The sequence below is a fragment of the Marcopretia estuarina LEGE 06307 genome (assembly GCF_056633115.1).
In genome coordinates this window covers 281,712-369,450 of the sequence record NZ_JBSJOY010000005.1, presented here as the reverse complement: position 1 = coordinate 369,450, position 87,739 = coordinate 281,712, and the positions used below count along the sequence as shown (strand labels likewise).

At 67.8% G+C, this 87,739-nt stretch carries 83 protein-coding genes and 1 pseudogene (1 of these 84 running past the window's edge); 43 read left to right on the top strand and 41 right to left on the bottom strand.

Annotated elements, in window-relative coordinates; all coding sequences use genetic code 11:
- Nucleotides 1-266 (bottom strand): annotated as a pseudogene (locus tag ACWJI3_RS13460) (photosystem II q(b) protein); the annotation flags it as partial.
- A 258-nt stretch (nt 267-524) separates the two neighbouring features.
- Entirely contained in the window at nt 525-1,880 is a 1,356-nt protein-coding gene (locus ACWJI3_RS13455) for a YcjF family protein (RefSeq protein WP_480203930.1), read from the bottom strand.
- A gap of 112 nt (nt 1,881-1,992) precedes the next feature.
- On the opposite strand from ACWJI3_RS13455, the gene ACWJI3_RS13450 reads away from it, so the two are divergent.
- The 4 genes from ACWJI3_RS13450 to trpS are packed head-to-tail and all read left to right on the top strand — an operon-like array spanning nt 1,993 to nt 5,238.
- Entirely contained in the window at nt 1,993-3,006 is a 1,014-nt protein-coding gene (locus ACWJI3_RS13450) for a cation diffusion facilitator family transporter (protein WP_255100841.1), read from the top strand.
- Nucleotides 2,999-3,529: a hypothetical protein gene (locus ACWJI3_RS13445; protein WP_255100840.1), complete on the top strand. Its 531-nt coding sequence runs from the start codon at nt 2,999-3,001 to the stop codon at nt 3,527-3,529. Before ACWJI3_RS13450 ends, ACWJI3_RS13445 begins: the two co-directional genes overlap by 8 nt.
- Before the next feature lie 12 nt (nt 3,530-3,541).
- Nucleotides 3,542-4,225, top strand: a complete 684-nt coding sequence (locus ACWJI3_RS13440) for a hypothetical protein (RefSeq protein WP_480203929.1) — start codon at nt 3,542-3,544, stop codon at nt 4,223-4,225.
- The gene (gene trpS / locus ACWJI3_RS13435; RefSeq protein ID WP_480203928.1) at nt 4,222-5,238 is read left to right on the top strand and encodes a tryptophan--tRNA ligase; all 1,017 of its coding nucleotides are present in this window, start codon (nt 4,222-4,224) and stop codon (nt 5,236-5,238) included. Before ACWJI3_RS13440 ends, trpS begins: the two co-directional genes overlap by 4 nt.
- Nucleotides 5,239-5,482: 244 nt before the next feature.
- Here the strand turns inward: trpS and ACWJI3_RS13430 are convergent, their stop codons facing one another.
- The 3 genes from ACWJI3_RS13430 to ACWJI3_RS13420 all read right to left on the bottom strand — a co-directional run bounded on the left by ACWJI3_RS13430 (nt 5,483) and on the right by ACWJI3_RS13420 (nt 7,285).
- Nucleotides 5,483-5,941: a TM2 domain-containing protein gene (locus ACWJI3_RS13430; protein ID WP_094512907.1), complete on the bottom strand. Its 459-nt coding sequence runs from the start codon at nt 5,939-5,941 to the stop codon at nt 5,483-5,485.
- Between the two features lie 75 nt (nt 5,942-6,016).
- Entirely contained in the window at nt 6,017-6,349 is a 333-nt protein-coding gene (locus tag ACWJI3_RS13425) for a DUF2605 family protein (protein WP_233132991.1), read from the bottom strand.
- Between the two features lie 495 nt (nt 6,350-6,844).
- On the bottom strand, nt 6,845-7,285 hold the full coding sequence (locus ACWJI3_RS13420) for a hypothetical protein (RefSeq protein WP_480203927.1): 441 nt from the start codon (nt 7,283-7,285) through the stop codon (nt 6,845-6,847).
- Between the two features lie 304 nt (nt 7,286-7,589).
- Here ACWJI3_RS13420 and thrS point away from each other — a divergent pair, with 304 nt between their 5' ends.
- From thrS to ACWJI3_RS13395, 5 genes are all read left to right on the top strand, one after another.
- Nucleotides 7,590-9,425, top strand: coding sequence for a threonine--tRNA ligase (thrS, locus tag ACWJI3_RS13415; RefSeq protein WP_480203926.1), 1,836 nt, complete (start codon nt 7,590-7,592; stop codon nt 9,423-9,425).
- 64 nt (nt 9,426-9,489) lie between these two features.
- Nucleotides 9,490-10,542: a glucokinase gene (locus tag ACWJI3_RS13410; RefSeq protein WP_480203925.1), complete on the top strand. Its 1,053-nt coding sequence runs from the start codon at nt 9,490-9,492 to the stop codon at nt 10,540-10,542.
- Between the two features lie 103 nt (nt 10,543-10,645).
- Nucleotides 10,646-11,596 carry a homoserine kinase gene (gene thrB / locus ACWJI3_RS13405; RefSeq protein WP_094512909.1) on the top strand — a complete coding sequence of 317 codons (951 nt, stop codon included), beginning with the start codon at nt 10,646-10,648 and terminating at the stop codon, nt 11,594-11,596.
- 165 nt (nt 11,597-11,761) lie between these two features.
- Entirely contained in the window at nt 11,762-13,336 is a 1,575-nt protein-coding gene (locus ACWJI3_RS13400) for an NAD(P)H-quinone oxidoreductase subunit 4 (RefSeq protein ID WP_255139795.1), read from the top strand.
- 61 nt (nt 13,337-13,397) lie between these two features.
- Nucleotides 13,398-15,509, top strand: a complete 2,112-nt coding sequence (locus ACWJI3_RS13395) for a M3 family metallopeptidase (protein WP_480203924.1) — start codon at nt 13,398-13,400, stop codon at nt 15,507-15,509.
- A gap of 10 nt (nt 15,510-15,519) precedes the next feature.
- Here the strand turns inward: ACWJI3_RS13395 and ACWJI3_RS13390 are convergent, their stop codons facing one another.
- From ACWJI3_RS13390 to ACWJI3_RS13370, 5 genes are read right to left on the bottom strand one after another with little or no spacing between them, the layout of a single operon-like run.
- Entirely contained in the window at nt 15,520-16,116 is a 597-nt protein-coding gene (locus tag ACWJI3_RS13390) for an esterase/lipase family protein (protein WP_255100832.1), read from the bottom strand.
- A gap of 24 nt (nt 16,117-16,140) precedes the next feature.
- Nucleotides 16,141-16,596 (bottom strand): dihydroneopterin aldolase, encoded by a 456-nt coding sequence (locus tag ACWJI3_RS13385; protein ID WP_480203945.1) that lies wholly within the window; start codon nt 16,594-16,596, stop codon nt 16,141-16,143.
- A 53-nt stretch (nt 16,597-16,649) separates the two neighbouring features.
- Nucleotides 16,650-17,960: a glutamate-5-semialdehyde dehydrogenase gene (locus ACWJI3_RS13380; protein ID WP_480203923.1), complete on the bottom strand. Its 1,311-nt coding sequence runs from the start codon at nt 17,958-17,960 to the stop codon at nt 16,650-16,652.
- 12 nt (nt 17,961-17,972) lie between these two features.
- Nucleotides 17,973-18,995, bottom strand: a complete 1,023-nt coding sequence (locus tag ACWJI3_RS13375) for an ROK family protein (protein ID WP_480203922.1) — start codon at nt 18,993-18,995, stop codon at nt 17,973-17,975.
- Between the two features lie 12 nt (nt 18,996-19,007).
- The gene (locus ACWJI3_RS13370) at nt 19,008-23,699 is read right to left on the bottom strand and encodes a translocation/assembly module TamB domain-containing protein (protein WP_480203921.1); all 4,692 of its coding nucleotides are present in this window, start codon (nt 23,697-23,699) and stop codon (nt 19,008-19,010) included.
- 68 nt (nt 23,700-23,767) lie between these two features.
- Between ACWJI3_RS13370 and ACWJI3_RS13365 the strand changes: the two genes are divergently transcribed.
- From ACWJI3_RS13365 to ACWJI3_RS13325, 9 genes are all read left to right on the top strand, one after another.
- Nucleotides 23,768-24,235, top strand: a complete 468-nt coding sequence (locus ACWJI3_RS13365) for a Ycf51 family protein (RefSeq protein ID WP_480203920.1) — start codon at nt 23,768-23,770, stop codon at nt 24,233-24,235.
- Between the two features lie 14 nt (nt 24,236-24,249).
- Complete coding sequence (locus ACWJI3_RS13360) at nt 24,250-24,639, top strand: DUF4332 domain-containing protein (protein ID WP_094512917.1); 390 nt, start codon at nt 24,250-24,252, stop codon at nt 24,637-24,639.
- A 65-nt stretch (nt 24,640-24,704) separates the two neighbouring features.
- Entirely contained in the window at nt 24,705-25,013 is a 309-nt protein-coding gene (locus tag ACWJI3_RS13355) for a hypothetical protein (RefSeq protein WP_255100827.1), read from the top strand.
- Between the two features lie 9 nt (nt 25,014-25,022).
- A complete protein-coding gene (locus ACWJI3_RS13350) occupies nt 25,023-26,615 on the top strand; it encodes a CocE/NonD family hydrolase (RefSeq protein ID WP_480203919.1) in 1,593 nt (530 codons plus the stop codon).
- A 19-nt stretch (nt 26,616-26,634) separates the two neighbouring features.
- The gene (locus ACWJI3_RS13345; protein ID WP_259730528.1) at nt 26,635-27,333 is read left to right on the top strand and encodes a DUF3887 domain-containing protein; all 699 of its coding nucleotides are present in this window, start codon (nt 26,635-26,637) and stop codon (nt 27,331-27,333) included.
- A gap of 53 nt (nt 27,334-27,386) precedes the next feature.
- Nucleotides 27,387-29,696 (top strand): 1,4-alpha-glucan branching protein GlgB, encoded by a 2,310-nt coding sequence (gene glgB, locus ACWJI3_RS13340; protein ID WP_480203918.1) that lies wholly within the window; start codon nt 27,387-27,389, stop codon nt 29,694-29,696.
- A 26-nt stretch (nt 29,697-29,722) separates the two neighbouring features.
- Entirely contained in the window at nt 29,723-30,781 is a 1,059-nt protein-coding gene (gene hemE, locus ACWJI3_RS13335) for a uroporphyrinogen decarboxylase (protein WP_094512920.1), read from the top strand.
- Nucleotides 30,778-31,800 carry an NAD-dependent epimerase/dehydratase family protein gene (locus ACWJI3_RS13330; RefSeq protein WP_480203917.1) on the top strand — a complete coding sequence of 341 codons (1,023 nt, stop codon included), beginning with the start codon at nt 30,778-30,780 and terminating at the stop codon, nt 31,798-31,800. Before hemE ends, ACWJI3_RS13330 begins: the two co-directional genes overlap by 4 nt.
- 145 nt (nt 31,801-31,945) lie before the next feature.
- Entirely contained in the window at nt 31,946-32,290 is a 345-nt protein-coding gene (locus ACWJI3_RS13325; protein WP_094512922.1) for a c-type cytochrome, read from the top strand.
- A gap of 318 nt (nt 32,291-32,608) precedes the next feature.
- On the opposite strand, the gene ACWJI3_RS13320 is transcribed toward ACWJI3_RS13325, so the two are convergent.
- Nucleotides 32,609-32,830, bottom strand: coding sequence for a hypothetical protein (locus ACWJI3_RS13320; RefSeq protein WP_094513036.1), 222 nt, complete (start codon nt 32,828-32,830; stop codon nt 32,609-32,611).
- A 65-nt stretch (nt 32,831-32,895) separates the two neighbouring features.
- Between ACWJI3_RS13320 and ACWJI3_RS13315 the strand changes: the two genes are divergently transcribed.
- The 3 genes from ACWJI3_RS13315 to ACWJI3_RS13305 all read left to right on the top strand — a co-directional run bounded on the left by ACWJI3_RS13315 (nt 32,896) and on the right by ACWJI3_RS13305 (nt 37,748).
- Nucleotides 32,896-33,321 (top strand): hypothetical protein, encoded by a 426-nt coding sequence (locus ACWJI3_RS13315; RefSeq protein WP_480203916.1) that lies wholly within the window; start codon nt 32,896-32,898, stop codon nt 33,319-33,321.
- 121 nt (nt 33,322-33,442) lie between these two features.
- Nucleotides 33,443-36,058 (top strand): ATP-dependent chaperone ClpB, encoded by a 2,616-nt coding sequence (gene clpB / locus ACWJI3_RS13310; RefSeq protein ID WP_094512924.1) that lies wholly within the window; start codon nt 33,443-33,445, stop codon nt 36,056-36,058.
- Between the two features lie 22 nt (nt 36,059-36,080).
- Nucleotides 36,081-37,748 carry a bifunctional aminoglycoside phosphotransferase/ATP-binding protein gene (locus ACWJI3_RS13305; RefSeq protein ID WP_480203915.1) on the top strand — a complete coding sequence of 556 codons (1,668 nt, stop codon included), beginning with the start codon at nt 36,081-36,083 and terminating at the stop codon, nt 37,746-37,748.
- A gap of 175 nt (nt 37,749-37,923) precedes the next feature.
- Here the strand turns inward: ACWJI3_RS13305 and ACWJI3_RS13300 are convergent, their stop codons facing one another.
- The 3 genes from ACWJI3_RS13300 to ACWJI3_RS13290 all read right to left on the bottom strand — a co-directional run bounded on the left by ACWJI3_RS13300 (nt 37,924) and on the right by ACWJI3_RS13290 (nt 39,443).
- Entirely contained in the window at nt 37,924-38,214 is a 291-nt protein-coding gene (locus tag ACWJI3_RS13300; RefSeq protein ID WP_480203914.1) for a 4a-hydroxytetrahydrobiopterin dehydratase, read from the bottom strand.
- A 97-nt stretch (nt 38,215-38,311) separates the two neighbouring features.
- Nucleotides 38,312-38,773: a hypothetical protein gene (locus ACWJI3_RS13295; protein ID WP_480203913.1), complete on the bottom strand. Its 462-nt coding sequence runs from the start codon at nt 38,771-38,773 to the stop codon at nt 38,312-38,314.
- A 217-nt stretch (nt 38,774-38,990) separates the two neighbouring features.
- On the bottom strand, nt 38,991-39,443 hold the full coding sequence (locus ACWJI3_RS13290) for a secondary thiamine-phosphate synthase enzyme YjbQ (protein WP_480203912.1): 453 nt from the start codon (nt 39,441-39,443) through the stop codon (nt 38,991-38,993).
- Between the two features lie 72 nt (nt 39,444-39,515).
- Between ACWJI3_RS13290 and ACWJI3_RS13285 the strand changes: the two genes are divergently transcribed.
- The gene (locus tag ACWJI3_RS13285; protein ID WP_369803032.1) at nt 39,516-39,797 is read left to right on the top strand and encodes a hypothetical protein; all 282 of its coding nucleotides are present in this window, start codon (nt 39,516-39,518) and stop codon (nt 39,795-39,797) included.
- On the opposite strand, the gene ACWJI3_RS13280 is transcribed toward ACWJI3_RS13285, so the two are convergent.
- Together ACWJI3_RS13280 and ACWJI3_RS13275 are read right to left on the bottom strand one after the other, a co-directional pair.
- Entirely contained in the window at nt 39,798-40,625 is an 828-nt protein-coding gene (locus ACWJI3_RS13280; RefSeq protein ID WP_255139815.1) for a response regulator transcription factor, read from the bottom strand.
- A gap of 383 nt (nt 40,626-41,008) precedes the next feature.
- Nucleotides 41,009-41,482: a DUF2721 domain-containing protein gene (locus ACWJI3_RS13275; protein ID WP_480203911.1), complete on the bottom strand. Its 474-nt coding sequence runs from the start codon at nt 41,480-41,482 to the stop codon at nt 41,009-41,011.
- Between the two features lie 64 nt (nt 41,483-41,546).
- Here ACWJI3_RS13275 and ACWJI3_RS13270 point away from each other — a divergent pair, with 64 nt between their 5' ends.
- The 4 genes from ACWJI3_RS13270 (at nt 41,547) to ACWJI3_RS13255 (ending at nt 45,144) form a co-directional block, all read left to right on the top strand.
- Nucleotides 41,547-41,987 carry an OsmC family protein gene (locus tag ACWJI3_RS13270; RefSeq protein WP_094512931.1) on the top strand — a complete coding sequence of 147 codons (441 nt, stop codon included), beginning with the start codon at nt 41,547-41,549 and terminating at the stop codon, nt 41,985-41,987.
- Nucleotides 41,988-42,028: 41 nt separating this feature from the next.
- The gene (locus tag ACWJI3_RS13265; RefSeq protein ID WP_480203944.1) at nt 42,029-43,570 is read left to right on the top strand and encodes a carboxypeptidase M32; all 1,542 of its coding nucleotides are present in this window, start codon (nt 42,029-42,031) and stop codon (nt 43,568-43,570) included.
- Between the two features lie 224 nt (nt 43,571-43,794).
- Nucleotides 43,795-44,382 carry an inorganic diphosphatase gene (locus ACWJI3_RS13260; protein WP_255100804.1) on the top strand — a complete coding sequence of 196 codons (588 nt, stop codon included), beginning with the start codon at nt 43,795-43,797 and terminating at the stop codon, nt 44,380-44,382.
- Nucleotides 44,383-44,403: 21 nt separating this feature from the next.
- Nucleotides 44,404-45,144, top strand: a complete 741-nt coding sequence (locus ACWJI3_RS13255; protein WP_480203910.1) for a L,D-transpeptidase — start codon at nt 44,404-44,406, stop codon at nt 45,142-45,144.
- On the opposite strand, the gene ACWJI3_RS13250 is transcribed toward ACWJI3_RS13255, so the two are convergent.
- From ACWJI3_RS13250 to rpoD, 8 genes are all read right to left on the bottom strand, one after another.
- Entirely contained in the window at nt 45,134-47,113 is a 1,980-nt protein-coding gene (locus ACWJI3_RS13250; protein WP_255100802.1) for a chloride channel protein, read from the bottom strand. The genes ACWJI3_RS13255 and ACWJI3_RS13250 overlap by 11 nt on opposite strands.
- Nucleotides 47,088-48,041: a hydroxymethylbilane synthase gene (hemC, locus tag ACWJI3_RS13245; RefSeq protein WP_094513039.1), complete on the bottom strand. Its 954-nt coding sequence runs from the start codon at nt 48,039-48,041 to the stop codon at nt 47,088-47,090. Before hemC ends, ACWJI3_RS13250 begins: the two co-directional genes overlap by 26 nt.
- A gap of 119 nt (nt 48,042-48,160) precedes the next feature.
- On the bottom strand, nt 48,161-48,568 hold the full coding sequence (locus ACWJI3_RS13240) for a DUF1824 family protein (RefSeq protein WP_480203909.1): 408 nt from the start codon (nt 48,566-48,568) through the stop codon (nt 48,161-48,163).
- Entirely contained in the window at nt 48,565-49,233 is a 669-nt protein-coding gene (locus ACWJI3_RS13235; RefSeq protein ID WP_255139821.1) for a phosphatase PAP2 family protein, read from the bottom strand. The genes ACWJI3_RS13240 and ACWJI3_RS13235 overlap by 4 nt, the downstream gene beginning before the upstream one ends.
- Nucleotides 49,230-50,999 carry an ArnT family glycosyltransferase gene (locus ACWJI3_RS13230; RefSeq protein WP_480203908.1) on the bottom strand — a complete coding sequence of 590 codons (1,770 nt, stop codon included), beginning with the start codon at nt 50,997-50,999 and terminating at the stop codon, nt 49,230-49,232. Before ACWJI3_RS13230 ends, ACWJI3_RS13235 begins: the two co-directional genes overlap by 4 nt.
- A complete protein-coding gene (locus ACWJI3_RS13225) occupies nt 50,990-51,199 on the bottom strand; it encodes a hypothetical protein (RefSeq protein WP_255100799.1) in 210 nt (69 codons plus the stop codon). The genes ACWJI3_RS13230 and ACWJI3_RS13225 overlap by 10 nt, the downstream gene beginning before the upstream one ends.
- Before the next feature lie 24 nt (nt 51,200-51,223).
- The gene (locus ACWJI3_RS13220; protein ID WP_094512938.1) at nt 51,224-52,351 is read right to left on the bottom strand and encodes a glycosyltransferase; all 1,128 of its coding nucleotides are present in this window, start codon (nt 52,349-52,351) and stop codon (nt 51,224-51,226) included.
- 27 nt (nt 52,352-52,378) lie between these two features.
- Nucleotides 52,379-53,758: an RNA polymerase sigma factor RpoD gene (gene rpoD, locus ACWJI3_RS13215; protein ID WP_480203907.1), complete on the bottom strand. Its 1,380-nt coding sequence runs from the start codon at nt 53,756-53,758 to the stop codon at nt 52,379-52,381.
- Between the two features lie 383 nt (nt 53,759-54,141).
- Between rpoD and priA the strand changes: the two genes are divergently transcribed.
- A complete protein-coding gene (gene priA, locus ACWJI3_RS13210) occupies nt 54,142-56,430 on the top strand; it encodes a replication restart helicase PriA (protein ID WP_480203906.1) in 2,289 nt (762 codons plus the stop codon).
- Nucleotides 56,431-56,518: 88 nt separating this feature from the next.
- Here priA and ACWJI3_RS13205 read toward each other — a convergent pair whose 3' ends face one another.
- The 3 genes from ACWJI3_RS13205 to ACWJI3_RS13195 all read right to left on the bottom strand — a co-directional run bounded on the left by ACWJI3_RS13205 (nt 56,519) and on the right by ACWJI3_RS13195 (nt 59,323).
- On the bottom strand, nt 56,519-57,643 hold the full coding sequence (locus tag ACWJI3_RS13205; protein WP_480203905.1) for a DUF3153 domain-containing protein: 1,125 nt from the start codon (nt 57,641-57,643) through the stop codon (nt 56,519-56,521).
- Complete coding sequence (gene argB, locus ACWJI3_RS13200; RefSeq protein WP_255100795.1) at nt 57,633-58,574, bottom strand: acetylglutamate kinase; 942 nt, start codon at nt 58,572-58,574, stop codon at nt 57,633-57,635. The genes ACWJI3_RS13205 and argB overlap by 11 nt, the downstream gene beginning before the upstream one ends.
- A 185-nt stretch (nt 58,575-58,759) precedes the next feature.
- Nucleotides 58,760-59,323 (bottom strand): DUF2854 domain-containing protein, encoded by a 564-nt coding sequence (locus ACWJI3_RS13195; RefSeq protein ID WP_480203904.1) that lies wholly within the window; start codon nt 59,321-59,323, stop codon nt 58,760-58,762.
- A 59-nt stretch (nt 59,324-59,382) separates the two neighbouring features.
- On the opposite strand from ACWJI3_RS13195, the gene ACWJI3_RS13190 reads away from it, so the two are divergent.
- A complete protein-coding gene (locus tag ACWJI3_RS13190; RefSeq protein WP_480203903.1) occupies nt 59,383-59,652 on the top strand; it encodes a hypothetical protein in 270 nt (89 codons plus the stop codon).
- A gap of 141 nt (nt 59,653-59,793) precedes the next feature.
- On the opposite strand, the gene ACWJI3_RS13185 is transcribed toward ACWJI3_RS13190, so the two are convergent.
- On the bottom strand, nt 59,794-60,303 hold the full coding sequence (locus tag ACWJI3_RS13185; protein WP_255100793.1) for a single-stranded DNA-binding protein: 510 nt from the start codon (nt 60,301-60,303) through the stop codon (nt 59,794-59,796).
- Between the two features lie 41 nt (nt 60,304-60,344).
- On the opposite strand from ACWJI3_RS13185, the gene ACWJI3_RS13180 reads away from it, so the two are divergent.
- Nucleotides 60,345-61,157, top strand: coding sequence for a precorrin-6A/cobalt-precorrin-6A reductase (locus tag ACWJI3_RS13180; RefSeq protein WP_480203902.1), 813 nt, complete (start codon nt 60,345-60,347; stop codon nt 61,155-61,157).
- A 2-nt stretch (nt 61,158-61,159) separates the two neighbouring features.
- On the top strand, nt 61,160-61,582 hold the full coding sequence (gene cutA, locus ACWJI3_RS13175; RefSeq protein WP_480203901.1) for a divalent-cation tolerance protein CutA: 423 nt from the start codon (nt 61,160-61,162) through the stop codon (nt 61,580-61,582).
- Here cutA and ACWJI3_RS13170 read toward each other — a convergent pair.
- The 4 genes from ACWJI3_RS13170 to ACWJI3_RS13155 form a co-directional block, all read right to left on the bottom strand.
- Complete coding sequence (locus ACWJI3_RS13170) at nt 61,496-62,485, bottom strand: adenosine kinase (RefSeq protein WP_480203900.1); 990 nt, start codon at nt 62,483-62,485, stop codon at nt 61,496-61,498. The genes cutA and ACWJI3_RS13170 overlap by 87 nt on opposite strands.
- Complete coding sequence (locus tag ACWJI3_RS13165) at nt 62,485-63,798, bottom strand: adenylosuccinate synthase (RefSeq protein WP_094512949.1); 1,314 nt, start codon at nt 63,796-63,798, stop codon at nt 62,485-62,487. The genes ACWJI3_RS13170 and ACWJI3_RS13165 overlap by 1 nt, the downstream gene beginning before the upstream one ends.
- A 116-nt stretch (nt 63,799-63,914) precedes the next feature.
- Complete coding sequence (psb27, locus tag ACWJI3_RS13160; RefSeq protein ID WP_255139831.1) at nt 63,915-64,388, bottom strand: photosystem II protein Psb27; 474 nt, start codon at nt 64,386-64,388, stop codon at nt 63,915-63,917.
- A 74-nt stretch (nt 64,389-64,462) separates the two neighbouring features.
- Entirely contained in the window at nt 64,463-66,283 is a 1,821-nt protein-coding gene (locus ACWJI3_RS13155; RefSeq protein WP_480203899.1) for a proline--tRNA ligase, read from the bottom strand.
- A gap of 153 nt (nt 66,284-66,436) precedes the next feature.
- On the opposite strand from ACWJI3_RS13155, the gene ACWJI3_RS13150 reads away from it, so the two are divergent.
- Nucleotides 66,437-66,949 carry a hypothetical protein gene (locus tag ACWJI3_RS13150; RefSeq protein WP_233132998.1) on the top strand — a complete coding sequence of 171 codons (513 nt, stop codon included), beginning with the start codon at nt 66,437-66,439 and terminating at the stop codon, nt 66,947-66,949.
- A gap of 236 nt (nt 66,950-67,185) precedes the next feature.
- Nucleotides 67,186-67,494, top strand: coding sequence for a hypothetical protein (locus ACWJI3_RS13145; protein WP_480203898.1), 309 nt, complete (start codon nt 67,186-67,188; stop codon nt 67,492-67,494).
- A gap of 157 nt (nt 67,495-67,651) precedes the next feature.
- Here ACWJI3_RS13145 and ACWJI3_RS13140 read toward each other — a convergent pair whose 3' ends face one another.
- A complete protein-coding gene (locus ACWJI3_RS13140) occupies nt 67,652-68,350 on the bottom strand; it encodes a class I SAM-dependent methyltransferase (protein WP_480203897.1) in 699 nt (232 codons plus the stop codon).
- A gap of 171 nt (nt 68,351-68,521) precedes the next feature.
- Between ACWJI3_RS13140 and ACWJI3_RS13135 the strand changes: the two genes are divergently transcribed.
- Both ACWJI3_RS13135 and ACWJI3_RS13130 read left to right on the top strand, forming a co-directional pair.
- Nucleotides 68,522-68,884, top strand: a complete 363-nt coding sequence (locus tag ACWJI3_RS13135) for a 2Fe-2S iron-sulfur cluster-binding protein (RefSeq protein ID WP_094512953.1) — start codon at nt 68,522-68,524, stop codon at nt 68,882-68,884.
- Nucleotides 68,881-69,258, top strand: coding sequence for a Spx/MgsR family RNA polymerase-binding regulatory protein (locus tag ACWJI3_RS13130; protein WP_480203896.1), 378 nt, complete (start codon nt 68,881-68,883; stop codon nt 69,256-69,258). Before ACWJI3_RS13135 ends, ACWJI3_RS13130 begins: the two co-directional genes overlap by 4 nt.
- Here the strand turns inward: ACWJI3_RS13130 and ACWJI3_RS13125 are convergent.
- The gene (locus ACWJI3_RS13125; protein ID WP_255139839.1) at nt 69,194-70,708 is read right to left on the bottom strand and encodes a hypothetical protein; all 1,515 of its coding nucleotides are present in this window, start codon (nt 70,706-70,708) and stop codon (nt 69,194-69,196) included. The two genes, ACWJI3_RS13130 and ACWJI3_RS13125, sit on opposite strands and share 65 nt — an antisense overlap.
- A gap of 114 nt (nt 70,709-70,822) precedes the next feature.
- Between ACWJI3_RS13125 and lepB the strand changes: the two genes are divergently transcribed.
- Nucleotides 70,823-71,653, top strand: coding sequence for a signal peptidase I (lepB, locus tag ACWJI3_RS13120; protein ID WP_255100788.1), 831 nt, complete (start codon nt 70,823-70,825; stop codon nt 71,651-71,653).
- On the opposite strand, the gene ACWJI3_RS13115 is transcribed toward lepB, so the two are convergent.
- Both ACWJI3_RS13115 and ACWJI3_RS13110 read right to left on the bottom strand, forming a co-directional pair.
- Nucleotides 71,592-72,863: an amidohydrolase family protein gene (locus ACWJI3_RS13115; protein ID WP_480203895.1), complete on the bottom strand. Its 1,272-nt coding sequence runs from the start codon at nt 72,861-72,863 to the stop codon at nt 71,592-71,594. The two genes, lepB and ACWJI3_RS13115, sit on opposite strands and share 62 nt — an antisense overlap.
- Nucleotides 72,863-74,239 (bottom strand): histidine phosphatase family protein, encoded by a 1,377-nt coding sequence (locus tag ACWJI3_RS13110; protein ID WP_480203894.1) that lies wholly within the window; start codon nt 74,237-74,239, stop codon nt 72,863-72,865. Before ACWJI3_RS13110 ends, ACWJI3_RS13115 begins: the two co-directional genes overlap by 1 nt.
- A 74-nt stretch (nt 74,240-74,313) precedes the next feature.
- Here ACWJI3_RS13110 and ACWJI3_RS13105 point away from each other — a divergent pair, with 74 nt between their 5' ends.
- The 5 genes from ACWJI3_RS13105 (at nt 74,314) to ACWJI3_RS13085 (ending at nt 79,904) form a co-directional block, all read left to right on the top strand.
- Nucleotides 74,314-75,738: a CPBP family intramembrane glutamic endopeptidase gene (locus ACWJI3_RS13105; RefSeq protein WP_255100785.1), complete on the top strand. Its 1,425-nt coding sequence runs from the start codon at nt 74,314-74,316 to the stop codon at nt 75,736-75,738.
- A 177-nt stretch (nt 75,739-75,915) separates the two neighbouring features.
- Nucleotides 75,916-76,263, top strand: coding sequence for a hypothetical protein (locus tag ACWJI3_RS13100; protein ID WP_094512957.1), 348 nt, complete (start codon nt 75,916-75,918; stop codon nt 76,261-76,263).
- Between the two features lie 91 nt (nt 76,264-76,354).
- A complete protein-coding gene (locus tag ACWJI3_RS13095; protein WP_480203893.1) occupies nt 76,355-78,169 on the top strand; it encodes a peptidoglycan D,D-transpeptidase FtsI family protein in 1,815 nt (604 codons plus the stop codon).
- Nucleotides 78,170-78,234: 65 nt separating this feature from the next.
- Nucleotides 78,235-79,422 carry a transaldolase gene (locus ACWJI3_RS13090; protein WP_094512959.1) on the top strand — a complete coding sequence of 396 codons (1,188 nt, stop codon included), beginning with the start codon at nt 78,235-78,237 and terminating at the stop codon, nt 79,420-79,422.
- 98 nt (nt 79,423-79,520) lie between these two features.
- Nucleotides 79,521-79,904 (top strand): Crp/Fnr family transcriptional regulator, encoded by a 384-nt coding sequence (locus ACWJI3_RS13085; protein ID WP_255100784.1) that lies wholly within the window; start codon nt 79,521-79,523, stop codon nt 79,902-79,904.
- Here ACWJI3_RS13085 and ACWJI3_RS13080 read toward each other — a convergent pair.
- The 5 genes from ACWJI3_RS13080 to ACWJI3_RS13060 form a co-directional block, all read right to left on the bottom strand.
- Complete coding sequence (locus ACWJI3_RS13080; RefSeq protein ID WP_480203943.1) at nt 79,882-81,015, bottom strand: NAD(P)/FAD-dependent oxidoreductase; 1,134 nt, start codon at nt 81,013-81,015, stop codon at nt 79,882-79,884. The two genes, ACWJI3_RS13085 and ACWJI3_RS13080, sit on opposite strands and share 23 nt — an antisense overlap.
- Nucleotides 81,016-81,020: 5 nt before the next feature.
- Nucleotides 81,021-81,560, bottom strand: coding sequence for a ribosome recycling factor (gene frr / locus ACWJI3_RS13075; protein ID WP_094512960.1), 540 nt, complete (start codon nt 81,558-81,560; stop codon nt 81,021-81,023).
- A 25-nt stretch (nt 81,561-81,585) separates the two neighbouring features.
- Entirely contained in the window at nt 81,586-82,299 is a 714-nt protein-coding gene (gene pyrH, locus ACWJI3_RS13070; RefSeq protein WP_094512961.1) for a UMP kinase, read from the bottom strand.
- Between the two features lie 55 nt (nt 82,300-82,354).
- On the bottom strand, nt 82,355-83,119 hold the full coding sequence (gene cobO, locus ACWJI3_RS13065; RefSeq protein ID WP_480203892.1) for a cob(I)yrinic acid a,c-diamide adenosyltransferase: 765 nt from the start codon (nt 83,117-83,119) through the stop codon (nt 82,355-82,357).
- 93 nt (nt 83,120-83,212) lie between these two features.
- Nucleotides 83,213-84,400 carry a site-specific integrase gene (locus ACWJI3_RS13060; protein WP_480203942.1) on the bottom strand — a complete coding sequence of 396 codons (1,188 nt, stop codon included), beginning with the start codon at nt 84,398-84,400 and terminating at the stop codon, nt 83,213-83,215.
- A gap of 167 nt (nt 84,401-84,567) precedes the next feature.
- On the opposite strand from ACWJI3_RS13060, the gene hemH reads away from it, so the two are divergent.
- The 3 genes from hemH to ilvB form a co-directional block, all read left to right on the top strand.
- Nucleotides 84,568-85,743: a ferrochelatase gene (hemH, locus tag ACWJI3_RS13055; RefSeq protein WP_094512963.1), complete on the top strand. Its 1,176-nt coding sequence runs from the start codon at nt 84,568-84,570 to the stop codon at nt 85,741-85,743.
- Complete coding sequence (locus ACWJI3_RS13050; protein ID WP_259730564.1) at nt 85,724-86,290, top strand: M23 family metallopeptidase; 567 nt, start codon at nt 85,724-85,726, stop codon at nt 86,288-86,290. The genes hemH and ACWJI3_RS13050 overlap by 20 nt, the downstream gene beginning before the upstream one ends.
- Nucleotides 86,291-86,422: 132 nt before the next feature.
- Nucleotides 86,423-87,739, top strand: partial view of a biosynthetic-type acetolactate synthase large subunit gene (ilvB, locus tag ACWJI3_RS13045; protein ID WP_255139893.1) — the 5' portion only. 498 nt of this gene lie beyond the right edge of the window; only the first 1,317 of its 1,815 coding nucleotides appear in the window; it begins with the start codon at nt 86,423-86,425; its stop codon lies off the right edge, out of view.

Here is an 87,739-nt window from a genome sequence, read left to right as displayed (position 1 = left end):
CCGATGGCGTTGCTGGAAGGAACAACGGCGCCGGAGATGATGTTGTTGCCGTACAGGAAGGAACCGGCAACGGGCTCCCGGATGCCGTCGATGTCGACGGGAGGAGCGGCGATGAAGGCGATGATGAAGCAGATCGTGGCTGCCAGGAGGCAGGGGATCATCAGCACACCGAACCAACCGATGTAAATCCGGTTGTCGGTGGAGGTGACCCACTGACAGAAGCTCTCCCAGGAGCTGAGACGTCCGCTGCGAACAGCCGTGGCCATTGGAGGTAAGAGGACGGAAGGAAACGGCTTCTTCACCCTCCACTCGCCTCAGGCAGCAACGGAAAATCCGCCAGCATCCGCAGCGAGAGAGCAGCAAAAGGCACCGTACAAAAACGCTAAGGAAGAGCTGCCGAAGCGAGGCACGCGTCCTCCATCTCTTCGCAGATGTTCAACAGAAGCGCTCCGAACTTCACGCAACTACATCATTCAGTAGATCAAACGCAACAATCCCCAGGCCTAAGCCCTTAGCCAAAATCCTTAGGCCGTGGCCTGGCGCAGCACCCACTGACGGCCCTGGTGGAGGAACGCCGGCCAGTCGAGCCGTTCGCTCTCGGCGGCCCGTGCCACCAGCAGGGGGGCCTGCAGACGGATCGCCTGCAGATCCGCTTCCGCCACGCCGCTGCTGAGGGCCAGCACATCGGCCATCGCCCGGGCCACCACCCGGGTGAGATACGCACCGCTGAGCGCCTGCAGGCTGCTGCCCACCAGCCAGGCGCTGCCCTCCAGCCGCATCACGCTGGCGAGGGCCTGGCCGGTCCACTCCACCACCCCCAGCGCCAGGGCAGCACGGGCCAGTTCGGTGGCCGCCGCCCGCAGCTGCTCCATCCCCCAGGGGCAATCCCACAGCCGGGCCATCTCCTGCAGCATCAGCCCGTTGGCCACGGCCAGCACCAGCAGATCCACGCTGGGCAGCGGTGCGGCGAACACGCCGGTGGCCACCAGCCACTGGGTGCGTTGCACGAGAGCCTTGCAGCGCTCACGCCGCAGGCGCTCCAGTAAACCCTGCCATTCGCCGTGCAACCGCTCGAGCTGGCGCTGCTCGGTGCGGTGCAGCAGCGCGTGGCCCTGCTGGCGGAGCTCCTGGGCCAAGGGCGTCAGGGCAGCAGGCAGGGCCTCGGGCTGGCCGCTCCAGGGCAGCAGCCGCTCCCGCAGAGGCGCCGGCAGCTGGGCCTGCAGATCGGCCACCAGCTGCGGCTCCTCACCCACCACCAGCAGCCAGGCGGGCTGGCCGGCAGGCAGCGTCTCCAGCCAGCGCAGATCGGCGGCCTGCAGCGGCGGGTGCACCGCATGAAGCAGCAGGTCGCAGCGGGGGAAGGGGGCCGGCCAGCTCCAATCGGGGCTGTGGGACGCCAGCGGATGGCCCCAGTGCAGGGTGATCGGCAGGGGCGCGCGCACGCCCTGCACCAGCGGGCCCTCCAGGGCACGCTCCAGCGGACGCAGGCCCACCAGCCCCAGATCGAGGGCCTGGCGGTGCTGGCGGCCACGCAGCTGCTGGAGCTGGTCGCGGCGCTGCTGCTGGGCCGCCTGGAAGGTGTCGGAGGCGGTCGTGGTGGCGCTCTCCAGCTGCTCGAACTGGGGCAGCAGCCCCTCACAGCGTTCGATCCAGCCGCTCCAGGAGCTGGGCAGCTGGGGCGTGATCGGGCCGCGTGGGCGCCGCCACCACCACCAGGCACCGGCTGCCGCAAGCAGGGGGAGGCCGCCCGAAAGGGGGGTGTGCAGGCTGTCGAGCAGCAGCCAACCGCCGAGCACGGCCGCGGCAGGGGCCGCCACCGGCAGGAAGGGAATCAGGCCGCGCCAGGAAGCGGCCTCCAGGGGGCGAGCGGAAGAAGGCAAGGAGAGCAACGCCCGCTGCGAACGAACGTCAGCATCTTTAGCTCAGCTCCTCTCCCCTGCCCAGGGGCTCAATAGGTTGGGGGCAACCGAGCCAGGCCCGGGGGCCTCTCCGATGACGGCTGAGCGGATCCGTCCCGACACGGGCGCCCAGGCCCCGAAGGACGTGGCCGACGGGGGGCTGGCCCGTGAAGGCGCCGCCCATGGAGACGCGCCCCGCTCGGCCGTGGCCGACAACCGCGAAGCGGTGAACACGGTGCTGCTGATCGCCTTGAGCGTGAACGTGGCGATGAGCTTCCTGAAACTGTTCGTGGGGCTGTGGAGCGGTTCGCTGGCGGTGCTGGCCGATGCGATGCACAGCGCCACCGATGGCCTCTCCAGCCTGCTGGGGGTGATCACCAACAGCCTTTCCGATCCACTCCCCGACCGCGACCACCCCTACGGGCACCACAAATACGAAGGCATCGGCGCCCTGGCGATCGCGGTGTTCATCCTGTTCGCCTGCATCGAGATCCTGCAGTCGGCGGCGCAACGGGTGCTGGGCGGGCTGGAACCGCTGCGGCTGGAGAACGGCGCCTTCGTGCTGCTGGTGGTGTCGCTGCTGGGCAATATCCTGCTGGCCCGCTACGAACGGCAGCAGGGGCTGCGGCTCAAGAGCGCCCTGCTGCTGGCGGATGCCCACCACACCACCAGTGACATCTGGACCACCTTGATGGTGCTGGCCGGCCTCGGCGGCGCCAGGATGTTCGGGCTCAACTGGCTGGATGTGGCGGTGGCGGCGCCCCTGGCCCTGCTGCTGGTGCGCTCCTGCTGGCAGGTGGTGCGCACCAACCTGCCCTGGTTGGTGGATCACATCGCCATCGCCCCCGAGGCGATCCACACGGTGGCCATGGCGGTGCCGGGAGTGTTGAACTGCCATGACATCGCCAGCCGCGGGGTGCTCGGCCAGCAGGTGTTCATCGACATGCACATGGTGGTGGACGCCGACGACCTGCCCACCGCCCACCGCATCACCGAACGGGTGGAGGAACGGCTGGAGGAACGCTTCGGGCCAGTGCGCTGCACGATTCACCTGGAACCGCGCGAATATGCGCGTTCGGAGATCACCTTTCGCGGAGCCCATGGCTGATCGCAACCGTGAGCTGATCGCACTGCTCACGCCCCGCCAGCAGGTGCGCGTGCGCCAGTTGCTGCTGGAGCAGCAGGGCCATGCCAGCTGGCACGGCGGCGTGCCGGTGCTGGTTCTCGATCGCTGCTGGCTGCGGCTGCGGGTCACACCGGTGGAACACCTGGCCCGGCTGTTGCCGCCCGACAGCACGGCGGAGGCGCCGGAACTCGTGCGTTTCCGCGAACTGCGCCAGCAGGGGTTCAGCGAAGGCGCCGCCCAGGCCCGCTGCTGGGAGGAGTTCGGACCCGCGGCCTGCCAGCTCGCCCTGCACCGCCACTGGCAGGCCCTGGAGGGCCCTCATCACGGCTGGACGCTGGCCGCCTACCTGGCCTTCCTGCGCACCTACCGCGAGCTGTTCGCGGCCGGCCAGGAGCGGCCGCTGCCGCTGGTGGTGCTGGGCCGGCGCGGCAGCCAGGAGCCGCACCGCATCCACTGGCTGGTGGAGACCGGAGCCCTTGATGCGGCACACTTGCCCCCTGATTGAAGGCTTGCGGCCATGGCCGACCTGGAGAACGCATCGGTGCCCACAGACGCGATGCCCACCGACTCTGTGACCACCGAAGCGGTGACCACAGACGTGGTGACCACCGACGTGGTGCCCGTTGAGGCTGGGCAACAGGTGCAACGCCGGGGCGGTGGTCGCCCGCCGGGCGGTGGCAGGGAAGCCGGCAGCCACCGCGAGAGTGGCGGCCTGCGCATCCGCCTGAGCGAGAACGAGCAACGGGCCGCCAAGGTGGTGCAGGAGGCCTTCCAGCTGCGTTCCACGATCGCGGCGCTGGGCTTTTCGATCCGCACCGTGGCCCAGCTGCTGGAGCAGGGTGCGCTCGATGCACTGGTGGCCGAGATGCGCGCCCAGGCGGGCAACCGGCCGGAACGCAGCCGCCCCGAAGGCGGGCGCTCAGAAATGGGCCGCTATGGCGAAGGCGGCGAAGGCCGGCGTGGCCGGCGCGAGGGCTCCGGTGAAGGACGTCCGGAGGGGCGCGGCGAGCGCCGCGTGATCAGCCGGCCCGATCCCTTCGCCCGCCCGAGCCGGCCGGAGCCGGTGCGTGAACCCGAGCCAGTGGCCGAAGCCAGCGCCCCCGTTGAGGAACCCACCCTGGCCGACGACGCTGCTGACACCAGCAGCCCACACACCAGCGACGCCGAGGCGCTGCCCACCGACGCCGAGACGCAGCTGTGACGCTTCGGCCACGTGTGCTCTCGGGCGTGCAACCCACCGGATCGCTGCACCTGGGCAACTGGCTGGGGGCGATCCGCAACTGGGTGCAACTGCAGGACAGCCACGACACATTTTTCTGTGTGGTGGATCTGCACGCGATCACGGTGCCGCACGATCCCGCCCTGCTGGCGGAGGCCACGCGCCGCACCGCCGCCCTCTACCTGGCCTGCGGCATTGATCCACAGCGCTCCACGGTGTTCGTGCAGAGCCAGGTTCCGGCGCACAGCGAGCTCACCTGGCTGCTGAACTGCGTCACGCCGCTGAACTGGCTGGAGCGCATGATCCAGTTCAAGGAAAAGGCACGCAAGCAGGGCGACAACGTGTCGGTGGGGCTGCTCGATTACCCCGTGCTGATGGCTGCCGACATCCTTCTTTATGACGCCGATCTGGTGCCGGTAGGCGAAGACCAGAAGCAGCATCTGGAGCTCGCCCGCGACATCGCCCAGCAGCGCATCAATGCCCGCTTCGCGCCGGAAGACCAGCCGCTGCTGAAGGTGCCCGAGCCGTTGATCCTGGCGGAGGGTGCGCGGGTGATGAGCCTGATCGACGGCCGCAGCAAGATGAGCAAGAGCGAACCGAATGAGGGCTCACGCCTGCACCTGCTCGATCCGCCCGAGCTGATCACCAGAAAGATCAAACGCGCCAAGACCGATCCGGTGATGGGGCTGGAATTCGGCAACCCCGAACGCCCCGAAGCCGACAACCTGCTCGGGCTCTTCGCCCTGCTCAGCGGCAAGACACGGGACACCGCTGCCGCCGAATGCGCCGCGATGGGCTGGGGACAGTTCAAGCCATTGCTGGCGGAAGCCGCTGTGGCCGCCCTGCAGCCGCTGCAGGAGCGTTATGCCGAGATCCGCCGCGACGAGGCCTACCTGAGCGATGTGCTGCGCGAGGGCAAGGAGCGGGCGGCAGCCGTGGCCACTGCCACGCTGGAGCGTGTGAAGGCAGCCCTGGGCTTCTTGCCGGCGGCCTGATCAGGAGGGCGATGCCGCGTTCCTTGATGACTGACGTTGCTTTTTACCCAAGCCAATGCAGACATAGCCCCTGGCGTACCTGCTTTGCTGAGCAGTGAGTGGCACGATGCGACTGATAAACCTTTCGCCATGATTAACACAACGAAACCAAACTGGAAATCGTGAGGATTGAGTGGGGCAAGCTATGGCTTCACGCTCCTCTTCGTCTTGGTCGCGCGTGAGCAGCCAGGCTGCGGTATGCCGCTCAAGGCTCCCGGTACACCACGCGACCACGTTCATCATTGCCCACATCGAGCAGATGCTCATGCAGCAACTCTTCGATTTCGGTGCGCACGGCGTCGTGGTCGGTGCCGGCGGGCAGTGTTACCGCGAGGATCGCGTCATTGAGGGTGAAGCCAACACTGCCGGAACTGCGGGCCAACACGAGCAACTGGCGCGCCAACGGCTCCGGACGGTTGGTGTCGGCTTTGGCGAGGGCTTCCTGCAACACCAGCGGTTGGTTGGCCTGCTCGATCATCGAGCTGATCAGCAGCGCATCAATCAGTTGGCCGATGCCGCAGAAGCCAAAGGTGAGCAGCCACAACACCCCGCTCAGCGGCTTGCGGGCGTAAAAGCGATGCAGACCGCACAGGCCGACGAAGCCGCATGCCCAGAACAGATAGCCGAGTGCCACGTGGCGTCGCTCGATCAGGGGGCTCGCCATGCTCAAAACCAGCGATGCTCACAGCGGATCCCCGATGCTATCGGGGCTCTGGCTGGGCTCCGGCCTGGCGTGGTGTCATCCGTCTCCAGGGGGCGGCGGGGGGAACAGGGCCGGTTTCTGGCGGTCCGGGGGCAGGGTCACCCCCGCCTCCCGCAAGGCTGCCGACAAACCCCACACCTTCATCACAAGGCGGTGCCACGGGGCCATTGCCTGCATGTCGAGGGCGAGGGTTTCACTCATGGCGCCGCGCAGTGCTCGTGCCGCCATCAACTCCTGCAACGAGCGCGTAAGCATGGCATCAAAATCCCGCTGCTCCGTGGGCCCCAGCACCGTTTCCGGGCAATAGGCCAGCAGATCTTGGCCCCGCTCGAACCAACGCTGAAAATCATCCAGCAACGAATCGAGCACTTGATTGAGCAGCGGACCAGCTCCCGCAGGCTGCGAAAACGGTGAGGGAGAGTCGGGAATCGGTGTGCTCCAGCTCGTGGACAGCCTAGGAACACAGCCCGCTTTCGGCAGAGCGGCGGCTGGCGTACTGGCGCAAACTGTGGTGCGCCGGACCCACGCTTGCAGGTGCAACGCAGGATCAGCCAAGGCGGCGGCCACATCCGTGCGGGATCGCGCGGCTCCGGGCGGAGTGGCTCGGATGGGAGACCGAGGCGGGGCCTTAGGCCGTGCATGCTCTCCCGCAGTCCGGCCCTTGATTCTGTGGCTCCAGCCAACGGCCGCTACAGCTTTCAGCAGCGGCTGAGGAACAGAACGGGCATGGGGCCGCTTCGGCTGATCTCACGTGTCAGCGTCACATCAAAACGATCGAAGAAAACCAGGTGTGTGCTCCATGAGGGCACATCTGTGGCAGCGCATGTGTTGTTGGCAAGCTGGATGCTGACCCAATACCACTGGTCAGAATTGCTGGATACGCCGTAGAGAACGTTCTTGTCTGAATACTGGGCAAGTTGATGATTGCCAGGTCTGTAACAGCTGCAGATCGGGATGGCGTGGATCGTTCCGTTCAAACGGAATGGTTCCCTCCGGCACCATGCTCCAATCCAGCGAAGAATAGGCTCCTACCCTGCGCAGCCGATTGTCGCTGTCAAGCATGGAGGTGGCAGCGATCGCCAGCGCGTCGGTGCCATCACGCAAAGTCCGGAGATTATTGACGCGATCCCTTACGAACAGATTGAACCTGTGGGGATGCACAGCAAGGCCATGGCCCAAGAGGGTGGTGGGATCCAGAGAATGAGAAAGCACCTGTTCCTTCTGCATAGAACGAGTGATCCAGTAGAGGCGATTACACGAGCTCACCCGAAAGAGCAATGCATTCGCCGGCGCGGCAGCGGCCACGCCACTGACCACGGTCCTGGACGCAGCTGTGTCCCTGGATCCAGCCACCTTGTCGCTGCATCGGGTTCTCCGCATCCAGCCCTGCCTGGCAGTGCCCGCAGATTCGGTCACTCGTCCAGCAGTACAGACACTTCTCAGGTTTTCAGCATTCTCTCAACGTCCCACCTGAGACAGGCCTCCTGGCGCCAGGGGCTCCGAAGCGGCCGGCCAGCGGCAACCGCCGCACCCAGGGGATGGCAGCGTTCCTATCACTAGGAGGATCAACAGCCGATGCTTAGAGTTGAGGGTCTTCTGGCCCGTTGCCGTGCCTACCGCTTCCCCTGCCGCCGAGCCCGCCAGCCGCTCTGGGGAAACGGCCACCACCCCGGTGCTGCTGCCCAAAACGAGCGAAAGCCCGCAGCTGCTCAAAATTCGCCACTCGATGAGCCACGTGCTGGCCATGGCGGTGCAGAAGCTGTTTCCCCGGGCGCAGGTCACGATCGGCCCCTGGACCGAATCCGGCTTCTATTACGACTTCGACCATCCCGAACCCTTCACCGAAGCCGATCTCAAGGCGATCAAGAAGGAGATGGGCAAGATCATCGGCCGCCGCTTGCCGCTGGAGCGCATCGAGGTGAGCCGCGCTGAAGCGGAGGCGCGCATCTCGGCCCAGAACGAGCCCTACAAGCTGGAAATTCTCGCGGGCCTCATCGAGCCGATCACCCTCTACACGCTCGGCGAGGAGTGGTGGGATCTCTGCGCCGGGCCCCACGTGGCCAACACCAGCGAGTTGAATCCCAAGGCCTTCGAGCTGGAAAGCGTGGCCGGCGCCTACTGGCGCGGCGATGAGAAACGTGCCCAGCTGCAGCGCATCTATGGCACCGCCTGGGAAACAGCCGAGCAGCTGGCGGAGCACCAGCGCCGCAAGCAGGAGGCTCTGCGCCGCGATCACCGCCGGCTCGGCATCGACCTCGACCTCTTCTCCATAGAAGACGAGGCCGGTGCCGGCCTGGTGTTCTGGCATCCGCGCGGCGCCCGCATGCGGCTGCTGATCGAGGATTTCTGGCGGCAGGCGCACTTCGCCTCCGGCTACGAGCTGCTTTACACGCCCCATGTGGCCGATCTGAGCCTCTGGAAAACCTCCGGGCACCTGGATTTCTACCGGGAGAGCATGTTCGGCCCGATGGATGTGGATGAGCGGCAGTTCCAGCTCAAGCCGATGAACTGCCCCTTCCACGTGCTCACCTACGCCAACACCCTGCGCTCCTACAAGGAACTGCCGATCCGCTGGGCGGAGCTGGGCACGGTGTACCGCTACGAGCGGCCAGGGGTGATGCACGGTCTGATGCGCGTGCGCGGCTTCACCCAGGACGACGCCCACATCTTCTGTCTGCCCGAGCAGATCGGCGATGAAATCCTCGGTGTGCTCAACCTCACCGAAACCATCCTCTCCACCTTCGATTTCCAGAACTACGAGGTTCATCTCTCCACCCGGCCAGAGAAATCGATCGGGGAGGATGCTGTGTGGGAGCTGGCCACCGCCGGCCTGGTGGAGGCGCTCGATCGCAAGGGCTGGGCCTACAAGATCGATGAAGGGGGCGGCGCGTTCTACGGCCCCAAGATCGATATCAAAATCGAGGATGCGATCGGCCGGTTATGGCAATGCTCCACGATTCAGCTGGATTTCAACCTGCCCGAACGCTTCGATCTGCACTACGTGGCCGCCGATGGCCAGCGGGCGCGGCCGATCATGATTCACCGCGCCATCTTCGGCTCGCTGGAGCGCTTCTTCGGCATCCTGGTGGAAAACTACGCCGGTGATTTCCCCTTCTGGCTGGCACCGGAGCAGATCCGTCTGCTGCCGGTCACCGATGAGGTGCTGCCCTATGCCCACACCGTGCTCGCCCAGCTCAACGCCGCTGGAGTGAGAGCCACGCTGGATCGCAGCGGAGAACGGCTCGGCAAGCTAATCCGTAAGGGCGAGCAGATGAAGATTCCGCTGCTGGGCGTGATCGGCACCCAGGAAGCCGAGCAGGGCAGCGTCAACCTGCGCAGCCGCCGCAACGGTGATCTTGGCGCGGTGGCCCTGGCCGAGCTGCTGGCCGCAGCCGCCCAGGCCAACAGCGTGCGTGCGGCGGGTCTGGAGTTGCCGGTCGGCTGAGCCCTGGGCCCTGCGGCGCGTCGTCACCGGGCCTGGCAGCATCCCACCACGGCGCACCTTCCCCATGCCCATCCTGCTGGCCGGCGATATCGGCGGCACCAAAACCCTGCTCGCCACCTATGCCGTGCGGGAGGGTCAGCTGGTGCAGCTGCGCTCGGCCCGCTATGCCTCGGCCGCCTGGAGCGACTTCAGCGCCATGGTGCGTCACTTCCTGGCCGAAGGTGACCAGGGCACAGAGACAGGTCCGCCCCGCCAGGCCTGCTTCGCGGTAGCGGGGCCGGTGCAGAACGGCCAGGTGAAGCTCACCAACCTCGCCTGGCATCTCGATGCCGGCGCCCTGGCCAAGGCCTGCGCGTTCGAGGCCGTGGAGCTGGTGAACGACTTCGCCGTGCTGATCCATGGCCTGCCCCATCTTTCGCCCGAGCAGCAGCAACCGCTGCGCGGCAACGCCCACCCGGCTGCCGCCGCTGCCACGGGGCCGGTGGCCGTGCTCGGCGCCGGCACCGGCCTGGGGGTGGCGATCGGCGTGCCCGGCCCGCACGGCCCGATCGCCCTGGCCAGCGAAGCGGCCCATGCCGCCTTTGCGCCGCGCCAGGAGCAGGAATGGCGCCTGCGCCAATGGCTGCTCAACGAGCTGGAACTGGAGCGTGTCTCGATCGAGCGGGTGGTGAGCGGCACCGGGCTCGGCCATGTGGCGCGCTGGATGCTGCGGGAGCGCGATCCGGGCGGCAGCCACCCGTTGCACGCCCCGGCCGAGGCCTGGTGGCAGGCGGAGAGGCAGGGGCTGGCGGAGCGGCCGGATCTGCCGGCCCTGGTGGCCCAGGCGGCCCTGGCCGGGGAGGCGCTCGCTGCAGCGGCGCTCGATCTCTGGCTTGGGGCCTACGGCAGCGCCGCCGGCGATCTGGCCCTGCAGACGCTCTGCAGCGGCGGCCTGTGGGTGGGCGGCGGCACGGCCGCCAAGCTGCTGCCCCAGCTGCGTTCTCCCGTCTTCCTGGAGGCCTTCGGGGCGAAGGGGCGGCTCTCGCCGGTGCTGAAGACGATTCCGCTGCGGGCGCTGGTGGATCCGGGGGCTGGCCTGTTCAGCGCCGCCTGCCGCGCCCGCACCTTGATGGGCTGAGCGCAGGGCCGGAATGGCGGGCGTGGAGCAGCGGGCCTGTATCGGCGCGCACCGGCGAATGGGACACTGAACCCATCACGGTCAGCAGGAAGGGAAGGAACGCATGGTCAGGCCCCGCATCGGGCAGGGAGTGGCGGTGGATGTCCCCGCCACCACCGCCAACCTGGGGCCGGGGTTCGATTGTCTCGGCGCCGCCCTCGATCTCAACAACCACTTCCAGCTCACCTGCATCGAGGGGGATGGTGAGCGCTTCGAGCTGATCATCGAAGGCAGCGAGGGCGCCCACCTGCGCGGCGGCCCCGACAACCTCATGTACCGCTCGGCACAGCGGGTGTGGAAAGAGGCGGGCGAACAGCCGGTGGCGCTCGAAGCGCGGGTGCGGTTGGCGGTGCCGCCGGCGCGAGGCCTGGGCAGCAGTGCCACCGCAATCGTGGCCGGCCTGATCGGCGCCAATGCGCTGGTGGGAGAACCGCTCAGCCGCGAGAAGCTGCTGGAGCTGGCGATCGACATCGAAGGCCACCCCGACAACGTGGTGCCCTCCCTGCTCGGCGGCCTCTGCATGACGGCCAAGGCGGCGTCGCACCGCTGGCGCGTTGTGCGCTGTGAATGGCATGAAGCGGTGAAGGCCGTGGTGGCGATCCCGGCGATACGGCTTTCCACCAGCGAGGCGCGCCGGGCCATGCCGCGGGTGGTGCCGATCCCCGATGCGGTGGTGAACCTCGGCTCGCTCACCCTGCTGCTGCAGGGCCTGCGCACCGGCAGCGGCGATCTGATCGCCGATGGCATGCACGACCGTCTGCATGAGCCCTACCGCTGGGGCCTGATCCAGGGCGGCCGGCAGGTGCGGGAGGCGGCGCTGAACGCAGGGGCGTGGGGGTGTGTGATCAGCGGTGCCGGTCCGACGCTGCTGGCGCTCAGCAACCGCGACCAGGCCGCAGCGGTGGGCCGGGCGATGACCCAGGCCTGGGAACGGGAAGGGGTGGCCTCGCGCTTTCAGGTGCTGGATCTGCATCTGGGTGGCAGCCGCTGGGAGCCCTTGCCCGACCGCAACTGAACCCGGAGTTCGCCACAATTCCCGCCGACGCCACGGCGGATCCCTGCTGCGATCCGTGTCCACAGCCCTGTTGAGTAGAACTACTCAGCACCGTGCGTGTAACTGATAAATTCTCCGGGTTGCACCGCCCCAGCGGCGGCCCGAACGTTCCCCTCGCAGGCTGAAATGGACGCCAATCTGCCCCTGACGGCCGCGTCCTCTCTCCCTGCTGACTTTCCCTGGCTCACTCTGATCGCCCTGATCCCGGCGGCGGGGGCCCTGTTGATGCCCCTGGTGCCCGGCGATGGCACCGATCCCCGCGCTCCCCGCACCATCGCCCTCGGGGTGCTGCTTGTCGACCTCCTGCTGATCCTTTGGGTGTTCAGCCAGCGCTTCGACAGCAGCCTCAGCGGCCTGCAACTGGTGGAGCGTGTGCCCTGGCTGCCCGCCCTCGGCCTGGAATGGTCGCTGGCCGCCGATGGCCTCTCGGCACCGCTCGTGGTGCTCAGCGGCCTGGTCACTCTGCTGGCGGTGGCCGCCAGTTGGAACCTCAACCGCAAATGCCAGCTCTATTTCGGCTTGCTGCTGCTGCAGGCCTCCGCCCAATCGCTGGTGTTCCTCTCGCAGGATTTCCTGCTCTTCTTCCTGGCCTGGGAACTGGAGCTGGTGCCGGTGTACCTGCTGATCGCCATCTGGGGCGGCGCCCAGCGCCAGTACGCGGCCACCAAGTTCATCCTCTACACCGCCACAGCCTCACTGCTAATCCTGATCAGCGGACTGGCCCTGGCCCTCGGCGGCGATGGCTTCACCCTCAACCTTCAGGAACTCAGTGAGCGCTCCTACGGCGGCAGCTTCGCCCTGCTCTGTTACCTCGGCTTCCTGATCGGCTTCGGCGTGAAGTTGCCGATGTTCCCCCTGCACACCTGGCTGCCGGATGCCCACGGCGAAGCCAATGCGCCGGTGTCGATGCTGCTGGCCGGCGTGTTGCTCAAGATGGGCGGCTACGCCCTGCTGCGCTTCAACGTGCAGATGCTTCCCGACGCCCATCTGCGCCTGGCGCCGGCGTTGATCGTGCTGGGCATTGTCAACATCGTGTATGGCGCGCTCAATGCCTTCGCCCAGGACAACGTCAAACGGCGGATCGCCTGCAGCTCGGTGAGCCACATGGGCTTCGTGTTGCTCGGCATCGGCGCCATCGACACCCTCGGGCTGAGCGGGGCCATGCTGCAGATGATCAGCCACGGCCTGATCGCCGCTTCGATGTTCTTCGTCACCGGTGTGTTCTACGAGCGCACCAAAACCCTGTCGATCCCCAACATGGGCGGCCTGGCCAAGGTGCTGCCGATCACCTTCGCCTTCTTCCTGGCCAGCTCCCTGGCCTCGCTGGCGTTGCCTGGAATGAGTGGCTTCATCAGTGAAATCACCGTGTTCCTGGGGGTCACCAGCAACGACAGCTTCACGATCGGCTTCCGTGTGATCACCATCATCCTGGCCGCCATCGGCCTGGTGCTCACCCCCGTCTATCTCCTGTCGATGAGTCGGCGGGTGTTCTTCGGCCCCAGGATTCCGGCCCTGGCCGTGGTGGGCGACATGAAGCCCCGCGAACTGGTGATCGGCCTGGTGCTGCTGGTCCCCACCCTGGCGATCGGCTTCTGGCCCCGCCTGGCCATTGATCTCTATGGCGCCAGCACCAACGCCCTGGCCGAGAAGCTCAGCGCCCACGCCCAGCTGGCCCTTGGCCGGCTTCCCGTCCTGGGCTGAGCCGCCGGCGGCTGCACCGCTGGGGTGAAATGGGTCCACACCACCCCAACGCTCCCCGGCGATGCCATCCACCCTCGAAGCTCCTGTGGCCCTGCTGGTCGGCGAGGGCCTGCCTGACTACGCAGCGATCACTCCCGAGCAGGTCAGCGCGCACATGCCCGGCCTGCTGGCCGAGCTCGATCAGCAGCTCGACCGGCTGGAAGCAGAGCTCTCGGCAGCTCTCGAGGCCGAAGCTCCGCTGAATTGGCAGCAGGTGATGGGGCCGCTGCAGCGGCTGGGCGAGCGGCTGCGCTGGAGCTGGGGGGTGGTGAGCCACCTCAACGGCGTCTGCAACGGGCCGGAGCTGCGCACCGCCCATGCCGGCCAGCAGGCCGCCGTGGTGGCCTTCGGCAATCGCGTCGGCCAGAGCAGGGTGCTCTACCGGGCGCTGGAAACCCTCCAGGCCAGCAACGACCTCGATGACACCCAGCAGCGCATCCTCGCGGCCGAACGGCGCGACATGGAGCTGCGCGGCGTGGGGCTGGAAGGCGACGCCCAGGCCGCCTTCAACGCCACCAGCCAGGAGCTGGCCGAGCTCTCCACCCGCTTCGGCAACCAACTGCTCGATGCCACCAACGGCTGGAGCCTGCTGCTCACAGAAGCGGCCGAGGTGGAAGGGTTGCCCGAAAGCCTGCGCGGGCAGCTGGCTCAGGCGGCACGCCAGGCCGATCACCCCGAGGCCAGCGCCGCCGAGGGCCCCTGGTTGCTGGGCCTCGACATGCCCCGCTATGCCCCTTTTCTCAAATACAGCCGCCGCCGTGATCTGCGCGAGCGCCTCTACAAGGCCCATGTGAGCCGGGCCTCCGGCGAAGACGGCGGCAACGGGCCGCTGATCGAGCGGATCCTCACCTTGCGGCGCGAGCAGGCCCAGCGCCTGGGCTACGCCCACTGGGCCGATGTGAGCCTGGCCGCCAAGATGGCCGGCTCGGTGGAGGAGGTGGAGCGGCTGCTGGAGGATCTGCGTGCCGCCGCCCATCCCGTTGCCCTGCAGGAACTGGCCGAACTGCGCGCCTGTGCTGTCCGCGCCGGCGCCACTGAAGCCGAGGACCTCCAGGCCTGGGATGTGAGCTTCTGGGCGGAAGTCCGCCGGCAGGAAGCCTTCGCGCTCGACAGCGAGGCGCTGCGCCCCTGGTTCCCGCTGCCGCGCGTGCTGGATGGTCTGTTCGGCCTCTGCAACCGGCTGTTCGGCATCCGCATCAACGCCGCCGATGGCGAGGCGCCGGTGTGGCACCCCGATGTGCGCTACTTCCGCGTCGACGACGCCGGCAGCGGCGAAGCGATTGCAGCGTTCTATCTCGACCCCTACAGCCGGCCCGACAGCAAAAGGGGCGGTGCCTGGATGGATGAATGCCTGGTGCGCAGCGTGACGGACGACGGCCGGCCGGTGCTGCCGGTGGCTTACCTCGTGTGCAACCAGAGCCCGCCGGTGGGCGACACCCCCAGCCTGATGACCTTCGAGGAGGTGGAGACCCTCTTCCACGAGTTCGGCCATGGGCTGCAGCACATGCTCACCACCGTGGAGCGCCCCCAGGCGGCGGGCATCAACAACGTCGAGTGGGATGCGGTGGAGCTGCCCAGCCAGTTCATGGAGAACTGGTGCTACGACCGCGCCACCCTGCTGGGCATGGCCCGCCACTGGCAGAGCGGCGAGCCCCTGCCCGAAGCGGAGTTCGCCAAGCTGCAGGCGGCCCGCACCTTCATGACCGGCGCCGCCACCCTGCGCCAGGTGCACCTGGCGCTCACCGATCTGCGCCTGCACAGCCAGTGGACCCCTGAGGACGGCCGCTCACCGGAAGCACTGCGCCGTGAGATCGCTGCCACCACCACCGTGATCGCCCCGATCCCTGAAGACGCGCTGCTCTGCTCCTTCGGCCACATCTTCGCCGGCGGCTACGCAGCCGGCTACTACTCCTACAAATGGGCTGAGGTGCTCAGCGCCGATGCTTTCAGCGCCTTCGAGGATGTGGGTCTCGAGAACGAGGAGGCCATCCAGGCCACCGGTCGCCGCTTCCGCGCCACGGTGCTGGGGCTGGGGGGCAGCCGCCATCCGGCCGAGGTGTTCGAATCCTTCCGCGGCCGGCAGCCCTCGCCGGAAGCGCTGATCCGGCACTCGGGCCTGGTGGCGGTGGCCTGAACCTGCCTGTTCAGGGGGCCAGCAGCACCAGCCGCAGCGCCTCCAGCGAGCGCGGGTCACTGAGGATGTGCTGGTGCAGGGTGGGCGGCAGCGGTGTGCACGGCCCTACCGGCAGCACGCCCCGCCAGGCCGGTATCACCACCTGGTCCAGAGGCGAGTAGTAGCTCTGGCACTCCACCCCCTCAAGGCCGCTGAGATCCCCGTTGAGCTCGCGCACCAGCGGGCTGCCCAGCTTCATTTCGGCGATGCCGCCCACCAGCCAGGAGGGCCATGGCTGGGCGACGATCGTGCCCTGCTGGGGGCTGCCGACGCTGATGAAACGCCGCGTGCGCTGATGGCCACCCAGCAGCTGGATCCAGGTGCGACCGATCACTCCGCCCATGGAGAAGCCGAGCAGATCAATCGGCTGATCCGGGCCGAAGGCCGCCTCGATCGCCGCTCCGAGCCGCTCCGCCAGCGGCCGCATGCGGGTGGCCCCGAGCCGGTGGGGCAGGTGGGGGATCAGCAGCGGGTCGCGGGCGCCGGCCAGCTGGCGGGTCAGCCGTGCGAACAGCCGTGGGGTGTCCCAGAGACCGTGGACGAGAACAAGGGGGGGAAGCGCCGTCATCGGGCCATCCTGATGGCCGGGGGCTCAGTGGCCGCTGGAAGCAGAAGTGGCAGGTGCAGCAGGAAGCCCCACCGGCTGGCCGATCCGCTCCGCGTGCCGCCAGCGCTCCACCGCCACGCTGCCACTGAAGCCCGGCACAGGGGCCCGGCACTTGCGCAGCTCCAGCCGCTGCGGCACCGGGCCGTACAACCGCTCGATCGTGTTGAGCATCTGCTCCGCAAAGGCCTCCAGGGTGAGGCAGCGCAGCTCCCGGGCCAGCCGCTGCAGGGCCTGGATCGCCACGCCGTAATCAAGGCATAGACCCAGAGCATCGGCGCGCCCCGCCGGCGCCAGTGGCCACCAGAGGGTGAGATCCAGCTCGAACCACTGGCCCAGCAGGCGCTCCCGCTCCAGCACCCCCACATGGGCCCAGAGCCGGAGGCCCCGCACGTGGATGGCGTCCGCGCCAAAGCCTGCGGGGTGGCCGGCAGGCTCAACGATGGGGTGGCTGGGCGTGGCGCTGGCGGGTTTGCCGGGCGGGTTTGAGGCGGCAGTCACAGGGGGAGGGAGCGGTGCATGAAGCGCTGATCGCCGCGGGCGTAATCCGCCACGGTCTGGCCATGGCCGCGCAGGCGGTAGCGGTAGGTGACCAGACCCTCCAGCCCCACCGGCCCACGCGGGGGCAGGGTCTGGGTGCTGATGCCCACCTCCGCCCCGAGGCCGTAGCGGAAGCCATCGGCGAAGCGGGTGGAGCAATTGGCGAACACCCCGGCACTGTCGACGGCGCGCAGGAACTGCTCGGCTGTGGCCGGATTGGCGGTGCAGATCGCCTCGGTGTGGCGGGACCCGTAGTGGGCGATGTGGGCCAGCGCCGCCTCCAGGTCGTCGACCAGCTTCACCGCCAGGACCAGATCGGAATACTCCGTGCCCCAGTCCTCGTCGCTGGCGGGGAGCGGCACGCCGAGGGCGCAGGCGCGGGGATCACCGCGCAGCTCCACCCCCGCCGCCGCGAAGGCCGCCACCGCCGGCGGCAGGAAATCAGCAGCAATGGCGCGATGCACCAGCAGGGTTTCGATCGCGTTGCAGGCGGCGGGGTACTGGATCTTGGAATCCAGGGCCACCCGCAGCGCCTCCTCGCTGTTGGCCTCCGCATCCACGTACAGGTGGCAGATGCCGTCGGCGTGGCCCAGCACCGGCAGACGGGTGTTGTCCTGGATGAAGCGCACCAGGGCATTGGAGCCGCGCGGAATGATCAGATCGACCAGGCCCTCAAGCTTGAGCAGGGCGAGGCTCTCCACCCGGGAGGTGAGCAGATCGAGCACCTGCGGTGACACCGCACTGGCGGCCAGACCCTGCTGCAGGGCCCTGTGGATGGCGGCGCAGCTCAGGCGGGCTTCCCGGCCCCCTTTGAGCAGGGCGCCATTGCCGGAGCGCACCGCCAGCGCTGCGATCTGCACCAACGCATCGGGGCGCGCCTCGAAGATCACCCCCACCACCCCGAGCGGCACCGTGATCCGCTCCAGCACCAGGCCCTCATCCAGTTCCGTGTGCAACTGACGTTGGCCGAGCGGGTCGCTCAGGGCCGCCAGCTGACGCACCCCCGCCACGGCCGCCGCCAGCTTCGGGCCATCGAGCACCAGCCGTGCCGCCAGCGCCGCCGGCAGGCCATCGGCCTGTGCCGCCTGGCGGTCGGCTGCATTGGCGGCCAGGATTTCAGCGGACGCCTGCTCCAGTGCCGCCGCCATCGCCTCCAGCGCCGCCTGGCGCTCGGCGTCGCTGCTCTGGGCGAGCTGACCCGCCGCTCGCCGCACCGCCAGGGCGCGCTGCAGCAGTTCTGGGGAGGGGTCAGGAACGGGGCTGGTCATGGCCCCATCTTCTCAATCGGTGGGCGGCAGGGGCGCGAGACGATCGAAGGCCAGCCGGGCGGCGCCGAGCCGGCCCGCCCCGTTGCCGAGGGCACAACGGCGCAGACGCAGGCCCTCGCGGCTCTCCGGCATCACCCGTTGCTCCACCTCCCGCCAGACCGCCGGCAGGAAGTGGTGGCTGGCGCCGCTCAGGCCACCGCCGAGCAGCACCAGCTCAGGCGTGAGCACATAGAGCAGGGAGCTGAGGCCCGTGCCCAGCAGCTGGCCGTAGCGGTCCCACACCGCCAGGGCATCGGCCTCACCCGCGTCGGCACGGCGGCAGAGCTCGCGGGGCTCCAGCAGCGACAGGCGCCGCAGGCCATTGATGCTGCAGAACTGTTCCAGCGAGCCCCGGTTGCCGCTGTGGCAGTCGGGACCCTGCGGATCCACGCCGATCAGCCCCGGCTCGGCCGCCGCCCCGTGGGGCCCGGTGAACAGCTGGCCGCCCAGCAGCACCCCGCCCCCGACGCCGGTGCCCAGGGTCAGCAGCAGCACGTGGTCCTCGCCGCGCGCCGCGCCGCACCAGGCCTCGCCCAGCAGGGCGCAGTTGCCATCGTTGGCCAGCACCAGCGGCCGATCGAGTCGGGCCTCCAGCCAGTCGGCCAGCGGCACCCGGCGCCAGCCCGGCAGGTTGATGGCGATGCGCGCAACGCGACCGGACGCATCGACCGGGCCGGGCACGCCCACGCCCACAACGGCCGCCTGCCGCTCTGGGTCGAGCTGCTCGATCGCCGCGGCGATCGCCATGGACACGGCGCCGGGCATCGGTGGCTGGGGGGTGGGCAGCTCCAGCTCTGCCAGGGCCTGGCCCTTGCGATCAACGCGGGCCAGCTTGATGGCCGTACCGCCGACATCCACCCCGATGGCCTGATCTGCCGCGGAGGCTGCCGGCAGGGGAGAGGGCCGCGGAGCCGTGCAGGCCAGGCTTAGGGCGGAAGCCTCGAGCGCGCTGGCAGCCCTGGCGGACGTTGAGGCCTTGGATGGGGCGTCGGCCATGGGCGGGGGCGATCAGAACCGGAAGAAGAATTGCAGCTGGGTTTGCCAGCGACCTTCCGCATCCACCGATCCCTGCAGGCCGTAGGTGTCGTTGACCTGATAGCGCAGGGTGAACTGGGGGGGGATGTCGCTGCGGTTCGGTGCCGCCAGCATCGAGAGGTTGATCCGATCGGTAAGGTCCAGGCCGAAATCGGTGGCCAGCACCAGCTGGGAGGGCACCCGCCCGTTGCCCCTGTTGGGGTTCTGGCTGTCGGTTGGCACCACGTAGCTGGGGTAGATCGCGAAGCTCACCCGCTGGCCGAGCGCATCGGTGAGCGTGCTCACCAGGGGTGAGAGCAACGACTGGCCCAGCACAGTGGCCAGGGCCGCGCCCGCATTGCCCCCGGTGAGGCCCGCCAGCGAATTGCCACCGATCAAGGCCACCAGCCGCTCCTGGGACAGCGGCGGATTGCTGCGCAGCTCCAGTGATTCACCGATCCGGTCGGCCGGACCGCTGATCTTCATCACCACCCGCACCAGATTGAGCTGGTCCAGCGGGGTGAAGCCGCCGCGCAGGTCCTGTTCAGTCACGAAGCCCGGGCTGCGGCCCACCTCCAGGCTGTTCGACACCCGGGTGCGCAGGGCGATGTCGAGGAAGGGCACCAGGCCCAGCGACGGGGTGAACACCGCCACGTTGGGCGCATCGGGATCGAGCGTGAAGGTGGTGGTGAACAGCGTCAGGCGGCCGCCCCTAAGGCGCACCACACCGCGGGCCTGCAGGCTGCTGTCGATCGGCCCGTTGAGGGTGAGCAGACCAGTGGTGCGGAAGGCCGCCACCGGGGGCATCACCACCTCCAGATCAGGGCCAAGGTTCAGGCGCAGATCCTCCAGCTTGAAATAGGAAAGATCGGGCACCGAGCTGCGCAGCGCCTCTCCCGAACCCGTGTCCACACCTGCCCCCATCAGCACCAGCGGCTGCTGGAAGTCCCAGTTCGACTCCAGCAGGGTCTGCATTGCCACCGGCCTCACGGCCACGGTCTTGCCTTCGCCACCCTCGATCTGCTCCGACTGGGCTAATTGACCGGGCTGCACGTTGAGCTTGCCGCGGCTGACATTCACCTCTCCGCCCACCAGCGGCCGCAGCAGGGTGCCGGTGACGGTGAGCAAGGCATCGGTCTGGGCGTTGAGGCGCGGCACGCTCAGGCGGGCGGTGGTGAGTTCCACCTGCAGCGGCTTCTCCTCCGGCAACGGGGTGAACAGCCGCAGGCTGCCGGCGGCCTTGATCGCCCCCTTCTGCCCCACCTGGCCGCTGAACTCCTGCACCAGTAGCTGCTCGAAGTCGAACAGCACGGTGGCTTCCAGCCTGGTCACCTCCTGACCGGCCAGCAGCAGCTCGCCGCCTCGGACGCGCAGGAAGCCGTTGGCGGAGGGGTCGTCGAGGCTGCCGCGCACCAGCAGCTCCAGATCGGCGCTGCCCCTACGCCAGAGCAGTTGCTTGCCGCCCAGGGCCGTGAGGAAGCGCAGGCCATCGCCGCGGCTGGAGAGCCGCAGCCGCAGGCCGTCGCTGGCGGGATCCAGCGGCACCCGCGCGCTCAGATCCACGCTGTCGGCGGCACCATCACCACGCAGGGAGGCCTGGGCCGACACAGCGGCTTCATCGAGGCTCACCTGGGCGTTCTCCAGCACCAGCGGCATGCCGTTGAGCGAGCCGTCGCGCAGGGCCACCCGGGTGGTGAACTGTGGCTCCGGTGCGGACCCAGGCCGGCCCGCGCCACCGATCCGGAAGCGGCCTTCCAGATCGATCGTGCCGCGCAGCCCATTGGGAACCGGCGTGATCAGAGCCAGCAGCCCCAGCGAAAGACCTTCCAGCGCGAACTGGCCCAGGCCGGGTCCGAGCGGCCCCTGCAGCCGCACCACGAAGGGCTCCAGCTGCAGGGCCTGATCGCGGTCGTCGCCCTTCAGCCACAGGTGACCCTTGGCGTTGAGGGTCAGCCTGAGCGCGGCGAGGTTGGGTCCGGCCAGGGTGCCGTCGAGATCCACCAGGCCGCGCAGCAGATCGGTGCGGAACTTCGGCCTGGGCGCCATGCCGGCCTGGGCGGAGTCCTCGAGCCGGGCGCGAGCCGCCGCCAGAGCTGCCAGTTGATCGGCCACGGTGCCGCCCAGGGTGTCGATCGCCAGCACACCCAGATCGCTGGCGCGTCCCTGAGGCGGCCCCACCACCCCGCCGGTGCGGGCGCGAAGCTGAAGCACCTGCTCGAAGAAGGCGCTGGTGAGCGAACGGCCTTCAAAGGCGAGCTGGAGCGGGCCACCGCCACTGCCGGAGGCCCGCAGGTTGAGCTGACCACCGCTGAGCGGATCGACCCGGCCACGGAGCCGGTAGCGGCCCTGGCGGAGGTCACCTTCGGCCACCAGCTCGCGGGCGAGCAGCCCCAGCAGCGCCGGGCGCTCCACCTGCACCCGGCCGTTCATCGTGAGCGGCGCCAGGCCCACCACCCCTTGACCGCTCAGCAGCCCCTGCAGCGGCTCGCGGCGGCCTCCTCGGGTGGTCTCTAGCCGCAGGCCGTTGAGGGGCAGGCCGCGGGCCTGCCAGCGGTACTGCTCCCGGCTGCCATTGAGCGCGAGCGTGCCCCCCTGGCGCTGCAGGCTCACCTGCCGCGGCAACCAGGAAGTATCGAGGCTGGCGGTAAGCGAGCCGGGCAGGGCGGTGCCGGTGGAGCGCATGCTCAGCTGGCTGCCGCTGCCAGCCGCCACCAGCCGCCCGGTCCAGCGTTCCCGCAGCTGCAGCGGACCGCTGCCCAGGTCGGCCACTTCCAGGCGCAGATCGGGCCGCAAGGCCGCCAGCGGACCGCGCAGGCTGCCGCGGGCCCCCAGCGTGCCGAACAGGCGGACTCCCACCAGCGGACTGAGGCGCTGCAGGGGATAGGCGGGCAGGTCGAGCAGCAGGTCAAGATCACCCGCCACCAGCCCGCGGCGGTTCTGCCAGCGCAGCGGCAGGCGCCCCTGGGCGGTGAAGCCCGGCGCCGTCAGGTCGTCGAGACGCAGCAGCCCGTCCCTCCAGCCCAGCTGCGCGATGGTGGCCCCCAGCACCGACCGACCCTCCACGCTCACACCGGCCGGAGCCCGCAGCACGGCCGTGAGCGTGTTGGGCACGGCAGGACGGCCACCCGCCCTAGCGGAGGCGGCACGGGCCAGCAGGTCGAGGCTCAGCAGCGGGCGGCCCTGGCGGGCCAGCGAGCCCTGCAGGCGTGGGGCCAGCAGCGTTCCCGACGACTCCAGCTCCAGCGACAGCGGCTCCTGACGGCCCAGCAGCGAGCCCAGCCAGGGGGCGGCGCTCCAGAGGCTGGGGTGCAGCGAGCCCGACCGACTGCGCACCGCCAGCCTGGGCCAGAGCGCACCGTCGGCCACCAGCTGGGAACGGCCGGACGTCAGCTGTAAACGCCGCAAGTCCACTGCCAGGGAACGGCGCCGGTCCACCTGCAGATCGGCGCTGAGCGCCAGCGGTGCCGGGCTGGTGGGCGTGCCTTTGCCGAGCGGAACCCGGCCGGTGAGCTGCACTCTTGGTTGCAGCCAGGGCCCCTGAACCTGCAGTTGCAGGCGATCGCCGCGCCGGGGATCTTCAGCACCGCCGGTGAGGGCGAAGGAACGGCCCGGCACCAGCGAACCAGCGGCGCTGCCGCGCCAGTTGGCCATGCTCCAGCGCATGGGATCGAGGCTGATCTGGTCGTCGCGGCAGCGCAGCTGGGCGCTGCCGGCTTGCCAGGGGGCGGGCAGCTGGGGGTCCTGCAGCTGCAGTCCGCCCAGGCGCAAGTTGCCGCCGCAGCGGAAGCGACCGGCTTGCTGCGGCAGTGTCAGCGACAACGACAGGCGGCCATCGGCGCGACCGCTGAGATGGCGCCCGCCGGCAACCCCTGGCCGCGCGAAACCGATGCCGGCCGGCAACAGGCCCGCAAGGGGCCCGAGCTGCACCTGCCGCAGCCGCAGCGCCAGATCAAGCTCGCGGCGGTCCCACTGGAAGCGGCCCTCGGCGCGCAGGCGGCCGGCAGCAGCGCCAACGGCTTGCCTCAGCCCGTCGCCGGCTGCAGGCCGTCCGGCGAGAGCCGCCGGCTCAGGCTTGCGGGGCAGGCGTTGCGATCCGTTGAGGCGCCAGTTCACCAGGCGCTTCTGCAGGTTCACCGCCACCGAGCCCCGCAGCCGCAGGTGGAGCCCCGCCGGGGCAATGGTGACCGGCGTGGAATCGGCGAGGTGCACGTTCAGGTTCAGCCGCGGCGGCTGTCGGCCGGCGACGGTGCCGCCGAACACCCAGTACTGGCCGGCGGCATTGCGGACGAGATCCATCTCGGCGCCCCTCGCCGTGAGCTGGAGGGTGGGGGTCCAGGTCTGCAGGCTTCCCAACGGATCCAGCCCCACAGTGAGGGAGCGCACCTTCACACTTGACCCGTCATTGGGGCCGGGGCTGAAGCGGCTGGCGCCGATCGCCATGCCCCAGGGCCGCAGCCCGTCGTAGGGGCCGAGTTCAAGGGGATGACCCAGGGCGCGGGTCAACTGACGTTCAAGGTCGGGGCGCCAGCGGTCGTAGAGGCTGCGGCCGATGTGATCGGCGCCGAACCAGCCCGTGGCCACCAGGCCTGCACCGAGCACTGTGGCCACCACCAATGGACGGCGCCGTCGCCGCCGGCCCACGGCCTCTGCCACGGCCCCTGCATTGCGCTCAGCGTCGTCCCCCATCGGCTCGCTTCTATCACCGCCTGAGGTGGCCGCAATATATAAGTTGAATCCCCTGCCGCCCAGCCCCCATGCCTGCCGATCCGATCCTGCTCAAAGCCGGGCAGTGGCTCGCGGGGGCGAGCGCGGTGCTGGCCGTGGCGACCCTGGTGGGGTTCATCTCCAGCTGGGGGATCCGCTTCCGGCTGGTGGGGGTCACCAGCTTCACTGTGCTGCTGTCACTCTCCTGCTGGGCCTTCGCGATCAGCTACAACCCCCGTGAGAAGGTCGAAGGGGCGGTGAACGCTCCGATCGTGTTCGACAACGGCACCAACCTGGTGGTGGCCACCGCCGGCGCCGATCTGAGCCCAGCCTCCTACGGGCCCACCGTGGAGCAGGTGGCCCGCAACCTGCGCGGCAGTGGCCGCATCACCACCGACGGCAGCGTTCATGTGCGCCTGCGGCGTGTGGAAACGGTGGCACCAGGCGTGAGCAAGCCCGTGGTGCTGGCGGAAGCCACCCGCGGCCGCGATGGAACCGTGGTGGTGATCAAGCCCTGAACGTCCCCGCCCCCATGTATCCCCTGCCCCAGCACTTCCATCTGGAGCAGGAGCAACTCCAGGCCGCCGGCGTGCGGGAGTGGGCCAGCCTGGCCCGGCTCCAGGACGGGGCCCTGCGCCAGTTGGCGAGACAGGGGGCTTCCGAACAGCGGCTGACGCGTCTGCGCGGCCAGGCAAGGCTGATGGAGGCGCTCGCCCTCGACGCCGGTGATGCGGCCCTGTTGCTCCATGCCGGCATTGCCACAGCCACCGCTCTGGCGGAATGCTCACCGGAACGGTTGCAGGTGCAGCTCACCCGGCTGGAGCGGGCCCTGCGGCCAGGAGCTCTTGCCAGAATCGACCGTGACACCGTGCGCGGCTGGATCCTTCGGGCCCGCAAGGCATCCAGTCGCTCCCCAAACTGACCCGCCGCGCCCCTGCCCCACCCTCCATCTCACTGGAATGGGAGCACTCCCTCCTTGGTCTTGCATTGATTTACACCCGTCGCTGGGGAGACACCAGCCATGCGCTCTGCTCCCTCACAGCCGCACTCGCATCGTTCGCCGTACTGGCAGCCGCTCCAGCCGGTGCCGCTTCCGCCCTGCTCGAATCGGTCAAACAGAATCCGCAGGTGGCCCAGAACCTCTGCAGTCAGTTGCGTGCCCTCAATGCCCAGGGCGTCCGCTCCAGTTCCCCCCAGGCTGTAGCGATGGTGGCCCAGAGCCGCAACGTCAGCACTCAGGACGCCGAAGTGCTGACGACTTACGTGGTGGGCCTCTACTGCCCAGACGTGCGCTGAGCCGCATCGGTGCCTGACGCCCTGCCGGTGGAGTCCAGCGACACCTGGATGCCCTGCGCCGATGGGGTGAAGCTGGCCAGCCGCGTCTGGAAGCCGAGCACGCCTGGGCGCTGGCCGGTTTTGCTGGTGCGCCAGCCCTATGGCCGGGCCATCGCCTCCACCATCACCGCCGCCCATCCCCACTGGTATGCCCAGCAGGGCTATGCGGTGGTGGTGCAGGACGTGCGCGGTCGGGGCGATTCGGCCGGCCAGTTCGAAGGATTCGCCCAGGAGGCCCTGGATGGGGCCACCGCGGTGCAATGGGCGCGCAGCCTGCCGTTCGCCGATGGCAAGGTGGGCACCTACGGCTTTTCCTATCAGGGCCTCACCCAGGTGCTGGGCAGCGCAGACACGGCGCCACCGGATGCCATGGCCCCGGCCATGACCGGCCTCGATGAACGGCTTCACTGGGCTAGCGACGGGGGCGCACACCGCTGGGCGCTGGGGCTGGGCTGGGCACTGCAGCTGGCCGCAGAAACCGTGCGCCGCCGCGGTGACCACGACGCCTGGCAGGCGATCCGCCGCAGCCTGGAGAGCGGGCAGTTCCTGATGGAGGGGATGGCGCTGCTGGAGCGCCACGACCCCAACGGCATGGGGCTCGGCTGGCTGCACCTTGATCCCCGGGAACCGAACGGCTGGCGCTGCCACCACCCTCCGCCGGCTCTGCTGCGCCAGCCCATGCTGCTGATCGGCGGCTGGCTCGACCCACATCTTTGCGGCGTGCTTGACCTGCTTGAACGCAGTCGGGCGTGCGGCGGCTCAGCGAGACTGCTGGTGGGTCCCTGGACCCATCTGAACTGGAACGGCGGAATTGATCAGCTGCAGCTGGCCTTCTTCGACCGGCATCTGCGTGGCCGTGAGCCCACCAAGATGCCGGCTGCCTGCGCACTAGGCGACCTCACCAGCGGGGCCTGGGTCCCTGCCCCGGCCGCTCCTCATCCTTCCCTGGTGTGGGGCCTACGCAGCGGCGGGCTGGCGGCGATCAATGCAAATGAGGGGCAGCTCACAGAGGCCGGGAAGGGGGGTGGTGCGGTGTGGCTGGTGCACGACCCCTGGCGGCCCTGCCCCGGCCGTGGTGGCCATCTGGCCCTGGAGGCCGGCCTGGTGGAGAGGGGCGACATCGACCAGCGCAGCGATGTGGCCTGTTTCACCTCGGCGCCTCTCGCGCAGGATGTGCAGCTGTGCGGCAGGCCAGAGCTGGTGGTGGATCTGGCCGCCGATCAGCTCGGCCACGACCTGTGTGGGGCGCTTTCGGTGGTGCGCGCCGGAGGCAGTCAGGTGCTGCAGCTCTGCACAGGGGTGGGTCGCTGGCTCGGCCACGATGCCCTGACCGTGCAACGACGCCGGCTGCAGTTCCAGCCCCTGCTGGCCACGCTTCGCGCCGGCGAATGCCTGCGCCTGTCTTTGGCGGCGGCGGCATGGCCGCAGATCGCCGTCAATCCCGGCGATGGCTATCACCCCAGGGGACGCACAGGTCCCGACCATCGGGTGATCACCCTCCAGTTCAGTCTCCAAGAGGCGCAGTTGCACCTCAAGCCGCTCACGTCGGCGAAACTTTGCTGATCCCAACCCTCTGACTGCCATGGTTCTACGTTCAGCCCTTCTGGCTGCGGCCCTGTTGGCCGGCTTCTCGGGGCCGGCGGCACTGGCCACTACCAGCCTCTCCCAGGCCGACGCCAAGCGTGCAGCAGAAAACCTGCTCACGGCCCTCGGCCAGAGGAACAGCCAGGCGATCTACGAGCAGCTGGCTCCGGAGTTGCGCCAATCCACGACCGTAGAAAAGGTCAATCAGCGCCTGCAGGGCCAGGAAAGGATCCTCGGCAGCAAGGTGCTCGAGGTTGTGAGTGGGGTAGACGACAGCACGGTGGAAGCGGAGCTGACCACCCCCAGCGGCGCAAAGAAGATCGTGTTGGTGGTCGATGAACGGGGCCGGTTACTGGCCTGGGAGTGGGAGCGCAGCAGCACACCAATCCGTCAGATCGCCAGCAGCTTCGTTACCGCAGTGAGCCGTGGCGAAGTGGTGACGGCACGGAGCATGCTGTCGCTGGAGCTGCAGCAGCAGATCTCCGCGCAGGAACTCACAAACCGCTGGCAGAACCTGGAGAAACGCACCGGCCCCTTCCAGCGGGTGCGCGGCACCCTGGTGGCCAGTCAGGGTGGTGACCAGCAGCTGGTGCTCGTCACCACCCAGTTCAGTCGTCTCACCGACAACCTGTTCGTGATCCTCGATTCCGCCGGCCACATCATCGGCATCGATTTCCCCACCACCCCGCCGCGCTGAGGCGGCGGAGCAGGTGGGCGGCCTAAGCTCCCGGCTCGCCCGCATGTGCGCCCATGGCTCCCGCCAGCCTCGACTGGATGGTCCAAGACGGTCAGAAACTCGAAGAGTGCCGTCACGATCATCCGTTTGCGGTGCTGGGGCCCCAACCTCTCGGCGATCACTGGGTGGTGAGGGCCTGGATGCCCGAGGCCGAACGGGTGGAACTGCGTCTCAATGGCCAGTCGCTGGCGATGGAGTGCCCCCATCACCGCTGGCTGTTCGAAGCGGAACTGGATCACGATCCCGCCCAGAATTACCAGTTGTGGGTGCGACGCGCAGGTATCGAGCACCAGCAGCACGACCCATGGGCCTTCCGTGAAGAGTGGATGGGCGAGCTCGATCGCCACCTCTTCGCCGAAGGCAACCACCACCACATCTGGCGGCGGCTTGGAGCCCATGTGTGCGAGCGCAATGGTGTGGCGGGCGTGCAGTTCGCCCTGTGGGCTCCCAATGCCCTCACGGTGGCGATGCTGGGCGATTTCAACGGTTGGGATGGCCGCCACCATCCGATGCAGCTGCGCCTCGGTGGCATCTGGGAGCTGTTCATCCCCGGGCTGATGCCGGGAACGATCTACAAATACGAAGTCCGCAATCAACACGGGCACTGCTATCAGAAGGCCGATCCCTACGGCTTCCAGCACGAGGTGCGCCCGCAGCAGGGGTCGGTGGTGGCGCAGTTGGGCCAGTACCGCTGGTCCGACCAGGGCTGGCTGGCCGAGCGCGACAGCCGCGATCCGCTGGAGCAGCCGATCGCCGTCTACGAGATGCATCTGGGCAGCTGGATGCACGCGGCCATGGATCAACCGTTCATTGAGCCCGATGGCACGCCCCGGCCGCCGGTGGCCGCCGCTGATCTCAAGCCAGGCGCCCGGCTGCTCACCTATCCGGAACTGGCCGACCGCCTGATCCCCTATGTGAAAGCACGCGGCTTCACCCACATCGAGCTGCTGCCGATCGCCGAGCATCCGTTCGATGGCTCCTGGGGGTATCAAGTCACCGGCTTCTATGCCCCCACCAGCCGCTTCGGTTCCCCGGATGAGTTCCGTGCCTTCGTGGACCGCTGCCACGCCGAAGGCATCGGCGTGCTGCTCGACTGGGTGCCGGGCCACTTCCCCAAGGACAGCCATGGCCTGGCCTTCTTCGATGGCTGCCACCTCTACGAGCACGCCGATTCACGCATCGGTGAGCACAAGGAATGGGGCACGCTGATCTTCAACTACAGCCGCAACGAAGTGCGCAACTTCCTGGTGGCCAATCTTGTGTATTGGTTCGAGGAGTTCCACATCGATGGCATCCGGGTGGATGCTGTGGCGTCCATGCTGTACCGCGATTATCTCCGCCCGGATGGAGAGTGGCTGCCGAACGAATACGGCGGCAGGGAAAATCTCGAGGCCGTGCGCTTCCTGCAGCAGGCCAATGCGGTGCTTTTCCATCATTTCCCGGGGGCGCTGTCGATCGCCGAAGAATCCACCACCTGGCCCATGGTCACCAAGCCCACCGAAATCGGTGGCCTCGGCTTCAACTTGAAGTGGAACATGGGCTGGATGCACGACATGCTCGATTACTTCGAGCTGGATCATTGGTTCCGCCAGTTCCATCAGAACAACATCAGCTTCTCGATCTGGTATCACTACACCGAGAACTTCATGCTGGCCCTCAGCCATGATGAAGTGGTGCACGGCAAGAGCAGCCTGCTGCACAAGATGCCCGGCGACGATTGGCTGAAGTTCGCCAACGTGCGCGCCCTTCTCGCCTACATGTGGACCCACCCGGGCAAGAAGACCATCTTCATGGGAATGGAATTCGGCCAGCGCTCCGAATGGAACGTGTGGGGCGATCTGCAGTGGGATCTGCTCCAGTACGAGGCTCACAAAGGCCTGCTGGCCATGGTTGACGACCTCAACCGCTTCTACCGCGAAGAGCCAGCGCTCTGGCGCGACGACTTCGTGGAATACGGCTTCCAGTGGATCGACTGCAGCGACAACCGCCACTCCGTGATCAGCTTCATGCGCCGGGAGAGCACTACTGGGCGCTGGCTGGTGGTGGTGGCCAACTTCACCCCGCAGAGTCATTCCCACTACCGGGTGGGGGTGCCGCTCGAGGGCTACTACAGCGAGGTGTTCAACACCGACAGCAGCCGTTACGGCGGCAGCAACCTCGGCAATCTCGGCGGCAAGTTCACCGATACCTGCCCCATGCACGGCTACGAGCAATCCATCAACCTCTGCCTGCCGCCTCTCAGCGTGCTGGTGCTGCAGCGCGATGAAGCCCGCAGCCAGGCCCTGTGTGACGAATCCACCGAAGCCGGCCGGCTGGTCGGGTAGGTTCGCCGCTGGCATTCCCTCCCTCCATGGCCGAAACCCTGCCCCTGCTGCTGCGCGCTGCCCGAGGCGAGCAGGTGGAGCGGCCGCCGGTCTGGATGATGCGGCAGGCCGGCCGTTATATGAAGGTCTACCGCGACCTGCGTGACCGCCACCCCGGCTTCCGGGAACGCTCGGAGATCCCCGACCTCTCCTACGAGATCTCGATGCAGCCGTTTGAGGCCTTCGCGCCCGACGGTGTGATCCTGTTCTCCGACATCCTCACGCCGCTGCCGGGTATCGGCATCGACTTCGACATCATCGAGAGCAAGGGGCCGATCATCGATCCGCCGATCCGCAGCCAGGCCCAGGTGGATGCCCTGCGGCCGCTGGAACCCGCCGCCGCCCTCCCCTTCGTGGGCGAGGTGCTGGGCAGGCTGCGCCAGAGCGTGGGCAACCAGGCGGCCGTGCTCGGCTTCGTGGGCGCACCCTGGACCCTTGCCGCCTATGCGGTGGAAGGCAAGAGCAGCAAGAACTACGCCGTGATCAAGGCGATGGCGTTCCAGGAGCCGGCGCTGCTGCATCAGCTGCTGGGCCACCTGGCCGATTCGATCGCCACCTACGTGAGCTACCAGATCGAAAGCGGCGCCCAGGTGGTGCAGCTGTTCGATTCCTGGGCCGGTCAGCTCAGCCCGATCGACTACGACACCTTCGCCGCTCCTTACCAGAAGCGCGTGGTGGACCAGGTGAAGGCGAAGCACCCGGACACCCCGCTGATCCTTTACATCTCCGGCAGCGCCGGCGTGCTGGAGCGCATGGCCACCACCGGCGTGGATTTCATCTCCCTCGACTGGACCGTGGACATGGCCGACGGCTGCGCCCGTCTGCCCCAGCACCTCGGGGTGCAGGGCAACGTGGATCCCGGCCTGCTGTTCGGCACGCCTGAGGCGATCCGCGCCCGCATCGTCGACACGGTGCTCAAGGCGCGCGGCCGCCGTCACATCCTCAACCTGGGGCACGGCATCCTGCCCGGCACCCCCGAAGACAACGCCCGCGTGTTCTTCGAAGCCGGCAAGTCGGTGAATGAGTGGATCGGGGCGGCTGTTTGAGCAGTTCCGCATCGCCCGGCCCGCGCCAGCGGGTGCTGATCACCGGCGCCAGCGGCTGCGTCGGACAGACGATCGCTGAACAGCTCTACCGCGAAAGCGACGTGGAGCTGCTGCTCTGGCTGCGCGATCCCGCCAAGCTCACCGCCGTGCCGGCCGACGATCCGCGCATCACCCTGCTGGTGGGCGACCTGCGCGATCAGGAGCCCCATGCCGGGGCGATCGCCTCCGCTGACCGCATCATCCACACCGCCACCGCCTGGGGCGATCCCGAGCGGGCCCAGCAGGTGAATGTGGTGGCGGTGAAGGAGTTGCTGGGCCGCACCGATCCCGAACGGCTGCAGCAGGTGATCTATTTCTCCACCGCCAGCATCCTGGATCGCAACCTGCAGCTGCTGCCGGAAGCGCAGGCCTACGGCACCGAGTACATCCAGACCAAGGCCCTGTGCCTGCAGCAGCTGGAGCAGCACCCGCTGGCGGAGCGGATCGTGGCCGTGTTCCCCACGCTGGTGTTCGGCGGCTCGGTGCAGCCGGGTGATCGCTTCCCCACCAGCTACCTCACCGCCGGTCTGCAGGAGGGGGTGCGCTGGTTGTGGCTGGCGCGCTGGTTGAGGGCGGAGGCCAGCTTCCACTTCATTCATGCCGTGGACATCAGCCGGGTGTGCGTCCACCTGTGCCTGCAGCCGCACCAGCCCAACAGCGAACCCGGCCAGGGGCCGGTGCGGCGCCTGGTGCTCGGTCAGCCCGCCGTCACGGTGGATGGGGCGATCACCAGCCTGTGCCGCTGGCGCCAGTGTTGGCGGCCGCCGTTCGGCCTGGCCCTGAGCGGCTGGCTGATCGAAGCCCTGATCAAGGTGCTGCCGATCGAGGTGAACGCCTGGGATCGCTTCAGCATCCGTCAGCGCCACTTCATCCACAGCCCGGTCAGCCCGCCGGAACGGTTCGGCCTGGTGAGCCATGCCCCCACCCTGGAGCGGGTGTTCGACGCCGCTGGCCTGCCCCATCGCGGCGCGGTGGGCTGAAGGCTGGGCCGCCACACCGGTTGACGGCAGCCCACCTCAGCTGGCGCCACGCGCCGCTTGCGTAACGAGATTGTTTCGATCCTCCCGCGTGCTGCAGCGCCGCGTGGGGACGAGACCCTAACTTCTTCTCGTTGCACGCCTTTCGATGCGCCGTCTGCTGTCATTTGTTGCCCTTGCCCTGGCGCTTCTGCTGGGTTCCGCGTCTCCTTCGTTCGCCGCGGATGTCGCCCATGGCGGCCAGGTGTTCTCCGCTAACTGCGCGGCTTGCCACATGGGCGGCGGCAACGTCGTGAACGCCGAGCGCACACTCAAGAAAGAAGCCCTCGAGGCCTACCTGGCCAACTACAACGAAGGCCACGAATCGGCCATCGCCTACCAGGTCACCAACGGCAAGAACGCCATGCCCGCCTTCGGCGGCAAGCTCACCGAAGCTGACATTGCTGATGTGGCCGCCTACATCGAGCAGAAGTCCTCGGAAGGCTGGTCCTGAGCTCTGCTTCCGCTCGCGCTGTCAGGCTCGAGCCCCTCAAGGCTTTGATCTTCACGGCCCATCCCTGAGCCTGGCCTGAGGCTCCATCTGCCATCCGCCTCTTCACCGGGGCGGATTTTCTGTGTGAGCGCGCGGGAGCCTGGGCGGATCAGCCGGTAGGGCAATGCCGTCCGGCGATCCGCCGCTCAGCCAGCTGCCGTGAGCTTCCTGTGCTGGTGTTCGAGGGGCAGCGCACCCGCGCCATGCCTGCCACGCGTCGACACAGCCAGACCAGCGCCTTGAGGCACGGCCTTCAGCCCAGCGGTTTCCGACGAGGCTTCAGCCCAGCTCCTTACGGCGGGCGAGCACGGCCAGATACAGGTCTTCCGGTACATCGCGGATGTCGTACTCGCTGGGCAACACGCCGTGGGCATGCCGGTGCACCACCAGCCAGCAGTTGCGCTCCGGGTCCCTGGCGGTGGCATCGAACAGCCGCGATTCTTCCGCCAGCCGGCTCACCAGCTCGTCGGTCGGGATGGAATCAGGGGGCAGGGCTGTCATCGGCGGGCGCACCATCCATGGCCTGGCCAACGAGACTAGGCAGGCGCCCCCCTACCTCCATGGCCATGAGTCCCGCAGCCCCGCCTCTTCGCCAGCCGGGGGGCCACAGCGTTCTCAACAGGCGCTGCAAGCGCCATGGCTTCGTCTGCCGGGCGGCGCTTGCCTTCACCACGGCGGCCACCCTCACCACCGCCCTGCTCGGGCCAGCGGCGCGTCCTGCCCGCGCCCAGACCCCGTCTCCCAACCAGCCGGAGGCGATCGGACCCTCCACAGCGCCGCTGAAGAGCTGCCCACGGCTGCCGCCCACCCCTGATTCCAACCTGCAGCCGCTGCAGCTCAAACCCGAGCAGGTGGCAGGCAAGAACGGCATGGGCTGCCTCTCCGCGGCCGATGCCGTCTATGGGCCCGATGGCTGCCCCGTGCGCCGTTGCACCAGGGCGGAGAGTCTGCGCCGGATGCAGTTCCCGCTTCCCGCCGCCACAGGGCCGTGATCGCGGGCGCCATGGGGGGTTTTCTGTGGGTATCGGTTCGGTGCTCCCTCTGAGCCCAGCGCAGAAGTGATTCATAGGGTGAATTCATCTCCCCCCGACGGCGCAACGCGCGCACCCCGCCATGCACCCCACTGCCGAAACCTTCACCGAAAAGGCCTGGGCCGCCATCGTGGCCGCCCAGCAGCTGGCCCAGCAGAAACGCCAGCAACAGTTGGAAAGCGAGCACCTCTTCGCCGCACTCCTGGCCCAGCAGGGGCTGGCAGGGCGGATTCTGGAGAAGGCCGGCGTGAACCCCGCCGTGCTCACCGAGAAGGTGGAAGCCTTCATCGGCGGCCAGCCCAGCCTCGCCACCGCGCCCGAGAGCGTGTACCTCGGCAAGGCGCTGAACCTGCTGCTGGATCACGCCGCCACCCTGCAGAAGGAATTCGGCGACAGCTTCACCTCGATCGAGCATCTGGTGCTCGCCCTCGCCAACGACGCCCGTTGCGGCCGCCAGCTGCTCTCGCAGGCAGGCGTGGATGCCACGAAACTGCGTCAGGCCATCGAAGCCGTGCGCGGCAGCCAGAGCGTGACCGATCAGAACCCCGAAGGCACCTATGAATCGCTGCTGAAGTACGGGCGTGATCTCACCCAGGCCGCCAAGGACGGCAAGCTCGATCCGGTGATTGGCCGCGATGAGGAGATCCGGCGCACGATCCAGATCCTCAGCCGCCGCACCAAGAACAACCCGGTGCTGATCGGCGAGCCCGGCGTGGGCAAGACCGCAATCGTGGAAGGCCTGGCCCAGCGGATCATCAACGGTGACGTGCCGGCGGCGCTGCAGAACCGGCAACTGGTGTCGCTGGACATGGGCGCTCTGATCGCCGGAGCCAAGTACCGCGGTGAATTCGAGGAGCGGCTCAAGGCCGTGCTCAAGGAGGTGACCGCCTCCGAAGGTCAGATCGTGCTGTTCATCGACGAGATCCATACGGTGGTGGGGGCCGGCGCCAGCGGCGGCGCCATGGATGCCAGCAACCTGCTCAAGCCGATGCTGGCCCGCGGCGAACTGCGTTGCATCGGCGCCACCACCCTCGATGAGCACCGCCAGCACATCGAAAAGGATCCGGCCCTGGAGCGCCGCTTCCAGCAGGTGTTCGTGGACCAGCCCACGGTGGAGGACACGATCTCGATCCTGCGCGGGCTGAAGGAGCGCTACGAAGTGCACCACGGCGTGCGCATCGCCGACAACGCCCTTGTGGCCGCCGCCGTGCTCAGCAGCCGCTACATCGCCGATCGCTTCCTGCCCGACAAAGCGATCGATCTGATGGATGAATCGGCAGCGCGGCTGAAGATGGTGATCACCTCCAAGCCGGAAGAGATCGACGAGATCGATCGCAAGATCCTGCAGCTGGAGATGGAGAAGCTGTCACTGGGCCGTGAATCCGATGCGGCCAGCCGCGATCGGCTCGAACGGCTGGAGCGGGAACTGGCCGAGCTGAGTGAGCAGCAGAGCGGCCTCAATGCCCAGTGGCAGAAGGAAAAGGGCTCGATCGACGAGCTCAGCGCCATCAAGGAAGAAATCGAGCAGGTGCAGCTGCAGGTGGAGCAGGCCAAGCGCAGCTACGACCTCAACAAGGCGGCCCAGCTCGAATACGGCACCCTGGCGGAACTGAACAAGAAACTGGCAGCCAAGGAGAGCGAGCTCAATGCCGCCGGTGCCGACAAGACCCTGCTGCGCGAGGAGGTCACCGAAGACGACATTGCCGAGGTGATCGCCAAGTGGACCGGCATTCCGGTGGCGCGGCTGGTGCAGTCGGAGATGGACAAGCTGCTGCATCTGGAAGCGGAACTGCACCGCCGCGTGATCGGCCAGGAGCAGGCGGTGACCGCCGTGGCGGATGCGATCCAACGCTCCCGCGCCGGCCTGTCCGATCCCAATCGGCCGATCGCCTCGTTCCTGTTTCTCGGCCCCACCGGCGTGGGCAAGACCGAGCTCTCCAAGGCGCTGGCGGCCCAGCTGTTCGACAGCGCCGACGCCATGGTGCGCATCGACATGAGCGAATACATGGAGAAGCACGCCGTGAGCCGCCTGATCGGAGCGCCTCCCGGCTATGTGGGCTACGAGGAAGGCGGCCAGCTCACCGAAGCGGTGCGGCGGCGTCCCTACGCGGTGATCCTGTTCGACGAGGTGGAGAAGGCCCACCCCGATGTGTTCAATGTGATGCTGCAGATCCTCGATGACGGCCGCGTCACCGATGGGCAGGGACGCACGGTGGATTTCACCAACACCGTGCTGATCCTCACCAGCAACATCGGCAGTGCCTCGATTCTCGATCTGGCCGGTGATCCAGCCCGCCACGGCGAAATGGAGCGGCGGGTGAATGAGGCCCTGCGCGGCCACTTCCGCCCCGAATTCCTCAACCGCCTCGATGAAACGATCATCTTCCACAGCCTGCGGGCCGAGGAACTGCGCCAGATCGTGGAGCTCCAGGTGGAGCGGCTGCGGCTGCGGCTGGCCGATCGCAAGATCGGGCTTGAGCTCGATGCCGCCTCACTCGACTGGCTCGCCACCGCCGGGTACGACCCCGTGTACGGCGCACGGCCGCTGAAGCGAGCGATTCAGCGGGAGCTGGAAACCCCGATCGCCAAGGCGATCCTGGCCGGTACCTACGGCGAAGGTTCCAGCGTGGGGGTGTCAGTGCTGGGCGAGCGGCTGCACTTCCAACCCCAGCGCCAGGTGGAGCCTGCGCTCGCATGAGGCCCCTGCTGGAGGCGCGCCGATGAGTGACGCGCCCCCGCCGACCAGCGCAGCGGCTGCGGCCAGTCTGGCCGCCACGATCGCTGCCCTCAGCCGGCCATCGGTGTATCCCTTGGCCGACTGGCAGGGCGTGGCGGCCAGCGAGCGGCAGGTGCAGGTGGTGCAGACCCACATCAGCGTGGTGTTCCTCACCCCGCGCCACGCCTACAAGCTCAAGAAGCCGCTGCAGCTCTGGCATCTGCTCGACTACAGCAGCCTGGAGCAGCGCTGGCACTGGTGCCGGGAGGAGGTGCGGCTGAACCAGCGCCTGGCCGCCCCCATCTACCTGGGCGTGCGGGCGCTGGCAGGAGAGCCGGTGGTGGTGATGCGGCGCTTTGATCGGCAGCGCACCCTGCGTGCCCGGCTCGAAGCCGGCCCCGTGCCGGCCGCACAGATGCGGGCCCTGGGGGGCGTCATCGCCCGCTTTCACAAGGCCAATGGCAGGCCCGGCGCCGATGGCCGCGCCGCCATCCGGCGCTTCGCCCGCGTGCTGGCGAGCAACGTGCAGGCCACCGCCAGCGCCGTGCCCGCACTGTTTCCCGCCCCGGTGCATGCTGCCCTGGTGAGCAGCCTGGCCGCGCAGCTGCGCCGACAGCGCCACGCGCTGGCCACACGGATCGCCGCCGACTGGGGCGTGAACGGCCATGGCGACCTGCGCCTCGAGCACGTGCTGCTGGAGGCAGAGCCCGGCCCCTTGATCGTCGATTGCGTGGAATTCAATGCGGGGCTGCGGGAGGTGGATGGCGCCTCCGATCTCGCCTTCCTGGTGATGGAACTGCAGGCCAGCGGCCATGCCGAGCAGGCGGAAGCGCTGCTGGCGGGTTACGGCCGCCCGATCGATCCGGCGGTGCTCAACCTGTTCTGCGCCTACCGGGCCCATGTGCGGGCCAAGGTGGAAACGGTCAGCTGGGCCGAGCACGACCGCGCCGCCACCGAACGCCTGGCGGCTGAACGCGGTGCGCGCGGCCACCTGTCGCTGGCACTCGCCTATGCCCGCACCGGATTGCAACCGCCGCCGCTGATCCTGCTGCGGGGCCTCTCGGGCTGCGGCAAGAGCCACCTGGCCGCCCTGCTGGCTCCCTGGTTGATCGCCGAGACGATCAGCAGCGACCGGGTGCGCAAGGCGCTGTTCGGGCTGGACCCCCTGGCCCGCTCCAGCGGTGAACAGCGGGACCGCCTCTACAGCGCCGAAGCCCATGCCCGTACCGAAGCGGCGCTGCTGGAGCAGGCCGCCACAGGCCTGAAGACCGGGCGTGCCGTGCTGCTCGATGCCACCCACCTGCGCCTCGCCAGCCGCCAGCGGGCCACCGCCCTGGCCCAGGAGCTGGGGGTGCCCTGGTGCATCGTCGACGTGGACGCCTCAGCTGAACTGATCGAGACACGCCTGCGGACGCGCCTGCAGCGCAACGACGACCCCAGCGATGCCGATCTGGCCGTGGCGGCGCTGCAACGCAGCCAGGTCGAACCGCTCACGCCATTGGAGCAGCGGCACACCCTGCGCTTCCGCGCCGGTGATGACCCCACATCGCTGCTGATGCCGCTCTGGGAGCGGATCGCCTGCGGCGCCACGGGCAGCGCGGACGGCACGGACGGCGCAACTGGCTCGACCGAAGTTGGGCCCGGATCGGCCGAAGGTCAGGGCTCAGGCTGAGTTTCAGCCCTCCCGGACCCCGTTCTCCTGGACCCAATTTTCCTGGACCCAGGGTCTTGGCTCAGGGCTTCTTCAACCCGGGAGTCCTGGATTGAGAGGCGTCTTGAAGTCGTGCCTCAGCGTTCCGGCGTCTGGAGATTCAGGCGTCGTGGATCCAGCCTTCAGGATCTGATGCTCAGGGAGTGAGCAGACTGTTGATCCGCCGCGCGAGCTCCCGGTCCAGGCTGGAGAGGCCCCCCGCATCGTGGGTGGTGAGATCGATCACCACGCGGTTGTAGACGTTGCTCCATTCCGGATGGTGGCCAAGGGTTTCTGCCAGCAGGGCCACCCGGGCCATGAAACCGAAGGCGGCGTTGAAATCGGCGAATACAAAGGTGCGATGGAGCTTGCCGTTGCTCATGCTCCAGCCCGGCAGCTGAGCTGGCAGCGCCTTCATCTCCTCAGGGGTGAGCAATTGGGCCGCCATGACAGGTCCGCAGAACAGTGCTCCCACCAGGATGGCAAGCAGGCCCAGGCGCGCAAGCGGGTGGAAGCACGCCCAAGAGGCACGCCAGCCCTCTGGTTCAGCAGCCGGAATCGCTGAGGTCATGGAGCCGATCAATCAGGAGGTCGAGTTCGGTGTCGCTGTCGGCATCGCCGCCCAGACGCAGGCGACGCTGCACCTCACCATTGAGCCGTTCGCCGCTGCGCAGTGCCAGCAGGGTGGCGGGGGAGACCGTGGCCACCGGTGGCCCAAGCTCCGCTGGCGGCTCCATGAAGGAACCAGGCGGTCGGCTTGCCAGAGCGGTGATCGCAGCGGTGAGGGCGCCGATGGAGCAGTGCAGCTGAGTGATCTCACCGCGCAGGCGCAGGATTTCCGCCGTCAGCTCGTCGTTACAGCTGCGGCTGGGCTCGGGGGCCGGGACGGGGGTAGAACCGAGGCTGCGGTCTTGGCCGCTCCGGGACGTGGAGCCAGCGGCTATGCGCGCAGAAGCAGTAATCGGCACCGGCTGCACCGGGGCCCGGGCGGATGGCGCTCTCTCCATGGCCTCACTCTGCCGTGGGGTCAGTCTGCCGTGGGGTCTCTCTTCCCATGGCCTCACGGTGTTGCGGCAAGTCTCTGCCGTTGCCTGCGTCTCCAAGGGCCTCGGGGTGCGACGGGCACTCCCAGAGGTGGACAGGTAGAGCCCAAAGGCATAGGCGTAGTCGGGCGCGAGCCTCGCCGGTGTTCCGCCGGAACTGTTCATCCCCCCTGAAGACTGCTCATTCCCCCAGCAGATGGAGGCTCAGCTCACGGCAACTGCCAGCGGCGCGGTGCTCCCAGAGGTAAACCGCCTGCCAGGTGCCGAGCATCAGGCGGCCCTGCTCAAACGGCAGCGACAGGGTGCTGGCCGTCAGTGCCGTGCGCACATGGGCCGGCATGTCGTCGGGGCCTTCGTCGTCATGCACCCAGGGCCGCAGCCGGCCTTGCCCACTGAGCGGGCGCACCCCTTCCTGCGGCACCAGCGCCTGCAGAAACGCAGCAAGGTCCAGCAGCACACGGGGATCGGCGTTTTCATTGATCGTCAGGCTGCAGCTGGTATGCCGGAGCAACACATTGAGAACGCCCTGGCGGAGTCCAGAAGCGGTCACGCAGGCAGCCAACTGAGATGTCAGGTCGGTGAAGCCCTCACCCTCGGTGGAAACTCGCAGTTGCGACAAGTACTGACAGAGCATGGAAAACAGGCCGGGCGGTCATGGTTGGGTCATCTTTAGTCTCTATGGTTGCGCCATCACAACAGATTTCCAATGGCTCCCCTTCCCCTTGCTTCATGGCGTGCCGCACAGCTTCCTATTGGCCTGATGGCGCTGCTCATGGTTCCGCTGGCGGGTGGGGCTGTGGCGGGCGGGGCCATTGCACAGCAGGTGATCCCGAAGCGAGAAGGAATGTGTCCGCTCGGGTATGTCGACACCTTCAACGGCAAGTGCAGTACCCTCGGGGTCACCTCTTACACCGTGAGTCCACGGGATGGAGAAGCCTGTCAGTCGGGCTGGATGAACATCGGCGGAGGCTATTGCCGCAAGAAATGATCACAGGGGATCACGGCCTTGGCTCGGTCCCTTTTGCCAGCGCACCAGCCCGGTGGTAACGGCGATCAGGGCAGCATGGTTGCGATTGCGTGCTCCCAGTTTGCTTCGAATCGCCTTCATGTGGGTTCGCACCGTTTCCACGGACACAAGCAGCTGGGCAGCGATCTCTGCATTTCTGTACCCTTCCACCAGCTTGCAGAGCACATCGCGTTCGCGGGGGGTCAGCCGTGTTCTGACTTCCCCAACGGAGCTGAACGTACCCTTCAGCATGATCGTCAACAGAGGGGCATCCATGTAGATGCCGCCATCAAGGATCACCTTGAGCGCCGTGACGATATAACCCCGGCCCGCATAGCGCTCTAGGCAGATGCCATCACTGCCCGAGGCGAACGCTTCCTCCAGCACGTCCGATGTTTCGTTCTGCAAGATCAGCAGGCACGGCAGGTGGGGATAGCGATGCTTGATCCTGCGAATGAAAGCCATTCCCGTGCTTCCTTCAAGGAATTCACCCACCAGCACAAGATCGGGCACGAGCTGCTGAAGATGCTTCAAGCCAGCCTCCTCAGTAGTGGCGCTATGCAGTGAACAGACCACACTTTCCAGGAGAATTTTCATGTGGCCGATCATCATGCGCCGAGCGCTCACACACAGCAGCGAGCGACCAAAGAGTAGCTTCCTGGTGGCTTCATCGTGCTCCAGATCAGATTGTAGGAACGGGTTGAAATCCATTAATCGTCCGGCGAGTCTGCCGCTGAATGCCGCAGCGGCAGATGGTCGAGTTGCCTTTGTGCAGACAACTGGGGTATCAGAGGTAACAACGCCAGCCATGGGATGGACAGAACAGGGACATGGTCCATCTGAAGGCGGTTAGCCGCCTGGAACATCCCCGACACGGGCCAAATCGACCACATTGGGCGGGTGGGAAAATGTGCACGGCCGGGCAAAGTCGTACAGAACGAAGTTGTGTGAGGGTAGCCGTTTCCATGGCGAATTGCAGAAGAATTGCCGTGCCATCGCTCGGGCACCGTTAGAACAGCACCCTATTCTTCTCATTTTTTGCGCCACACCGGTCACTCACACCAGCCTGGAGACACGCAATCCTCTGAAAACGCATTGGCGCCCCATTCAGTTTCACTACCGCACGGGCCAGGCAATGCCCTGAAGCCTCAATACCGAAGCGCGCGGTCACTGCACCTGGCCCATCGGCAGGTTCAGTAGTAACGCTTGGGATTCTGGGAAATCGCCAGCTGCACCTCCTGCAGGAAAAGCACCAGCCCCACGATCAGCATCAGCATCGCCAGCACGAAGGCTGGCACCAGGATGGCGGCAAGATCCAAAACCGCCACCGCACTCACGAACATCACAGCCACCACCGCGGCGATCAGCAGCGCTGTGAAGGTGACGCAGAAGATGGCGCGGTTGATCAAAAACATGCGCTTCTTCTGCACATCCAGCGATTTGCGCAAGCGGCGCGCCTCCAGGGTGGTGCCCCGAGCGAGAGCCTCCTGCAGCAGGCGGGTGCGGTCGACGATCCGTGCCAACCGCTGGGTGAACATGCTCAGCAGGCCGGTGATGCCCGTGAGCAGGAACACCGGCGCCACCGACAGCTGAATGGCATAGGAGAGCTTGGCGACCGCTGCGGTGCTTTCCGTGCCGGCCGCGAGCACGAGGATGTCCGGGGCCATCATCGCATTCCGCCAGAAGACTCCGCTGCCATTCTCAGGGGCAGACACGATCGGCCTCGCCGCGATGACCACCATCCAGTGCCAGTACGAAGGTTCGCTCCGCTGCCAGGCCCTGCATGAACCCTCCGGTTCCTCCCTGCTCACCGATGCTCCGCTGGACAACGAAGGGAAGGGCGAGCGCTTCTCCCCCACCGATCTGGTGGCTACGGCCCTGGCCACCTGCATCCTCACGGTGATGGGCATCACGGCCCAGCGGCACGGCTGGGCGCTGGAGGGGAGCCGGGCCCGGGTTGAGAAAACGATGACCCGCTCCGGTCGACGCCGCATCGAGGCGCTCACGGTGTGGATCACCCTGCCGGAGGGCCTGGCGGCGGATCATCGCCAGTTGCTGCAGCGCGCGGCGGAAAGCTGCCCGGTGAAGCAGAGCCTGGAAGGCGCCGTGGCCATGGAACTGATCTGGGAGCACGCCGGCACGCCCGCCTCAGACCAGCCGCCGGCCGCATGAGCGAGGACGCCATGCTGGGCCTCGCCACCGCAGCTCTTCCGATGTCCGAGCCGGCCACCGCCCTGCAACGCCTGCAGGATCACCTGCACGAAACCAGGGTGCTCGGGTCGATCAGCAGCGCGCTCTACTACGACCAGAACACGGTGATGCCTGCGGCCGGGGCCGAGTGGCGCGGCGAGCAGCTGGCCTTGCTGGCGAGCCAGATCCATGCCCGTCAGAGCAGCGCCCACTACGCCGAACTGGTGGCGGCCGCCGAGGCGGAACTGGGGGCCTCAGCGCCAGCCGAGCGGCGCCGCAACCTGCAGCTGGTGCGCCTCGAACTGGAACGGCAGCGCTGCCTCGACCCTGCGCTGGTGGCCAGCCTGGCCAGGGCGCAGTCGAAGGGCAACGCCCTCTGGCAGAACGCCCGCCGCCACAACGACTTCCCCACCTTCGCCCCCGCCTTGGCGGAGCTGATCGCCCTGCGCCAGGAGCAGGCCGGGCAACTGGCCAGCGCCGAGCTGGCGCCGCGCAGCCCCTGGGAGGTGCTGGCCCAGCCGTTCGAACCCGACATCAGCACAGCGCGGGTGGAGGAGCTGTTCGCCCCACTGAAGGCGACCCTGCCGGTGCTGCTGGAGCAGGTGGCCGCCGCCACCGCCCAGCAGAGCGGGGAGAGCACCGCCACCGCCGAGCTGCCCGAGACGGAGCAGGAACGCCTCTGCAGTGAGCTGCTCGACAGCTGGGGCTACGACCCGACGCGCTGCCAGCGCTCCCGGTCCGCTCACCCCTTCTCCTGCACGGTCGGACCTCAGGATTTCCGCATCACCACACGCGTGGTGCCCGGGCAGCCGTTCTCCTCCTTCCTGGCCACCGCCCACGAATGGGGGCATTCGCTCTACGAGCAGGGCCTGCCCCGCAGCACCGACCACTACTTCCCCTGGCCGCTCGGCGAGGCCACCTCGATGGGGGTGCATGAGAGCCAGTCGCTGTTCTGGGAATGCCGGGTGGCCCGCGGCCGCGCCTTCGCCGCCCGTTGGCAGCCGCACTTCGTGGCCGGCGCCGGCGCAGATCGCTGGGGCGGCATCGATGGCTTCTGGCGGGGGCTGAACCCGATGCGGCCCGGCCCGATTCGTGTGGAAGCCGATGAACTGAGCTACTGCCTGCACATCGTGCTGCGCTTCGAGCTGGAGCTGGCCCTGCTGGAGGGAGGTCTGCCGGTGGCCGACCTGCCCGGTGAATGGAACCGGCGCATGGTGGAACTGCTGGGCCTGCGGCCGGCCAGCGACAGCGAGGGCTGCCTGCAGGACATCCACTGGGCTGAAGGCCTGTTCGGCTACTTCCCTTCCTATGCCCTCGGCCATCTGATCAGCGCCCAGCTCGCCGAGGCGATGGAGCGGCAGATCGGGTCGATCGAGGCACACGTGGCCGCCGGCCAGGAACAGGCGCTGCAGCAGTGGCTGGCGGCCCACGTCTGGCCGCTGGGGCGGGCGGTGAACGGGGAGGAGCTGGTGGAGCAGGTCACGGGGGAGCGTCTCAGCGCCACGCCGTTCCTCACCTATCTGGAAGCCAAGGTGCAGCAGTTGCTGAGCAGCGTCCGCCACTGAGCCGGTGGGAAAGGCAAGGCGAGCGCCTGCGGGGGGCTGGTGGCGCGGCCGTCAGCGTGCGTGGTTAACAGAGGGTGAGGCCGTCAGGGTGCATGGTGATTCGAGGCCGAGGCTGAGGGTGACCTGAGAGCAAGGCCGTTCGCATGCGCCTTCGTGCGAGCCCCTGAGTGAGGCCGGTCTGGGGCACTCCGTAGGATCGGCCGCGCCGCTCGTTTCCCATCGCCATGGCGAACATCGACCATCCGCCCAGCCGCACGATGCTCAACCTGCTGCATGTGCTGCCGGCCTTCGCCGACGAAGCGGAACTGCGGTTGAACACGATCGTCGAGCTCAATTCGATGACGATCAACAAATACGAACTGATCACCGAAACCGGCCATCTCAAACTCGACCGGGTGGGCTACTCCTCCCTGGCCTATCCCTTCGCCTACGGCTGCATCCCCCGCACCTGGGATGAAGACGGGGACCCGCTCGACATCGAGATCGTGGGTGTGACCGAGCCGCTGGTGCCCGGCAGCCTGGTGGAGGCCCGCATCATCGGCATCATGACCTTCGACGACGGCGGCGAAGTGGACGACAAGGTGATCGCCGTGATCGCCGATGACAAGCGCATGGATCACATCACCAGCTACGAGCAGCTGGGCGCCCACTGGCAGAAGGAAACCCACTACTACTGGGAGCACTACAAGGATCTGAAGAAGCCCGGCACCTGCAAAGTGAATGGATTCTTCGGCGTGGAGGAGGCGGTTCGCATCATCAAGGAATGCGAAAAGCGCTATCTCGACACCATCGATGCCAAACTTGTGGGCTGAAGCCCCACGACCGGCACCTGAATGCGCCCGATCCCAATGGTTCTTCCGCACCTTCGCAGTCCTGGCGCCTCCACCGGTGGTCTGGTGACCTCCACCGGCGCACTGGTGATCAGCCTGTGCAGCGCCACCCTGCTCGCAGGCACCGCTGCACTGGCACTCCCCACCGCCACCCCGGCGGGTCCGGCCAGCTCGGCGCCGGGCACGGCCACACCGGCACCTGCGGTCGCAGCGCCGGAAGCCACAACACCCACAATCACGGCGCCTGGAACCACCCCGGCAGCCAACAGCCCGGCACCTGGAGCCACCACTGCCCCAGCCACCGCGTCACCCGCCGCCACCCCAACGGCGCAGCCGGTCGTGGCCTCACGGATCGTGCTGCGGCTGGGCAAGCGGGACATCCGGCTTGAGCAGGGCGGCAAGGTGTATGGCCCCTGGCCTGTGGCGATCGGTGATGCCCGCACGCCCACGCCCACCGGCACCTTCCAGGTCACCAACAAGGTGGTCAACCCGATCTACGCCAGCACCAGAACCGGCAAGGTGAAAGGCACCGTCGGGCCGAACGGTCCCCTGGGTGATCGCTGGCTGGGGTTCAAGACCGTCGGCCCCAACCAATTCGGCATCCACGGCACGCCCAGCGCCTGGGCATGGACGGTCAGCTCCCGCTCGGCGGTCACCAATGGCTGCGTGCGCATGTTCCACGAGCACGTGCGCAAACTCTTCGACCTGGTGGACGTGGGCACCCCGGTGGTGATCACCCGCTGAGCCCACGGGCCAGCGCGAGCGCCATGCCATCACGGCTGGCCATGCCTTGAAGCTCATCGGCTCGCAAGCCTGCCCATGGCACACCAGCCGGCAGCTTGGCCTGAGGGCCATCGTCCTGTTCAAACACCGGCAGCTGGCGCAGACCGTTGGGGTTGAGCTGGTCCTCCAGCTGCGCGAGGCTGGCGCTGGCCGGCAGCCAGATCAGCTCGGCGCGGCGGCAGTCGCTCAGCGGCGCCGCCCCCCCCTGGCTGGTGATCACCCGCTGCAGGTCCATCAGCGTGGCCAGCCCCACCACCCAGCCGTCCTGCTCGATCAGCAGACAATGGCCATGGGCCCGCACCAGCTGCGCCAACGCCTCTGCCGCAGCGGTGGTTCCCGGCAGCACCAGCGGTCTCTCCGGTTCCAGCGCTGCCCGCACCGACAGGCCCGCCAGGCGGGCACGACGTTCCTCTTCCACCGGATCGGGCCCCAGCAGGCCTGGATCGGCCAGGCCATGCCATCGCTCCACCAGCACGGCGCTCAGCCCCGTGGCCGCCATCAGCGGCAGCACGATGCGGATGTCGTGGGTGAGCTCGAACAGCAGCAGCAGGGCCGTGAGCGGCGCCCGGGCACTGCCGGCCAGCACGGCGGCCATGCCCACCATGGCGTAGGCCGGCGGTTCGGCCACCGGCAGGCCGAAGCCGCTTTCGCCCAGCAGCTGGCCGTAGCAGTTGCCCAGCACTGCCCCCAGAAAGAGAGCAGGCGCAAAGCCCCCCCCCACAAAGCCGCTGGCATTGCTGAGCCCCGTGGCCAGCAGCTTCACGGCCAGCAGCGCCAGCAGGCTGGTGAAGGCCACACCACCTTCCCTGCCCAGCAGCGCTTCGATCGTGTCGTAACCCACGCCCAGCACCTGCGGGAAACCGAGCGCCATCACCCCCACCCCAAGGCCGCCGAGGGCGTTGACGAGCACGGCAGGCAGGCGCTCCACCCGCCGCTGCACAGCGGCGCTGCGGCCTGCGGCCAGGATGCTCACCAGCGCCCACGACATCAGGCTCGCCACCACCCCAAGGCCCAGGTAAAGGGGCAGCTCCAGGGGGGAGCGCACCTCGTAGGCGGGCAGGCGGAAGATCGGCTGGTCCCCCAGCGACAGTTGCGTGACCAGGGAAGAGGCCACCGCCGCCACCAGCACAGCCCTGAGACTGGGCCGGCCGGGGATGGTGCTGTAGGCCCCCTCGAAGGCGAAGAACACGCCGGCGATCGGCGCCTGGAAACCCGCCGCCAGCCCGGCCGCCACGCCGGCGGCCACCAGTGCCTTCTGGGAATCGGGCGTGAGCCCCCCGCGCAAGCCGAGCCAGAGGCCGATGTTGCCGCCGCTCTCCACACTCGGGCCCTCCGGCCCGAGCGAGGCGCCACTGCCAAGGCTGAGTGAGGCGGCAATCAGGCGCAGCAGCGGCAAGCGCGGCGTCGCTGGCAGGGCGCCATCAGCCATGGCCATCAGGCTCGGCAGGCTGGGGCCCAGATCACGCGCGAGCTGGCGCAGCAGCCCTACACACAGTCCACCCAGCACCGGCGCCAGCAGCACCGGCCAGGAGGTCAACCAACCGGCCAGGCCGCTGGCGGGCACGGGCAGCGGCACCGGCACTGGTGGCAGTGGAGGCGGTGGCAGGAAGCCGATGCCACCGAGACCAATCAGCACCAGCGCCTTCAGCGGGGTGCCGGAGGGGGCGGAGGTGGTGAAGATCTCCGGTGGTGGGGTGGGATCGGGCTGAGCGCTGCCCAGCAGCCCCGTGCCCCACTCCACAAGCGTGCCGAACAGGAAATTGTTGATGAAGCCCAGCAGATAGTGGAAGCCCACCACGGCCGCGCCGGTGAGCACCCCCACCAGCGCAGCCCAGGCCAGCAGGCTCCACTGGAAGGGCAGTCCACGGCTGTCACCCTCCCGTGGCTGGGGAGGGCCGGCCGGTTCAAGCCTCGGGCCTGACAGCTGCAAAAATCTCCTCCAGGATTTCGCCCGCCCCTTCACTGCGCAGGGTGTGGGCGAGGGCGATGCCGATGGCCTCCGGCTCGGTTTGATCGCCGCGGGCCTCGTTGCGAAGCAGACGCTGACCGTCGAGGCTGGCCACCATGCCCGTCAGCACCAGCTCGTCACCGTCGAAGCGGCTGTTGACCCCGATCGGCACCTGACAGCCACCTTCGAGCTGGCGCAGGAAGGCCCGCTCCGCCAGGCAGCGGCGGGCCGTGGGGAGGTGCTCCAGCACCTTGATCGTTTCGAGCACGGCGGTATCGCCCTCGCGGCATTCGATGCCGAGCGCGCCCTGACCCACGGCATGCAGGGAGATCGAGGGGTCGATCAGTTCATGGATGCGGTCAGCCAGCCCGAGCCGGCCCAGGCCGGCGGCAGCCAGAATCAGGCAGTCGTACTGGCCGGCATCCAGCTTTTCCAGCCGGGTGATTACATTGCCGCGCACATCCTTGAAGGTGAGCTGGGGGTAGTGGTGGCGCAGCTGGGCGAGCCGGCGCAGCGAGCTGGTGCCCACCACGCTGCCTTCCGGCAGGGTGGCCAGGCTCTTGTCGGCATGGCGGGCGTGCACCACCAGGGCATCGGCGGGATCCTCCCGCTCGGTGACGCAGCCGAGCATCAGCCCCTCAGGCAGGTTGGTGGGCAGATCCTTGAGGCTGTGGACGGCGATGTCGGCCTGGTCGACCAGCATCTGGGCTTCCAGTTCCTTGGTGAACAAGCCCTTGTCACCGATCTTGGCCAGCGCCACATCAAGGATCTTGTCGCCCTGGGTGGCCATCGCCTCGATGCTGATCTCCAGCGAGGGATGGGCAGCGGAGAGGGCATCCCGCACCCAGTGGGTCTGCACCATCGCCAGCTGGCTGCGGCGGGAGGCAATGCGCAGGGTGGAGCCGGCCATCACGTCAGTCCTCACTTCGGCGTCACGGCCGTTTCACAGCCGCCCAGCCTAAGGACAGGCCGGCCGCGGGCCCAGCGACGTAACAGAGAACCTGATCCATCAGCGGCACCAGGCCCGGGTCAGGCGAAGAAATCGAGGGGGAACGGTCCCCAGGTGTCTTCCGCTTCGGGCGCCACGCTGCTGTGGCCGGTGATCAGCAGGCCGCAGCCGAGGCCGGATTCCGGACGCAGCAGGAAGTGACCAGTGCGCTGGTTGCCCTTGAGGAACACCGGGCCCTCCTCACTGTCAGAGGTGTCGCGGCCAGGAGCCTGCAGGGGCTCCCAGCCGAGGGCCTTCTCACAGGCGCGCAGCGCAGCCACCGCCTGGGAGGCGGAGGGTGCCATCACCCCGACGGTGAACCATTCACAGGCCGCCAGCCGCTGGTCGAGTTCACTGCGCAGCGCCTGACGGGCCGCGGCAGTGAGCTCCGGCGCCGTACGCAGGCCGCAGAGAGCCGCGAGCGTGCTGAGCGAAGCGGGTGTGGTCAAGGGGTTCGCCCCAGGGAAGGGCCAGTCTGCCGGGGAGCGCAGAACTGGAGGCTCACGGCGCAGATGCTGAACCAGATGAAGCCGACGCAAGCGCCACCCACCATGTCGGTGGGCCAGTGCACCCGGCAGTAGAGGGTGCTGAGCCACACCAGCGCCACCCAGAGCGAGGCACCCACATACAACGGGCGCCGCAGGCGCGGGTAGAGCGAGGAGAGGATCATGCACATGAGGAAATAGAACACCACGGCGCCGGAGGCATGGCCACTGGGAAAACTGCGGCCGATCACCTCCACCAGCCGGTCGGGGGGGCGCGAGCGATCAAACATCGGCTTGAGCCAGCGATCCACGATCAGCAGAATTCCAGCCGTCCCCACCGCCAGCCAGCGCAGCTCGTTCCAAGCCCGCTTGGTGTAAAGGAACACCAGTGCGGCCGCCACCAGCACGGCGGTGAAGCGGGTGCCGCTGAGCTTGTACACGAGCACGAGCAGGGCGCCCGGCTGGGGAGGAATCACCTGGCCCAGCCAGTCGAGGATGGCGATATCGAGCTCAGGGTGCTTCTGGTTCACCATCGTGGCCTCGATCCAGAGCACCAGCCCCAGAGCGATCACGCAGGCCAGCAGCCTGGGGACGCCGAACAGCCGGCACCAGCGGCGGAAGCGGTTCACGAACCGGCGCCGCCGGGGCGGGGCTCTGATCCCTTCACCGCTGCCGGCCCGGGCACGTAGCGAAGCAGGCGGTGATTGCCGCGGCTGGCCAGGGTCTGCACCTGCCCCCCCTCCGTGTTGAGGTCCTCGAGCTTGCGCTGTTCGCCGAACACCAGCACGCTGGTCGGCTGGCTGTCCCGCAAGCCCCGACGGGCCCCTTTGACGCTGTCAAAGAACTGCACGGGCCGGCCGCTGTAGAACACCACGCTGTAGCGCATGTAGCCCACCACCAGCAGCGGTTCCTGCGGTCCAGCCAGCTGGCCGGCGAGAACGGCGAGCTCGCGCACCGGTTGCTGTCGCTCCCTCTCCATCAAGGGGGCAAGTCCTGGCACCACCAGCAGGAGGACGCCGGCAAAGGCCGCCGCATCTGGCAGCCATAGGTGCTGCAGCGGGCCGCGCCGCAGGAGCTGCACCACCATCGCGATCGCCGCCACCGCCAGCAGCCCCCCCAGCAGCATCGGCAACCCGGAGCTGTTGAGGGCCTTGGCAAAGCCGGGATAGGCGGGGTCGGAAGCGGCCCAGCGCGGGGCCACCACGGCGGCAGTGGCCATCACCGCCAGCAGCAGCGCATTCAGCCAGCCGAAAAGCTTCTGCCAGCGGTCGGTGGCCGGTAAGGGGGCGGTCGCAGCGGGCAGCGGCTGCCAGAACAAAGCCACCAGCAGCGCACCGGCGGGAATCAGGGGCAGGATGTATCCGGCGAGCTTGGTGCTGGCGACAGAGAAAAACACCAGCACCACCAGAAACCAGACCAGGCAGAACGGGGCCAACTGGGCTGTGCGGGGTTGCCGGCGCCAGTGGCCCAGTTGCCAATAGCGCAGCCGCACCATGGCCAACGGCAGAAACAGCGACCACGGCAGCAGCAGGATCACGCACCAGGGCAGATAGAAGTACCAGGGGCCGGAATGGCCGTAGAGCACCGAGGTGTAGCGCTGCAGGTTGCTGAAGCCGAAGAAGCCGCCAAGAAAGTCGGCGCCGTTCACCTTTGCAGCCCACACGTACCAGGGACTGCCCACCGCCAGGAACAGCACAGCCATCTGCAGCATCGGCATTTGCCGCAGCACCGTGAACAGCTGGGCCTGGCAGAGCAGGAACACCACAATCACCGCCCCCGGCAGCACCAGACCCACGGGTCCCTTGGCGAGCACCGCAATGGCACTGAACACAGGCATCACCACGTAGCCCACGCGCCGCAGCACGGGCCTGTCCACCTGGCTGTACGCCAGGAAAAAGCCGAACAGCGAGAGGGTGATGGCGCTGGAGAGGAACATGTCGGTGACGGAGCTGCGCCCCCAGCCCACCCAGGCGGGGTTGAGCGCCAACAACACCGCCCCCAGCCAGGAGCGCCGCAGGCGAGCCGGCGTGGCTTCGCCTTCAGCAAGCAGCCACAGGAGCACGAACCCCGCCACCACCACCAGGCTGGCCATCAGCGCCACCGGCAGCCGGGCCGCCCAGGCGCTGACGCCGAAGAGGCGGAAGCTGAGGGCCACCATCCAGTACCCCCACACCGGATAGTCAAAGAACGGCTCGCCGTTCCAGTGGGGCGTGATCCAGTCGTTGCGCAGCAGCATCTCCCGGCCCACTTCCACAAAGAGGGCTTCGGTCTTGTCCATCAAGCTGAGCGTGCCCAGGTGATTGAAGAAGGCCAGCCAGCAGAGCAGCAGCAGACCGGCGGCAGTCACCAAGGCCAGGCGGGCCGGGCGCGCCTGCAGCGAGGAGATCACGAGCATGCGATCAGGAGGCGGGCTGGGGAAGGAGGGAGCAGCCACCGACGGCGGGACGCCAGAGCGGCGGGACTGGTGAGGCGCTGAGACAGATCGGATTTCAACACATCCAACTGGAGCCGAGAAGGGTCTGAATCGAGGGGAATGAGAGCCAGGGAAATCGAACCAAAGGCGATCAGGTCAATGGCGATCAGGTCAATGGCCATCGGGTGCAAGCGGAAGACTTCCGCTCAGGGGGTGTTCCAGACAAAACGCGATGAAGCAGCGTAGTTCCACACAAACACCACGGCAATACCGGCGATCTGGGCGAAGAGGGTGTCACTCGCCACCCTCGTGTAAAACACACTGGCCAGGCCGATATTCGCGAGCATCGGCAACGAGGCCACCACCAGAAACTTGACAAGCCCGGCAAACAGAGGGAAACCCTTGAGCCGCAGGTGGCGGAAGGTGAGGGTGTTGTTCACGAGATAATTACTACAGGCCGAGGCGATCACAGCCGGTGGCAACGAGGCCACGAAGGAGAAGCCCAGCAGGATCAAGAGGTTGGACACCAACAGCTGCACGCCGATCCCGGAAACACCAACCAGGGCAAAACTCACAGCACGCCTTGGAACCATCCGCAGCAGCAACGTATGGATGATCGAAACGCCGAAGTCCCACAGAACGGAGATGTCCAGCTTGGAGCTTCCGAAGGTGCGGGGCTGGAAGGTGAGCGGGGTTTCTTCGGCAATCAGATGCCCGCGGCTGATCGACAGAAGCTCGTAGAGAAATTTGAACCCCTGAGAATCCACCTGCCGGATCATCGGCAGGCAGCGGTCGAGGCGCAGTGCGAAAAAGCCACTCATGAAATCGCTGAGGTGGCGATAGCGGGGCAGGGTGAAACGTGCCAGGCGATTGGCCAGCACCGATCCCCCTTCCCGTTTGTCGCTCAACCCCTTGATGGAAGCCTCTGGGTGAAAGCGGCTGCCGATCACCAGATCGACGTTGCGGGCCAGCAACAGCTCCAGCGCCGCCGCCACCGACGCGGGCTCATGCTGGCCATCACAATCCATCACCACGGCAAGATCGCCGGTGCTGTCCAGCAGGCCTTCTTTGATGGCGCTGGAGAGGCCTGAGCGCCCCACGCGGCGGATGAGGCGCAGGCAAGGCTCCCCATGCGCCAGTTCCTTGACGAAATCAGCCGTTCCATCGGCGGAATCATCGTCAACCACGATCACCTCCAGCTGAAAGCGATCACGCAGAGCAAGCAACTGCTGGAGGATGGGCTGGATGTTCTGCCGCTCGTTGAAGGTGGGCAGAACGATGGTGACCCTCGCTGCCGGGGTAGACCCGGCAGACGCGACGACCGATGCGGGCAAAACGGAGGGAACGCTGACGATTGGAGGTTACTTGATGTACTCCTTCAGCACCCCGTTGCGATTGGGGTGCCGCAGTTTGCGCAGCGCCTTGGCTTCAATCTGGCGAATGCGCTCGCGGGTCACGTCAAAGATCTGACCGATCTCCTCAAGGGTCTTCATCCGGCCATCGTCAAGGCCGTAGCGCAGGCGCAACACATCGCGCTCCCTCGGGCTGAGGGTGGCAAGCACACCTTCGAGATCCTCACGCAGCAGATTCTTGGCCACATCCTGCTCGGGATTCTCGATATCCGCCTCGATGAAATCACCAAGGCGGGAATCCTCCTCCTTGCCGATCGGAGTTTCCAGGGAGATAGGCAACTGGGCGGATTTGGCGATGAAACGCAGTTTCTCGATCGTCATCTCCATGCTCTCCGCAATCTCCTCTTCGGTAGGTTTGCGGCCGAATTCCTGGCTGAGCACCTTGGTGGTTTTCTTGATGCGGGAAATCGTTTCGTAGAGGTGAACAGGCAAGCGGATGGTGCGGCTCTGATCGGCGATGGCGCGGGTGATCGCCTGACGAATCCACCAGGTGGCGTAAGTGGAGAACTTGTAGCCCTTTTCGTGATCGAACTTCTCAGCGGCACGGATCAGGCCGAGGCTGCCTTCCTGGATCAGATCCTGAAAGGAAAGGCCGCGGTTCATGTACTTCTTGGCGATCGACACGACCAGGCGCAGGTTCGACTGCACCATCTTTTCCTTGGCGCGCCGGCCGAGCATCAGGCGGCGGCGGAACTTCACCAGCGGCATGTCCACCAGCACCGCCCACTCCTTGGTGTCGGGGTAGTGGCCGTTGTCCTGTTCGAACTGGGCGGCAAGCTCCTCGAGGTGGAGAAGGTCGGCGATCTTGCGGGCCAGCTCGATCTCTTCATCGGGGCGCAGCAGGCGGATGCGGCCGATCTCCTGGAGGTAAACCCGGATCGAATCCTCGGTGTACACCCCTTTCGGGCCCACCTTGATGCTGGCCAGAGCCTTGGCGGAAGCCGCCTTGGCCTCCTTCTTGGCCTTGGTGCTGTCGTCGGCCTGGGCGAGCAGCTCGTCGGCGATGCCATCAAGGTCGAGCGACTCGACGTCATCAACGGCGTCCACGGCCTCAGCGTCCTTGACAGGAGCCGCTGCCACCTTGGCGGCTTTGGCCGCCGCCGGCTTGCGGGTGCGGGTGCGGGTGGCCTTGGGCTTGGCTTCGGCCGCCGCCTTGGTGGTGGCTGTCGCTTCACCTTCGGCAGAGGCTGCGGCAGCAGCGGGCTTGGACCTGCTCTTGACAGCCTTCGCGGGTTTGGGCTGGATCAACGTTTCCTCACCGTTGGGCGAGGACACCGCGAGGATGGTGGCAGCAGGAATCTTGGGCTTGGCCGCAGCAGCTGGGCTCATAGGGGGAAGGGCGAAACGGGTTGAAAACGAAGGCTGGGAGAAGCGTTCTGGAGAGGTCGCCCCGTTGGCGTGATGGCATCGACGTCAACCAACGTGCCGAGGCCCCGCGGCATTCGCCGAAGTGCCAGGCACGATGGGAAATCGAGCGCCCTAACGAGATGGAACCAGACCGGAAACGACAACGGCGGCGCGAAGGCCAGAGCAGGGCTGTCAGGGGTGGTCGCAGACCCAGCAGCCCTGCGGAGAAAAATCCGTATGGCTGGCTTCAGATCTTCCCTCTGGACGGAACTCTGCCTGGTTCCGACAGCAGCCGTTTGGACTGCTCAACCTGATCACCTTAAGAAACACCCATGGTGTTTGCAAGGCAAACGCAGCAGCTCGTCGTGGCCGATGCACACGCCCCACCCTCCACGGCAGTGATCTACTGGCAGGTCTGGGTGGAAGCCGGCCGGGAAGGCCGCATCTTCACCTATGCCAATCCCCAGCATCTTGAGATCGCCGCCGGCGATCTGGTGCGGGTGCCACTGCGTGGACGGCCCCATGTGGGACTGGTGGTGGAGGCGCTCCAGGCCCTTCCGCCCGATCTGCAGGCGGCGCGGCTGCTGGCGATCACCGCCGTGCATCAGCGCGCCGCCGTGGATCCCCTCTGGCAGGAGTTGTTACAGGAGGTGGCCCATCAATGCCACACCACGGTGTTCAAAACGCTCAAATCAGCGCTGCCGTCGGGCTGGCTTGGCCAGTGGCGCCCATCCCAGCCGGCCGGGCCGCGCCCGCTCCAGTGGGTGAGCGCGACGGCGGACGCGGCAGCGGCCAGTCCTCGTCAGCAGCAGTTGCTGGAGGCCCTGCACCAGTGCGGGGGCGGGGCCTGGCTGCGCGATGTCTGCGGCGGATGGGGCTTCAGCCGTTCGGTGGTGGAGGGGCTGCGCCGTGGGGGCGGGGTGTGCATCACAGCCCGTCTGCCGGGCCCGGAGACGGCTGCTCGTGCCCATGGCCTGCCGGGCGGCGACCGCAGCACGCCACGGTCGCTCACCACAGCCCAGCAGCAGGCACTGGAGGCGATCCTGGCCTCGCCGCCGGGCAGTGAGCTGCTGCTCTGGGGCGTGACCGGCTCGGGCAAAACCGAGGTGTATCTCCAGGCCGCCGCCGCCGCGCTGACGGCCGGTGAAAGCGTGCTGCTGCTCACCCCTGAGATCGGCCTGATCCCCCAGCTGCTGGATCGCTGCCATGCCCGTTTCGGCGGCGACGTTCTCGAATACCACAGCGGCGTCAGCGACGCCGGGCGGGTCCAGGTGTGGCGCCGCTGCCTGGCGGCCCGGCAAGGCGAGCCGTTACTGGTGGTGGGCACCCGCTCCGCCGTGTTCCTGCCGCTGCAGCCGCTCGGTCTGATCGTGCTGGACGAGGAACACGACACCTCGTACAAACAGGATGCTCCCATGCCCTGTTACCACTGCCGCGACGTGGCGCGGATCCGCTGCCGGAACAGCGGCCGCCTGCTGCTGGGCAGCGCCACCCCCTCCCTGGAAACCTGGCTGGCCTGCCAACCGTCCAGCCTTGGCCACGGCGACGTCGGCAGGCGCCCAGCCACCACCCTGCTGCGGCTGCCTGAGCGCATCGGCGGCGCCCAGACCCCGTCGGTGAGCGTGGTGGACATGCGGCTGGAGCTGGCCGATGGCCACCGGCGCCTGATCAGCCGGGCCCTGATGGAGCGGCTGGAGCAGGTGCAGGAGCGTGGCGAGCAGGCGGTGGTGCTGGTGCCGCGGCGGGGCTACAGCAGCTTCCTCAGCTGCCGCAGCTGCGGTGAAGTGGTGCAGTGCCCCCACTGCGATGTGGCACTCACCGTGCACCGCCAGCGTGAGGGCCGTGCCTGGCTGCGCTGCCACTGGTGTGACCACCGCCAGGAGATCACCGAGCGCTGCGGCCACTGCGGTTCCACCGCCTTCAAACCCTTCGGCGCCGGCACCCAGCGAGTGATCGAGCAGCTGGAGAAGGAGCTCGAAGGGCTGCGGGTGCTCCGCTTCGACCGCGACACCACCCGCGGCCGTGACGGCCACCGGCGTCTGCTGGCTGCCTTCGCCGCCGGAGACGCTGACGTGCTGGTGGGCACCCAGATGCTGGCGAAGGGCATGGACCTGCCCCGGGTGACGCTGGCGGCGGTGCTGGCGGCTGATGGTCTGCTGCACCGGCCCGATCTGCGCGCCGCGGAACAGTGCCTGCAGCTGCTGCTGCAGCTCGCCGGCCGGGCCGGTCGGGGCGAACGGCCGGGATCCGTGCTGGTGCAGACCTACAGCCCTGACCATCCGGTGATCTGTCACCTGATCGATGGCCACTACGAGCGCTTCCTCGACGAGGAGCTGCGGCTCCGCCGTCAGGCCCGGTTGGTGCCCTTCAGCCGTGCCTGTCTGCTGCGCTTCGCCGGTGACTCCGCCAGCGCCACCGCCACCACCGCCGCCGCACTGGCGGAGCGGGTGCGCCCGGCGGTGGAGGCGGCAGGCTGGGAGCTGATCGGGCCGGCACCAGCACCGGTGGCGCGGGTGGCCGGTCGGCACCGCTGGCAACTGCTGCTGCACGGGCCGGCCGGCACCCCGTTGCCCCTGGCCGAGGAGCAGGCGCTGCGCCAGGGCCTCGACGGCCGGGTGACGCTCAGCATCGATCCCGATCCGATGGAGCTCTGAGCGGCAGAGCCTCTCGGGGCAGGCAAACCGGTCCCAGTCACTCTGCGACAGAGCCTCTGCACCGGCGCACCTGGAAAGGCGGCGTTGATCAGGCCCCGTCGGCGTCCTGGGGAACGGGCAGCTCGGGCCAGCCGAACCCCGATGACCAGCGCAACCGCTGCAGGGCGAGGGCGGCACAGAGCAGCAGCAGGATCACCATCCCACCCAGACCCAGCCTGCTCCAGCGCCAGGTGAGCAGCTCGAGCCGATTGGCGGCGCCGGTGGCAAGGGGCCAGCGCACACCGATTCCTTCGCGAGCGGCCGGCCGGGGGGCGGCCTGCCGCACGGCGCCGAGAGAAACCGGACGGAGCACCATCTGGAGATCGAGGCCCGGAACGGCGTCAAGGGGCTGAAGATCGAGCTCCAGCCACAGGTGCTGGCGCACCCCCAGCAGCCAGTTCCGCTCGCTCAGTTCGAGGCGGGGCGGGGGCAGCTCCACACCGATCCGTTCAGCGGCCAGGGTCGTGGTGCGTGCCAGCAGGGCCTGAATCTCCACCGCCGGCAGGGAGGGGCTGCGCAGCTCCTGGCGGGGGCCGTCTCCCTTGAGGCTCAGGCGGGCACCTGGATCGGCCTCCGCCACGGCCGTGGCGAAGCGTTGCTGCCAGGGGAGCTGGCGGCCTGTGTCGCTGCTCCAGACCTGGGTGAGCTGCAGCCGCCCCGGGCCCGGAAACTGCAGCTCCGTGTCCACCCGCAGGCATCCGCTCAGCAGGGTGAGCACCAGCAGCAGCACCAGGGCGACCACGGCGAAACCAAGGGGCTGGCGCGTGGGGCCCACCGGTGGCGGCGGCGGCTCAGGCGGCCCATCGCGGCGCGGCATCCAGCGGCTGGCTGACTTCAGCCGGCCTTCCAGGGGTTCGGCCCCACCCAGGCTCGGCAGGGTGAGGGACCAATTGGCCGGACGCTGCAGCGCCGGGGCATCGAGAATCATCTGCAGATCCCTGGCCTGCAGGCGCAGTTCAGGATCGGTGCTGGCGTGCAGGCTGCGGCAGCAGGCCTGAGCAGCGGCGGTGTCACCCTGGCCCATCCAGGCGGTGACCATCAACAGCCGCAGCTGACCGCCGAACGGGGAACTGGGTGGGTGCTGGTCGGCCAGGGGTTGAAGCAATCGCAGACACTGGCCGTAGTCGCCCCGCTCGAGAGCGCGGCGCGCGCTGAGCAAGGACTCATCCTCCATGGCCAGGCAAGCCGGAGCGGCGGACGGGCGAGGCGGCAACGGTATCGGGCTGGCAGCGACCGACCACCATCGTGCCGATGCCGGCATCGGTGAACACCTCCAGCAGCAGGGCATGGGGGACGCGACCATCAACGATGTGAGCTGCCCCCACCCCCTGTGCCAGGGCGCGGATGCAGCATTCGGTCTTGGGGGTCATGCCACCGGCCACCACGCCGCTGGCAATCAGCTCGCGGGCCTGGGCCAGGGTCAGATGGCGCAACAGCGAGCTGGGATCGTCGCGGTCGGTGAGGATGCCGGGGGTGTCGGTGAGCAGGATCAGCTTTTCGGCCTGCAGGGCAGCGGCCAACTCACCCGCCACCGTGTCGGCGTTGATGTTGTGGGCCTGGCCTTCGGCATTGGCGGCCACACTGGAAATCACCGGGATGTAGCCCGCGTCAAGCAGGGGAGCGAGCACGGCGGGGTTCACGGCGGCCACATCCCCCACCAGTCCGTGGGAGCCACCGCCCCAGGCGCGGGCCTCCACCAGCCTCCCGTCACTGCCGGAGAGCCCCACGGCCCTGCCGCCCAGGCGGTTGAGGCCATTGACGATCTGCTTGTTCACACGGCCCACCAGGACCATCTCCACCACATCCATGGTGTCGGCATCGGTGACGCGCAGGCCGTCACGGAACGTGGGCTTGATCGCCAGCCGGGTCAACCACTCGTTGATTTCCGGGCCGCCGCCGTGCACCACCACCGGCCGCACCCCCACACAGGCGAGCAGGGCCAGATCGCGGAACACCGCCTCCTGCAGCGACTTGTGGGCCATGGCCGCACCGCCGTACTTGACGACCACTCGGCGGCCGGCGAAGCGCTGGATGTAGGGAAGGGCCTCGCTGAGGACGGAGACCCGCAGGCTGTCCTCGGCGCTGATCAAGGGGTCCTGGCTCAATGGACTGCGGGGTGATGGTGGGTGGAGAGACTGAGGTGAGCGGGCCGGGATCGACGGCGCTGGCGGGTACCGGGCTGGACTGGAGTGGACGGGTCCGTGGCCGGGATGGGCTGGTACCGAGCTGTGCCCGGGCGGTGGAACGCCACGGGTTCAGAGCCGTCGGAGGCCCTGGGGAGGTGCGGAGATCAGGGCACAGGCTCGGGGCTGACAGCCGCCGTGGGGAGCAGCGCCAGCTCCAGGAGCGAGGCATCGAGCGGCCGCAACTCGGCCGTGAGGCCCGGGCCGAAGAAACGACCAAGGCGCTCCTGACGTGCCTGCCAACGCTCCAGGCTCACGCCATTGAGACGGAAGCGCAGGATCAGGCCATAAGCACCGCCCTGCTCCAGCTCAGCCACGCTCACCAGCTCGGGCGGGCTGTCCTCGTCCCAGAGTTTGAGGGCTTCGAGGGAGGATTCCAGGTGGGCTTTCTGGCCGTAGCGCCAACGGGTCACGTCCTTGAGCACTTTTCGCAGCGGCTCGCTGGCCGTCTCCTCCCGCAGACGTTGATAGGTGGCCGGGGGGGTGAGCCGTTCGGCAGGCGGCAACTCCGAGGATTTCAGCGCCAGGCCACCCAACAACACAGGGATGCCATAGAAGACACCGGCCAGGCTGATGTTCGGGCTATCGGTGACGTACGCGATCGAACCGATCACGGTGAGCACCGCTCCGAGAATCGTGAGCAGGCTGCCGGGGGAGGTGAGGGCTTGCATGGACCCATCCTCCAGCAAAGCCGTGCAGGATGGAGAGGCAACGCCAGCGATCCGCCTCCATGTCCCTGTCGCCGCCTGCCGACGGCCTCGAACCTGCGGTAGCCGCCAACGTTGATGCCGGCCGGGCGGCAGCCTCAGCCAACCCCACTGGAGCCGCACAGACACCGAGCAACCGGGTGCTGCTCGATCAGCTCACCGAAGACCGGCTCTGGCTGCTGCGTCAGATCGATGCGGGCCGCTGGAGTGAGCTGCGCCTCGATCTGGCAGCCCTGGAGCGCGAACTGGGCCAGATGCTCGACCAGGCCAGCGAGAAGCTGCAGACCGACTGAAACGTCCGGTGGTGGGAGTGGCGACGTCCGTTTGGCCGCCAACCCCCTCATCCGAGCGCATCCGGCCCATTCGTTCAGCAGGGCACGCCCGCTTGCTTCAGTCACGCGCGCAGGTTGGTTCACGCATGCCCTGTCTCCTGATCAGAACGGGATGTCGTCTTCCTCCTGGGTGTCAGGCACGAGAGGAGCGGAATTCCAGGTGGGTGTGGCCGGGGCGGGAGCGGCAGGTGGCGGGTTCTGCCGCACCGGCTGGCGCACAGGAGCGGCGGCCCGTGAGGCCCCCATCGGCGCAGGAGCTGGCGCCGGCGCCCTGGATGGGTCGGCGCTTCCACCAGCACCGACCACAGCTCCGCCGAGGGGATGGAGCCGGGAGAGGGTGAACTCGGCCCGCTTCTCCTTGGTGCCATCCGGGCGGTTCACAGTGTTCATGCGCAGGCGCCCTTCCAGCACCAAGCGCTGGCCCACCTGAACGCGGTTCTGCAGGTCCTGCGCCAGATTGCCGAAGCCCACCACCTTCACCTGGCCGGGCGGGTCATCCGGGCGCAGCCCGTCGATCTGCACGGCCATCTCCGCCACCGGCGTCTGGTTGTCCTGGGTGTAGCGCACCTGGGGCGCCTCCAGCACCACCCCCTCCAGCAAGCAGTGATTCATCTCTCCGTCCGCACCGGCGGGCCACATCCTGATGCACGGCCGTGAAATGCACCAGCGGGCGCCTGTGGCTGATCAGCGGCACCGGTGAAGGTCCCTGGCTCGCGGCGGCACTGCTGGCGAACGGCTGGGAGCTGACCGTCTCCGTGGTGAGCCAAACGGCGGGGCGCGCTTACTCCCCCCACCCCCGGCTGCAGCTGGAGGTGGGTGCGATGCAGGGCAGCGCCGGCATCCAGCGGCACCTGGAGGCGGCGCGGCTTCAGCGGCGCCCCTACCAATGGGTGATCGACGCCAGCCATCCCTTTGCGGTGCAGATCAGCGCTCAGCTGGCGACGACCTGCCAGCCGCTGGGGCAACCGCTGCTGCGGCTGCTGCGGCCGCTGGAGCCGCACCTCGCCCCGCGGCAGACCCTGTTGAGCGATCTGCAGGCCCTGGGGAAGGAAGATCTGCGCGGCCAACGGCTGCTGCTGGCGATCGGTGCTCGCCATCTGGCCACCGCCGCTGCCCATGCCAACGGGGTGGAGCTCTTCGCACGGGTGCTGCCCACACCGGCGAGCCTGCAGCAGGCGCGGGCAGCGGGGCTGCCGGATGCCCACCTGGCCTGCCTGCGGCCGGCCGGCGGCCCACTGGGGGGGGCGGCCCTTGGCATCGAGCAGGCGCTGCTGCGGCAGTGGCAGATCAGCGCGGTGCTCTGCCGGCAGTCGGGCGGGCGCACGGAGCGCGGCTGGCAACAGCTCTGTGCCGCCAGGGATCTGCAGCTGCTGTTGCTGGCGCGCCCCGCCGAACCCCCAGGGGTGGAAGGCTTGCCGCTGACAGAGCTGCTGGAGAAGCTGGGCCAGCCCGCCCGCTGGCTCTAGCTATGCCACCGCCTTCCAACGACCCTGCCACGGCGCTCACACTGGTGCTCACCACCGAGGCGGACGCCGCCCATGCTGAGCGGCTGGCGCAGGCCCTGCTGGAGGAGCGGCTGGCGGTCTGCGTCAGCCTGCTGCCGATCACCTCGCTCTATCACTGGCAAGGAAGGATGGAGCGCAGCACGGAAGTGCAGCTGCTGATCAAAACCAGCGCCACCCAGCTGGAGGCGTTGAGGCGGCGCCTGCACGCATTGCACAGCTACGACACGCCGGAGTGGATCCACTGGCCGGCCCAGACTGAAGGCGCCTATGGCCTGTGGCTGCAGGATGAGCTGGCCGGCTCAGCCCAGATGCAGCCGCACCAGATCCTGCAGGGAAGCCTGGGGTCGGGGTCCCAGCTGGGTGACCACCAGGCCGGCGCAGAGTGAACCCAATCGACCGCAGTCCTCAAGGCTCTGGCCCTGGGTGTAGCCGTGCAGGAAGCCGGCCGCGTAGAGGTCGCCGGCGCCGGTGGTGTCCACCAGGGGGCCCAGCTGATATGCCGCAATCGTGTGACTGGTCCCTCCGGCCAGCACCAGCGATCCCTTTTCGCTGCGGGTGAGCGCGGCCACCTTGCAGCAACCACGCACCCGGTCCACCGCCTCCTCAAAGCTGTCGGTGGCATAGAGGGAGCAGATCTCCAGCTCGTTGGCGAAGAGCAGATCCACGTGGCCATCCACCAGTTCGAGGAAGCTGGCGCGGTGGCGCTCCACACAGAAACCGTCGGAGAGGCTGAGGGCCACCTCACCACCATGGGCGCGCACCACCTCGGCAGCGGCGATGAAGGCCCGCTTGGCCGGCTCGGAATCCCAGAGATAGCCCTCCAGGTAGAGCACCTTCGCCTGCCCCACCAGCTCCAGGTCGAGGTCGGCGGGATCGAGCGTCACCGAGGCGCCCAGATAGGTGCACATCGTGCGCTGGGCGTCGGGGGTAACCAGGATCAGACAGCGGGCCGTGGAGGGACCGGACGTGGTGGGGGGCGTCTGGAAGTGAGCTCCCACAGAACGAATGTCGTGGGCGAAGATCCCGCCCAGCTGATCGTTGCGGACACGACCGATGAAACCGGCGCGGCCGCCCAGCTGGGCGATGCCCGCCAAGGTGTTGGCTGCGGATCCGCCTGAGGTTTCAAAGCCAGGGCCAGAGGCGGCGTAGAGGCGATCGGCCTGGGCTTCATCCACCAGCGCCATGGTGCCTTTGGTGAGGCCATGGGCAGCAATGAAGGCATCGTCCGCCTGCACCAGCACATCCACGATGGCGTTGCCGATGCCGACGACATCAAATTGTCTGGGCATCACGCGCTCAACAGGGCCCGCTTGGGACCGTGGATCGGATCCTCCACGACGATCGTCTGGTCACGTTGAGCCCCGAGGGACACGATGGCGATCGGCACCTCCATCAGCTCGGCGAGGAAGCGGAGATAAGCCATTGCCGTGTCCGGCAGCTCCTCAAGCTGGCGGCAGTCGGCAGTGGAGCTCTGCCAGCCGGGCAGCGTTTCGAAGATCGGCTGACAGCGGGCGAAATCCTCGGCACTGCTGGGGAAGTGGTCGATGCGCTCGCCGTTGAGCTCATAGGCCACGCACACCTGGATCTCGTCGAGCTCATCGAGCACATCAAGCTTGGTGATCGCCAGGCAATCGAGGCCGTTCACCTGAACGGCATAGCGGCCGATCACGCCATCGAACCAGCCGCAACGGCGCCGCCGGCCGGTGGTGGTGCCGAATTCATGGCCGCGATCGCAGAGGTGATCGTTGAGGCTGCCTTCGAGCTCGGTGGGGAAAGGCCCTTCGCCCACGCGGGTGGTGTAGGCCTTGGCCACACCGATCACACGGTCGATCAGCGTGGGGCCCACCCCTGCGCCGATGCAGGCGCCACCGGACACCGGATTGGACGAGGTGACGTAGGGGTAGGTGCCGTGATCAAGGTCGAGCAGGGTGCCTTGGGCCCCTTCGAACAGGATGTTCTTGCGGGCACGGGCGGCCTCGTGGATCGTGCGGGTGCAGTCGACCACGTGGGGCGCCAGCCGCTGGCCATAGGCGGCGTACTCAAGGATCACCTCCTCGGGATCGAGCGGCGGCAGGTCGTAGATGCGCTCCAGGATCAGGTTCTTTTCGGCCAGGGGAGCCAACAGGCGATCCCGCAACCGGTCCACGTCGAGCAGGTCGAGCACCCGGATGCCGTTGCGCTCCGATTTGTCGGCATAGGTGGGGCCGATGCCCCGACCGGTGGTGCCGATGCGGCGATCACCGCGGCGCTGCTCCATCGCCTGATCCAGCAGGCGGTGGTAAGGCATGGTCACGTGGGCCGTGGAGGCGAGCTTCAGGCCGGAGATGTCGATGCCGAACGTGGCGAGCATGTCGAGCTCACCGAGCATGACCTTCGGGTCGACCACCGTGCCGGAGCCGATCAGGCACGTGGTGTCGGGATAAAGAATGCCGGAAGGAATGAGGTGCAGTTTGAGCACCTTGTCGTCGACGACGATCGTGTGACCGGCGTTCACACCCCCCTGATACCGCACCACCACATCGGCGGAGCGGCTGAGCAGATCGGTGATCTTTCCCTTGCCTTCGTCACCCCATTGAGCACCGATGACGACGACATTGGCCAAGAAGGAAACAGCGGCCCGAAGCCGCTTCTAAGCACAAACAGAGAGCCTCTCAGATCAGCTGCCCCTTCGTAAACCCCCCAGCGGCATCCGTGATCCCGCCGGGGGTGGTCCGGGCTTCAGGCGCCGCGCACGGCGTTGGTTTCAGCCTTCTTGAGCTCCTTCTCGAGGCGGGCGCGCAACGCGTCGGGCAGCGGGCGGTTGGCGTAGTTGGTGTAGTGGCCCGCCAGCGAATTGACGGCCGTCTGCATGGTGGTGAAGGAGGGCAGGCCGTTCACGTTCGCCCGGGGGCGGTAAAGCGCCATGTAGTCGGAGATCAGGGCGCGGGCGTCGGTCTCGGCAGCGCTGCGGGCGGGGTCGTCCTGCTCCAGGGCGATGGTGCTCAGCAGGCTCTGGGCCACGGTCACGGTGTCGTCCACGTAGACGCCGCTGAGGTTGCCGGTGGCACTGCCACAGGCCGTGAGCGTGAGGGAGAGGCAAAGCGCGACCATCAGGGCCGACGCCATCAGCCGGCGGCCGAGACGTTGAACGGCGAGCAACAAGGGCCGGAAGGCGCCTTGGCCTGCTTCGAAACGCCAGGGGTGCGCGGCCATCGGTGCTCCTGATTGAATCGGGAAACTCTATAAGCCGTGCCAGCGAGTTCCCCCCGCACTCAGGCCCCCAGCGCTCAGCAGGAGGGGGCCCCCCTGCCCAGCCGGCCCGCTTCCACCACCGCGATCAGCTGGGCGGGCAGATCAGCGGCGGCCAGCTCCTGCCGCTCGCCGCTGCGGCGCTCCACCAGCTCCACCTGGCCCTGGGCGGCCCCGCGCCCCACCACAACCCGCCAGGGAATGCCGATCAGGTCGGCGTCCTTGAACTTCACACCCGCGCGCTCAGGGCGGTCATCGAGCAACACCTCGATCCCGCCGGCCTCCAGGGCTGCATCGAGTCGCTCGGCCAGTTCCACCTGCACAGGCTCCTGCATGTTCGCCACCACCACGATCACTTCGTAGGGCGCGATCGGTAGCGGCCAGCAAATGCCGTTGGCGTCGTGGTGCTGCTCCACCGCCGCCTGGGCCAGCCGTGACACGCCGATGCCGTAGCAACCCATCCACAGCGGCTCCTCCACTCCGGCCTCATTGGTGAAGCAGGCATCCAGGGCAGTGGAGTACTTGCGGCCCAGCTGGAAGATGTGCCCCACCTCGATGCCACGGCTGGCTTCCAGACGGTGCTCGGGGTCGTGCAGACAACGGTCACCCGGCTGGGCGGCGCGCAGATCCGCAGTGTCGGGCGTGGGCATGGCCTCGCCCCAGCAGGCTCCCACCAGGTGATGGTCGAGGCTGTTGGCACCGCAGACAAAAGCGCCGAGATCGGCGGCCGACGGATCGGCCAGCCGCAGGAAGCGCTGCTGCCAGCTCGCAGCCCCTTGCAGCAGCGCATCAGGCAGGTGGGGGCCCAGGAACCCCAGCGGCCAGGGCTCAAGCCCTTCCGCCAGAACTTGCTCAGGCGTGATCGGCTCGAGGCTCAGCAAGGCGCCTGAATCGGCGCAGCGGGCGGAAACCGCGTTGGAGAGCTTCACAGGATTGAGAGTCTGATCGCCGCGCAGGCTCACCAGCACGGGCAGGGGCCCACCGCTGGCGAAGCGGGCGAGCAGCACCAGCACCTTCACGGTTTGGGAAGGATCAAACCCATGGGCACTGCAGAGCGCCTCGATCGAGCGCTGAGCGGGGGTGGCCAGCAGGGTGGGGGGTGCCGTCGTTGCCAGTGGCACCGCCGGCTCCACCCGGGAGCAGGCGCGCTCCTGGTTGGCGGCGTAACGGCCATCGGGGCTGGCGAGGATCAGATCTTCGCCGGCATCGGCGGTGACCATGAACTCCTGGCTGGCGGAACCACCGATGGCACCGCTGTCGGCCTCCACCGCCACGGCACGCAAGCCGCAACGCTCGAAGATGCGTCGGTAGGCCTGGTCCATCACGCCGTAAGCCGCTTTGAGATCCTGCTCATCGGCGTGGAAGGAATAAGCGTCCTTCATGATGAATTCCCTGCCACGCATCAGCCCGAAACGGGGCCTGATCTCATCGCGGAATTTCGTCTGAATCTGATACAGACATACCGGCAACTGTCGGTAGGAACGCAACAGATCCGCCGCCAGAGCCGTGATCACTTCCTCGTGGGTGGGGCCCAGGCCAAGCGAACGGTCCTGGCGGTCGAGCAGGTGGAACATGATGCCCTCCCCAGCGGTGTAGCCCTGCCAGCGGCCGCTGCGCTCCCAGAGTTCGCTGGGCTGCAGCTGGGGGAGAAGGGTTTCCAGCGCCCCAGTGGCGTTCATCTCTTCTCGCACGATGGCCGACACCTTCTGCAGCACACGCCACAGCAAGGGCAGGTAGGCGTAGATCCCGGAGCCGATGCGGCGGATGTAACCAGCACGCAGCAGCAGCCGATGGGAGGGAATCTCCGCCTCCGCAGGATCGTCGCGAAGCGTCACCAGCATCAGGCGGGAGACACGCATCGAGCGAACCGGAGCAGGGGCTGGACGCTATCACCGAGCCCCTCGGCAGGGGCGAGCGGCAAGAACGACGGCGAAAGGCTCGGCGGGAACCCAAACGCCGCGGCGATTTCTGCTACATTCATTTTTGAGTCCCAGTAGTCCAAGGTTTGTCTCATGTCCACACATCCGAAGGGCGCTTTCGGGGGTGGGGTGGCCGGCCCTGGCCCTGGTTCCCCTGCGGTACCCCCACACGCTCAAGACTCCACGCCCCCCGGCGCCCCGTCCTTCAGTGCCGACGCACCCCCGGAAGGCCTGATCACCATCGATGAGGTGCAGCGGGCTCTGAACCGCTCGCGCGCCTCGGTGTATCGCTACACCAACACCGAACCGCGCAATCTCAATCCTCCCTTCAACCCACGGCGTCTCAACCCCGAATACCGCACCGATCAGAAGGAAGCGCTGCTGTTTCACCCCAACGAAGTGGCCAGGTTCGCCCGTGACGTGCTTCGCATCAAGGAAGTCACAGTGGAAGTTCTCAACGCCCCTTCCACCATCACCCAGCAATTGCTGGGATCCATCCTTGACGAACTGCAGGGGATCCGGCGCCTACTTCAGGGCATGGAACGTGCTCCCACCGACCTGAACAGCAAACGGGAGCACATTGAGCAGTCACGGCCGGCAGCCTGATCGCTGACTCCTGACAGGCGTTCCACACGACGCACGGCAAGCAAAACGAAAAGATGGCATAATCGAGCCAAGATCCATGCCCAAATGGTGGATGAACTCCACCATTTTTGCAGCAGACGTTACAGACCTGCCCCAGCAGCGCTGTTCCCGCTCTGGATCTGCCACCCGAGCCCCACGGCGTTTCGGCCTTTCGTGCCGCAATCCTGAGCTCGGGGGGTGTCCCTCAATCCCCGTCCATGGACTCCGCCCAGTCTCGATTTCCAGCCGAAGACCTCCCTTCCACGCTCACTGAATCCGACGCCGACCCTGGCGAGGACCCATTCAGTACGGAATCCCTCCTGTTTTCCAGCTCGGCCGTTGCGGGCGGCTTGATCGGCCTGATGGCCGTGTTCATTCCGTTGATCTCGGTGATGGGATCCCGGCCTGCCGTCCTGCCCCGCCTGAGCCGTCTGCCAAGCGCACCAGCGCCCCTGCACCACAACCAGGCCCAGCCGCCTTCCTCGGGCATCGGTCCATTGAGCCTGCCCCGAAAGGTTCTGCGCTGAACAGCCCCTCGCTGAGCTTGCTCACGTCCTGAACGTCCCCACAGGCAGAGCCAACTCCAGTGGCAAGTTGTGCGATGGCAACGCCGCACGCGCTGCCCCATGACGGCGCTCACAGGCGGTGCACTGGCGGTGCTCAGGGGGTCTGCAGTGTCTGCTCTCAGGCCACGCGCTGGGGCAGAAAGCCTTCGTAGTCGAGGGCCTGAAAGATGCGTGCAGGGTCGCCGAAACCTGCGGCATTCACCAATGCCGTGAGGCGGGCATCGCCGATCGGATGGAGGCCCTGGGTGAGGGAGGCGATCCGGTCGGCATCCAGTTCGAGGCCGCTCACCCTCTGAAAGCCGAGCCAGGCCTCGGTGATCTGCTCCTGGAGGAGCGGCAGGGCCGGCCGCATCAGATCCACCAGCACCAGTTGGCCGCCGGGCCGCAGACAGCGGGCCAAGGCACTCAGGAACGCCAGCTTGGTGCCGTCGTCTGGGAGCGACTGGAGCACGAGCACGGAAAGAGCGCCGGCGAACCCCTGCTCGTTCGTGAGCGCCTCTGCCGTGGTTTGCAGCCAGCGGATCGGGGCAGCCTCGCCGAGGCGCTGCCTTGCGGCGGCGAGCATGGCCGCTGAAGGGTCGATCGCCGTGAGTTGCCAATCGGGGCGTTGAGCAACGGCTTCCACCAGCTCAGCCCCCGTGCCGCATCCGGCCACCAGCACCTCGGCGCCCTCAGGAGCGGCGAGCGGGGAAGCGGCGAGCAAGGCCACAGCCAAGCGCGCCAGGCTGGCGTAGCCCGGGATCAACCGCTGCACCACCAGGTCGTAACCCTCGGGTTCGAGCGGATCGATCAGAGGAGAAACTTCAGCTGACGCCAAGGCCCAGGATCCGTTGTCAGCGATGCTAGGCGGCACCGCGGGCTGGGCAGCCCATTGGCAATCCCGCGACAGCGACGCCGAGCCTGGGGAATGGGCCAACAAGCGTTGCATTCACGGGCAAGGGCCACCGCCTGCAGGTAGGTTGGTCGGCGCCCAGACTCCCTCCCTGCCGTGCCCACGATCCGGTTCGAAAACGAAGGCCAGAACGTCGGTTGCATCGAGGGGGCGAACCTCCGCAAGGCGGCACTCGACGCTGGCATCAACCCCTACAAAGGATTGAACAACCTCAACAACTGCGGTGGCCTGGGCCAGTGCGGCACCTGCGTCGTCGAGGTGCTGGAGGGCGAGCGCAACCTCTCCCCCCGCAGCGACGTCGAACAGGTGTACCTCTCCGATCGTCCGGCCAACTACCGCCTGAGCTGCCGCACCAGCGTCACGGGGGATGTCACCATCCGCACCCGTCCGGATGCCGCCGTCGGCAAGGGCTCCAACAGTCTGGTTGGTGCGCTCAAGGCCCTCGTCGGCATGAAGTGAGCGTGGGCCTGAGGGTCTACAGCTACGCCGCCTGCTCCACCTGCAGAAAAGCCCTGCGCTGGCTGCAGGAGCAGGGCCTCGACGCCGAGGTGATTGACATCACCCTTCATCCTCCGTCCCTGGAGGAGTTGCGCCTGGCCCTCGCCCAGCTCGAACGCCGCCGCTTGTTCAACACCAGCGGCGTCAGCTACCGCACCCTGGGCTCCGCCGTGGTGAAAGCCATGGACGACGAAGCCGCGTTGGCCGCACTGGCCTCTGACGGGAAGCTGATCATGCGGCCCTTCCTGATCAGCGCCAGCGGCACCGTGCTCACGGGCTTTGATCCCCAGCAGTGGCAGACGCTGCTTCGACCGGAGGCACCGGCGGCACCGTGAGCTGATCGAGCTCGCGGATCAGGGCATCGATGCCGCTGCGGTTGATCTGGCCCAGATAGGTGAGCTTGAGCTCCTCAAGCAGCGAGCACAACAGGTGCTGACTGCGCGTCACGGCGGGGCCGGATTCGAGGCTGCCGGCCAGCTCTTCCCAGAAACGGTCGAGGGAGCGCTGCATCAGGTCGATCTGGCGGTCGTCCGGGTACTCCAGCCGCCGGCCGGCATTGCGGGACAGCTCCAGGAGGCTGTCCACCATGCCGGCGGACAGCTGGCGGGCGAGCTCCTGCTCCACCTGCAGCAGCGGCTGAAGCTGGCGCAGCGCCTGAGGCACCACGGTCTGCTGCAGGCTCTGCTGAAGGATGTGGCTCAGCAGTGCTCGCAGTTCCGGCGCCAGTCGCGGCATCACGTCGTTGAGCAGGAGGGGGCCCCAGATGCGCAACAGCTCCACCAGCTCACGCTCCTCGTTGATCGTCACGGTCTGGTGGCTGCGCAGGGCCCGGATGCGCCGGGGCCAGTGGGGGGAACGGATCAGTCCCTGAGCCCCATCCACCAGCTGCAGGGCCAGCACCTCGAACAGCTCCACGGCCAGCAGCGACACCACTCCCCGGCTCACCACCGCGCGCAGCGGCTCGAAGTTGACGAGGCCGCTCACCTGCAGCCGCTCCACCACGGGAACCAGGCGCAGCCAGCGCCAGAAGGGGAGCAGCAGTGGCAGGTCGGTCCAGCGGCGCAGCAGCGCTCCCCCCCAGCTCAGCCCGGGGATGCGCCGCCGCAGCCGGGCGGCGCGCAAGAGAATGTCGAGCAGAAAGACGCTCTGGAACGCCAGCAGATCCAGTCGCCAGAAGTGGTCGGTCGGGCGGCCGTTCTCATCGATTGATCGCCAGTAGTTGGTGGACACCAGCGGCAGCACCTGCTGCTGCCAGAAGCGGCGCTCCGTTTCCCAGGGGTGCTGGCGCAGCCATGCATCGCTCAGCAGCCTCTCGGCAGAGCCTTTGGCGGAATCCAGGTCAGCCTGCTGGCGCAGGCGGTTCTTGATCTTCTCCAGCGTGCCCGCCCCCACCGAAGCCAGGAACGGGTTGTCGTCGATCATCTGCTGGGTGAGCTCCACCTGCCGACGACGCAGCTCCGGCGCGCTCTCACCCGCGGAAAGGGCACGATCGAGCTGCTCGAACGCGGCCAGGTAGGCCTGGGTTTCCCGGTGCGGTTCGATGCCCTTCACCGGGTCGTAGAGGGGGGTGATGTCGGGCAGCAACGGCAGCGGCAGGACCACCGGCAGCGAAGGCAGCGGATAGAGGTTCCGCTGCAGCCAGAAGGTGCGCAGCGGCACGTAGGTGAGGTCGAAGCAGACCCACAGCAGATTGAAGCTGGCCCAGATCGCCACGAAACGGTCCCAGCGGCGCGCCAACGCATTGCTGGCAAAAGGCCGGATCGCATGCCAGCGGGGGCGGACCATGAACACCGAGCGGTTCGGTCAGGGTAGGAACGCGAGGGAACATGGCTGGGCGCTTAAGGTTTCAAGTCGGCCACTTCGCGCCTCCGGCGCCCTCCCTCCGCTGCCCGAACTCTCTTGACCACTGAGGATCTGCCAAGGCCTCCAGAAGCGCCCACGAATCCCGAGCAGCCTTCCCCTCCGCCGAAGGGCCATCGCGGCGGTGAATCCGAGAGCGCCTGGGCCTTCTGGCGCAGCGTCCTGATCACCCTGCTGGTGGCGCTGGGCATCCGCCAGTTTCTGATGGAGGCCCGCTTCATCCCCTCTGGCTCGATGTTGCCGGGGCTGCAGATCAACGACCGGCTGCTGGTGGAAAAGCTGTCGCTGCGGAACCGCGAGCCACGCCGGGGCGAAATCCTGGTGTTCAACTCCCCGTTCCATTTCGATCCGGCTCTGCGAAAGGATCGCAACAGCGGTCCGCTGCGCTGCCTGCTGGTGAACATTCCACTGGTGGGCTCACTGCCGGGCCTTCAGGAGCCGGCCTGCGATGCCTACATCAAGCGCGTGGTGGCCCTGCCGGGCGAGCGCGTGGCCGTGGATCCCCGCGGGCGGGTGAGCATCAACGGCAAGCTGCTCAATGAGCCGTACGTCAAGAATTACTGCCCCGTCGACAGCCAGGGAGCGGGGCCCTGCCGCACCATCAACACCGTGGTACCGGCCGGTTCGGTGCTGGTGCTGGGCGACAACCGCGCCAACAGCTGGGATGGACGCTTCTGGCCCGGCTCCCCCTTCCTGCCCCAGAAAGAGGTGATCGGCCGTGCCTTCTACCGGTTCTGGCCGCTGGATCGCCTGGGTGAGCTCGGCGAAAACGACAAGGCCAGTGGTGAATCAGCGGTTCCGCCGCTGCTCATACCTGAGGCCCCCGCCACAGCTCCGGCAGCACCCCCACCGCCAGCACCCGGCCAGTGACCGTTTCACCTTCGAAGGGCTGATTTGCCGCACGCGACGCATAGGGATCGGCTGCCTCCGGGGTTGACGCGGCGGCGGGATCGAACAGCAACCAGCGGCGTGAACCGGGCTCCAGCCTTTCTTCGTCCAGCCCCAGCAACCTGGCGGGGCCCCAGCAGAGACGCTGCCAGAGCGCAGCAGGCGCCCAACCCTGCTGCACCACCAGCTCCTGCCACAGGGCAGGCAGCACATGGCGGTGACCGGCCAGCCCGGGGCGGCGCTGATCGAGCGGCAGCAGGCGTTCTTCGGCATCAAGCGGCAGGTGATGCACTGCCACCGCTGTGAGCACCCCGTCGGCAAGGGCCTGGATCAAGGCGTGGCGATCCTCCGGGCTGCCCAGCGAGGGTTCAAGGCGCCAGCCTTCGGCCACCGGATCAAGGCTGCCGCTGTCCGCCACCAGGTGCCACCAGCAGACGCTCGCCTGCAGCGGCAGCCCGGAGCTGCGCAACAGGGCCACCCCCGCAGCGGTGGAGAGATTCGCCAGCCGCAGCGGAGCATCGGGCAGGGCGCGGGCCAGCTGCAGCAGGCTCTGCAACGGCAGCGTTTCGCTGAACACGGGATCCGGCGGCCAACCAGCCCGGAGCGCCTCCACGCTCTCCCGCACGAAACCGCCGAGGGTGAGGTCAGGGTCGCGGGGTGAAAGCAACACGGGCAGAGGCCCCGCCTCCGCCAGCCGCAGCCCGCGCTCCAGCAACGCCAGGGGCGGCTGGGCGCCGTCTTCGGCCAGGCCGATGGCGCCGACCGCCGCCAGATCACCATGGGGCGCCAGCTCCTGGCCGCGTCCTCCGCGGCTGAACGCCCCCCAGAGCGGCAGGAGAAAGGGATCTGGGGCCTGCAACTGCAGCCGCTCCGGACGGTCCCGCCAACTGCCGGCCCGGGGAAGCAAGGCCACGGTGCCATAGCCCGCCGCCGCCGCGGAGGCCACCAGGCTGGCCAGGGTTTCCGCCCGACCAGCGAAGGGCTCCTCCAGGGTGCTGTGGGGATCCACCAAGGCCGGGGCCAGCAGCCAGTCGTGGGCGACCAGCGGCACGAGACCACGATGCTGCGCCTCGCTGGCGGCGGCCTGATCGAAACCGATCAGCACGCCATCATCGAGCAGCACATCGCGGTGGCGCAGGGGCTGATCCGGACCGGCCAGCACCTGCACCTGCGACAGGAAGCGGGCCGCCATCAGAGCGCACCGGCAGCCGTGCGGTCGATCACACCACCGAGGTGGCTGGTGAGGTTGAGGCTGGATACGACCGGCCAGGCGGAAACAGGGCCGCTGGCCTGGCGGGCGGGGTAATCGATGACAGTGACGCCGCCGTTGCCCTGCTTGACCATCCAGATGTCGGCGGGGCTGAGCCCGAGCAAGGCGCAGAGCAGGGTTTTGTTGACGGCATCGTGGGCCACCACGAGCGCGGTCTCGTCGTCGGCAAGGCTGCGGGCGATCCGCTCCCAGGTGTCGAGCGAACGATCCCAGACCTGCTGAAGATTCTCCCCATCGGGCATCTGCACGGTGTGGGGCGCCCGCTTCCAGTCGGCCAGCAACTGGGGCCAACCGGCCTCAATCTCCGCCTCCAGCCTGCCCTCCCACTGGCCGTGGCCGATCTCCACCAGGCCCTGCAGGCTGGTGAGTGGCACGCCGGGGTGGAGCGCCAGGATCGCTTCGGCGGTCTGGCGTGGCCGCGCCATGGCACTGCTGTAGGCCCGCTGGATCGGCAGCTCGGCCAGGAAACGGCCGGCGGCGGCGGCCTGCTCCTGGCCATGGCCGTTGAGCGGAATGTCGATCTGTCCCTGGAAGCGCCCCTGGCGGTTCCAGTCGGTTTCGCCGTGGCGCACGAGCAGCAGGCGGGGCCCCTCCCCCTTCGGTGGCACCGGCACACCCAGATGGGCGGTGCCATTGAGCGATTCGATCTGCACCTCCACGGTGTGATCGGGGCGTCGGCGCAGATTCAGCACCGAGAGGGAGGCGTTATCCACGCGCAGCCGCTGAAAGTCGCTGGCAGGCAGACCGAGTGCCGCCAGCAGCAGACAGCGCAGGATGGCGTTGTGGGCCACCACGAGCACCGACACGGGCCCATCAGCCGAAGACGTTTCGGCCGCAGGGTCGGTCACCGGCAGATGGCGCTCCAGCAGGCGTTCGAGGAAATCGGCGGCCTGGTGCCTGAGTTCGGGTACCGGCCGGTAGGGCTGGCCGTGGCGGGTCAGTTCGAGGGTGTGGGGGGCCTGGCGCCAGAGCGCGTAGTCGGCAGGAAACCGGTCGCGGATCTCGCGGCTCAGCAGACCGCTCCAGGGGCCCAGATCCACTTCCAGCAGACCGCTGTCCGCCTCGGCGCGCTGTCCGCCGCCATGGGCTTCCAGCAGGGCGGCGGCCGTGGCGCTGGCGCGGCTGAGCGGCGAGGTGTAAGCGGCGGCGATGTCAAGCCCGCGCAGAGCCTCGCCGGTGGCGGTGGCCTGACGAACGCCTTCGCTCGTGAGGGTGGAAAGGTCGTCGCGCCCCTGCACCCGATGCTCGGTGTTGAAGCTGCTCAGCCCGTGACGGACCAGAAGAAGCCGGAGGGGCACAGGGATGGAGCCGCAAGCGAGGCCATCGTATGGGAGGGCTTCAGGGCACAATCGGTGCAAAGACGGGACGTGTTGTGACAACGGCAGGCCCGAGACAACGCATCCCCCCCTGGAAAACGGCGCTGGCCTTCGTCAGCCTGGCCCTCAGCCTGCTGCTCTGGGTCAATGGCCTGGTGGCAAGCCTCACCCGCCCATCGGTAGGCAACGATCTCGGCCGGCGCCAGCTTGAGTTGGCCGCGCTGGCGGCGCCCCAACTGCCCCCCAGCTGGCGTGCCGCCGTGGTGGGCCAGGAGCCGGAAGCCTCACTGCTGGCTGAACTGCAGCGCCAGGCCCAGCTGCCGCCCCTGCCGGACAGCGCCGAAAACGATCAGGACCCCGAGTTTGCCCGCGTCCAGCAGCGCTCCACCCTGTTGACCCGGGCGCTGCTGCTGATCCGTGCGGGCACTCCCGAGGAAGCCCGCCCCCTGCTGGAGCGGCTCGATGACGGCACCGACCCTGGCCAGAGCGCCCTGATCCAGAGCCTGTTGGCGGGCAGCCCAAGGACCGGCGTCGACCCGGTGGCCGCTGCTCTACCGCTGGAGAACCCGCTCCAGCGGCGCCTCACCTGCCAGGCACTGGGCGGGTCTGCGGACCGCTGCGCCCTGCCTGCAGAAGAGCGCCGGGCCAAGGCCCAGCTGCTGGCGGCGAACGCGCTGCCGGCGCTGGCCCTGCTGGCCGGCCTGGCCCTGCTGGTGCGAGCGGCCTGGGTGCGCGTGAGAACCAAACCGAGCCCGCTGCCGCCGCTGGTGGGACCGGAGCTGGGGGCGGTGGATCTGATCCTGCTGATCTCAGGCGGCTTCGTGCTGCTGGGCGAAGTGCTCACGCCGGTGCTGGTGAGCCCGGTGCTGAAGCAGTTGCTCGACGGGCTGCAGGTGGAACCCTCCCTGGCCAAAGGCCTCACCGTGGTGGCGCTTTACCTCGGCCTCATCGCCGCTCCGCTGGCGATTCTGCTGCTGATGCTGCCCAAGGCCGGCCCCGAGGGGGGGTGGCTGCAGTTCCGCTGGCGGCCGCTGGCGCCCACTTTGGGTAGGTCGTTTCAGTATTTTCTGATGGTGCTGCCGCTGGTGAGTTTCGCCGGCTGGCTGCAGCAGCAGATCTGGCCGGATCCCGGTGGCAGCAATCCGCTGCTGGAGATGGTGCTGAACAATCGCAGCAGCCTCGGCCTGCTGTGTTTCGCCTTCACCGCCGTTGTGCTGGCTCCTCTGTTCGAGGAAGTGATCTTTCGTGGTGTGCTGCTGCCGGTGGTGGCCCGCGACCTTGGACCGAGCTGGGGAGTGGTGATCAGCGCCACCATCTTCGCGGTGGCGCACCTGAGTCTTGGGGAGCTTCCCGCCCTGTTCGTGCTGGGCCTGGCCCTGGGCTGGCTGCGGCTCAACAGCGGCCGGTTGAGTGCAAGTGTGTGGCTGCATTCCCTCTGGAACGGCTTCACCTTCACCAACCTGCTTCTGCTGGGAAGCTGACGTCGCCTTGCTGAGCCTGCGCACGCATGGTTCACTGGCGGATCGAGGCACATTCCCGTGGTCGCTGTCCCTTCAGCCGCACCTGCTGCAGCGCCCTCCCTTCACCGGCGCTCCTTCGCCGTCATCCACGGTTCTCTGTCGTCGCGCAAGGTTGCGCGACAAGCTCCAGTTCTCGCCGTGCTTCACAAGGCTGCTGATGGTCTCCTCATCGCCCTTGGCGGCTCGATGATCGGTCTGGCAGCCCTCACGGTCCACTGGCAGAGCCAATGGACCAGGAGCTACCAGGAATTGGAGTCGTCCCAGGTGCTTGAGCACCGCCTGCAGGAATCGGTGGCCCAGTTGGAGCGCCATCACCTGACGGCGGCTCGGCGGCCCGGTCAGTTGATCCCGACGAGCATCCGCCAACTCGTTTATCTGCCCTCGCCATCGGATCACCACAAGGCCGCTGCGCAACTCCCCCTGCTCGGCCAGGTGAACGCCACCATGCTCGACGTCAGCCAGCGCACCGTTCGTCCCGGTTACTGAGGTGGTGCGATCAAGGGGATGGACCGGTTCCGCGCCGTCTGCGCCCATCCGGCGAAACGACCCCCCTGCGCGCGGTGGCCGCAACCGTCGGGTGGTTGCGTTGCAGTCGGTACCGGCCGGACGGCTAGTGGCCGTCTTCCTGCTGCTGGCCGCCGGCCTGGTCGGTCTGTCGATCCGCCTGGCCTGGCTGCAGGTCAAGGAAGGTGACCGGCTGCAGTCGAGGGCGCGCGCCGTTCAGACCCAGCAGGTGGAACCGATCGGCCGCCGCAGGCCGATCGTGGATCGCCAGGGGCGACTGGTGGCTCTCGATGAAGAGCGCTTCACCCTCTGGGCCCATCCCCGCTTTTTCAACTTTCCGGGCGATGACCCGCAATTGGTCCGCACGCCCACCGATGTGGCTCAGAGGCTGGCATCGGTGCTGGCCATGCCGGAAACCGCCCTCGTTCAGAGCATGGGGCCACGCCGCTCAGGGGTGAAACTCGCCACCGAGCTGGATCCGGAAACAGCCCGCCGCGTGCGGGAGCTGGGCATCAGCGGCTTGGATCTTGAGGCCTACCCCCAGCGCATCTATCCCCAGGGGCAGCTGTTCGCCAACGTGGTGGGGTTCCTCAATCTCGAACGGGTGGCCCAGGCGGGCCTTGAGCAGAGCCGCGACAAGGAGCTCCGCCGCCACGAGGGCGTGCGCAAGATGCGCCGCGGCGCCGATGGCACCCCTCTGCCGGACGGCATCCAGGCCGGTGCCCTCTACAGCGACGACCTGAGGCTTCAGCTCACCCTCGACGCCAGGCTTCAGCAGGTGGCCCAGCAGGCGCTGGTGAAGCAGATGAAGCAATGGAAGGCGAAACGCGGCGCCGCCATGGTGATGGACGTGCGCAATGGCGAACTGCTGGCGCTGGCCTCCGCCCCCAGCTACGACCCCAACCGGTTCTGGAGCTTCTCGCCGTCCCTCTTCCGGGAGTGGTCGGTGCAGGATCTCTACGAACCGGGCTCCACCTTCAAGCCGATCAACCTGGCGATTGCTTTGCAGGAAAAAGCGATCAAGGCCGATGGAAAAGTGAGCGACAGCGGCCAGCTCACAATCGGCGGCTGGCCGATCTTCAACCACGACCGCAAGGGCAACGGCCTGATCGATTTCCCCACCGTGCTGCAGGTGTCGAGCAACGTGGGCATGGTGCTGGCCATGCGGCAGGTGAAGCCGGCGCAGTTCTGGGAATGGCTGCGCAGGATCGGCATCGACACGACACCGGACACCGACCTGCCGGGAGCCGTCGCCGGCCAGCTCAAGAGCCGGGAGATCTTCACCACCCAACCGATCGAGCCGGCCACCGCGGCCTTTGGCCAGGGCTTCTCGCTCACCCCGCTCAAGCTGCTGCAGCTCCACGCCATGCTCGCCAACGGCGGCCGGCTGGTGAGCCCGCACATCACCCGCGGCCTGCGCTCGGGCGAAGGTCTGGCGGACGCCGCACCACCGGCCCAGGGCCTGCCGGTGCTGGATCCGGCCGTCACCAAGCAGGTGCTGGCCTGGATGGAATCGGTGGTGAAGAGCAGCAGCAGTCCTGGCGTGAAGATGGAGGGGTACCGGATCGGCGGCAAGACCGGCACGGCCCAGAAGGCCCTCAACGGCGTGTACATCGCCGGCGCCCGCATCTGTAGCTTCGTGGCCACGCTGCCGATCGAGGACCCCCGCTACGTGGTGCTGGTGGTGGTGGACGAACCCCAGGGGTCCAATGCCTACGGCTCCACCGTGGCGGTGCCGGTGGCCCGGCAGATCATCGAAGCCCTGCTGGTGCTCGAAAAGGTGGCCCCCAGCGAACCGGCGCGCAATCCCGCTGCGGCTGCAGGCGCTCAAGCTGGAGCTGCTGGCAGGACCACCCCGGCTCAGGGGGCCGCAACGGTGCGGGGTTGAGCACGGTCAGGAGTGGGCCGCAAAGCTGCTCGGTAGCTTGAGACTCCACGCTTGTGTGTGCAGCCATGGCCAACCTGCTCGATCAACTCGCCGCCATGACCGTGGTGGTGGCGGACACGGGAGAGTTGGAAGCCATCAAGCAGTTCACCCCTCGGGACGCGACCACCAACCCGTCGCTGATCCTGGCGGCGGCCCAGATTCCCCTGTATCAGGGCCTGATCGACGAATCCCTGCAGGCCTCCCGCCAGGTGATCGGCCCCGATGCACCGGCTGAGGCCGTGGTGCTGGAAGCGCTTGATGAAATCTGTGTCACCTTCGGCAAGGAGATCCTGCGCATCGTGCCTGGGCGGGTGTCCACGGAGGTGGATGCGCGGCTCAGCTTCGACACCGCCGCCTCAGTGGCCAAGGCCCGCAAGCTGATCGGCCTCTATGAGGAGGCCGGCATCGGCCGCGAGCGGGTGCTGATCAAGATCGCCTCCACCTGGGAAGGCATCAAGGCCGCAGAGGAGCTGGAGAAAGAAGGCATCCACTGCAACCTCACCCTGCTGTTCAGTTTCACCCAGGCGGTGGCCTGCGCTGAAGCCGGCGTCACCTTGATCTCTCCCTTCGTGGGCCGCATCCTCGACTGGTACAAGCAGGACACCGGCCGTGATCACTACCCGGGCCCGGAAGATCCCGGTGTGATCTCCGTCACCAGCATCTTCAACTACTACAAAACGCACGGCTACACCACGGAAGTGATGGGAGCCAGCTTCCGCAACATCGAGGAGATCATTGAACTTGCCGGCTGCGACCTGCTCACGATCTCGCCCAAGCTGCTCGACCAGTTGCGGCAACGGGAGGGGGTTCTGATCCGGAAGCTCGACGCGGAGGCGCCGGCGGCCTCCGAAGCCAAGCTGCAGCTTGATCGCGCCGGATTCGAGGCCCGCATGGCCAACGACCGCATGGCCAGCGAGAAGCTGGAGGAAGGCATCAGCGGCTTCTGCAAGGCGATCGAAACGCTCGAAGCCCAGCTGGCCCACCGGCTGGCTGAACTGGAGGGTGAAGCCGCCTTCGCCCATGCCGCCCAGGAGATCTTCCTGCTCAACGACATGGATGGCGACGGCTGCATCACCCGCGAGGAATGGCTCGGCAGCGACGCGGTGTTCGACGCGCTCGACACCGACCATGATGGCCGCCTGGTCCCGGAGGACGTCCGTGGCGGCCTCGGCGCACCGCTGGCGCTCTCTCTCTCAGCAACGGCCGCCGGCTGAGGGCGTCCTCGGCTGAAGCAGCCTTGAGCTGAGGAAGTGCTGGGCTGAAGGAGCCCTTAACCTCCGAGGCTCACACTGGGATCAGTTGCCCTGCGGCCATGACCGTTCACGCCCTCGACACGATGCGTGCCCTCGCCTCCCAGGGAGAAGTGCGCGACTTTGCAGCCGGCGAGCGCATCTTCAGCGCCGGTGAATCCGGCGACTGCATGTTCGGCCTGCTGGAAGGCGTGGTTCAGCTCAGCTGGAACGGCGATGCTGCCCATGAGGAGATCCAGGCGGGCGATGTGTTCGGAGCAGGCGCCCTGGTCACCGGCGATCACCGCCGCTATGGCAATGCCACGGCCTTGAACGACTGCCGTCTCCTGGTGATGAACCGCGAGAAGTTCCTGTTCGCCGTGCAGGAATCGCCCATGTTCGCCATCGAGCTGCTCGGCTCGATCGACGAACGGCTGCGCCACATCAAGGATTCCCTGCGCCGCTGAGCAGCAGCCGGCGGATCACCCGCTGGGCGATGTCGCCGTAGCCCATGTCGCCCGAGAGGATCTGGGCGATGCGCTGCGGCGCCGTGGGGCGCTTGATACCCAGCTGATAGCCCACCCGCGGCACCCGATAGAACACCTGGGCGATGCGGCGCCCCCAGGCCATTGAGCTGCCCCACTCCTTGCGCATGGTGTCGCTGTAGGCGGCCAGGGCTGCGCTGTCGCCCGACAGCCAGCCATCGATTCCTGCCGCAGCGCGGGTGGCACTCAACAGGGCTGGCCGCAATCCTTCCGCCAGAAAGGGGTCGCAGAGGGAGGCGGCATCACCCACCACCGCCAGGCCATCGCCATGCAGGCGGTGGTGGCCATCCCACACCCGCAGCGGCCACTGGCGCCGCACGCCGCTGGCGGCCTCGAAGCCAAGGCTGGGCAACAGCCGGGCCAGGGCAGCCTCACCATCGACAAGATCCCGGCCCAGGAAGGTGCCCACCCCCACGCTCACGCCCCCCTCGCGGGGAAACGCCCAGCAGAAGCCGTGGCGCACCAGGCCGAATTCAAAGCGGGCCGTGTCCGGCTCCAGCGCGGCGCCCTCCAGCTCCACCGACAGGGCCGCGGCGTAACGGGGGCGCGGTGACCCCAGCCCCAGAGGAGCGGCGAGGCGCGAACAGGCGCCATCGGCGATCACCACGGCCCTGGCCTGCAGGGCGCCGCCCCGCTCCAGCTGCACCTGCCAGTGCTCCCCCTGCCGCACGATGGCGCTGACGGCAGTGCCGGCCATCAGGTCGGCGCCCGCCGCCACGGCCTGCCGGGCCAGGAAGGCGTCGAGCACGGAGCGGCGCACGATCCAGAACGGCGATGCCCCCGGCAGCTCCGCCAGCACAGGATCCTCCAGGCACCAGGTGAACCGCACCTGTGTAATCACCCGATCCACGGCCGGCGCGAGATCAAAGGGGAACCAGCGCTGCACCGAGGCTGCCATGCCGCCACCGCAGGGCTTGGCGCGCGGCATCTCTGCCGCCTCCAGCAGCTTCACGCGCCAGCCCTTAGCCGCCAGCTGGAAAGCGCTCGCCGCTCCGGCAGCTCCACTGCCGACGACGATCACATCGGCATCCAGCGGACTCAAACCCGAAGGATGTCGGCTTCCTTCTCCGCCAGGTGCTTCTCAAGCTCGGCAATGAAGCGGTCGGTGAGCTTCTGCACGTTGTCCTGCTGATCGCGGCTCTGATCCTCGGAAAGCTCGCCGTCCTTCTCCTGCTTCTTGAGCTTCTCGATGGCGTCACGGCGCAGATTGCGCAGGGCCACCTTGCCTTCCTCGGCGTAGCGGGAGGCCAGCTTGCAGAAATCCTTGCGGCGCTCTTCGGTGAGCGGCGGGATATTGATGCGGATCACCTTGCCGTCATTGTTGGGGGTGAGGCCCAGATCACTCATGGAGATCGCCTTCTCGATCAAGCCCATCGAACCGGAATCGAAGGGCTGGATCTGGATCGTCTGAGAGTCGGGCGTGGAGATGGTGGCGAGGGAACGCAGGGGGGTATCTGCGCCGTAGTACTCCACGCTGAGCTTGTCGAGCAGGGAGGGGTTGGCCCGGCCGGTGCGAATCGTATTGAAGGTGCGCTGGGTGGCTTCCACCGACTTGCGCATGCTGGCTTCGAGTTCCATGAAGGAGTGGGGTGAGGGGAAGGGCTCAGCGGGCCGGAGTGATGCGGGTGCCGATCGGCTCACCCGCCACGGCGCGACCGATGTTGCCGGCACCGAAGAGATCGAACACCACGATCGGGATGGCGTTGTCCTTGCACAGGGCGATGGCGGTGCTGTCCATGACGGCCAGTTCGCCGCTCAGCACATCCTGGAAGGTGAGGCTCTCGTACCGAACGGCATCCGGGTAGCGGGCGGGATCCTTGTCGTAGACCCCATCCACCTTGGTGGCCTTGAACACCACGTCGGCGTTGATCTCGGCCGCCCGCAGAGCGGCGGTGGTGTCGGTGGTGAAGAAGGGGTTGCCGCAGCCGGCGCCGAACACCACCACCCGCCCTTTCTCCAGGTGGCGGATCGCCCGGCGCCGGATATAGGGCTCGGCCACTTCCTGCATGCCGATCGCCGTCTGCACGCGAGTGGGAACACCGGCGCGCTCAAGGGCGTCCTGAAGGGTGATGGCGTTCATCACCGTGGCCAGCATGCCCACGTAATCGGCGGTGGCACGGTCCATGCCTGCCGAGGAACCCTTGAGGCCCCGGAAGATGTTGCCGCCACCCACCACGATCGCCAGTTCGGTGCCGGAAGCCACCACAGCCGCCACATCCGTGGCGATCGACTGGACAATGGCCGGATCTATGCCATAGCCCAGCTCCCCCATCAGCGCTTCCCCGCTGAGTTTGAGCAGGACGCGCTTGAATGCCATCGTTATGAGCGCTCAGCCGCTGCGGACGGCCGAACAGTAGCAAGCATGGCGGTCGCTAGAACTCGATGCCGGCCTGCGCTTTCACACCCTGCTCACGGAAGGGGTGGCGCACCAGGCGCATTTCCGTCACCAGATCCGCCCGTTCGAGCAGCGCCGGCGGCGCCCCACGCCCGGTGAGCGCCACATGGGTGAGCGGTGGCCTTCGGCTCAGCCCATCGAGTACCTGCTCAACAGCGAGATAGCCCAACTTGATGGCTACGTTCACCTCATCAAGAACCACGAGCTTGCGGCCGGCGTCTTCGAGGTAGGTGAGCGATGTCTGCCAGGCCTGCTGCACCAGCGCGCGGTCACGCTCCCGGTCCTGGGTCTCCCAGGTGAATCCCTCTCCCAGGGCGCGCCAGTGCAGCGCCTCACCGAACAGCTCGAGGGCGCGGGCTTCACCCGGCTGCCAGCCCCCCTTGATGAACTGCACCACAGCCACCTGCTCGCCGTGCCCCAGGGTGCGCAGCACCAATCCCAGCGCTGCGGTGGTCTTGCCCTTGCCGTCGCCGGTGAACACCAGCACCAGACCCTTCTCCAGGTTGCGCTCCCCCACCCGCTGGCGCTGCACCTCCTGACGCCGCTGCATGCGGCGGCGGTAGGCCTCCCCATCGGCCTCCGGCGCCAGAGCCCCTCCGGGACCCAGGCGGGCCGCCTCCTGATCCAGCGCGCTGGCATCGGGAACTGGGGCGGTGACAGCCAGGTCAGTGGCAGCAAGGGACGTAGGAGGCGGGGTACTGGCAGCGGAGCTGGCCGTCGAATCGGTGCTGGAGCGGGTCATTGGGTCAGGCCAGGGGGCAGAGGCCAGGGGGTTGCAGCGGCGTAGCAGCGGCACCCCCTGCCGTGAGCAGGGCAGGGCCGCATCCTGCCCGACTCAGCCGGCACGGCGGCGGGAGAGGGCGGCATCCACGGCCTGCTGCTGATCGCGGCGCGTGATCCAGTGGTGATAAGTGCGCGTATGGATTGACACCGAGTGCCCCATCATCCGTGCCGCCACCGTGTCGGGCAGGCCGATGTGGATCGTGCGCACGGCCCAGGCATGGCGCAGGTCGTAGGGGGTGATCGGCAACTCGTAACGGCGGAACTGCTCCGCCACCCGCCGGCCCACCTGCTGCAGGGTGGTGGTGCGCAGATCGGTGCAGACCGGTGGCAGGGCCCCCGTCTCCAGAGCGAGGCGTGGCAGCTCGAAGCGCTCCACCCAGTCGGGCTGGAACGGCCACACCTGGTGCTCACCGGTTTTGCTGGTGGGAAGCACCCGGATCACCCGATCACCGCCGGGCAGCAGGGCGCTCAGATCGGAGAAGAACACCTCGTGGTTGCGCAGGCCGTAGGTGGCCATCAGGCCATAGGCGAGCCGCCAGCCGGGATTGGGGATCCGCTCCACCAGCTGCTCCACCAGAGGATCACTCGGCAGCTGGCGGAACTGGGCCCGGTGCAGGCCGTAGCCGCCGGCCCTTGCGCTCCAGTCGGCGGGCAGGTCGATCGCCACCACCTCGGCCAGGGCCGCCAGGGCAGTGCCGCACTGCTGGCGGCTGCGGCTGGCGGCGGGGTAGCTCTCCAGCACCTGCAGCAGCAGCTCCCCATCGAGCCGGGCCCCGGCGGCGCGGGCGGCCAGGCGCCGCACATAGGGCAGATAGGCCGCCGTCCAGGTGGTGCGGGTGCCGGCCGGGTTGCGGCGACGGCGAGGGTCCTCGAAGAACTGGCGCTCGAAACGCTCCAGCGCGGCATCGAGCGCGGTGGCCGCCGCACGGGTGACACCGATGCCGCCGGCAGAGGGGTTGGTGGCGGGCCGCCCCGCCGCCGGCGCAGTGGGCCAGGTGAAGCGCTGCTGCTGGAGCTCCTGCTGCACGCGGCGCAGTTCACGGCGAGCCTGACGCAGTCCCTCCGCATCGGCGGGCAGCCCCAGGCTGAGCCGTTGCACACGGAAACGCCCGCTGCCCCGCCGGCAGGGCAGCGGGCCGCGCAGGCCGAGGCGCTGGCCGCGTCGCTCCAGACGCAGGGCGACACCGGCGGCGGCCAGCTGGGCGTTGCCGAACTGGAGTTCAGCGTCGAGCCCCGCCAGGCCCGGTGCGCCCGCCGCTGCAGCGCTCACCGCTTGTTCGCTCACCCCCGTTGCCGTTGCTCAGGCAGGTGCCGACGGTATCGGCACGGCCGTGGCCACGCCAGCCGGCGGTGAGCAGCCTCGGAGGGGCAGCGTTACGCTCGGCTGACTTGACGGAATGATCTGGCATGGCCAGGGTCGGCGTATTGCTGCTGAACCTCGGCGGTCCCGAGCGGATCGAGGATGTCGGGCCTTTTCTCTACAACCTGTTTTCCGACCCAGAGATCATCCGGCTGCCGATTCCGGCCCTGCAGAAGCCGCTGGCCTGGTTGATCAGCACCCTGCGCAGCAGTAAGTCGCAGGAGGCCTACCGCTCGATCGGCGGCGGCTCCCCCTTGCGCCGCATCACCGACCAGCAGGCACGGGAGCTGCAGAGCGAGTTGCGCCAGCGCCAGGTGCAGGCCACCACCTACGTGGCCATGCGCTACTGGCACCCGTTCACCGAATCCGCTGTCGCCGACATCAAGGCCGATGCGGTGGATGAGGTGGTGGTATTGCCGCTTTACCCCCACTTCTCGATCAGCACCAGCGGTTCAAGCTTCCGCGAGCTGCAGCGGCTGCGCCAGGCCGATCCCGCCTTCAGCCGCCTGCCGATCCGATGCATCCGCAGCTGGTACGACCATCCCGGTTATGTGCAGGCGATGGCCGAGTTGATCGCCCGGGAGGTGCAGGAGTGCAACGACCCCACCACCGCCCGCATCTTCTTCAGCGCCCACGGCGTGCCCAAGAGCTATGTGGAGGAGGCCGGCGACCCCTACCAGCAGCACATCGAGGCCTGCACCGACCTGATCATGGCCGAACTGGCCCGGCAGCTCGGCCACAGCAACCCCTTCACCCTCGCCTATCAGAGCCGGGTGGGGCCGGTGGAGTGGCTGCAGCCCTACACCGATCAAGCGCTGGTGGAGCTGGGAGAACAGGGGGTCAAAGAGCTGGTGGTCGTGCCGATCAGCTTCGTGAGCGAACACATCGAGACGCTCGAGGAAATCGACATCGAATACCGGGAGATCGCCACCGAAGCCGGCATCACCACCTTCCGGCGCGTGCCGGCGCTCGACACCTACCCCACCTTCATCCGTGGACTGGCCGACCTGGTGCAGCTGGCCCTGGCCGGGCCGGAGGTGAACCTCGACCAGGCGGCCAGCCTGCCCACCACAGTCAAGCTCTACCCCCAGGAGAAGTGGGTGTGGGGCTGGAACAACAGCTCGGAGGTGTGGAACGGGCGGCTGGCCATGCTGGGCTTCTCCGCCTTCCTGCTGGAATTGCTGAGCGGCAAGGGCCCTCTGCATGCCATCGGGCTGCTCTAATCGCCGGCTGGCGGCCCTTGGCCTGGCCCTGCTGATCGGCCCGGCCACGATTCCGCCGGTTCAGGCGGCGAATGAACGCTGGCGCCTGGGCGTGTTTCCGGTGGTGAACTTCGCTGGGTACACCAGCCACTTCGGCTTTCGGATCGGGCCCGGCGGTGGCCGCGAGCAGCATTCCGGCCTCGACATCGCCGCTCCGCTGGGCTCACCGATCCGCAGCTGGTGGGGAGGCGTGGTGAGTGATGTGATCAACGATGGCCGCTGCGGCATCGGCCTGGTGATCCGCTCCGGCGACTATGACCACATCTATTGCCATCTCGGCGGGCAGGTGAGCGGCGGTCGCTATCAGAGCGGGCGGGTTCTGCTGGCCGCCGGGCAACGGGTCGCGCGCGGCCAGCTGATCGGCCACATCGGCATGACCGGACGCACAACCGGGCCCCATCTTCACTGGGGAATCCGTTACCGGGGCCAATGGCTCGATCCGGCGCGGATCCTGCAGGCGATGGTGCGCAGCCGTCGCAGTGTCGGCGGCGGAGCCCCTGGCCGCTGATTGGAATCGAAACAGTTCACCTCACGGCCGTTGAGCACCTCTTAATGTGAGGCCATCGTGATGTCTGCAGCGACAACCGTGACCCTGACGACCGTCCCCACAGCGGTTGTGTCCGCTTCCCCCCTGCGGCCGATGCCGGCCGTGCCGGGGAGGGTCACCGGCGCTCACGCCCTGATGGATGCCCTGCATCGCCATGGTGTGGAGCACATCTTCGGCTACCCGGGCGGGGCGATCCTGCCCATCTACGACGCCCTTCACCAGGCCGAAAGCCACGGCTGGCTGAAGCACATCCTGGTGCGTCACGAGCAGGGCGGCACCCACGCCGCTGACGCCTACGCCCGTGCCACCGGCCGGGTGGGCGTGTGCTTCGGCACCTCCGGGCCGGGCGCCACCAATCTGGTCACCGGCATCGCCACTGCCCAGATGGATTCAGTGCCGATGGTGGTGATCACCGGGCAGGTGGGCCGGGCTTCGATCGGCACCGATGCCTTCCAAGAAACCGACATCTTCGGCATCACCCTGCCGATCGTGAAGCACTCCTGGGTGGTGCGCGATCCCGCCGATATCGGCCGCATCGTGGCGGAAGCCTTCCTGATCGCGGCCACCGGGCGGCCGGGCCCGGTGCTGATCGATGTGCCCAAGGATGTGGGCCTCGAGGAATTCGATTACATGCCGGTGGAGCCGGGCAGCTCGGTTCCGGCCGGCTACGCCCTGCCGGTGGCCCCCGACCCTGCGCGCATTCAGCAGGCGCTGGAGCTGATCCGCAAGGCACGCCGTCCGCTGCTGTATGTGGGTGGCGGTGCCGTCAGCGCAGGCGCGCACGGGGCCCTGCGCCGGTTGGCCGAGCGCTTCTCCCTGCCGGTCACCACCACATTGATGGGCAAGGGCGCCTTCGATGAGCGCAATCCACTGGCGGTGGGCATGCTCGGCATGCACGGCACCGCCTATGCCAATTTCGCCGTCACCGAGTGCGATCTGCTGATCGCCGCCGGCGCCCGTTTCGACGACCGGGTCACCGGCCGGCTGGACAGCTTTGCCCCCCGGGCCCAGGTCATCCACATCGACATCGATGCAGCCGAAGTGGGCAAGAACCGGGTGCCGGAGGTGCCGATCGTGGCGGATGTGGGCCTGGCACTTGATGCCCTGCTGGCAGCCTCCAGCGACGAGCCGCCCACCAACCGCACCGAGGCCTGGCTGGAGCGCATCCGCAGCTGGAAGCTCCACTATCCGCTCGTGATCCCTGAACCGGTGGGGGAGATCGCCCCGCAGGAAGTGATGCTGGCCCTGCAGCAGCTCGCTCCCGAGGCGTTCGTCACCACCGATGTGGGCCAGCATCAGATGTGGGCAGCCCAGTTCATGAACACCCCTCCGCGCCACTGGATCAGCAGCAGCGGACTCGGGACCATGGGCTACGGACTGCCAGCCGCCATGGGCGTGCAGGTGGCCTTC

Excerpts from the sequence above, each read along its gene's own strand:
- ACWJI3_RS13450 (WP_255100841.1), top strand. The coding sequence starts at position 1,993 with ATGACGGCTGAGCGGATCCGTCCCGACACGGGCGCCCAGGCCCCGAAG.
- ACWJI3_RS13445 (WP_255100840.1), top strand. The coding sequence starts at position 2,999 with ATGGCTGATCGCAACCGTGAGCTGATCGCACTGCTCACGCCCCGCCAG.
- ACWJI3_RS13440 (WP_480203929.1), top strand. The coding sequence starts at position 3,542 with ATGGCCGACCTGGAGAACGCATCGGTGCCCACAGACGCGATGCCCACC.
- ACWJI3_RS13430 (WP_094512907.1), bottom strand. The coding sequence starts at position 5,941 with ATGGCGAGCCCCCTGATCGAGCGACGCCACGTGGCACTCGGCTATCTG.
- ACWJI3_RS13410 (WP_480203925.1), top strand. The coding sequence starts at position 9,490 with ATGCCCATCCTGCTGGCCGGCGATATCGGCGGCACCAAAACCCTGCTC.
- thrB (WP_094512909.1), top strand. The coding sequence starts at position 10,646 with ATGGTCAGGCCCCGCATCGGGCAGGGAGTGGCGGTGGATGTCCCCGCC.
- ACWJI3_RS13400 (WP_255139795.1), top strand. The coding sequence starts at position 11,762 with ATGGACGCCAATCTGCCCCTGACGGCCGCGTCCTCTCTCCCTGCTGAC.
- ACWJI3_RS13395 (WP_480203924.1), top strand. The coding sequence starts at position 13,398 with ATGCCATCCACCCTCGAAGCTCCTGTGGCCCTGCTGGTCGGCGAGGGC.
- ACWJI3_RS13390 (WP_255100832.1), bottom strand. The coding sequence starts at position 16,116 with ATGACGGCGCTTCCCCCCCTTGTTCTCGTCCACGGTCTCTGGGACACC.
- ACWJI3_RS13380 (WP_480203923.1), bottom strand. The coding sequence starts at position 17,960 with ATGACCAGCCCCGTTCCTGACCCCTCCCCAGAACTGCTGCAGCGCGCC.
- ACWJI3_RS13375 (WP_480203922.1), bottom strand. The coding sequence starts at position 18,995 with ATGGCCGACGCCCCATCCAAGGCCTCAACGTCCGCCAGGGCTGCCAGC.
- ACWJI3_RS13370 (WP_480203921.1), bottom strand. The coding sequence starts at position 23,699 with ATGGGGGACGACGCTGAGCGCAATGCAGGGGCCGTGGCAGAGGCCGTG.
- ACWJI3_RS13365 (WP_480203920.1), top strand. The coding sequence starts at position 23,768 with ATGCCTGCCGATCCGATCCTGCTCAAAGCCGGGCAGTGGCTCGCGGGG.
- ACWJI3_RS13360 (WP_094512917.1), top strand. The coding sequence starts at position 24,250 with ATGTATCCCCTGCCCCAGCACTTCCATCTGGAGCAGGAGCAACTCCAG.
- ACWJI3_RS13345 (WP_259730528.1), top strand. The coding sequence starts at position 26,635 with ATGGTTCTACGTTCAGCCCTTCTGGCTGCGGCCCTGTTGGCCGGCTTC.
- glgB (WP_480203918.1), top strand. The coding sequence starts at position 27,387 with ATGGCTCCCGCCAGCCTCGACTGGATGGTCCAAGACGGTCAGAAACTC.
- hemE (WP_094512920.1), top strand. The coding sequence starts at position 29,723 with ATGGCCGAAACCCTGCCCCTGCTGCTGCGCGCTGCCCGAGGCGAGCAG.
- ACWJI3_RS13325 (WP_094512922.1), top strand. The coding sequence starts at position 31,946 with ATGCGCCGTCTGCTGTCATTTGTTGCCCTTGCCCTGGCGCTTCTGCTG.
- ACWJI3_RS13320 (WP_094513036.1), bottom strand. The coding sequence starts at position 32,830 with ATGACAGCCCTGCCCCCTGATTCCATCCCGACCGACGAGCTGGTGAGC.
- ACWJI3_RS13315 (WP_480203916.1), top strand. The coding sequence starts at position 32,896 with ATGAGTCCCGCAGCCCCGCCTCTTCGCCAGCCGGGGGGCCACAGCGTT.
- clpB (WP_094512924.1), top strand. The coding sequence starts at position 33,443 with ATGCACCCCACTGCCGAAACCTTCACCGAAAAGGCCTGGGCCGCCATC.
- ACWJI3_RS13305 (WP_480203915.1), top strand. The coding sequence starts at position 36,081 with ATGAGTGACGCGCCCCCGCCGACCAGCGCAGCGGCTGCGGCCAGTCTG.
- ACWJI3_RS13300 (WP_480203914.1), bottom strand. The coding sequence starts at position 38,214 with ATGGCGGCCCAATTGCTCACCCCTGAGGAGATGAAGGCGCTGCCAGCT.
- ACWJI3_RS13295 (WP_480203913.1), bottom strand. The coding sequence starts at position 38,773 with ATGGAGAGAGCGCCATCCGCCCGGGCCCCGGTGCAGCCGGTGCCGATT.
- ACWJI3_RS13290 (WP_480203912.1), bottom strand. The coding sequence starts at position 39,443 with ATGCTCTGTCAGTACTTGTCGCAACTGCGAGTTTCCACCGAGGGTGAG.
- ACWJI3_RS13285 (WP_369803032.1), top strand. The coding sequence starts at position 39,516 with ATGGCTCCCCTTCCCCTTGCTTCATGGCGTGCCGCACAGCTTCCTATT.
- ACWJI3_RS13280 (WP_255139815.1), bottom strand. The coding sequence starts at position 40,625 with ATGGCTGGCGTTGTTACCTCTGATACCCCAGTTGTCTGCACAAAGGCA.
- ACWJI3_RS13275 (WP_480203911.1), bottom strand. The coding sequence starts at position 41,482 with ATGGCCCCGGACATCCTCGTGCTCGCGGCCGGCACGGAAAGCACCGCA.
- ACWJI3_RS13270 (WP_094512931.1), top strand. The coding sequence starts at position 41,547 with ATGACCACCATCCAGTGCCAGTACGAAGGTTCGCTCCGCTGCCAGGCC.
- ACWJI3_RS13265 (WP_480203944.1), top strand. The coding sequence starts at position 42,029 with ATGTCCGAGCCGGCCACCGCCCTGCAACGCCTGCAGGATCACCTGCAC.
- ACWJI3_RS13260 (WP_255100804.1), top strand. The coding sequence starts at position 43,795 with ATGGCGAACATCGACCATCCGCCCAGCCGCACGATGCTCAACCTGCTG.
- ACWJI3_RS13255 (WP_480203910.1), top strand. The coding sequence starts at position 44,404 with ATGCGCCCGATCCCAATGGTTCTTCCGCACCTTCGCAGTCCTGGCGCC.
- hemC (WP_094513039.1), bottom strand. The coding sequence starts at position 48,041 with ATGGCCGGCTCCACCCTGCGCATTGCCTCCCGCCGCAGCCAGCTGGCG.
- ACWJI3_RS13230 (WP_480203908.1), bottom strand. The coding sequence starts at position 50,999 with ATGCTCGTGATCTCCTCGCTGCAGGCGCGCCCGGCCCGCCTGGCCTTG.
- ACWJI3_RS13225 (WP_255100799.1), bottom strand. The coding sequence starts at position 51,199 with ATGGCCATTGACCTGATCGCCATTGACCTGATCGCCTTTGGTTCGATT.
- rpoD (WP_480203907.1), bottom strand. The coding sequence starts at position 53,758 with ATGAGCCCAGCTGCTGCGGCCAAGCCCAAGATTCCTGCTGCCACCATC.
- ACWJI3_RS13205 (WP_480203905.1), bottom strand. The coding sequence starts at position 57,643 with ATGGAGGATGAGTCCTTGCTCAGCGCGCGCCGCGCTCTCGAGCGGGGC.
- ACWJI3_RS13195 (WP_480203904.1), bottom strand. The coding sequence starts at position 59,323 with ATGCAAGCCCTCACCTCCCCCGGCAGCCTGCTCACGATTCTCGGAGCG.
- ACWJI3_RS13190 (WP_480203903.1), top strand. The coding sequence starts at position 59,383 with ATGTCCCTGTCGCCGCCTGCCGACGGCCTCGAACCTGCGGTAGCCGCC.
- ACWJI3_RS13185 (WP_255100793.1), bottom strand. The coding sequence starts at position 60,303 with ATGAATCACTGCTTGCTGGAGGGGGTGGTGCTGGAGGCGCCCCAGGTG.
- cutA (WP_480203901.1), top strand. The coding sequence starts at position 61,160 with ATGCCACCGCCTTCCAACGACCCTGCCACGGCGCTCACACTGGTGCTC.
- ACWJI3_RS13170 (WP_480203900.1), bottom strand. The coding sequence starts at position 62,485 with ATGCCCAGACAATTTGATGTCGTCGGCATCGGCAACGCCATCGTGGAT.
- psb27 (WP_255139831.1), bottom strand. The coding sequence starts at position 64,388 with ATGGCCGCGCACCCCTGGCGTTTCGAAGCAGGCCAAGGCGCCTTCCGG.
- ACWJI3_RS13155 (WP_480203899.1), bottom strand. The coding sequence starts at position 66,283 with ATGCGTGTCTCCCGCCTGATGCTGGTGACGCTTCGCGACGATCCTGCG.
- ACWJI3_RS13150 (WP_233132998.1), top strand. The coding sequence starts at position 66,437 with ATGTCCACACATCCGAAGGGCGCTTTCGGGGGTGGGGTGGCCGGCCCT.
- ACWJI3_RS13145 (WP_480203898.1), top strand. The coding sequence starts at position 67,186 with ATGGACTCCGCCCAGTCTCGATTTCCAGCCGAAGACCTCCCTTCCACG.
- ACWJI3_RS13125 (WP_255139839.1), bottom strand. The coding sequence starts at position 70,708 with ATGGTCCGCCCCCGCTGGCATGCGATCCGGCCTTTTGCCAGCAATGCG.
- ACWJI3_RS13115 (WP_480203895.1), bottom strand. The coding sequence starts at position 72,863 with ATGGCGGCCCGCTTCCTGTCGCAGGTGCAGGTGCTGGCCGGTCCGGAT.
- ACWJI3_RS13090 (WP_094512959.1), top strand. The coding sequence starts at position 78,235 with ATGGCCAACCTGCTCGATCAACTCGCCGCCATGACCGTGGTGGTGGCG.
- ACWJI3_RS13085 (WP_255100784.1), top strand. The coding sequence starts at position 79,521 with ATGACCGTTCACGCCCTCGACACGATGCGTGCCCTCGCCTCCCAGGGA.
- frr (WP_094512960.1), bottom strand. The coding sequence starts at position 81,560 with ATGGAACTCGAAGCCAGCATGCGCAAGTCGGTGGAAGCCACCCAGCGC.
- pyrH (WP_094512961.1), bottom strand. The coding sequence starts at position 82,299 with ATGGCATTCAAGCGCGTCCTGCTCAAACTCAGCGGGGAAGCGCTGATG.
- cobO (WP_480203892.1), bottom strand. The coding sequence starts at position 83,119 with ATGACCCGCTCCAGCACCGATTCGACGGCCAGCTCCGCTGCCAGTACC.
- hemH (WP_094512963.1), top strand. The coding sequence starts at position 84,568 with ATGGCCAGGGTCGGCGTATTGCTGCTGAACCTCGGCGGTCCCGAGCGG.
- ACWJI3_RS13050 (WP_259730564.1), top strand. The coding sequence starts at position 85,724 with ATGCCATCGGGCTGCTCTAATCGCCGGCTGGCGGCCCTTGGCCTGGCC.